This is a genomic window from Nostoc sp. DedQUE04 (genome assembly GCF_034530995.1).
GTDB lineage: Bacteria > Cyanobacteriota > Cyanobacteriia > Cyanobacteriales > Nostocaceae > Nostoc.
In genome coordinates this window covers 1-115,343 of record NZ_JAVRCA010000009.1, presented here as the reverse complement: position 1 = coordinate 115,343, position 115,343 = coordinate 1, and the positions used below count along the sequence as shown (strand labels likewise).

At 41.6% G+C, this 115,343-nt stretch carries 79 protein-coding genes (1 of these 79 running past the window's edge); 38 read left to right on the top strand and 41 right to left on the bottom strand.

Annotation, left to right across the window (positions count from 1 at the left end):
• The 12 genes from RM049_RS08740 to RM049_RS08685 form a co-directional block, all read right to left on the bottom strand.
• Nucleotides 1-1,020, bottom strand: the 5' portion of a protein-coding gene (locus tag RM049_RS08740; protein ID WP_322703907.1) for a condensation domain-containing protein. It extends 381 nt beyond the left edge of the window; only the first 1,020 of its 1,401 coding nucleotides appear in the window; it begins with the start codon at nt 1,018-1,020; its stop codon lies off the left edge, out of view.
• Complete coding sequence (locus RM049_RS08735) at nt 1,017-5,762, bottom strand: non-ribosomal peptide synthetase (protein WP_322703906.1); 4,746 nt, start codon at nt 5,760-5,762, stop codon at nt 1,017-1,019. Before RM049_RS08735 ends, RM049_RS08740 begins: the two co-directional genes overlap by 4 nt.
• A gap of 39 nt (nt 5,763-5,801) precedes the next feature.
• Nucleotides 5,802-6,872: an HAD-IIIC family phosphatase gene (locus RM049_RS08730; RefSeq protein ID WP_322703905.1), complete on the bottom strand. Its 1,071-nt coding sequence runs from the start codon at nt 6,870-6,872 to the stop codon at nt 5,802-5,804.
• Between the two features lie 52 nt (nt 6,873-6,924).
• On the bottom strand, nt 6,925-7,797 hold the full coding sequence (locus tag RM049_RS08725; RefSeq protein WP_322703904.1) for a cupin-like domain-containing protein: 873 nt from the start codon (nt 7,795-7,797) through the stop codon (nt 6,925-6,927).
• A 70-nt stretch (nt 7,798-7,867) separates the two neighbouring features.
• The gene (locus tag RM049_RS08720; protein ID WP_322703903.1) at nt 7,868-9,049 is read right to left on the bottom strand and encodes an acyl-CoA dehydrogenase family protein; all 1,182 of its coding nucleotides are present in this window, start codon (nt 9,047-9,049) and stop codon (nt 7,868-7,870) included.
• Between the two features lie 40 nt (nt 9,050-9,089).
• Nucleotides 9,090-9,338: an acyl carrier protein gene (locus tag RM049_RS08715; protein ID WP_322703902.1), complete on the bottom strand. Its 249-nt coding sequence runs from the start codon at nt 9,336-9,338 to the stop codon at nt 9,090-9,092.
• A gap of 19 nt (nt 9,339-9,357) precedes the next feature.
• Nucleotides 9,358-10,212, bottom strand: a complete 855-nt coding sequence (locus RM049_RS08710) for a 3-hydroxyacyl-CoA dehydrogenase family protein (RefSeq protein ID WP_322703901.1) — start codon at nt 10,210-10,212, stop codon at nt 9,358-9,360.
• A gap of 52 nt (nt 10,213-10,264) precedes the next feature.
• Complete coding sequence (locus RM049_RS08705) at nt 10,265-11,671, bottom strand: acyltransferase domain-containing protein (RefSeq protein WP_322703900.1); 1,407 nt, start codon at nt 11,669-11,671, stop codon at nt 10,265-10,267.
• Nucleotides 11,672-11,764: 93 nt separating this feature from the next.
• Entirely contained in the window at nt 11,765-17,671 is a 5,907-nt protein-coding gene (locus tag RM049_RS08700; protein WP_322703899.1) for a polyketide synthase, read from the bottom strand.
• Nucleotides 17,664-24,386 carry a polyketide synthase gene (locus RM049_RS08695; RefSeq protein ID WP_322703898.1) on the bottom strand — a complete coding sequence of 2,241 codons (6,723 nt, stop codon included), beginning with the start codon at nt 24,384-24,386 and terminating at the stop codon, nt 17,664-17,666. The genes RM049_RS08700 and RM049_RS08695 overlap by 8 nt, the downstream gene beginning before the upstream one ends.
• A gap of 14 nt (nt 24,387-24,400) precedes the next feature.
• The gene (locus RM049_RS08690; RefSeq protein WP_322703897.1) at nt 24,401-29,107 is read right to left on the bottom strand and encodes a type I polyketide synthase; all 4,707 of its coding nucleotides are present in this window, start codon (nt 29,105-29,107) and stop codon (nt 24,401-24,403) included.
• Entirely contained in the window at nt 29,100-34,550 is a 5,451-nt protein-coding gene (locus RM049_RS08685; RefSeq protein ID WP_322703896.1) for a non-ribosomal peptide synthetase, read from the bottom strand. The genes RM049_RS08690 and RM049_RS08685 overlap by 8 nt, the downstream gene beginning before the upstream one ends.
• Nucleotides 34,551-35,541: 991 nt before the next feature.
• Between RM049_RS08685 and RM049_RS08680 the strand changes: the two genes are divergently transcribed.
• Nucleotides 35,542-38,241 carry a TonB-dependent siderophore receptor gene (locus RM049_RS08680; RefSeq protein ID WP_322703895.1) on the top strand — a complete coding sequence of 900 codons (2,700 nt, stop codon included), beginning with the start codon at nt 35,542-35,544 and terminating at the stop codon, nt 38,239-38,241.
• Nucleotides 38,242-38,417: 176 nt separating this feature from the next.
• Entirely contained in the window at nt 38,418-39,281 is an 864-nt protein-coding gene (locus tag RM049_RS08675; protein ID WP_322703894.1) for an iron-siderophore ABC transporter substrate-binding protein, read from the top strand.
• Nucleotides 39,282-39,604: 323 nt separating this feature from the next.
• Here the strand turns inward: RM049_RS08675 and RM049_RS08670 are convergent, their stop codons facing one another.
• Nucleotides 39,605-39,733, bottom strand: coding sequence for a hypothetical protein (locus RM049_RS08670; protein WP_322703893.1), 129 nt, complete (start codon nt 39,731-39,733; stop codon nt 39,605-39,607).
• A gap of 238 nt (nt 39,734-39,971) precedes the next feature.
• Here RM049_RS08670 and RM049_RS08665 point away from each other — a divergent pair, with 238 nt between their 5' ends.
• From RM049_RS08665 to RM049_RS08650, 4 genes are all read left to right on the top strand, one after another.
• Entirely contained in the window at nt 39,972-41,003 is a 1,032-nt protein-coding gene (locus tag RM049_RS08665) for an iron ABC transporter permease (RefSeq protein ID WP_322703892.1), read from the top strand.
• The gene (locus RM049_RS08660; protein WP_322703891.1) at nt 41,000-42,040 is read left to right on the top strand and encodes an iron ABC transporter permease; all 1,041 of its coding nucleotides are present in this window, start codon (nt 41,000-41,002) and stop codon (nt 42,038-42,040) included. The genes RM049_RS08665 and RM049_RS08660 overlap by 4 nt, the downstream gene beginning before the upstream one ends.
• Before the next feature lie 18 nt (nt 42,041-42,058).
• Nucleotides 42,059-42,877: an ABC transporter ATP-binding protein gene (locus tag RM049_RS08655; RefSeq protein WP_322703890.1), complete on the top strand. Its 819-nt coding sequence runs from the start codon at nt 42,059-42,061 to the stop codon at nt 42,875-42,877.
• 63 nt (nt 42,878-42,940) lie between these two features.
• Nucleotides 42,941-44,752 carry an ABC transporter ATP-binding protein gene (locus RM049_RS08650; RefSeq protein WP_322703889.1) on the top strand — a complete coding sequence of 604 codons (1,812 nt, stop codon included), beginning with the start codon at nt 42,941-42,943 and terminating at the stop codon, nt 44,750-44,752.
• 47 nt (nt 44,753-44,799) lie between these two features.
• On the opposite strand, the gene RM049_RS08645 is transcribed toward RM049_RS08650, so the two are convergent.
• Complete coding sequence (locus RM049_RS08645; RefSeq protein WP_322703888.1) at nt 44,800-45,177, bottom strand: DUF1636 family protein; 378 nt, start codon at nt 45,175-45,177, stop codon at nt 44,800-44,802.
• A gap of 416 nt (nt 45,178-45,593) precedes the next feature.
• On the opposite strand from RM049_RS08645, the gene RM049_RS08640 reads away from it, so the two are divergent.
• A complete protein-coding gene (locus tag RM049_RS08640; RefSeq protein ID WP_322703887.1) occupies nt 45,594-45,734 on the top strand; it encodes a hypothetical protein in 141 nt (46 codons plus the stop codon).
• 187 nt (nt 45,735-45,921) lie between these two features.
• On the opposite strand, the gene RM049_RS08635 is transcribed toward RM049_RS08640, so the two are convergent.
• Nucleotides 45,922-51,690: a PAS domain S-box protein gene (locus tag RM049_RS08635; RefSeq protein WP_322703886.1), complete on the bottom strand. Its 5,769-nt coding sequence runs from the start codon at nt 51,688-51,690 to the stop codon at nt 45,922-45,924.
• An 828-nt stretch (nt 51,691-52,518) separates the two neighbouring features.
• On the opposite strand from RM049_RS08635, the gene RM049_RS08630 reads away from it, so the two are divergent.
• On the top strand, nt 52,519-53,022 hold the full coding sequence (locus RM049_RS08630) for an Hsp20/alpha crystallin family protein (RefSeq protein WP_322703885.1): 504 nt from the start codon (nt 52,519-52,521) through the stop codon (nt 53,020-53,022).
• Between the two features lie 179 nt (nt 53,023-53,201).
• Here RM049_RS08630 and RM049_RS08625 read toward each other — a convergent pair whose 3' ends face one another.
• Entirely contained in the window at nt 53,202-53,561 is a 360-nt protein-coding gene (locus tag RM049_RS08625; RefSeq protein WP_322674207.1) for a Rieske (2Fe-2S) protein, read from the bottom strand.
• Nucleotides 53,562-53,820: 259 nt separating this feature from the next.
• Between RM049_RS08625 and RM049_RS08620 the strand changes: the two genes are divergently transcribed.
• The 4 genes from RM049_RS08620 (at nt 53,821) to RM049_RS08605 (ending at nt 59,855) form a co-directional block, all read left to right on the top strand.
• Nucleotides 53,821-55,659 (top strand): vWA domain-containing protein, encoded by a 1,839-nt coding sequence (locus RM049_RS08620; protein WP_322703884.1) that lies wholly within the window; start codon nt 53,821-53,823, stop codon nt 55,657-55,659.
• 248 nt (nt 55,660-55,907) lie between these two features.
• Complete coding sequence (gene gap, locus RM049_RS08615; protein WP_322674205.1) at nt 55,908-56,951, top strand: type I glyceraldehyde-3-phosphate dehydrogenase; 1,044 nt, start codon at nt 55,908-55,910, stop codon at nt 56,949-56,951.
• Nucleotides 56,952-57,270: 319 nt separating this feature from the next.
• Nucleotides 57,271-58,701, top strand: a complete 1,431-nt coding sequence (gene pyk / locus RM049_RS08610) for a pyruvate kinase (protein WP_322703883.1) — start codon at nt 57,271-57,273, stop codon at nt 58,699-58,701.
• A gap of 149 nt (nt 58,702-58,850) precedes the next feature.
• Entirely contained in the window at nt 58,851-59,855 is a 1,005-nt protein-coding gene (locus RM049_RS08605; RefSeq protein WP_322703882.1) for a transaldolase, read from the top strand.
• 231 nt (nt 59,856-60,086) lie between these two features.
• Here RM049_RS08605 and psbN read toward each other — a convergent pair whose 3' ends face one another.
• Complete coding sequence (gene psbN / locus RM049_RS08600) at nt 60,087-60,218, bottom strand: photosystem II reaction center protein PsbN (protein WP_322688543.1); 132 nt, start codon at nt 60,216-60,218, stop codon at nt 60,087-60,089.
• An 85-nt stretch (nt 60,219-60,303) separates the two neighbouring features.
• Here psbN and psbH point away from each other — a divergent pair, with 85 nt between their 5' ends.
• The 3 genes from psbH to pth all read left to right on the top strand — a co-directional run bounded on the left by psbH (nt 60,304) and on the right by pth (nt 61,932).
• A complete protein-coding gene (psbH, locus tag RM049_RS08595; protein WP_322674201.1) occupies nt 60,304-60,507 on the top strand; it encodes a photosystem II reaction center phosphoprotein PsbH in 204 nt (67 codons plus the stop codon).
• 141 nt (nt 60,508-60,648) lie between these two features.
• Nucleotides 60,649-60,921: a TatA/E family twin arginine-targeting protein translocase gene (locus tag RM049_RS08590; protein ID WP_094348881.1), complete on the top strand. Its 273-nt coding sequence runs from the start codon at nt 60,649-60,651 to the stop codon at nt 60,919-60,921.
• 369 nt (nt 60,922-61,290) lie between these two features.
• On the top strand, nt 61,291-61,932 hold the full coding sequence (pth, locus tag RM049_RS08585) for an aminoacyl-tRNA hydrolase (RefSeq protein WP_322674211.1): 642 nt from the start codon (nt 61,291-61,293) through the stop codon (nt 61,930-61,932).
• A gap of 270 nt (nt 61,933-62,202) precedes the next feature.
• On the opposite strand, the gene rpsU is transcribed toward pth, so the two are convergent.
• On the bottom strand, nt 62,203-62,382 hold the full coding sequence (gene rpsU / locus RM049_RS08580) for a 30S ribosomal protein S21 (RefSeq protein ID WP_069073049.1): 180 nt from the start codon (nt 62,380-62,382) through the stop codon (nt 62,203-62,205).
• Nucleotides 62,383-62,687: 305 nt separating this feature from the next.
• Nucleotides 62,688-63,032, bottom strand: coding sequence for a hypothetical protein (locus tag RM049_RS08575; RefSeq protein WP_322674200.1), 345 nt, complete (start codon nt 63,030-63,032; stop codon nt 62,688-62,690).
• Nucleotides 63,033-63,204: 172 nt separating this feature from the next.
• On the opposite strand from RM049_RS08575, the gene RM049_RS08570 reads away from it, so the two are divergent.
• Together RM049_RS08570 and RM049_RS08565 are read left to right on the top strand one after the other, a co-directional pair.
• Nucleotides 63,205-63,339 carry a hypothetical protein gene (locus RM049_RS08570; RefSeq protein WP_322703881.1) on the top strand — a complete coding sequence of 45 codons (135 nt, stop codon included), beginning with the start codon at nt 63,205-63,207 and terminating at the stop codon, nt 63,337-63,339.
• 71 nt (nt 63,340-63,410) lie between these two features.
• Entirely contained in the window at nt 63,411-64,247 is an 837-nt protein-coding gene (locus RM049_RS08565) for an SPFH domain-containing protein (protein WP_322682904.1), read from the top strand.
• A gap of 16 nt (nt 64,248-64,263) precedes the next feature.
• On the opposite strand, the gene folP is transcribed toward RM049_RS08565, so the two are convergent.
• The 5 genes from folP to RM049_RS08540 form a co-directional block, all read right to left on the bottom strand.
• Nucleotides 64,264-65,112 carry a dihydropteroate synthase gene (gene folP, locus RM049_RS08560; RefSeq protein ID WP_322703880.1) on the bottom strand — a complete coding sequence of 283 codons (849 nt, stop codon included), beginning with the start codon at nt 65,110-65,112 and terminating at the stop codon, nt 64,264-64,266.
• Nucleotides 65,113-65,367: 255 nt separating this feature from the next.
• Entirely contained in the window at nt 65,368-66,183 is an 816-nt protein-coding gene (locus tag RM049_RS08555; protein WP_322703950.1) for an MBL fold metallo-hydrolase, read from the bottom strand.
• A gap of 367 nt (nt 66,184-66,550) precedes the next feature.
• On the bottom strand, nt 66,551-67,354 hold the full coding sequence (locus RM049_RS08550) for an SDR family NAD(P)-dependent oxidoreductase (protein ID WP_322703879.1): 804 nt from the start codon (nt 67,352-67,354) through the stop codon (nt 66,551-66,553).
• A gap of 232 nt (nt 67,355-67,586) precedes the next feature.
• Nucleotides 67,587-69,242, bottom strand: coding sequence for a B12-binding domain-containing radical SAM protein (locus RM049_RS08545; RefSeq protein ID WP_322703878.1), 1,656 nt, complete (start codon nt 69,240-69,242; stop codon nt 67,587-67,589).
• 292 nt (nt 69,243-69,534) lie between these two features.
• Entirely contained in the window at nt 69,535-70,413 is an 879-nt protein-coding gene (locus tag RM049_RS08540; RefSeq protein ID WP_322703877.1) for an NAD(P)H-binding protein, read from the bottom strand.
• A 406-nt stretch (nt 70,414-70,819) separates the two neighbouring features.
• Here RM049_RS08540 and RM049_RS08535 point away from each other — a divergent pair, with 406 nt between their 5' ends.
• The 4 genes from RM049_RS08535 (at nt 70,820) to RM049_RS08520 (ending at nt 75,112) form a co-directional block, all read left to right on the top strand.
• On the top strand, nt 70,820-72,439 hold the full coding sequence (locus RM049_RS08535; protein WP_322703876.1) for a cyclic peptide export ABC transporter: 1,620 nt from the start codon (nt 70,820-70,822) through the stop codon (nt 72,437-72,439).
• Between the two features lie 59 nt (nt 72,440-72,498).
• Nucleotides 72,499-72,729 (top strand): DUF6737 family protein, encoded by a 231-nt coding sequence (locus RM049_RS08530; protein WP_104906287.1) that lies wholly within the window; start codon nt 72,499-72,501, stop codon nt 72,727-72,729.
• Nucleotides 72,730-72,902: 173 nt separating this feature from the next.
• Nucleotides 72,903-73,046: a hypothetical protein gene (locus tag RM049_RS08525; protein ID WP_322703875.1), complete on the top strand. Its 144-nt coding sequence runs from the start codon at nt 72,903-72,905 to the stop codon at nt 73,044-73,046.
• Between the two features lie 1,046 nt (nt 73,047-74,092).
• Entirely contained in the window at nt 74,093-75,112 is a 1,020-nt protein-coding gene (locus tag RM049_RS08520) for a sensor domain-containing diguanylate cyclase (RefSeq protein ID WP_322703874.1), read from the top strand.
• A 111-nt stretch (nt 75,113-75,223) separates the two neighbouring features.
• Here RM049_RS08520 and RM049_RS08515 read toward each other — a convergent pair whose 3' ends face one another.
• Both RM049_RS08515 and RM049_RS08510 read right to left on the bottom strand, forming a co-directional pair.
• Entirely contained in the window at nt 75,224-75,814 is a 591-nt protein-coding gene (locus RM049_RS08515; protein ID WP_322674189.1) for a thioredoxin family protein, read from the bottom strand.
• 219 nt (nt 75,815-76,033) lie between these two features.
• Complete coding sequence (locus RM049_RS08510) at nt 76,034-77,944, bottom strand: acetate--CoA ligase family protein (RefSeq protein ID WP_322703873.1); 1,911 nt, start codon at nt 77,942-77,944, stop codon at nt 76,034-76,036.
• 328 nt (nt 77,945-78,272) lie between these two features.
• On the opposite strand from RM049_RS08510, the gene RM049_RS08505 reads away from it, so the two are divergent.
• The gene (locus RM049_RS08505) at nt 78,273-78,476 is read left to right on the top strand and encodes a hypothetical protein (protein WP_322674187.1); all 204 of its coding nucleotides are present in this window, start codon (nt 78,273-78,275) and stop codon (nt 78,474-78,476) included.
• Between the two features lie 403 nt (nt 78,477-78,879).
• Complete coding sequence (locus tag RM049_RS08500) at nt 78,880-79,734, top strand: cyanophycinase (protein ID WP_322703872.1); 855 nt, start codon at nt 78,880-78,882, stop codon at nt 79,732-79,734.
• Nucleotides 79,735-79,996: 262 nt separating this feature from the next.
• On the opposite strand, the gene RM049_RS08495 is transcribed toward RM049_RS08500, so the two are convergent.
• The 8 genes from RM049_RS08495 to RM049_RS08460 form a co-directional block, all read right to left on the bottom strand.
• The gene (locus RM049_RS08495; protein WP_322703871.1) at nt 79,997-80,914 is read right to left on the bottom strand and encodes a M23 family metallopeptidase; all 918 of its coding nucleotides are present in this window, start codon (nt 80,912-80,914) and stop codon (nt 79,997-79,999) included.
• Nucleotides 80,915-81,335: 421 nt separating this feature from the next.
• Nucleotides 81,336-82,343 carry a phycobilisome rod-core linker polypeptide gene (locus RM049_RS08490; RefSeq protein ID WP_322703870.1) on the bottom strand — a complete coding sequence of 336 codons (1,008 nt, stop codon included), beginning with the start codon at nt 82,341-82,343 and terminating at the stop codon, nt 81,336-81,338.
• Nucleotides 82,344-82,688: 345 nt separating this feature from the next.
• Nucleotides 82,689-83,027: a CpeR family transcriptional regulator gene (locus tag RM049_RS08485; protein WP_099102916.1), complete on the bottom strand. Its 339-nt coding sequence runs from the start codon at nt 83,025-83,027 to the stop codon at nt 82,689-82,691.
• Nucleotides 83,021-83,650, bottom strand: coding sequence for a chromophore lyase CpcT/CpeT (locus tag RM049_RS08480; protein WP_322674183.1), 630 nt, complete (start codon nt 83,648-83,650; stop codon nt 83,021-83,023). Before RM049_RS08480 ends, RM049_RS08485 begins: the two co-directional genes overlap by 7 nt.
• Before the next feature lie 131 nt (nt 83,651-83,781).
• Nucleotides 83,782-84,306 (bottom strand): phycobiliprotein lyase, encoded by a 525-nt coding sequence (locus tag RM049_RS08475; RefSeq protein WP_322703869.1) that lies wholly within the window; start codon nt 84,304-84,306, stop codon nt 83,782-83,784.
• Between the two features lie 252 nt (nt 84,307-84,558).
• The gene (locus RM049_RS08470; protein WP_322703868.1) at nt 84,559-85,317 is read right to left on the bottom strand and encodes a phycobilisome rod-core linker polypeptide; all 759 of its coding nucleotides are present in this window, start codon (nt 85,315-85,317) and stop codon (nt 84,559-84,561) included.
• A gap of 476 nt (nt 85,318-85,793) precedes the next feature.
• Nucleotides 85,794-86,657, bottom strand: coding sequence for a phycobilisome linker polypeptide (locus tag RM049_RS08465; RefSeq protein ID WP_322703867.1), 864 nt, complete (start codon nt 86,655-86,657; stop codon nt 85,794-85,796).
• 452 nt (nt 86,658-87,109) lie between these two features.
• Nucleotides 87,110-87,691, bottom strand: coding sequence for a phycobilisome protein (locus RM049_RS08460; RefSeq protein WP_322682886.1), 582 nt, complete (start codon nt 87,689-87,691; stop codon nt 87,110-87,112).
• 202 nt (nt 87,692-87,893) lie between these two features.
• On the opposite strand from RM049_RS08460, the gene RM049_RS08455 reads away from it, so the two are divergent.
• Both RM049_RS08455 and RM049_RS08450 read left to right on the top strand, forming a co-directional pair.
• Nucleotides 87,894-88,556, top strand: a complete 663-nt coding sequence (locus tag RM049_RS08455; RefSeq protein ID WP_322682885.1) for a HEAT repeat domain-containing protein — start codon at nt 87,894-87,896, stop codon at nt 88,554-88,556.
• Between the two features lie 151 nt (nt 88,557-88,707).
• Nucleotides 88,708-88,908, top strand: a complete 201-nt coding sequence (locus RM049_RS08450; RefSeq protein WP_322674177.1) for a hypothetical protein — start codon at nt 88,708-88,710, stop codon at nt 88,906-88,908.
• A 93-nt stretch (nt 88,909-89,001) separates the two neighbouring features.
• On the opposite strand, the gene RM049_RS08445 is transcribed toward RM049_RS08450, so the two are convergent.
• Complete coding sequence (locus RM049_RS08445; RefSeq protein WP_322703866.1) at nt 89,002-89,826, bottom strand: pentapeptide repeat-containing protein; 825 nt, start codon at nt 89,824-89,826, stop codon at nt 89,002-89,004.
• Nucleotides 89,827-89,941: 115 nt separating this feature from the next.
• Here RM049_RS08445 and RM049_RS08440 point away from each other — a divergent pair, with 115 nt between their 5' ends.
• The 4 genes from RM049_RS08440 to RM049_RS08425 all read left to right on the top strand — a co-directional run bounded on the left by RM049_RS08440 (nt 89,942) and on the right by RM049_RS08425 (nt 93,757).
• A complete protein-coding gene (locus tag RM049_RS08440) occupies nt 89,942-90,520 on the top strand; it encodes a phycobiliprotein lyase (RefSeq protein ID WP_322682882.1) in 579 nt (192 codons plus the stop codon).
• Between the two features lie 217 nt (nt 90,521-90,737).
• On the top strand, nt 90,738-91,472 hold the full coding sequence (locus tag RM049_RS08435; protein ID WP_416212625.1) for a 15,16-dihydrobiliverdin:ferredoxin oxidoreductase: 735 nt from the start codon (nt 90,738-90,740) through the stop codon (nt 91,470-91,472).
• Between the two features lie 50 nt (nt 91,473-91,522).
• Complete coding sequence (locus tag RM049_RS08430) at nt 91,523-92,269, top strand: phycoerythrobilin:ferredoxin oxidoreductase (RefSeq protein WP_322703865.1); 747 nt, start codon at nt 91,523-91,525, stop codon at nt 92,267-92,269.
• 246 nt (nt 92,270-92,515) lie between these two features.
• The gene (locus RM049_RS08425) at nt 92,516-93,757 is read left to right on the top strand and encodes a M20 family metallopeptidase (protein WP_322703864.1); all 1,242 of its coding nucleotides are present in this window, start codon (nt 92,516-92,518) and stop codon (nt 93,755-93,757) included.
• A 116-nt stretch (nt 93,758-93,873) separates the two neighbouring features.
• Here RM049_RS08425 and RM049_RS08420 read toward each other — a convergent pair whose 3' ends face one another.
• Together RM049_RS08420 and RM049_RS08415 are read right to left on the bottom strand one after the other, a co-directional pair.
• Nucleotides 93,874-95,424 carry a HAMP domain-containing sensor histidine kinase gene (locus tag RM049_RS08420; protein WP_322703863.1) on the bottom strand — a complete coding sequence of 517 codons (1,551 nt, stop codon included), beginning with the start codon at nt 95,422-95,424 and terminating at the stop codon, nt 93,874-93,876.
• 198 nt (nt 95,425-95,622) lie between these two features.
• Nucleotides 95,623-97,338: an ATP-binding protein gene (locus RM049_RS08415; RefSeq protein WP_322703862.1), complete on the bottom strand. Its 1,716-nt coding sequence runs from the start codon at nt 97,336-97,338 to the stop codon at nt 95,623-95,625.
• 778 nt (nt 97,339-98,116) lie between these two features.
• On the opposite strand from RM049_RS08415, the gene RM049_RS08410 reads away from it, so the two are divergent.
• The 3 genes from RM049_RS08410 to RM049_RS08400 all read left to right on the top strand — a co-directional run bounded on the left by RM049_RS08410 (nt 98,117) and on the right by RM049_RS08400 (nt 102,261).
• The gene (locus RM049_RS08410; RefSeq protein ID WP_322703861.1) at nt 98,117-98,935 is read left to right on the top strand and encodes an SDR family oxidoreductase; all 819 of its coding nucleotides are present in this window, start codon (nt 98,117-98,119) and stop codon (nt 98,933-98,935) included.
• Between the two features lie 480 nt (nt 98,936-99,415).
• On the top strand, nt 99,416-101,344 hold the full coding sequence (gene dnaK, locus RM049_RS08405) for a molecular chaperone DnaK (protein WP_292869714.1): 1,929 nt from the start codon (nt 99,416-99,418) through the stop codon (nt 101,342-101,344).
• Between the two features lie 215 nt (nt 101,345-101,559).
• Nucleotides 101,560-102,261 carry an acetoacetate decarboxylase family protein gene (locus RM049_RS08400; RefSeq protein ID WP_322703860.1) on the top strand — a complete coding sequence of 234 codons (702 nt, stop codon included), beginning with the start codon at nt 101,560-101,562 and terminating at the stop codon, nt 102,259-102,261.
• Between the two features lie 289 nt (nt 102,262-102,550).
• Here RM049_RS08400 and RM049_RS08395 read toward each other — a convergent pair whose 3' ends face one another.
• The gene (locus RM049_RS08395) at nt 102,551-104,431 is read right to left on the bottom strand and encodes an ABC transporter ATP-binding protein (protein WP_322674167.1); all 1,881 of its coding nucleotides are present in this window, start codon (nt 104,429-104,431) and stop codon (nt 102,551-102,553) included.
• An 837-nt stretch (nt 104,432-105,268) separates the two neighbouring features.
• Here RM049_RS08395 and RM049_RS08390 point away from each other — a divergent pair.
• Together RM049_RS08390 and RM049_RS08385 are read left to right on the top strand one after the other, a co-directional pair.
• A complete protein-coding gene (locus RM049_RS08390) occupies nt 105,269-106,291 on the top strand; it encodes a tetratricopeptide repeat protein (protein ID WP_322691947.1) in 1,023 nt (340 codons plus the stop codon).
• A 177-nt stretch (nt 106,292-106,468) separates the two neighbouring features.
• Nucleotides 106,469-107,482, top strand: coding sequence for an NAD(P)-dependent alcohol dehydrogenase (locus RM049_RS08385; protein ID WP_322703859.1), 1,014 nt, complete (start codon nt 106,469-106,471; stop codon nt 107,480-107,482).
• Nucleotides 107,483-107,642: 160 nt separating this feature from the next.
• On the opposite strand, the gene RM049_RS08380 is transcribed toward RM049_RS08385, so the two are convergent.
• From RM049_RS08380 to RM049_RS08370, 3 genes are all read right to left on the bottom strand, one after another.
• Nucleotides 107,643-108,314, bottom strand: a complete 672-nt coding sequence (locus tag RM049_RS08380; protein WP_322703858.1) for a glutathione S-transferase family protein — start codon at nt 108,312-108,314, stop codon at nt 107,643-107,645.
• A gap of 238 nt (nt 108,315-108,552) precedes the next feature.
• Nucleotides 108,553-109,680, bottom strand: coding sequence for an aryl-sulfate sulfotransferase (locus RM049_RS08375; protein WP_322703857.1), 1,128 nt, complete (start codon nt 109,678-109,680; stop codon nt 108,553-108,555).
• 208 nt (nt 109,681-109,888) lie between these two features.
• Nucleotides 109,889-110,926, bottom strand: coding sequence for an NADP(H)-dependent aldo-keto reductase (locus tag RM049_RS08370; protein ID WP_322684843.1), 1,038 nt, complete (start codon nt 110,924-110,926; stop codon nt 109,889-109,891).
• 837 nt (nt 110,927-111,763) lie between these two features.
• Between RM049_RS08370 and RM049_RS08365 the strand changes: the two genes are divergently transcribed.
• From RM049_RS08365 to RM049_RS08350, 4 genes are all read left to right on the top strand, one after another.
• Nucleotides 111,764-112,501 carry a Crp/Fnr family transcriptional regulator gene (locus RM049_RS08365; RefSeq protein WP_322703856.1) on the top strand — a complete coding sequence of 246 codons (738 nt, stop codon included), beginning with the start codon at nt 111,764-111,766 and terminating at the stop codon, nt 112,499-112,501.
• A 189-nt stretch (nt 112,502-112,690) separates the two neighbouring features.
• Complete coding sequence (locus RM049_RS08360) at nt 112,691-113,437, top strand: Crp/Fnr family transcriptional regulator (protein ID WP_322703855.1); 747 nt, start codon at nt 112,691-112,693, stop codon at nt 113,435-113,437.
• An 80-nt stretch (nt 113,438-113,517) separates the two neighbouring features.
• On the top strand, nt 113,518-114,270 hold the full coding sequence (locus RM049_RS08355) for a Crp/Fnr family transcriptional regulator (protein ID WP_322703854.1): 753 nt from the start codon (nt 113,518-113,520) through the stop codon (nt 114,268-114,270).
• Between the two features lie 140 nt (nt 114,271-114,410).
• A complete protein-coding gene (locus RM049_RS08350; protein ID WP_322703853.1) occupies nt 114,411-114,830 on the top strand; it encodes a response regulator in 420 nt (139 codons plus the stop codon).
• Nucleotides 114,831-115,343: the final 513 nt, after the last annotated feature.

Genomic DNA, 115,343 nt, shown 5'->3' with positions numbered 1-115,343 from the left:
GCACTTTTGAATATCTACCAATGGATAATATTCATATTCACGAATATCTATTAACTGATTTTGCAATTGCTGAAGCCAAGGTAATAAATACTCATGCATATTTACCTTGATGTTTACTGGTAAGGTATTAACCATTTCCCCTACCATTGACTCCGAACCCTCTAAATCTACTGGACGGCCAGAAGTAGTACAGCCATAGACTACATCATTTTTGCCACTGTAGTGATACAGAAGTATAGCCCAAGCTCCCTGAACGAGGGTACTCATAGTGAGGTGATGCTGTCTTGCTAATAAATATAGATTCTTCGTTGTTGCTTCCGATAGACTGATTTTTATATCCTCGTACCGTTGTTCCAAGTGAGACAAGTTGTTTGACTCTAAATTCCTTAAAGGAGTAGCCTCTTTGACTCCATGAAGATGCTGTCGCCAGAACTCCTCTGCTTTTGATGAATCCTGCTGTTTGAGCCATTTGATATAATCTTGAAAGCAACTACCATCTGCTAAGGATGCATCTTCACCCTGACAATAAGCTTCATAAATTTCAATCACATCATTTAATACCAATGGATATGACCAACCATCAAGAACGATCAGGCTGCTACTCCAAACAAGATAGTAAGCGTGTTCTTGAATCTGGATTATGGCCACACGCATTAGAGGTGCTTGGGAAAAATCAAAACGCCGCAGGCGATCGCTGTTGAGAAAAGACTGTAAACGCTCTTGCTGTTCTAATGGATTGATTTCCTGCCAGTCTTGATATTCTACAGGTACTTCTACTTGCCGATGCACAACTTGTAGTGGTTTATCCAATTCTTCCCAATAGAAGCTAGTACGCAACATTGTGTGTCGGGTTGCTACTTGCTGCCAAGCATATTCAAAAGCCGCAAGGTTCAAATTGCCACTAAAGGTGTAGACAGACTGTGCATGGTATAGCTCCATTTCCGGAGCGTGCAAACTGTGAAAAAGCATACCATGCTGTATCGGAGATAGTGGATATATATCTTGGATATCTTCTTTCATCTTGTTTTATTTTTACTCCCTCGGTTGATTTTCTCTAAAAACCGATCAAGGTCTTGTTGAATCAAGTCTGCTTCTGGAAAATCAGAAGGTGTATATCCTCTGTCTTCAGGGGATTGACAATGAGTCATGAGTACTTGCAATGCTTCTAAAAACTCTTGCGCTAATCGTTCGATAGTACTTTGTCGATGTATTTTTTCACTGTACGCCCAATTCACTCTCAACTGGTTATTAATTACCAAAGCATTGATATTTAGCGTATAGGTCTCCTGGTTCCTCGAACTGCGCGTTTGTCCTTGGGAGTTCTGAGAGATTCTAAATATTGATGAGTCCGAAAATGTTTGATCGAACTGACCTAAGTAATTGAAGACGACCTCAGCTTGGGGAAGCGATCGCAGTGCCTCTACTCTCGTAGTATCATGACTTAGGTAACGTAGTACACCATAGCCCATTCCCTTATTTGGAATGCCCCGCAGCTGCTCTTTTACCACTTTCAACGCCTCTACGGGATCAGAGGTTTTCCCTAAATCTAATAGTACAGGAAAAATAGAGGTTAACCAACCCAATGTGCGTGAAAAATCTACATCATCGAAAATTTCTTCCCGCCCATGACCTTCTAGAGCCAACAAAAGAGAACTATTGCCAGTCCATTGAGAAAAAGCCTGTACTAGTGCCGTGAGCAAAATATCGTTAATTTGCGTATTGTAAGCTTTTGGTACTTCTTTTAGCAAGGCTTGAGTCTGTTCCACAGTCAGAAAAATTGAGATGTTCCGAACTTGCTCCACAGTATTGTCGCCGTCAGAAAAATCGACTGGTAAAGGAGCAATCTCCTGCCAAGACGGACTCAGCCAATAGTCCCATTCTTGCTGGAGGGTAGCTGATTGTGCATATTCCTGTAAGCATTGTGACCAATATTTAAACGAAGTTGTCTTTGCTGGCAGTTGCGCTTTCTTCCCTTGACTTAACTGTTGGTATAGTGTTTCCAAATCCTCCAGTAAAATCCGCCAAGAAACGCCATCTACGGCTAAATGGTGAATGACTATCAGCAAATGGCTTGGTTGCTGCCCTAAGTCGAACAGAGCAACTCGGATCAATGGGCCTGTTGAGAGATTAAGACTGGCTTGGAATTTGGTAGCAGCTGTTTCGATGGCTAGTTCTTGTTCGCTTGCTGATAGAGCAGAGAAATCCAAGTGTATCCAGGGTACTTCTGCATCAGGGCTGGCTATAACCTGCTGCCAGCTAGACTCTGTTTGTTCAAAGCGTAAGCGGAGAGCATCATGGTGTAACAGCAGTTGCTGTACGGATTTTTCTAATACAGCTAGGTCAAGAACTTGTTTAACTTCTAGTAAGACTGCTTGGTTCCAGTGGTGGGGTTCGAGTAGATTCTGTTCAAAAAACCAGTATTGTATTGGTGTCAGAGAAGCTAAACCTGTAATCAGTCCTTGTTCAGCTTGTTTTACCTTTTTCGCAACTGCCACACTTGCCAAACCAGCAACTGTTTGATGTTGAAATAACTGTTTAACTGCCAGTTTTAGACCAGCCTGGTTGGCTCTGGTGATAACTACAATGGCAAGGATGGAATCACCACCTAACTCAAAAAAGTTATCGAAAATACCGACTTTATCCACACCAAGCACTTCTGTCCAAATTTCAGCCAGCTTGGCTTCTACGAAATTACGAGGTGCTACTAGCTCTTTGCCTAATTCAGGCCTTGCTGTATCAGGTACAGGTAGTGCCTTACGATCAACCTTACCATTAGGTGTTAATGGTAAGGCTTCTAAGCTGACAAAAGCAGATGGTACCATATAGGGTGGCAACTTTGACTCTAAGAAGCTACGTAGTTCAGGAATTGCCAGTGTTTGCTCTTTTTGAGGAACTACATAGGCGACTAAACGTTTAGAATTTACCGATTCTTCGCTAACTACAACTACAGTTTCTTTTACTGCTGGGTATTGGTTGATGGCTACTTCAATCTCGCCGAGTTCAATGCGAAAACCGCGTATTTTTACTTGGTGATCGATACGTCCAAGGTACTCGATATTACCATCTGCTAAATAACGAGCCAGATCCCCGCTCTTGTATAAGCGTGCGCCCGGCTTGTTGCTGAAAGGATCGGAAACAAACTTAGCTAAAGTCAGATCAATATTATTGATATAGCCTCGTCCGACTCCTTCACCACCAACATATAGTTCACCGACCATACCCATCGGCAAAGGCTTGAGCTTTTCATCTAATATGTATACTTTGGCATTATGGATTGGCTTCCCAATCGGTACTAATTTTTCTAGCCATTGTTCTGGTTGAGCAACCCGATAAGCAGCACAGATGTCTGTACACTCGGTGGGGCCGTAAGTGTTGACAATTTGTGTTTTGCAGGGAATATCGAGCCATACCTTGAGCCTAGAGATTGAAATCGGTTCACCACCCAAAAATACATACTTCAACGTCTTCTTCATAGACAAGCTTTTATCACCTTGATCTATCAATGGATAAAAGGCGCTCGGAGTGCAGTTGAGCCACGTCACTTGTTTGTTACAAACGGACTCAGCGATTTGTGCAGCGTCATAGCATCCAGATGATAAAAGGTGCAACTCACCTCCCACGAGTAAAGGAGCATAAATATTCTTCTGCGTCAAATCAAAACTCAAAGAAGATATGAGTAAAACACGGTCATTGCAGGTAAAATCGAATTCTGTCACAAACCAATTCATCAGGTTTATAAAGCTTCGCTGATAGACTCCTGCACCCTTGGGTTTACCTGTTGACCCAGAGGTGTAGATCGCATACATTAAATTGTCTGGTGTGACACCACTGACTTGATTTTCTGGGCAATGTTTGGCAATGGCTTCGCAATCAGCGTCGAAACAAATCACATCCCCTTTGTACTCCGATAACCGCTCTCCTAGCCGTTTATGAGTCAACAAAACGAATATGTCAGCATTCTCTAGCATGAAGGCCAAACGTTCCGGTGGGTACATCGGATCTAGCGGTACATACGCACCACCCGCTTTGAGGATTGCTAATAGTCCGATGACCATATCGAGCGATCGCTCTACGCAAATCCCGACTAATACTTCTGGTTTTACTCCTAAAGTTTGTAAATAGTGCGCTAGTTGATTTGCTCTGGTGTTTAATTCCCGATAGGTCAACTGTTGGTCTTCAAACACCACTGCTATAGAATCAGGTGTGCGTTCTACTTGAGCCTCGAATAACTGATGGATGCATTGATCTTGAGGATAATTAACCTGAGTGTCATTCCACTCCACTAGTAATTGATGCCGTTCAGATTCACTCAACAGTGGTAATTCCGACAAACGCTGCTGCGGATTAGCAACAATTCCTTCAAGCAACGTTTGCAAATGACCCGCCATTCGATGTATCGTACTTTCTTGAAATAAATCAGTATTGTATTCTAAACTTCCAACTAGCCCCTCCTCCGTTTCTATCATTTGTAGGGTTAAATCAAACTTGGCACTATCACTATTGCTTTCTAAAAGAGTTAAAGTTAAACCAGGCAACTCTAACGCAGACATCGGTGCATTCTGAAGCACAAACATCACTTGAAATAATGGTGTATAGCTTAAATCTCGTTGTGGTTGCAGTTGCTCAACTAACAATTCAAAAGGCAAATCCTGATGTGCATAAGCTCCTAACGCTACTTCTCGCACCCTTTTTAGTAGTTCTTCAAAGCTGGGATTTCCTGCCAGGTTAGTTCTCAATACCAAGGTATTGACAAAAAATCCAATTAACCTTTCTATCTCTGTTCGGTTGCGGTTAGCGATCGGTGAACCGATCGCAATATCTTCTTGATCCGTATAACGCCATAGCAGTGTTTGGAAACCTGCTAACAGGATCATAAATAAAGTACTTCCCTGCTGCTGACTTAATTTATTTAGGGATGCAGATAATTCTTTTGATAACTTAAATGAGTAGGTTGCACCCCGGAAAGTCTGAATTGCTGGTCTTGGGTGGTCTGTAGGTAACTCTAATACTTTTGGTGCGTTCTCTAAGTGCTTAAGCCAATAAGATATCTGAGTTTCGAGTACTTCTCCTTGCAGCCATTGTCTTTGCCAAACCGCGAAGTCTACATACTGTATTGGTAGTGCAGGTAACGGCGAGGGTTGTCCATTACAGAAGGCTTGATAAAGCGTTGCTAATTCGCGCACCATAACACCTATCGACCAACCGTCAGAGACAATGTGGTGCATTGTCAGTAATAATATATGTTCTTGTTTACTAAGTCTCAACAGCTTTGCTCTCAGTAACAAGTCGCTGTTGAGATCAAAAGGTTTTTGTGCTTCTTGAGAAGCCTGTTGTCTGACTTCAGCTTCTTGTTGATTTAAAGGTAGCTCACTAATATCAAATATTGGTAATATTAAGGGCACTGTTTCAGAAATGACAGATATTGCTTGCCCTTCTCTTGTTTGGAAATTGCTTCGCAACGCTTCATGGCGACTGATAATTTCGTTGAAACTTTGTTGCAATGCTCCTAGATCCAATTGTCCCTGTAAACGAACAGCAGCAGGGATGTTGTAGAAAGGACTGTTTGGCTCTAACTGGGCCAAAAACCATAGGCGTTGTTGAGCAAAGGATAAGGGAGCAGGACTTATTTGGGAACGTCTTGGAATAACTTCTAATTGAAAGTCAGAGTGAATTTCACCTTGTAACCGCTTTTTGAGAAACTCTTGCTGCACGAGTGAAAGCTTTGACCGTCGTTTTGAAATTTCATCTTTTTTTTTGTCCATAATCTCCCCCTGTCAAACTACGAGAAATAGCAATATTTTTTAATTTATAACTTTCACATTCACATATTCAGGGATAGCCTGTATTCGCTTTAAATCATTTTCTAAAATCAGCAAATCTCCATTTTTATCAACTTCCTGAAAGCCTGAAAACTTATAAGATATGTACATCATACGATTCCGATTATTTGAAATAAACTCAGCCCGCAAACGGACATTATTGCTTTTAGCCAATTTCATAATATGATTTAGCATAATTGTGCCGACACCTCTAGACATGACCCGACAAGACATCAGCAAAAGTTTTAGAGTCCACACAAATTCTTCACATTCCACAAGAGCTAACCCAATTTTTCCATAATTACCATATTTATCTTCTAAACTACTAATCAATATTTTATGCTTATCAGATTGCCGAAACTGATTTAGATCGTCATAGGAGTATGTATAACCAGTTGTATTTAATTGATTTGTTCTTATTGTTAATTCTTCGGCTCTTTGTAAATCATCTTCTTGAGCAGAAGAGATAACGAAAGTCATATTGAGTGTAGCTAAAAACTCTTCTTGAGTTCCAATAAATTCTTTCTCGAAACTATTTCGTTCTATATCATTAAGATACGTTAGTCTTCTTAATTTTGAATCTTCTGTAATAAAACGAGGATTCATGACTGGCATATCTACAATGTACCCTATTTTATCGGCATTAATACAGAGGATTTCTGGACAGGAAAATTTTACTTCTTCTAGTTCAAATAATTGATCGTCAATAAAAGCGATCGCATCTATGCCAATATTAAGTAAGCTAGCAATTTCTTTGAGAGAAGATGCTTTAGAGTTCCAGTTTATTTGTGGATATAAAAAATACTCTTTTAAACCAAATTCTTCTAGTTTAGCTATTGCTGTAGCAGATTCGTTCTTACTAGCTATAGATTGTAGTATACCACGACCATCTAAAGTCTGAATAATATTTACTATATTTTCTCGCAGAGCAACTTTCTCATCTTCCAGCAAAACTCCGTGCCATAAAGTATTATCTAAATCCCAAACGACACATTTAATAACTTTTTTATCTTTTTCTTTACTATTTACATCTTGTTCTTCAGTGCTAATCATAATATTGAACTTATTTGTATACTTGATATGGCTTATTTCAAACTATTTGTGATTACCAAATAGATTGAATGATGGATTTAAGTACGGATAGGGAAGAGTTTGAATTACGTATTGAATGACGTATCAAATGAGGCAATATATTCAAAGTAGTAGATAAAAATCTCTTTTGTTGAAAAAAGTCTTTTATTTTAACATCATACCAAAATGACAATGATATGTTTTCATCTACTCCTGTAACATGATGCCACCAAAGAGGTGGGATATAGAGCATTTCTCCAGCGTTAAGTATCACTTCTATTTTGTCTTGCCAAGGAAATTTCGGAAATAATTCCAAATTGGGGATGAGAGGATTTATCTTACTAAAATGTGGATAAGAACCACTTTCTCCAAGGGGTGGATAAAATGATAAATAATTTGAAGGAGGAAACAGAATTACTCTTTTTCTGCCTCGAATTTGAGCAAAAATATTATGTATTTCATCAAAGTGAAGAGTGGTAGTTTTACCAAAAGAACCAAACCATAATACAATAGATGGTTTTATACTAAAGTACTCTGGATAATTTATATCACCAGTTAATTCAGGAAAATACTTTTCCAAGTATACCTCATTCATATAATATTGTAAGTCATTTTCTTCACTAAGAATATCTATATATTCCTTTAATTTCATCTTTTTATTATTGTTATAAGTTTCATGTAAGACATAGTTATAATTATCCAAATATGTTTTAGTAAAAAATTCTACAGGAATAATATTATTTCCAGATTGTTTTAATAGATAATCATTAGACCACTTTTTAGAAGCATCCCAATATTCAGCAACACCTTCAATTAAAAAAGGCTGATATTGCTTCCAAAGTTCTACAAACTCTTTTTTACTAGGATTTTTAATCCTTAAAATTGAGTTACTATTTATAACTGCCATAAAAAATCTCCAAGAATCTACTTGTTTTATTTCGTGAAGTATAATTACTTTTCTTTGCTGATAAAAAATATTATTTTAAAATAATATTTTTTTCTAAGCCAGTAGGAACAGTTAAAAAAAGATAATCCTGATAACCTGATTCGGCGATAGTAATTTCTTGAATTTGAGTACTACCTTCAATAATTTCCATAATTTTAGAGTCCCGTAAATACCTTTCAACTGGGTACTCATTACTACAACCATTGCCACCATGAATTTGCACGGCATCATTTGCTATTTTGGTAGCCACTGTCGATGCAAAGTACTTTGCAATAGAAGTCTCCATAATCGAGTTGGGGTCGTTAATGTCTTTGAGATAACCAGCTTGATAACATAACAGTCTTGCTGCTTTCACTTTAGTTATCATCTGAGTAATCATTTGGCGGATTAATTGATGTTCTTTCAGATAAACACCAAACTGTTTTCGTTCATTTGTATACTTGATACAAGCTTCTAAACAAGCTTGAGCAATACCTACACAACCCGATGCTACGCTATATCTACCATAATCAAGTGCAGAAGATGCGATGTAGGAAAATCCAAATCCTAATTTACCTACTAAATTTTCTAAAGGAACTTGACAGTTATTAAACAGCAATTCTGCTGACATTGAAGCCCTAACACCGAGAATACCAGACATTGCTTTGACTGAAAGTCCTGGACTATTTTTTTCAACTAAAAAAGCAGTGGGTTTACCCTCACATTTACCAAAGACTAAAAATACATCTGCTATTTGTCCATAGGTAATCCATTTCTTTTGCCCATTTAATATATAAGCATCACCTGCGATTGTTGCTGTTGTTTCTACACTTTTGGCATCGCTACCTACATTAGGTTCGCTGAGTGCAAAAGCAGCTATGATTTCTCCAGATGCAAATTTGGGCAGCCAATACTCTTTTTGAGACTTATTACCCCATTTACACAAAGCATAAGCAACCATGTTGTGAACTGTGAGTAAACTCCGCACAGAAGAACATCCCCGTCCAAGTTCCTCGTTGAGAATACCATAAGTAATCATGTCCATTCCTTTACCACCATATTCCTGGGGTAATATGGCACCGAGAAAACCATTTTCGGCGATTTTCTTAATTAGTTCTGGTGGAGTAAATTCTTTTCTATCCCATTCCCCAGCACTAGGACATATTTCCTCATTAACAAAAGCTCTAAATTTAGCTTGAGCATTTTTCTGTTGGGTAGATAGTTCTAGTTTCATAATATCATTTATGCCATATAAAATGGCAACGTATATTTGATTAATGTACGAAAATAGTAGTTTTACGTTCAATTAAATTGACAATAGAGTTGATTGTGCGAAAATTTTCAAACTCTAAATCATCGTTTTCAATGGTAATCTGAAACTCCTGTTCTACAAACAAAACAAGTTGCATGGCAAACATAGAATTGACAAAACCGAGCGCAAAAATATCTTCATCTGGTTGCAAATCATGATTACCGAAAAATTTTGTCAGAAAGCTTTTGATTTTAGCTTGAATTTCGTTCATTTGTCTTGATTATTCCTATTTACTGATATGCGTAAAATCCTTTACCACTTTTTCTACCATGTAACCCAGCATTTACCATTTTTTTGAGTAAGGGGCATGGTCTATATTTGCTATCGTTAAAGCTTTCATATAAGACTTCGATAGAAAATAAAATGGTGTCTAGACCAATCAAATCTGCTGTTTCTAAAGGCCCCATTTTGTGACCGAAACAGCTTTTAAAGATTTTGTCTATATCTTCTGCTGTAGAAACTTGGTCTTGCAACAGAAAAATAGCCTCGTTTATAGTTAACATCAACACTCGGTTAGAAACAAAACCCGGTGAATCATTAACAATGATACATTCTTTACCCATCTGAGCTAGCATTTTTTTTGCTATCTCAATTGTTATATCAGAGGTATGATATCCACGAATCATCTCTACCATCGGCTTCATTGGTACAGGATTCATAAAGTGGATACCAACAACTTTCTCAGCACGCTTAGTAGCTGAAGCAATCTGGGTAATGGGAATTGCTGATGTGTTAGCAGCGAATACGCAATTCACTGGACAGATAGAATCTAGTAAAGGATATACCTCTTTTTTAATATCCCACTTTTCTGTGACATTTTCGACTAAAAAATCTGAATTATCTAACATTTTATAGTTTGTAGAAAACTCTATTTTGTCGAGGATACTATCTGGAGTCTCTGTTTTGTTATTTTTTTTGAAAAAACCCTGAAAGCGGATATTATTCTTGATTTCGTGTTTAGCTTTATCCAGGGTATTTTCCGAAATATCTACGAGTATTACTTGATGACCTGTTTGAGCAAGGTTTTGTGCGACCCCTATCCCCATTACTCCTGCACCAACAACACCTACTGTTTGAATATTCATAACTTCGACTCATCTCCCCTTGGATATTATTGTATTTAAGGTAGTTTTTGCATTAAAAAATAGAGGCGGGTAAAGGAATGGAATGACGATGCTCATGAACATAAAATTTCGCCCAATCTATTTGCACTCCTGTTAACCAAAGCCTACCTAATGTTTTAAGTAAGAATGCTAAGTCTGGTTTATTATCGTAAGAATATCTAAGAGAGGGTAAGATAATTTGACTAACTGCTGAATTATTTTCTATACATTGCAGAGCAAAGCTACCTAGAGTCTGTCCAGGACCTACTTCCAACAAAATAGGATATTGTTGTTTCCACAACTCCTGTATACCCTGAGCAAACAACACAGGTTGACAAAGATGCTTGACCCAATAATCGGGACTTGTAGCTTCTGCTGCTGTTATCCAATTTCCTGTAACGTTAGATATATAGGGAATTTTTGCTGCTTGCAGGTTAAATGTTTTTACCAACTCACGTAAGTCAGAGGTAGCACCCTCCATCATCTGAGAGTGAAAAGCATGTGATGTATCCAGACGACGACAAGCTAAACCTTTTTGTGTTAACTGTTGTTCTAAAACTTCTATAGCATTGGTTTCACCTGCAATTACACCCATAGATGGGCTATTGACCGCAGAGAGTGAGAGTTTGTAATTGAGTAAGGGAGATATCTCTGTTTGCGAAAGTGGAACTGCAAGCATTGCTCCACCTGGCAACTTTTGAATTATCTGCGCTCTTGCAGCAATTAGTGTTAAACCCTCTTCTAAAGATAAAACCCCTGCCAAAGTCGCTGCTACATATTCACCAATGCTATAGCCAATCATTGCCGCCGGACGAATTCCCCAGGATATCAATAGCTGTGCTAAGGCATATTCAATTACAAAAATCGCTGGTTGAGCGAGGTGAGTTTGATTGAGTAAAGATTTAGCAGCTACTATCTTTGCATCCGCTTGTGTCTGGCTACGACCTAACATTTTTCGCAAGTCCAGACCTGGAGAATTTTCTCTCAAAGACTGCTGGTCTTGTTGAGAAGCTCTGTGTGGATAGATTACATCTTCTAAATCTTGACCAAGAAGGGGTTTGAGAAATTCACAACAGTAGTCAACTGATGCGCGAAATATGGGTTCGACTTGGTAAAGTTCCCAAGCCATGTTGACGTAATGAGTACCAAGTCCAGGAAACATAAAGGCTACAGGACGTTCTTCTGTTTCTTGGATGTTGGTAAGCACTCGCCTTGAATCTTGAAGTGCAACTAGAGCATCTTCAATATCCCGACAAACAACCGTCCGCCGATGCTTAAAAACCTCTTGTTCGCGTTGCAATGTATGAGCAATATCCGCAAGGTTAAAGTCACGATGCTGTCTCAAATAATCTGCAAGGTTTACAGTAGCAGTTTTTAGTTCTGAGTCGGTCTTTGCAGAAATTACTAATAACTGCCAAGGACGAGAAGGGCTAGTAAGCATTGTTTACAAACTCCAAAATAGCTACTTAACATTAGTGAGAGTTATTTTTTGATGTTTTCATCGATTTATCCTATAATGACTAAGTTTTGTAATCTAGTTTGAAAATTGCACATCAAAAGTTTTGTTGATATCCTCACTTGTTTGATTTCCAGATAATTGTTCTAACTCATCTATGAGGATTTCCTCAATCACCAAAGCTAATTCATCGATGGTAGAGGCTTCGAAAAGAGAACGAACAGGTAGTTCGATTTGAAAAGTTTTGCGAAGCTGAGAAATAAGTACAGTTCCCGTTAGAGAGTCTCCCCCTAAAGCAAAAAAGCTGTCATGAATACCTACTGGCTCTATACCCAGTAACTCTTGAAAAACTTCAACTAGTTTTTGCTCTACATCATTAGTAGGAGGAATGTATGCATTTTTTAAGTTTGGTCTGGAGTGACGAGAAGATAAATTAACTTTTTGGGCAGTAATTTTTTGTTGTAAAGGCTTTAATCTAATCCATTGATCAATTCTAGATTGTAAATTATCTGTTGAGACAACTATTTGATGATATTGACTCCACAAAAGAATTCGTTCCAGGGTCTTGATACCTTCTAAAGGTTCGATGGCGAATTCAGCTAAACTTGTACCAGTAGGCATTTGTGAATTTTCTGCTGCAAATTGCCATGCATCCCAGTTAATACTCATCCAAGGAACAGGATTTTTCTGATTATGCTGGTAAGCAAAAGCATCCATTAAAAGACTTGCTGCTGAATAGGTTACAGAGCCTAATCCTCCTAAAATAGAGGTTAATGAAGACATTAATAGACAAAAGTCAAGCTTTTGAGACTGCAAAACTTTTTCTAATACTAAGAGTCCTTGTTTCTTGGCTTGAAGTTGCTGTTTGTACTGCGTTGTTTCTATCTCTGTAATAGCACTAAATGAATTCTCTAGAGCTATCTTAGTTGTATAAAACACCCCGTTGAGTTGCCCAAACTGCTCTTGTGTTTGAGCGATCGCACTTTGCATTTGTGCTAAATTTACTACATCAACGCTCTTGATTAAGACTTCTGCGCCCAGATTTTCCAGTTCCTGCACTTTCCGAATCTTATCGCTGATGTTATCTTGCTCATCGTGAGTTTTCAGCCACTCTAACCACTCCTGTCGGTTGGGAAAATCCTCAGCCTCTAAAAGCAGCAGTTTTGCCTGTACTGTCTTTGCTAAATGTTCGGCTACTACAAGTCCTATTTTTTCGAGTCCACCAGTAATTAAGTAGACTCCTTTTTCTCTGAACCTGGGTGTATCCGGGACGTTTGCATCTAATTGGACAGACTCAAAGGTTTGTACCCAACGTTCTAAACCACGATAAGCAATAACTGAGTCAGAGGAATTGGCTTTGAGTTCTGTCAGTAGTTGTTCTACAAATTTCTCTTCTTGCCAACTTTCTGATAAGGGAATAATAACATCAATGCTACGACATTTTATATTTGAATATTCTTGTGGGATGACCTTAACTAGTCCAAGGAGTGTTGCTTTTTCTGGGCAGAGATTTTCAACTCCAGTGACAGGTTGCATATTGTTGGAGATAACTGCAAGCTGGAATTCATCAGTGAAATTCTGTTTTTCTAGCGACTGTGCCAAAAATAGCAAACTCTGGAATCCTTGTGTTTCATCTGTATCAAAATCTGCAAATTCTGACTGGGTTACACTCCACAGATGAATAATTCTTTGTGGTATCAAATCTTGGGCGCGAAGTTCTTTAAGTAGGGTATTGTAATCATCCTGTTGTTGAGGCGCTATTGTATATGTACGCTTGCCCAGATGCTTTTCTGAAGATTCGCTTTTACTGCCAAATTGCTCTCCAATCTTGATAGTAATTACATCATAACCTTCAAGCTCGAGGCGCTTGACGATTTGAGCACCTAACCCATACTTATCAACAAAGACTAACCAGCGTTCTGCTTGTTTCAACTGACCGTTTGACTGTGGTGGTAGCGAACGTTTCCATGAAGGGATGTAGAACCAGTCAGCAATGTTGGACTTTTTGCCAAATGAAACTTCTTGTTCGTGAAGTAATGCTGTAAAGGCTGCTGGTGCATTGGGCGTTGCTGGGGCAGTAGCTTGAGCGACAATTATGTGGTCTGTAAAAGGTGCGAATTCTGAGAAAGCTTTTACTTGTACAAAACCATGAGATTTGAGTTCTGTTTGCCACTGCTCTTGAGATAAAAAGGGATTGCACATATTGCGATGACCTCCGGCCGGTCGGAGACCATCGCTTTCTGGATTCTCTATCGGATTCATCAGTAGTGCGTCAATGAACTCAAATTCCAACCTGGGTTGAGTTGTTTCCCAAAATAGAAGTAAACCTCCAGGAGCAAGTAAAGAGCGAATGCGATCGAGAGTTTCTCCAATATTTCGAGTAACGTGTAGCACCTGGAAAGCTACAATTACATCAAAACTGTGATTTGAGTATCCTTGTTCTTGTAGCGATCGCTCAAGGTCTAGCAATTGGTATTCAACAAATGGATAATCGCTAAATTTCTTCTTAGCTGCATTCAGGAAAAAACCTCCCACATCAGTGAAGGTATAATTAGTTTTCTCTGATGGCAATATAGGTAATAACTCTGCCGTGCCAGTTCCAGTTCCAGCGCCAAGTTCCAGAATTCTGAGATTAACTTGAGATGGTAGTGCTTTTAACACCTGTTCTAAGCATACCCGCATGATTGAGTTGTAGTATTTATTTTCAGGCAATTGCTGGACTGAAAATTCTCCTGACTTTAATAAGGTAGAAACATGGAACTCCAATGGTTCTTTTTGACCAGTTAGCAGAGATACCATATTTTCGCCATATAATTGCAGCAAATCTATTTGTTGCGGCGTGTCTACCCATTTGGCTTTGACTTCTACTAATATTTCATTAACAAAGTGTGCTGATATTGGCAGGAAATTAGTAAATAACTCTTGTTCTTGATGTAGCTGACCGTGTTCGACCAATATTTCTAGCCATCGACTGAACAATTCTTTATAGGTAGGAATAATCTGACATCGGTCAAATAACTCTTCCAAAGAATACTTTTTAGTGGGATTGCTAAAAGCTCCTAAATTTGTTATTGCAAGATTAATATAAGCAATACATAAACGATCTAAACACTCTCTTTTCTCTTGAAAAATTTGCTCGTCAAATCCCGCAGAAGCAATGCTAGCTTGAAGTTGACCAGCTTTTACAAGAGGTTTCCAAAGTTCTGATGCTGTTAACTGGGGCTGGAAATTTTTTTGTGCCGATAATAATTTTTGCGGTTCAATCCAATATCTTTGTCGCTCAAAAGGATATGTTGGCAACGGAAGGCGATATCGGCGCTCATGGGCATAAAATCCCGACCAATCTATCTTGATTCCCTCAAGCCATAGTTGTCCTAATGTGTTAAGGATAAAAGCAACGTCAGATTGTCGCTCATAAGCATAGCGCAGCGAGGATAATACTACTTTATTTTCATCAGAAACATTATCTAAACATTGCACCGCTAAACTGCTTAAGGTTTGTCCTGGGCCCACCTCTAAGAAAATTGGACTATGTTGTGTCCACAACTGATGTACTCCATCGGCAAATAGCACGGGTTGGCACAGATGCTGTGTCCAGTAGCTGGGATTTGTGGCTTGCTCTGGTGTAATCCAAGTTCCTGTAACGTTAGATATATAAGGAATTTGCGGTGGTTTGAGACTGATATTTTTAACCAGTTCGGTAAAAGAGTCAGCGATCGCCTCCATCATGTAAGAATGAAAGGCATGAGAAGTCTGCAATTGCCGACAGGCTAATCCCTTAGCACTCAACTTTCCTGCCAATTCCTCTACAGCCTGTGTAGTTCCCGCAACTACACATTGAAATGAGCCATTGACTGCTGATAATGAAAGGTTTTCATTCAAGAAAGGTTGCACTTCTTGCTCTGTCAAGGGAACCGCCAGCATTGCGCCCCCTGGCAACTCTTGAATCATTTGCGCTCTTTTGGCAACAAGAGTAATCGCATCTTCTAGAGACAATACTCCAGCTATTGTTGCTGCTACATATTCACCAATGCTGTAACCAATCATTGCTACTGGACGAATGCCCCAGGACATCCATAATTGAGCTAAAGCATACTCAATGGCAAACAGCGCTGGCTGAGTGAGGTATGTCTGATTGAGTTTTTGGGCGGCGACATCTGGGGATTGGCGATCGCGACCAAGCATTTGGCGTAAATCTATACCAGATTTTTCTTTTATAACTTCTTGCTTGGCACAGGAAGTAGGATAAATAACTTCTTTAAGATTTAGACCTAACAAAGGTTGAAACAACGAGCAACAGCGATCGAGGTGTTCGCGGAAAGTTGTTTCATCTTGGTATAATTCATAACTCATATTAACATAATGGGTTCCTAAACCAGTAAACATAAAGACTACTGGGCGCTGATTTGTTTCCTGTGTGCTAGTGAGAACTCGTTTGGGATTTTGGAAAGCTGCGATCGCATCTTGAGTATCTTGACAAACAACTGTGCGCCGATGGCTCAAACCATGCCGACCAACTTGCAATGTATAAGCTACATCTGCAAGGTTAAGTTCTGGGTGCTGTTGCAGGTGATTAACCAAATTTGCAGTTGCTGTCTCTAAAGCAGAGTCAGTTTTTGCAGAAACTACCAGCAATTGATACTTTCTCCCCTGCTTCCCTGCCCCTCTGCTCCCCTGCTCCCCTCCAGGAGCTTCTTCTAAAACAACATGAGCATTAGTTCCGCCGATGCCAAAAGAACTAACCCCAGCCCGGCGAGGAGTTCCGTCTGTTTTCCATTCATGAAGTTGAGTATTGATGTAAAAGGGGCTGTTAGCGAAGTCAATCTCAGGATTGGGTTGTTCAAAGTGCAGGGTAGGCGGAATCATCTTGTGTTTGAGCGCCAGGACTGTTTTGATCAAGCCCGTCACGCCAGATGCTGAACTCAAATGGCTGACATTAGTCTTGACTGAACCAATGGCACAGAAGTTTTTTTGGCTAGTTCCGGCACTAAACACCTTTTTAAGCGCCCTAAATTCAATTGGATCGCCTAGAGGTGTAGCAGTTCCGTGGGTTTCAATGTAGGTGATTGTTTCAGAATCAAAGTTAGCGATCGCCTGAGCCTCAGCAATCACTTCTGCTTGGCCTGTTACACTAGGTGCGGTGTAACTCACCTTCTCCGAACCATCGTTATTGATAGCTGAACCTTTGATAACCCCATAAATGCAGTCCCCATCAGCTACAGCATCTTCCAATCTTTTCAGCACGACAATACCCGCTCCTTTACCGAAAGGGCTGCCCTGTGCTTTAGCATCAAAAGCCCGACAGTGACCATCAGGAGAGGCCATCCCACCTTCTTGATAGAAATAACCTTGTTTTTGTGGAACTTGTATCGCAATGCCACCAGCCAGTGCCATATCACACTGATAACTGAGCAATCCTCGACACGCCAAGTGAACTGCAACTAATGACGTAGAGCAGGCTGTGCCGACGCTAATACTCGGTCCTTTTAGGTTTAATTTATAAGAAACTCGTGTGGATATAAAGTCCTTATCATTAGCAATTGTAATTTGTGACTCCAGCGCTTTAATGAGTTCAGGGTGTGAAGCCAGATTGTTAAGCAAATAGGTGCTTAAGTTACCCCCTGCATAAACACCAATTAGATTTTTGTCTGTTTTCGGGTCATAACCAGCATTTTCCAGCGCTTCCCAAGCACACTCCAAAAAAAGACGTTGTTGCGGGTCCATGATTTCAGCTTCTCTAGGCGAGAAGCCAAAGAATGAAGCGTCAAACATCTCAATGTCTTCTAACACAGCCCCCGCTTTGATGTACTGAGGGTCATTCAACCAAGCTGGATCTACGCCTGAAGCGACTAACTCGCGATCGCTAAAGAATGAAATTGATTCCACACCGTTACACAGATTCTGCCAAAATCGATCGGTATTTTTGGCTCCTGGAAAACGACCACTCATGCCGATTATGGCTACGCCTTTCAACTGGTTACTCACGTATTTTCCTCCTTTGCTTCATTAGTTGCATTTCTTCTTCCATAACTTCCTGTTGCCTCTTAGCACGGTTATATGCTTGCCCAAAGGCAGGTTCGTCAGCCTGTTTCCGACTTAAATATTCTGCTAAGGCACTTATAGTTGGATATTCAAACAAGTCAGCCATTGCGATATCATCATTAAACACTTGTTGCAGTTGGCTGCGAACTTGGACTATTAGGAGGGAATTGCCACCGATTTCAAAGAAGTTGTCTTGTATTCCCACCAAATCTTTCTCAAGAAGTTCTTTCCAGATCGCAGCAAGCTTTTGCTCAATCTCATTTCTGGGAGCTACATAAGCACCACTAAGTGCAGGTTGTGATTGTGTCGGTTTAGAGAGATTATACTTTTGTGAGGCTTCTTGGAAAGGTTGTGAGTTAAAACTATTATCCTGCTCAACCCGGTTTAAGAAATCACGGGACGATACCAGAACCTGGGTGAGTGTAGTTCCTAAAATGCGGTCAAATGCCTCTACACCTTCTTTTGGTAATAACCCTTCCTTGAGAATAGCAGGTTTGTCCTGCATACCAGAGCTAACTGCGGAAAGGATGGTAGACGGAGAACCCAACCGAGCAGAAGAAGCTACAGTCCCTTTTATTTCCTGATTAACTTCTCCTTCTGAAGCAATCAGCGCTTTCAAAGCCTCCTGATTCTGCCAAGATACCACAATCTTGCCGATATGTTTGGCTTTAGCCATGTATTCAAAGGCGGGAGCTACTTCTGTAATTGGAAATATCTGATAAGGAAGGGAATTCAAATTACCATCTTTAAAGTGTTGCACTACTTCGTGCCACGTAGAAATGAAGTCAGGGAGATCGTTTCCTACATCTGTAGCAAAGAACGATAAGCATTTCTCAAAAGGTCGTAGACCTAATTGGCTATTGTTGAGGATATCCCGCTTGCCGAGTTCTAGAAAGCGTCCATAGGGGGCTAGAAGCGAAAGGCTTTTAGTCATGAATTCTCCTGATAGGGAATTCAAAACCACGTCTACACCCTTGCCGTCAGTATATTTCATCACTTCATCGGCAAAAGCCAAAGACCTGGAATCCATGACATATTTAATACCCAACGAATGCAGAAATGCTCGTTTTTCCGGGTTGCCTGCTGTGGCGAAGATTTTGGCTCCTGCCCACTGGGCTATTTGCACGGCAGCCATCCCAACACCACCGGCAGCAGCATGGATGAGAACACGCTCACCCTGACGAAGCCTAGCTAATTTTATCAAGGCATAGTAAGCCGTAATAAAGGCAACGGGAATTGTTGCTGCCTCTTCTAAACTAAGATGTTCTGGTTTTAGTGCCACCAAAGAAGCAGAAGTCGTTGTGAATTGGTTAAAGCAGGAATCGCCAAAGGCCATAACTTCATCTCCTACCTCAAAACCCTTAACGCCTTTTCCCAGAGCGACTATTTTTCCAGAACACTCTCTACCGAAGTTGATAGGAACATTGGGTGGAACAGGAAGCAACCCCAACGCTATAAGCACTTCCTTGAAGTTGAGGCTAGCCGCGCAGACTTCAATTTCTACCTCACCCAGACCTGGCTTTTGGCGTGTACTAGGTAGAAAAGTCAGGGTATCTAAGATGCCAGGGGAAGCAATCTCTAAAGAGAAGTTTTCGCTTCCAGAAACGGAAGAAATTTTTTGAGGTTTACCGTCAGACTGTTCAGCAGTAATTGTGCCAACATCTACTTTCCTCATAATGAATTCTTCAATTTCAACCAGTTCGTTTCCCTGGTCGTCCATGATGGTGATGTTAAATTTTAAAGTTCTTTCTCTGAACTGATTATTTTCTGTATATCTGATGTGGCTATATACTTTGCCTGGCAAAGATTTTTTTATTTTCAGACTTTTATAGGAAAACGGTAAGTAAACCCCTTCGTTTTCAATACTTAGAAAAGCCGTAGCATTATCCAATAAAGCAGGATGTAATTTATATGAATTAATATCGGTGGCAAATACTTCGGGTAGTTCCAGAACAATCAACCCCCGATCTGTTCCTAATTTTGCCTGCTTCAAGTTATTCCATCTAGCACCAAACTCTACAAATCCTGTTTGAAGTTTCTGCTCTCCTTCTGGAATAATTATTTCCTTTTGATTACATCTTGCCTCAATTTCTCTGAGTTCTTGTTTTGCTGATGATTCTGCTATTATACAGGCTATTTCGCCCTTGGCATGTTCGATCCATTGCTTGGACTCTGAGTTTGATTGGCTTATTACCAAAAATTCAAAACCCTCTCCTTTCTTATTCAGGACTGTACGAACTTCTTTTTCCTCATCATCTTCTATTACCAAGGGGGTTAAGAAAAATACTTCCCGAATTTCAATTGTTCCTTTCTTAGCATGGGTTTCAAAAGCAGCTAAAGCCATTTCCAAATAAGCTGTTCCCGGAAGTGTCGCCTTACCCATAGCCCTATGTTCATCTAAAACCCAGTGTTTTATGACGCTAAATTTGCTGATGTATATCTCTTGCTGTTTCCCTTCAACTATACATCGATCGAATAAAGGGTGAGACACTTCTTTTAATTGAGATGGGGAAATATCCAGAGTTGGTGTTGATTGCTTCATCGCATCTGTTATCGTACCCAATTTTTGCCAATTCTCCCAATTAATAGATACGGTAAACGTGCCATCTCGGTCGCTTTTATGACGAGCAAAAGCATCAATAAAAGCATTAGCAGCAGCATTATCTACTTGCCCAAATTTACTTGCAATGGAAGTGATTGATGAACACAGAACAAAGAAATCTAGTGGAATATCCTTGAGAATTTTATTTAGAATTAATGTACCTTTTACTTTAGATATCAAAATACTTTCTGTCATTTCTGGCGTTTTTTGCAAAATCACGCCGCTAGCAGAAACCTCGGCTGTATGGATCGCACCATTGATCTGGCCAAATCGCTTTTGGGCTAACGCGATCGCTTGTTGCATCTGTTCAAGATTGGCGACATCGGCGCTGACTACCAAAACTTCTGCACCTAGCTCTTTAAGCTTCTGGATTTCCCAAATCTGGCGGCTTATATTATCATGCTCATCGTGAGTAGCTAGCCATTGTTCCCATTCTTCTGGTAAAGGAAAAGCTAAACCTCCTGTCAGCAGCAGCTTGGCTTGTACAGTTTGTGCTAAATGTTGGGCTATGACAAGACCAATACCTTCTAATCCACCTGTAATGAGATAAACGCCTCCTTCTTTTAACCTTGATATTCCTTGGGTAGCTTTCTCCAGTCGAATTGGCTCAAAAGTTTGCACCCAACGATGATTTCCACGGTAAGCAATAACCTTCTCAGAACTTAGGGCTTGTAGCTCGCAGAGCAACTGCTCCAAAAGTTTTGGCTCACTCTTAACTCCCAATTGGGGAATAACAACATCAATGCTACGACAGATAATGTTTGAGTATTCTTCCGCAATCACCCTAACGAGTCCGAGTAAGGTCGCCTTTTCTGGGCACAACAACTCTTCCCCCACAACTTCTTGCATATCGTTGGAGACAACCGCGATTTGATATTCATCTGTAGTATGGTGTTTACTAAGTGCTTGGGCTAAAAACAGCAGACTGTAAAATCCATTTTCTTGAATTTTATCAACTTCCTCAAGTCTTAATTCTGTGTAACTGTGCGGTGTAATACTCCATAAATGGATAATGGTTTTTGGGCGTTTATTTTGTGCTAGAAGTTCATTGAACAAGGTATGATAATCATCACGTTGTCGAGGATTAAGGATATATGCGCGATCGCTCGACTTTGTAAACGCTGACCCAATTCTCACAGTAATCACATCTTGACCCTCAAGTTCGAGTCGTTTTAACAACTCAGAACCCAAACCGCACTCATCGATAAATACAAGAGTGCAAGACAAAACCGACTTTTGACTTAGTTGAGGGGCAACCAGCAAGGAGCGTTTCCAAGATGGGACATAAAACCAGTCGGCAATGTCCGGCTTTTTACCTAGTAGAGAGGTTGCAGGCAATTTCTTTTCACCCGTATTGAGAGCGTTTACCTGTATTTTGGGTTCAATCCAGTAACGTTGACGCTCAAAAGGATAAGTAGGTAAAGGTATACGATGACGGCGCTCATGGATATAGAATCCTGACCAATCTACTTGTACTCCAGCCAGCCATAGCTGACCCAATGTATTTAACAAGAATGCTACATCCGACTGACTTTCTTGGGCATAGCCCAAGGAAGTTAATACAATTTGCTGGGCTTCTTTATCAGAATGACGACGGGCGGATGCACTCAAAGTCTGCCCAGGGCCAACCTCTAGCAAAATGCGCTCTGGTTCTTTCAACAATTCTTGCATACTCTGAGCAAGGCGAACTGTTTGCCGCAGATGCCTCACCCAATAGTTTGGATCTGTCACCTCCGCTTCTGTAATCCAAGCTCCCGTAACATTGGATACAAAAGGAATTTTGTGAGGATTCAGTTTGATTTTTTTAACTTCCTCTGTGAATGGCTCTAAGATAGCATCCATCATCAGAGAATGAAAGGCATGGGAGGTATGCAAACGCATACACTCGATGCCTTGAGAAGCTAGCTGCTTCTGTAATACCTCTACAGCATCTATGAAACCTGAAACTATGCAAACAGATGATTCCTTAATCTCAGCTAGAGATAGTGTTTTGCCTAGCAGGGGTTGAACTTCTTTTTCTGAAAGTGGAATGGCAAGCATTGCACCTTCAGGCACTTGCTGCATGAGTTGTCCCCGCGCAGCTACTAGAGTTAAAGCATCTTCTAATGAAAATACTCCTGCCAGACACGCAGCGACATATTCCCCAAGGCTTTCACCAATTAAAGCCTGGGGATGTATTCCCCACTCCATCCACAACTTTGCTAGGGCGTACTCGATAACAAAGAGCGCTGGTTGAGCAATTGCTGTCTGTTTCAATTGTTGCGCGGCTTCTTGAGTCTTTTCTGTGTTGGGGTAGAGTATATGTCGCAGGTCAAGCTTTAGATGTGGTTGGAGAAACTCTGAGCAGATATCTACCTGCTTCCGAAAAGTTGGCTCTGTCTGGTAGAGATCCAACGCCATATTTACAGACTGTACTCCTTGCCCTGGAAACATAAACACGACGGGAGGATCTAGGCGATCTTGGTAGACCTGAAAAACCCGTTTCGGATCTTGTGTTTCTAAAGTAGCGATCGCATCATTAATGTCATGGCAGATTACTATGCGGCGATGGTTGAAAGCCCTGCGACCAACCTGAAGTGTATAAGCAACATTAGCGAGGTTAACATTTGAATGCTGCTTTAAGTAGGCGATTAGATTTGCAGTAGCAATTTCAAGTGCAGAGATGGTTTTGGCGGAGAGTACCAACAATTGCCAGGGTCTCGATTCTTCCGAATGTTCGATCGGCGGAGCTTCTTCGAGAATGACAAAGGCATTGGTTCCACCATAACCCGAGGAATTGACCCCAGTCAGACGAGGTGTGCGATCTCCCTTCCATTCAGAAACCTTGGTATTGACGTAGAAGGGGCTGTTGTTGAAATCGATTTGGGGATTGGCTTGTTCAAAGTGTAAACTAGGTGGTAGCAGCTTGTGCTTGAGCGCTAACGTAGTCTTGATGAGACTTGTTACACCGGCTGCGGCATCTAGATGACCGATATTGGTTTTCACTGAACCGATCGCACAAAAACTTTTCTTCTGGGTAGTAGTGTGAAAAGCTTTTTTGAGTGCAGCGATTTCAATGAGATCGCCCATAGCCGTTCCGGTTCCATGAGTTTCTATATAGGTTATATCTTCGGCATCTACTCCAGCATTTCTCAGGGTTTCTACGATTACCTCCGCCTGACCTTCTACACTAGGGGCAGTAAAATTTACTTTCAAAGAGCCATCATTATTGACTGCTGAACCTTTGATGACTGCATGAATGCAATCTCCATCAGCAAGAGCATTCTCTAATCTTTTTAATACGACAATTCCAGCCCCACTGCCAAAAACAGTTCCCTGTGCTTTGGCGTCAAAGGCTCGACAGTGCCCATCGGGAGACAACATCCCTCCTTGTTGATATAAATAGCCAGCTTTTTGTGGAACTTTAATTGAAACACCACCAGCCAAAGCCATATCACATTCTTCATTCAACAAACTTTGGCAGGCCAAGTGAACTGCAACCAATGATGTAGAACAGAAGGTTTGGAGAGTAATACTAGGCCCTTTAAGATTTAATTTGTAAGAGACACTTGTAGTTAGGAAAGCTTGACCACTACCATGTAGAGGTTGTAAAACTCCATCTACAGCATTTATCGTATCGCGGTTTGGATAAAGGTTTTCTAATAGATAGGTATTCATATTCGCCCCGGCGTAAACCCCAATCAAACCCTTATAGGTTTCAGGATCGTAGCCAGCGTTTTCAATTGCTTCCCAAGCACACTCCAAAAAGAGACGATATTGAGGATCTATAACTTCAGCTTCTTTAGGTTCAAAACCAAAAAATGACGCGTCAAACTCCTCTACGTTTTCTAGTATAGATGCTGCTTTAACATAATTAGGATTATTTAACAAGGCAGGATCAATATTTGAAGATACTAAATCACTCTCAGAAAAAAATGAAATTGATTCTACACCGTCCTGCAAATTGTGCCAAAATTGATCGATATTTTTTGCACCTGGAAACTGACCTGCCATCCCCACTACAGCTATATCTAAACCTAAACCCGCTACATTAGAAAATGTTTCCTGGATTTTCATTAGTACCTCTTTTATTAATTTCTTATAGAGCGCTCGCTCTTCTGTTGCATTCTTTTTTCTCTTCGTCTTTGCCCCCGTCCGCTCCTTTCTTCCATAGGTTTGTCAGCCTGTTCCATATTTAAAGCTTTGCTCAAAGAACTGACTGTTGGACTTTCATAAAGACTGACTACAGGAATTTCTATATGTAATTCTTTATTTAATTGCGAAATAACTTGAACACCTACTAGAGAGTCGCCACCGAGTTCAAAAAAGTTGTCGTGGATACCTACTAAGTCAATACCAAGTAGTTTTTGCCAAATATCTGCAATTGTTTGCTCAGTCTTATTTCTAGGAGCAAAATAAGCATTACTCAGCTTAGGTCGTTGATGTACATATTTAGACTGGTTAGCCTTGCTTAAAGATTCCAAAAGAGCTTGGGCATTAAAATTGCGATCGCGCTCAATCACAGTTGTCAAATCTTCAGTTGATACTGCAACTCTAGGAACTCCACTATTGAGAATATGTCTAAAGACTTTTATCCCTTCTGAAGGTAATAAAGCATCTATTAATAGGGATTTAGCATCAGAAATATCTTGTTTTTTAGCTAATCGCTTCACCGCTTCTACTGACATCCCAACATCTTGCCAGTCAGTCCAGTTAATAGAAACTGTGAATGTACGATCTCGATTGGTTTTATGATAAGCAAAAGCGTCAAGAAACTCATTGGCAGCACAATAGCCAACTTCACTAAATTTCTTTCTATAAATAATTGAACTAAGAGATGAACAAAGAATTAAAAAATCTAACTTAACATCTTTCAAAAGGCTATCTAATACTAGTGTACCTTTGACTTTAGGGGCCATAATATTTTCTGTCATCTCTCGCGTTCTTCGAGAAATCACACCCGCATAATCAGCAATTCCTGCACAATGAAGAACACCATTGATTTGGCCAAACTGTTTCTGAACTGTTGCGATCGCTTCTTGCATCTGTTCCAGGTTAGCTACATCAGCGTTCAGTACTAAAACTTCTGCGCCTAGTTCTTCAAGTTCCTTTACTTTCAAAATTTTACGACTGATATTATCTTGGCGATCGTTAGTAGCTAGCCATTGTTCCCACTCTTGTCTAGGAGGAAAAGCTGAACGCCCGATCAAAACTAGTTTGGCTTGTACCGCTTTCGCTAGGTGTGACGCTAGAGCAAGTCCAATGCCTCCGAGTCCACCTGTGATTAAATACACTCCTCTTTCCCTTAATCGCGATCTTCCTGCCTCTGCTTCTTCCAATCGGACTGCTTCAAAGGTTTGCACCCAGCGATGAAAACCACGATAGGCAACAACTATATCGGAGGATTGTATTTGTAGCTCATTTACCAGCTGATTTACCAGTTTCTCCTGTTGCCAACTTACTTCTTTTGGAATCACAACATCAATGTTACGACAGTTGATATTTGGATATTCTTGGGGAATGATTTTAACAGTTCCTAATAGAGTCGCCTTTTCTGGACATAGTGGTTCTTCTCCAGTGACTGAGTGTATATTGTTGGAAATAACCGTTATTTGAAGCTCATCTGCGATCCGCTGTTTTCCAAGTGCTTGAGCTAAAAACAGCAGACTATAAAAACCTTTTTCTTGCACTTTATCAACTCCTGCGAGTCCAGATTCAATCTGACTAACAGAAGTCACACTCCATAAATGAACAATCGTTTTTGGGATCTTGTCTTGTGCTACTAGTTCATTGAGCAGGGCATCATAGTCTTCACGTTGTCTAGGATTAAGGCTATATGCACGCTCATTCAACTTAATAAACTTTGACCCCACCTTCACTATAATTACATCCTGACCATTAAGCTGAAGTCGTTTTATCAGTTCTTCTGCCAAACCGCACTCATCGAGAAACACAAGAGTGCAAGATTTCTGAGTTACCAATTCCTTCTGGTTCAACAGTACAGCAGGTACAGATTGTTTCCACAAAGGTAAGTAGAACCAATCGGCAATATCTGGCTTTTTGCCAAATGAAACAGGTTTAGCACTGTTATCCTGTCTCTGTTTATAGTCTTCAATCCAGTAACTCTGCCGCTCAAAGGGATATGTTGGTAGTGGAAGACGATGACGGTGTTCGTGGGCGTAAAATCCTGACCAATTTACCTGTACTCCATATAACCAGAGTTTGCCGAGTGTGTTCAGTAAAAATGCTATATCTGACTGTTTTTCTTGAGGATGTCGTAATGAACAGAGTGCTAGAGCATCTGAATGCTTTTTAACAAAAGTACATAAGCTGCTTCCTGGCCCCACTTCTAGCATGATGCAATTTGCCTCTTGCTGCAACGCAGAGATGCCTGCTGCAAACTGCACTGTTTGGCGTAAATGTTTTGCCCAGTAATCGGGATCTGTGGCTTCTTCTGCTGTTATCCAAGTTCCTGTGAGGTTAGAGATAAAAGGAATCTGCGGCGGGTTTAGTTTGACTTTTTTAACTTCTTTGATGAATGGCTCAACGATCGGTTCCATCATCGCAGAATGAAAGGCGTGGGAAGTATGCAAACGGCGACACTCTATACCTAATGCTGTAAATTGCTCATGAATCGTATCTACAGCATTATGGGTTCCTGAAACTACGCACAAGGAAGGAGCATTGCTGGCGGCTAAAGATAAATTTTCATTTAGTAAAGTTTTAATCTCTGCTTCTGTTTGTGAAACCGAAAGCATAGCACCTGCTGGAAGTTGCTGCATCAGTCGTCCACGGATAGCGACTATTGCCAAAGCATCTTCTAGGGAAAATACACCAGCAAGGCAAGCTGCTACATATTCTCCTATGCTATGACCAATCATCATTTGGGGAGAAATGCCCCAGGACATCCATAATTTAGCGATCGCATATTCTATGACAAATAATGCAGGCTGAGTGATATCAGTTTGTTGCAGTCTTTCTGCTGCGGCTTTTGACTCAGACTCCTTGGGATAAATCAACGATCGCAAATCCAACCCTAGATGGGGTTGCAGCAATTGACAGCACAAATCAACCTGTTGTTGAAAAATCGGTTCAGTTTGGTAAAGTTCTTTACCCATGTCCACATATTGAGCGCCTTGTCCAGGAAACATGAAGACAATAGGGCGAACGCCACTTTCAACTAAGCGGGTGAAAACTCTTTCTGGATCTTGTAAGGCGCTGACTGCATCCTCGATATCTTGGCACACCAGCACGCGACGATGATTGAACTCAGCACGCCCCACTTGCAGGGTATAGGCAACATCCGCTAAGTTCACATTGGGATGTGCTTTGAGATAATTAGCCAAATTTACTGTTGCTGTCTCCAAAGCAGAGCTAGTTTTAGCCGATAAACACAGTAAATATTTACTTTTGCCTTTTGACTTTTGAACGCCAGTTCCTACAACGAGGGGAACCCCCGCAACGCACTGGCTCTTTTTGACTTGTAGTGGTGCTTCTTCTAGAATGACATGAGCATTAGTCCCACCGATACCCAAGGAACTCACGCCAGCACGACGAGGAGTACTTGCTGTTTTCCATTCTGCTAACTTTGCATTGATATAAAAGGGGCTGTTGGCAAAATCTATCTGGGGATTTGGCTGCTCAAAATTCAAGCTTGCTGGTATCTGCTTGTGTTTTAGGGCTAAAACTGTTTTAATCAGTCCGGCAATCCCAGCTGCTGCATCTAGATGACCAATGTTTGTTTTCACTGAACCGACGGCACAGAAGCCTTTTTTGTTGGTACTGCGACAAAAAGCTTGAGAGAGGGCGGCAATTTCAATCGGATCGCCTAAAGCTGTACCAGTACCATGAGCTTCAATATAGTTAATTGTCTCAGGCTCAACTCCTGCCAGCATCATCGCTTCAGCAATCACTTCTGCTTGACCATTGACGCTAGGCGCTGTGTAGCCAACTTTACCAGAACCATCATTATTAATAGCTGAACCTTTAATTACAGCATGAATGCAGTCACCATCTGCTAAAGCATCGCTCAATCGTTTGAGAACAACAATTCCTACACCATTACCAATAGTTGTTCCCTGCGCTTTAGCATCAAAAGCACGACAGTGACCATCAGGAGACAGTGTGCCTCCCGGTTCATGCAAATAACCTGCTTTCTGGGGTACGTGGATAGAAACCCCGCCAGCTAAAGCCATATCACATTGATAATTCAACAAACTTTGGCAAGCAAGTGTTGTTGCAACTAATGAGGTAGAGCAAGCTGTTTGTACTGTAATACTTGGGCCAGTGAGATTTAATTTGTAAGAAACACGGGTAGTCAGAAAATCTTTATCATTACCAATTAATGTTTGATAGCATTGCGCCGATCCTATAGGATCGCGGTTTAAATCTAATGAATAATAGTTATTTAGGCTAGCACCAGCATAAACTCCGATCCGACTATCATACCTATTGGAATCATAGCCAGCATTTTCTAATGCTTCCCAAGCACACTCTAAAAAAATCCGGTTTTGGGGGTTAGTAACTTCTGCTTCTTTGGCATTAAAACTAAAAAATGCAGCGTCAAATAAATCGATATTTTCTAATATGGCACTAGACTTTACATAATTGCGATCGCTGAGTGTAACGGAATCTATACCGTCATATACTATCTCTTCATTTGTGAAGATAGAAATTGACTCTACACCAGATTGTAAATTCTGCCAAAATTCGTCAATATTTTTAGCACCAGGAAAACGCCCTGCCATTCCAATAATGGCAATGCTTTCTACAGCATCATTATGTATAGTGCTAATCATAAATCTTTTTACCTTTCTTAGTCAATTGTTGTTTTTGGCGATTTATAGCCTCAATTTGCTTATTCACGCGATCGCGCGTTCCTGTAAAAGAAAGCTGTCGTTGTTGACTTAAATATTGCGCTAGTGAGTAAATAGTTGGGTTCTGAAACATTTCTACAACTGATATATTTCGCTGCAAATTTACTTGCAGTTTATGATTAACCTGAATCATCAGTAGTGAATGCCCACCAAGGTCAAAGAAATTATCATGAATACCTACTCGTTCGAGATGTAGCACTTCTTGCCAAAGTTTTGCTATCTGCTGTTCCATTTCCGACTGGGGTACTTGATAAGTAGTCGTCAATGTTGGACGTAAGTCTTCTGGTACAGGTAAAGCACGACGGTTTACTTTTCCGTTAGGCAAAAGTGGTAAAGTGTCTAGGAAGATAAAAACACCAGGAACCATATATGCCGGTAACAGTTGTTTGAGATAGCTTCGCAGTTCACTAGTTGTAAGCATTTGCTCTGGTAAAAGAACAATATAAGCTACCAATTGTTGAACACGTGGTTTATCTTCACGCGCCAAAACTACAATTTTCTGCACTGCTGGATGTTTGAGTAAGGCATTCTCAATTTCACCCAACTCAATCCGAAATCCTCTAATTTTAACCTGATGATCAATTCGCCCCAAATACTCTAAATTTCCATCTGGTAAATAACGAGCTAAATCTCCAGTTTTATATAGCCATGATTCAAGTTTATTATTAAGCGGATTATATATAAACCGCTCCTTTGTTAACTCTGGTCGGTTTAAATAACCTCTAGCTAAACCCGCACCACCAATATAAATTTCTCCTGTAACACCGATTGGTACTGGTTGTAACTTAGTATCAAGTAAATAAATTTGTGTATTGGCAATAGGACGACCGATAGTTACGTTGCTATCTCCTTTATTTAGTTGAATAAATGTGGAATAGGTTGTATCTTCAGATGGGCCATAAAGATTAAAAACTTTCTGAATACGATGGTTTTGATAAATCTGCTGCACAAGTTGATTTTGTAGTGGTTCACCAGCAAGATTAACCGTCCTGACTGAAGGAAGTAAACCATCTACTTGCAGTAATTCTGCAATGATGCTTGGGACTGTATTAACCAAGCTTACCTCCGCAACCAACGAGGGTAAGTGTAAAGCATTCTCTACAAGAATTACTTTACCACCCCAACTGAGGGGAACAAACAGTTCAAATACTGACAAATCAAAGCAAATAGAGGTTGATGCTAAAACTCCAGCAAGGTCATCATCTGTAAAAACTTCTCTTGACCATGTTAAAAAAGCAACACAACTTTGATGAGCGATCGCAACACCTTTTGGTACACCAGTAGAACCAGAAGTATAGATGACATAAGCTAGGTTATTGGATTTTACTTCACTAAACAGATTTTCTCTACTCTGTTGGCTAAGTAATTGTGAATCTCTATCGATGCAGACAATATGCACATTCGATTTAGCAAACAATTCAACTAGATGGCTTTGAGTCAGCAGTATTTTGGACTGGCTATCTTCTAGCATGAAAGTTAAACGTTCTTGGGGATAGGCCGGATCTAGTGGTACATAAGCCCCGCCAGCTTTTAAAATAGCCAACAATGCAATCAGCATTTCTGGGCTGCGCTTCATGCACACACCTACAATTACTTCTGGCTTCACCCCTAGTTTTTGTAAGTAGTGTGCTAGTTGATTGGCTTGCTCGTTTAACTCTTGGTAGGTTAATTTTTGGTTCTCAAAAATAACAGCAATATTAGATGGCGTTTTCTCTACCTGTGCTTCAAATAGTTGATGAATACATTTATCTTGTGGGTAATTTGTCTCAGTATTATTCCACTCAACTAATAACTGCTGTACTTCAGATGATGTCAGGAGTTGCAAATCTGAAATCCGTTGTTCGGGATTGCTAACTATGCTTTCTAATAAAGTCTGGAAATGTACTAGCATCCGAGCAATAGTATCTGCATTAAATAAATCTGTGTTGTACTCACAAGTTGCAATCAACCCTTGCTCTTCATCCTCCATAAATAATGTCAAATCAAATTTTGATGTCCCGTTATAACCCTCCTGACAAGTAACAGAGACATCTGAGAGTCTAGGATTTGATATTGGCACATTCTGGAGAACGAACATTACTTGAAATAGTGGATTGTAACTCAAGTCTCTATTTGGCTGTATTTCTTCTACTAATTTTTCAAAAGGTAAGTCTTGATGAATATAAGCCTCTAAAGCTGTTGACTTCACCCGCGTTAGTAACTCCTGAAAACTCAAATCGCCAGAAAGGTCTGTACGCAACACCAAAACATTGACAAAGAATCCAATTAATGACTCAACTTCTGCTCTGTTACGATTGGCAATTGGCGAACCTACTAAAATATCAGTCTGATCGGTGTAACGATACAGCAAAATTTTGAAGGCTGTCAGTAAGGTCATAAACAGAGTTACTCCCGAATGACGGCTCAAATTCTTTAGCTCTTTTGTCAGAGTTTGAGAAAGAACTAATTTCCCTTGAGCGCCTTTGAATGTTTGACGATCAGAAACAAAGCTTCTGTGCGGACGGTCAGTTGGGAAATTTAGTATAGGTAACTCACCCTGCAACTTTTGTTTCCAATAAGTTAATAAAGATTGAATCCGATCATAATCAAGCCATTGTCGTTGCCAATTGACAAAATCTCTATACTGAATGGGTAATTCAGAAAGTGCTGGGAGTTCGCCTGTGGAGAATGCCTCATATAATACAGCTATTTCTTCGATCAGAATACCGATAGACCAACCATCTGCAATTATATGATGCAGAGCGATCATTAAATGATAATTTTTTTCACTTAACTGCAAAATTTTAGCACGCAAAAGCGATTGAGCAGATAAATCAAATGGCTGCTGTGCGAATTCTGTAGCCAAACGTTGTGCTTCTTGAAGGTGTTCCTCTTCTGGTAGTGAACGCAAATCCTCAACCGCCAAAGTTAAAGGTGGCGCTTGATTTATAATTTGGGCTGGTTGACCATCAACTACTGTAAAGCTTGTCCGTAATACTTCGTGTCGTCTAATAATTTCGTTAAGACTATCTTGTAAAATTGCTAAATTAATGCAGCCTTTTAAGCTAATAAGTATAGGAATGTTATATGTAGGACTATTGGGAGTTAGCTGATTGATAAACCATAATCCCTGCTGGCCAAAAGATAGAGGCTGAATAGATGGATTTTTATCTTGTTTGGTAAGGGATATTGACGGTAGGGCATCTGTTGTCAGTTGAGCGAGGATTTTTGTAGCTAGCGATCGCGTACTCATCCCTTCAAAGAAGTCTGCTATTGATACTTCTACTTCTAAATCAACCTCAACTCGGTTTTTCAACTCAAATACTTTTAAAGAATCAAGCCCCAGAGCGCTTAATGGTTCATCAGGACTGAGATCATCTGGTGCGATCGCCAGTACTCTCGCTTCTTGTTCAATCAGATAGATTTCTAAAAGCCGTTGACGTTCCCTTGGGGAAAGCACTAAAAGTTCGGAACGCTGTAATCGAGTTTCCTCTCTGACAATATTACTAATTTTGAGAATATTATTGACAACGATATTCAGTTCACCATTCTGAAACTGAGCGCGAGTTGCACGACGTTGAATCTTACCGCTAGAGGTTTTGGCAATACTACCTGGTTTGATCAAAACCACAGCATAAACTTGTACTTCGTGTTCTTCAGTCACAGCTTGGCGAATTGCAGATATAACCTCTGCTAAATTTGGCTTGGCGCGAAACTTCAATTCTTGGACGATTACCAACCGTTCTTCGTTGTCAACCTCGACTGTAAATGCTGCGCTAGCTCCGGAATTTAAAGATGGATGACTGCGTTCTGCGGTTAATTCTATATCCTGTGGGTAAAGATTTCTACCGCGAATAATAATTAAATCTTTGGCTCTACCTGTAATAAAAAGCTCGTTATTTTGTAAAAAACCTAGATCCCCCGTTCGCAGAAAAGGGCCTACACCTGTATCTGATAAATAAGCATGGAAAGTTTCTGCTGTCTCTCGATCGCGATTCCAATAACCTTGGCCAACACTCGGCCCCGATACCCAAATTTCCCCAATTTCATCAGGTTTACAACTACTGAGGGTTTCGGGATTAGCGATCGCCACTTCCAGTTGTGGTATGACTCGACCACAACTGACGAAATGATAGACATCTTCAGTACTGTGGGACTGGGTACTGGGTACTGGGTACTGGGAAGGAAATTCTTTTAAAGCCTCCACTTCACTCGGCTTTAATATTTGGTTCGAGTCTGAGTCTGAATCCTCATGCAATTCCCGCTGCCCATCCCCAGTCCCCAATTCAACTACCCGATTAGATTCTAATGCAGACTTTTGGACTGTCTTGATAATCGGTGATGTTGCCTTCTGGACACCAGAAACCATCAGAGTTGTTTCAGCCATTCCGTAACAAGGGTAGAATGCCTCTTTACGGAAGCCACAATCGGCAAAAGCTGCTGCAAACCGCTCTAGAGTATCATACCGAATCGGTTCCGCGCCGTTAAATGCCACACTCCAACTACTCAAGTCAAGAGTTTCTTTTTGTTCAGGAGTAATTTTTTGAGTACATAACTCATAGGCAAAATTAGGGCCTCCACTGGTTGTACCTTTGTAGTGAGATATAGCCTGCAACCAACGGTAAGGACGTTGAAGAAAGGAAGTTGGAGGCATGATGATGCAAGGAAAACCTCCATACAAAGGTTGCAATATTCCTCCAATCAAGCCCATATCGTGGTACATTGGCAACCACGTCACGAACTTACTTTCTGGAGAATGCTCCATAAATTGGTAAGTTGTGTGAGCATTGTGCAGTAGGTTCCCATGACTAATCATTACACCCTTGGGTGTCCCTGTAGAACCAGAAGTGTATTGCAGAAAAGCTAAGGTATCTCGATCGATAGAAGGTTGTTGCCAAGCACCTTCTATTCCCTCTGCAAGATTATCAGTAGTTAGCCACTGTAAGGATTCTAAGTCAGTCTTTTGTGACATTAAAGACCGCACTGTAGGCAGGATTTCTGTTGTAGTGAGAGCGATCGCTGCTTGTGCATCTATAGAAATAGCTTTTATTCTCGGTGTGTTGCGCTCATTTCTAGGGGGATATGCCGTTACAGCCACAACTCCCGCATATAAACAACCAAAAAAAGCAACCAAAAAATCTAGTCCGGCTGGATAAAGTAATAAGGCGCGTTCTCCAGTCAAACCCAATGCTTGTAACTGAGCAGCTATTTGACGCGATCGCCTATCCAATTCTTGATAGGTTAGCGTTGTTTGCTCTGTTTCCCCATCCAGCAAGAAGGTAAAAGCATCTCTATTTGGCTGGATAGAGCTTCTTAAGCGCAGTAAATCAACAAATGTAGAACTACTGCCAGAAACTTCAAGAAAACAATCAGAATATTGATTCATTTTAATTTTCAACTAGATACAACCCTGATACTCTTTTTCTCCCTCTGACTAGAGTAGGACTTACGCAAAAGCTCTCTGAAACTCTTATTCCTTTGTGTCCTGCCCTTCAAGAAGCCATTTCGTGTCTATGCGTCCAACTCTTACGAGACGCTGCGCGTAGCTTGCTTCTCCATAGGAGTATGCAGTTCGTTTTTTCATGATTTTGCGTAAATCCTGTAGAGAAAAATAAAGAGCAAATCGTTAATTAATTCAGCCAATTGCTTAAAATTGTCTAAATCCTAATTAGTGATTTACTGGGAGCAATCTCTAGCTTATTGCAATTAATTTTTATTTGTCTTCGATTACACTAACGAGAATGAGTTGCTTTAGCAATAGAGAAAGTATAGAAAGTTAGTATCAACAAATTCCTTTATATAAGTTTTACATATAATGCTTTGTTTATATCTATAGATAGATGATAAATCTACAAACTTCATTTAAAGACAGTCAATTATGGGAAAATCAATATTCCCTGACAAAGGGAAAATGACCAATGCCCCATTTTCAAGTTAAAACTCCACGAGCGATCGCCCGCAACCACCCGATGAAAATTAACTTGTCCTGATTCCTAATTCCTAGTCACCAATCCTTGTTTTCAAGACAGAAAAGTAGTTTTAACTAGGAATACAATCTCTGATTTTTTGTCAAGCAAATAAGCTGCTTTATAAGAATTTATTGTTGGGAACTTCCAGAAAATAAATTATCCCATTTCACGCCCATCAAAACGACTTTCTTTCCCCCTGCTCCCTGCCCTCAAAGCGATGGAACACTTTTTTAATTGGAAATCCCTTGAGTATCCATAGCTAAATGAAAAAAACTATTAATTATCTTGTGTCTTGCATCGCTTCATAATATGATTCAAATAATTTCAACTTAAATGACAATTTTTTTCAGAGATCGTCATTGTATCTTCAGGTACAACCAAGTAGTGTGATTGAGTGTAAGCGGATAAATGAAGTCAGATAAATTGTTTCAAAGCCTGCTGCTGACAGGTATGGTTTTTCTTTGTCTCAGCGCTTCTGCTAAAGGCGAGGAAGTACAAGAAGATGTTCAAGGCGAATCTTTTACTCAAGTGATAGGGAAATCTACTTCACCGCAAACAGCATCTGGTAAAGCAAGTAAAAACATTTCCCAACTTAGCGAAATCGAACTTCCCGCAACTAGCGCTCAAATGCTAGTGCAGACACCAACACCAACCAACCCTCCAAATCCAGAACAAAGAAGTGGGGATCAAGTTGTACCAATCATGGGAGTTAAAGCCAATCCCACAAACAAAGGTATGGAGTTGATTTTAGAGACGACTAGTGGGGAACAACTACAAGTTACAAATCGCAGTACGGGCAATAATTTTATTGCAGATATACCTGGCGCACAGTTGCGTTTAGCATCGGGAGAAGCTTTTACATTTCGTTCCGAAAAACCACTTGCAGAAATTACAGAGATAACAGTTACAAATATCGATGCGAATACTGTCCGAGTGACGGTGGTGGGTGAGAAAAAATTACCCACAGTTGAGTTATTTGATGATAATGCAGGGCTGGTATTTGGTATAAATTCTGCGGCCATAGCAACTTCTCCACCACAGCAACCCCAAACACCACAAGATCAACAAGAGCCAGCAAGCGAGACACCGCAGCAAGAACCAACAGCACAGCAGGATGAGCCGATTGAGTTGTTAGTGACGGGGGATCAAGATAGGTATAACGTACCGGAAACGTCAACTGCGACTAAAACCGACACACCATTACGCGATATTCCCCAATCGATTCAGGTGGTGCCGCGACAGGTGCTGGAAGATCGCAAGGTAAGAAGTTTAAAAGAGGCAGTGGAAACGGTTAGTGGCGTTGTTGATGCAGGAACCAACTTCGGTGCGCCTTCAGGAGGCAGAATCATCAGAGGATTTGTGCAGACCGGAAATTTCCGCAATGGCTATCGAGATACAAATGATAGCTTTTCGCTGACAGGCATTGGGACGATCGAACAAGTAGAAATTCTCAAAGGCCCCGCCTCAGTTCTATTTGGTGCTGTAGAACCGGGTGGAATCGTCAATGTGATTACCAAACAACCTTTGAGTGAACCCTACTACAGTCTCGAATTTGAGGCAGGAAATTTTGGCTATTATCAGCCCAGCATCGATTTCTCAGGGCCATTAAATGCCGAGAAAACTGTACTCTATCGCTTTATTGCAACCTATCAAAATTCCGAGAGCTTTCAAGATTTCGTCAAAACAGATATAACCACGATCGCACCCTCAATCACTTTGAAATTGGGCGATCGAACAGACCTGAATTTATACTATGAATACACTAACTATAATGGATATCCTAATCAGTCTGGCAGTTGGTTTTTTAGCGATGGTAGCTTCCTGCCTCGGAGTCTCTTTCTCGGCTATCCTGATTTAACCTTTATTGATGCCAAGACTCAAAAATTTGGCTACACCCTGAATCACAAGTTGAGCGACAACTGGCAGATTCGTAACAATTTTGCGGTGGCCACTACTAGAACTAGAGACGCATTTGCTGGAGGATTAGATATAGTAGACGATAGTTCGCTAGTAGGTATTAACGCTGAAAGACGTGGATACTCAATAGATAATTATTTTGGACAGATCGACTTGCTTGGAAAGTTTAAGACGGGATCGATTTCGCACCAACTTTTAGCGGGTTTTGATTTTAATCGCAATGTTCAGACTTTTGAGTCTTTGATTTCCGATTCTGCTCTTCCTAATCTAGATATCTTCAACCCAGATTACAATATTTCAAACCCCGTATATATTCCAAATTATAGTTTCGATTCATCTACTCAATCTTACGGCGCTTACCTTCAGGATCAAATTAGTATTTTAGATAACCTGAAGCTATTAGTTGGCGGGCGCTTAGATTGGGTTTCACAGAATGTGACAAATAGCGGAATTGATTCTCCCGAACAGAATGATAGTGCTTTCAGTCCCCGAGTTGGGTTGGTGTATCAGCCGAGCAAATCAGTTTCTCTCTACACCAGCTATAGTCAATCTTTTCTTCCTACCTCTGGATTCAATCCTGATGGTAGAGCGTTTAAGCCGACCAAAGGAACCCAATATGAAGCAGGCATTAAAACTGACTTTCTAGACGGAAAGCTTTCAACAACATTGGCAGCCTATCAAATCACCAAGACGAATGTTACAATACAGGATCAAAATGACCGTGATGCCCAGATTCAAGTGGGGGAGCAAAGGAGTCGAGGGATTGAGTTAGATATCACGGGTGAGATTTTACCAGGGTGGAAGGTGATCGGTTCTTATGCCTATACTGATGCAGAAGTTACCGAGGATATTGACATTTCTGTAGGTAATAAATTGCTGGGTGTGCCAGAAAATCAAGCTAGCCTCTGGACAACCTATGAAATCCAGAAGGGCGATCTCAAAGGTTTGGGATTTGGTTTAGGGCTTTTTTACGTGGGTGAGCGGGCGGCACTTTCAGACAACTCGGTTGAACTACCCAATTACTTGCGTACCGATGCGGCGATTTTCTACCGTAGAGATCGCTTTAACGCTGCGATAAATATTCGTAATCTATTTGATACGGACTATTTCAGTTCTACTTACGGTTACACTTTAGGTCTTGAAAGAGGCGCACCCTTTACAATCATCGGCTCTATTCGTTGGGAGCTTTAACTCGCTGTTGTGTTGATAATCGGCTGAACAACGTGTTGCAATTATCCTATTAATACGAATTCTCAATGTTTTTACGTCGCTTCATCTATCTACTATTATTAGGAGTTTTGATGTTTGTACTTGTTTCGGCTTGTAGCAGAAATTTGAATTACAGTGCTACAAGCTTGAAACAGCCAATGCAAAACTGCCGAATGGTGCAACATTTGATGGGAAAGACTTGTATCCCTTTCCGGCCTCAACGAGTCATAACGATATGGTCAAGTTTTTTGGCTGATACACTAGCATTGGGGATTAAACCAATTGCCACGGGATATGATTCTAGTGAGCCTTTTCCAGAATATCTTCGAGACAAAGTAGATGGAGTTGATTTAATTGGAAGCGTAAATGAACCAAACCTCGAAAAGATTTTGCTCCTGAAACCCGACCTAATATTGGCTGATCCTTATATTCTGAATGTTTATTATAAGCAGATATCAACGATTGCACCTACGGTCGTAATAGGGCATCCCGATTTACTCACTCGTCGTTGGGAGCAAGATTTAGTAGACGTTGGGAAGGTCTTAAATAAAGAAGAAGCTGTCAATCAATTAATTAAGCAATATTGGCAGCGGATTGACAAACTTAAACAAGCCTTGGGTAGCCGTCGTCACCAAATGCAGATTTCAGTTGCCTCGACAAAAGCATTATCTGGAATTTGGTCTTATGGCGAAAAAAGTCCTGTTGGCAGAGTCCTCAATGATATTGGGCTAGAACGCCCATCCTCACAAAGGGGGAATTTTTTCTATATAGAAAATATTTCTGAAGAGCGTCTGTCTGATATTGACGGTGATGTTCTCTTCTTTTTAGCTTGGGGAAGCAAGAGTGCTAAAGAGAATTTAGAAAAGCTCCAACAAAAACCTTTGTGGCAACAACTTAAAGCGGTTCAACGAAATCAAGTTTATTTCGTTGACGGGTTGCGCTGGCATGAAGGCGATATTTTTGCAATCAATACAATAATTGATGACTTATTTAGATACCTAATCGACCGTCCCAGGTTTTAACTAAACTCAGCAAATCGCATTGCTCCCCCTCTAGTCTTAGTTAAAAGCTTAAAGGATTAAAACTAAAGTACCCATAACTATTAAACTGCTTCCTAATATCATTATTAACGGTGTTATTTCGGCTCATGTTAAATTAAATTACTCGTTGCAAACTGCGATCGCTTGTCAAAAGAAAGTGCCGTCATACGATGTCTGGTGCTTATACGTAGCCTGTCGCAGACATCTTCAGAAACTTAGAAGTTTTTGGGCGACGCCGAATAGCCCGTCGCAGACATCGCCAGCGCTAGAAGCAGACTATTGACCTCAGAATATTTTGTGTTCTTCTAGATGAGCAAGAATATCTGAGCGATCGCGAAAAATTCCCAGCCTGCCATCTTTACCATGTTCGTAAACCCACCATCTATAGATGTAACGTTTGGGGATTGGGGAAACACTTGTTGCATATTACTCAAGTCACCTTATCCTTTTGTCTCTCCTGCTCCCTACTTCAAGTCAGATTTAAGTTGATCTAACAATACCACTTTGTTGAGAAACTATATCAAATTTACAAGGGCGTCCTTTATTCCTTTTAAAAATGGGGGAAAGGCGACAAGATCGTGTAATCTATATATTTATCAAGAAAGATTATCAACTCTAATGATTAAAAAGCTCTTAAATATTGAGAGCGTTAATTAAAGTGATAGCAAGATCATGATAAAAGCGACTACAGTCTCACCTAGAGGATTGAAAAAACCACAAATGTCAGCCTTATTTGGTCTGGTGTTGGGACTGTGTATGCTGTTAATTTGCTTGGTGTACAGTGTGACGCTAGGTGCAATAGAAATACCTTTAGACAAAATTTTGACATCTTTTATAGCCTTTGATGGTTCCTACGATCACCTAGTTATTCAAACCGTGAGATTACCGCGATCGCTAATTGCGATCCTTGTCGGTTCAGCCCTTGCTGTATCGGGAGCTTTGATGCAGGGTTTGACGCGAAACCCCCTAGCAGACCCAGGTATTTTAGGTATTGAGTCGGGAGCTGCCTTGTTTGTCGTTGTGTCAACTTTTGTTTTTGGCAGTTCATCCCCAAGTATTTACGCTCTTGTGGCCTTTTTGGGTGCGGGATTAACAGCAGTGTTAGTTTACATCCTTGGGTCTCTGGGACGCGGAGGAGCCACCCCACTGAATTTAACGGTAGCAGGAGCGGCGTTAACTGCTCTGATTTCTTCCTTCACTACTGGTATCCTGATTGTTAGTCAACAAACACTCGAAGAAGTGAGATTTTGGTTAGCTGGTTCATTATCTGGTCGAGATTTTAATTTATTTTTACTACTACTGCCTTTTGTCGGTATGGGATTAGTAATAGCTTTTACCCTCGGCAGACAAATTACCACTATGAGTTTAGGTGAAGATGTCGCTAAAGGCTTGGGCCAACAGACAGCTTGGATCAAAATATTTACCGCTATCAGCGTAGTTTTACTAGCAGGAAGTTCCGTTGCCCTTGCAGGGCCAATCGGCTTCATTGGTTTAGTCGTTCCCCATATAGTGAGATTTTACATTAAAGCCGATTATCGTTGGATATTACCTTATTGTGCAGTTTTGGGTGCTATTTTACTGTTGGTTGCAGATATTGCCGCCCGTATATTGCTCAAACCACAGGAGTTACCTGTAGGTGTAATGACAGCAATAGTTGGCGCTCCTTTTTTTGTCTACCTAGCTAAGTCAAAGGTGAAAAAATGAGTTTTGATTGGCTAGTCATTCGTTCCCAAGCGATATCTTTCCGCACCGACCGACGTGTACCAGTCATACTGTTATGTTTGGCAGTAGCAATTGTAGTGGCGATGGTAATGAATATAGGGCAGGGTGAATATCCAATCTCGCCTTTGGATATCGTGAAAACTATATTGGGTTTAGATACAGGAAACCCAGACCATCCATTCGTGATTCAAAATCTGCGTTTACCCCGCACCCTTGTAGCTTTTATGGTGGGAGTGGCGCTGGCAATTTCTGGCACTATCTTCCAAGGATTGACACGCAATCCATTGGCTGATCCAGGTATTATCGGCATCAATGCTGGGGCGAGTCTGGCGGCAGTTACAGTGATTGTATTCTTGCCATCGGCAGCGATTTATACCTTACCCTTATCAGCCTTTGCTGGTGCATTGCTGATGGCGATTTTAATTTACTCGCTGGCTTGGAATAACGGTAGTTCTCCGATTTTATTAATTTTAATGGGTGTTGGCTTGTCTGCGATCGCCAGTGCCATAACCAGCTTGATGATTACTTTTGGAGAAATTTCTGATGTTAGCAATGCTTTGGTTTGGTTAGCTGGGAGCGTCTACGGCCGGACTTGGGAGCAAGTCTTTTCTTTGTTACCTTGGTTAATTATTTTTGTGCCAATGGCTTTGACACTAGCAAGGCATTTGAACGCTTTAAATTTAGGAGATGATGTTGCCAAAAGTTTAGGTACTCAAGTGGAATGGCAACGTGGTTTACTCGTGCTGGTAGGTGTAGCCTTAGCAGGTGCAGGAGTTGCCACCGCCGGAAATATTGGTTTTATTGGTTTAATCGCACCCCATTTAGGACGACAGTTGGTAGGTGCAACCCATGAAGGCTTGATTCCTACTTCTGCACTCTTGGGGGGAGTGATTGTTGTGATGGCAGACTTGCTAGGAAGAACACTATTTGCACCTATCGAACTTCCTTGTGGGATTGTAACTGCTGCTATTGGCGCTCCTTATTTTCTTTATTTATTAATTCGTAATCGTAAAAAATAAACCTGGTAAATATCACCTATGAAAGGACTCTCAACTAAAAGTCTGTCTTTAGCTTATGATGGGGCGCTGATTATCCGTGACCTAAATTTGGCAATCCCCACCGGACAAATTAGTGCTTTAGTTGGTGCTAATGGTTGTGGGAAATCAACTTTGTTACGAGGTCTGGCAAGATTGCTTCAACCCCGTGGCGGTACAGTCTATCTTGATGGAACGTCTATTTTCAATCTTTCTACCAAAGAAGTAGCACAGCAGTTAGGTATTTTGCCCCAAGGACCAGTAGCACCGGAAGGGTTAACAGTGAAAGATTTGGTAGCACAAGGACGTTATCCTTATCAAAATTGGTTACAGCAATGGTCAGTAAAAGATGAAAAAATCGTGCAGCAGGCACTCTTAATTACAGATTTGTTGAAATTAGCAGATAGAGCATTAGATACTTTGTCTGGTGGACAACGACAAAGAGCTTGGATTGCAATGGCGTTGGCGCAAGATACAGAGATTTTACTTTTAGATGAACCAACTACTTTTTTAGATTTGGCGCACCAGATAGAAATTTTGGATTTGTTGTATGAGTTAAACCAAAATCAGAGACGGACAATTGTGATGGTACTGCATGATTTAAATCAAGCGTGTCGTTATGCTGATTACTTAGTTGCAATCAAAGATGGTCGAATTTTTGCTGCTGGGGAACCAAAGCGAGTGATGACTCAAGAAATGGTTCAAGAGGTTTTTGGGTTGGAGTGTCGGATTATTCCTGACCCAGTTGTGGAAACGCCGATGTGTGTACCAATAGGACGAAAGGGAAAAATAAATAATAAACAAATTTACTTAAACTCCTAATTCGATTTCTACTAGAGATATCGCTCTCATCAATCACATAAGTACAAAAAATAATAAACAGTCGTGACAATCACATCAAAATCTTCTAGAGTATCTAAAAATCGAAGAAATTCAGCTCAACCTTTACAACGTTTGCTCAACTATGGTAGCCAATATCGTCAACAAGTTTGGCAGGCAACATCATGTTCTATCATCAATACAATTTTAGATTTAGCACCACCGTGGTTAGTTGGTATTGCAGTAGATATTCTCGTGGAGAAGCAAAATTCTGTATTTGCCAAGTTGGGTGTAAAAGATGTATTCTGGCAATTTTTCTTGCTTTCATTTATCACTATTATTGTCTGGATACTAGAATCAATTTCTGAGTACGCGTATAATAAACTTTGGCGTAATTTAGCCCAAAATATTCAGCATAATTTACGCTTGGATGCTTACAATCATGTACAAGAATTAGATTCAGCTTACTTTGAAGAAAGTAGCACTGGTGGTTTAATGTCAATTCTGAATGATGACATCAACCAACTAGAAGATTTTTTAAATTTTGGAGCCAATCAAATTATTAGTATAATCGCCTCAATTATTATTTTGATTGGTGGTAGTTTGTTAATTTTACCTTTCTCTATAACTTTGGTAGCAATGTTGCCAATACCATTTATTATTTGGGGTTCCTTTACATATCAAAAGCTTCTGGAAGTTCGTTATGCTGAAGTGCGAGAAAGGGTAAGCTTTCTAAACTCACGGCTAGCAAATAATATCAGTGGTATTACCACAATTAAAAGTTTTACTGCTCAAAATTATGAAAGCGCTAGACTGGCAGGAGAAAGCGAAGCATATAGAAAAAGTAATGCCAAAGCAATTAAACTTTCTGCTGCATTTGTGCCCTTAATTAGAATGCTAGTTTTAGCAGGGTTTACAGCTTTATTATTTTGGGGAGGAATGGCAACGTATGCTGGTAAGATATCTATTGGTAATTACAGTGTTTTACTTGTTTTAGTACAAAGATTGTTGTGGCCCTTCGTAGAATTAGGAGAAATATTTGACAAATATCAAAGGTCAATGGCTTCTACCAAGCGGGTCATGGATTTATTAGATACTCCTATCAACATTACGGCGGGAGAGAAATCTTTACCTATTGAGCAAGTGCGTGGTGAAATAGACTTTCAAGAAGTTACTTTTGCTTATCACAATAGAGAGCCAGTAATTAAAAAACTATCTTTACATATACCCGCAGGTAAAACGATCGCTATTGTTGGTTCTACAGGTTCTGGTAAAAGCACTTTAGTTAAATTATTATTGCGACTGTATGATATTTCTTCTGGAGCGATCGCTATTGATGGTATTAATATCCAAAAATTAAATCTGGATGATTTGCGTCGCAGTATTGGTTTGGTCAGCCAAGACGTATTTTTATTTCATGGTACTATTGCTGAAAATATTGCCTATGGTACTTTCGATGCTACCGACGAACAAATAATTGCAGCTGCGAAAATTGCCGAAGCTGATAATTTTATTCTGCGGCTACCCCAAGGTTATGAGACAATAGTTGGAGAACGGGGTCAAAAATTATCTGGTGGACAACGCCAAAGAATTGCGATCGCTAGGGCTGTTTTGAAAAACCCGCCTATATTAGTTTTAGATGAAGCTACCTCAGCAGTGGATAATGAAACTGAAGCTGCCATTCAGCGTTCTTTGGAACGAATTACTGTTAATCGAACCACAATAGCCATAGCTCATCGTCTTTCCACTATCCGCAATGCTGATTGCATTTATGTGATGGAATATGGAGAATTAGTTGAATCGGGAACACACGAACAATTGTTAGAGAAAAATTGGATTTATGCTGGTTTATGGAACGTGCAATCGGGGGTGAAATAAAATGTAGGATGTTGCTAAATTGTCAAATAAAACATACTTTATCAAAGCTATGATTTGACAGGCGGAATTTGCGCTACGATCGCAGACTGCAAAAGATCGGGAAGTTGTTCCCAAGCTAAAACTCCTTTACGACTCTTGATATACAGTTGCATAAATTCTACTAAAGGTGCTGGGCTTTCTTCAGGGAGAAGATTAGCAAAAAGATAGGTGGGCTTATCGTGGCTCGATACAGATACAACGCAGCCTTGACTGCAAGCCCATAAACATCCAACGGGCTTAATTTTAAGTTCATTAGCATGAAATTGTTGGGCGCATAAAGTGTTTAGTTGGTCAAGTAAAATATCACCATCGAAAGGCGCTTTTTCTGGTCGTTCTTCAGATGAGCGATGGCAAGATTTGCAGACGAATAACGTGTGTTTAGTCATTTAATTTAAGGGGTGTTAACAAGGTATTTGTAGAGGTCATCGATTACTGCATTGGCTGCAAGCAAATTTGGCTCTCTCCATATTGATAAGTTTACTAAATAAACATTATTTTTTTGAACGGCTTTCAGCGCTTTCTCTAGTGGTTTTTGCTGGAGTTTTTTTAAAGTTTTTGTTCATCATTTCCATAAAACCCTATAAATATAATATCACCGTCTATCTTCGATAGTTATTCTTCAGGAATAAAAATATATCCTTTATAGATGAATAGGAAATGTTTAGTCATCATTTAGAATGTGTTGACGAGGTATTTATAAAGGTCATCAATCACTGCGTCAGTTCCAAGCATATTTGTCGCAGCCCATGACATAAAATCAACATAATAAACATGATTCTCTTGAACAGCCTTAAGGGGCTAGATGCAGCTCATAATTATAGAGAGCAGCAATCAGATTAAAGCGCAAACTAAATCGTTTTTCTTCCAAGCTGAGTTTACAAGGCCCGTCCTGTTTTTTGTTTTGCAAGGCTTGGCGATCGCACTACCTCTAACATCTGGTTAAAAGTCTCCGAGCGTACACCACACAAGCGTTTATTTAAAGTCTTCTGGCTTTAAGCTTTTCACTTGTTCGTAGGTCATTTCTGTTACCCAACTCTAACCTCATTTGTCCCATGCATTTGGGACTTTTGCAAGAGGTCTAATGAATGACTAAAGTCCTGATTGCGAACTTACTAGTAAATCAATTTGTATTAACTGGATAATATTCCTGCAATACTCGTCAATTCCATAATTTTCTCAAACTGAAAATCATGGGCTAAATTCTTGATAAAATTTTGCAGTACAGCATTTTCTGAAGGGATTTGCTCAATTAATTCTAAAATCAGGTCATCACTACATTGAGCTGCGGCAGTATATAACTGTTTCACCCATTCAGGGGACATTTCAGATAATAAATTCACTAAATCTGTAAGCGTCAATATTGATTTTGGCCTTTGTTGCTTTAGGTTTGTTAGCTGATAGCTTTCTTCTTGGTAAATATATTGAACTCCCAAATATTCGCTCAACTTTTCTAGTAATTCTTCCTCACGGAAAGGCTTGTTAATATAATCATCGCAACCCGCTTTGATTATTGCTTCTCGTTGTTCCTCGAAAGCATTAGCAGTTAAAGCAATAATAATTGTCTTCCAATTTGGAATTTGGGATTTGGTATTTTGGATTGAGGTTTCTTCTCTAGTTTTAATAACTTTTGTAGCTTCGTAGCCGTCCATAATTGGCATCCGCATATCCATTAAGATCAGATGTGGTTGCCATGTCTGCCAAAGTGCGATCGCTTCAATGCCATTTATTGCTTCTTGGACTGCAAAACCGATAGATGTGAGAATTTTCATTAGCACTAAACGGCTGTCTGTGGAATCATCAACCACTAAAATACGGTATTCACTTTGAGCAGGCGCTAAACTAATAACTTGGGGTCTAGTTTGTTCAATCTGGATTTCGCTGGCTATGGCTAGACCAATTTGAATATCAAAAGTAAATTTACTTCCCTCGCCAATAGTGCTGGTGACGCTAATATCTCCTCCCATTAGTTGCACATATTTGCGGCTAATTGCTAAACCTAGTCCTGTTCCCTGTTGCGATTTTCTTCCGGTTTCAGTTTGCCCAAAAGCTTCAAAGAGCAAGTCAATTTCTTGTGGGGCAATACCGCGGCCAGTATCTTGTACCTCAAAGGTTAGGAATTGGGCATAGGGCATAGGGCATTGGGCATTGGGCATTGGGCATTGGGCATTGGGCAGAGGTGCAAAGGGGCTGAGGCGCTGAGGGGAAAGACTTACTACTTCTCCTTCTCCCCTGCTCCCCTGCTCCCCTGCCTCTCCTACTCCCCAGTCCCCACTCCCCATCCCCACCCGCAGTGTTACCCTGCCAGTATCGGTAAATTTGATGGCATTTCCCAGGAGGTTAAGTAAGACTTGACGCAGTTTACTTTCGTCAACTTGGATGTATTGGGGAAGGTGAGATGTATATTCAAAGACTAATTCCAATCCTTTGGAGGTGGCGCGGAAGCGCAACATTTCTTCGAGGTTTTCTAAGAGGCGAATTAAGTCAAAACTGTTGAGATTTAAGGTTATTCTGCCAGCTTCGATTTTAGACATTTCCAAAATGTCGTTGATTAAATTCAGGAGATGTTCGCCAGCACGATTGATGATTGCTAGATTTTGCTGATGTTCAGTTGATAAATCACGATCGTGGCTCATGACTTGGGTAAAACCGAGGATGGCGTTAAGTGGAGTACGCAGTTCGTGACTCATGTTGGCCAGGAATTCGCTTTTGGCACGATTAGCAGCATCAGCAACGATCACAGCTTCTTGCAATGCTTGTGACTGCCTTTGAGTTTGCGCTAGCAATTGTGCCTGCTGTAAAGCAACACCCAACTGATTGCCAATTTGAACTACGATATTGATTTCTCCTGGTTTCCATTGGCGGGGATCGGAATTTTGATAACTCGCCAGCAATCCCCAAAGCTGACTACCGTGTAAAATCGGAACAATAATATAGGCTTTAGCCTGAAAGCGCTCTAAAAGGTTGATATAAGCAGAATGAAAATCAGCGTTGTAAATGTCTGGGACACAGATGAAACTTGCACCTGGGGTTACTTGCAGATCGGGATATTCCACCTGATTATCGGCGCTATCCAAAATTTTCGCTAGACAACGCCCATCTTGTAAAACACCTTCTGTGAGATGAGGGTCATTGTTATGTTCTTCTATGAGAGAAATCCAACCGTTACCCACCGATTCAGAAACAAATTCGCCATTCCAGTTAGGATTGAAACGATAGACAACAACCCGATCGCAGTTTAGTACTTGGCGTAATTCTTCGGTTGTCGCTGCAAATATCGTCTCTAAATCCAGTGTTTGGCGCATTCTTTGAATCACTTGCGCGATCGCTCTTTCTCGCTCTGCACTCTCACGCAAGGCTTCCTCTGCCAATTTTCTCTCGGTAATATCAGTAATTGTACCGATGTAACCTTTAATTTCTCCATCATCTCTAAATTCTGGCAAAGCATGACAAATTACCCAGACAACTGTACTATCATCATGCAAAAAACGATGTTCGTATTTATAGGTTGACTTAGCAGCTGTTGCTTGATTCCATGCCAACAATAGCTGCTCGCGGTCGTCTGGATGTACGGCATTTGCCCAATGTGTTCCCAGAGAACTTTCTAAACTATATCCAGTAATTTCACTCCAGCGTTGATTAAAATATAAAACATTGCCATCCACATCAGTATGAAAGATACAAGCTGGTGAAGCTTCTGCCAGAAGTTGATATCGTTGCTGACCTGACTGCAAAGCTAGTTGTGCCAATTTGCGATCGTTAATGTCTGCCCAATAACCAACCCATTCGATCGGGGAATTTGCTTCGTCACGAATTAACTTCATCTCTTCGTAGAACCAGTGATAAGTTCCGTCAGCGTGTAACCAACGGTATTCGTAAGAAATGTACTCCTGCTTAATAAGGTGGGAAAATTTTTCCGAGATCGGTTCAATATCTTGTGGATGGACGCGATCGAGCCAAAAACTACTGGAGTTACCGATAAATTTTTGCGCTTCATAGCCTACCATTTCTTTAATGTTTTCACTGATAAAAGTAATGCTAAAATCATCTGAGGTTTTGCTGCTATAAATGACTACAGGGCTAGAGGTAAGCAGATATTGTAGGCGTTCGTTGACTAAACGCAGTTCTTGTTCGACGTGTTTGCGTTCGCGTAGGGCTGCATGTAGTTCGCTAATTTCTACTAAAACTGTGCCAACACCAGAGGGGCGATCGCCTTCACCAACAATCGGAAAATAAGAAGCTAAGAAGTGGCGGATAATATCTGGTTGTTTGATTGATGTGCTGCTTAATTCTTGATTAATAATCGGTTGACCAGTTATCAGAACTTGTTGATAAATTGGTTCTACTAAAGGAGCGATGTCCGGTAAAACTTCATGGATGGTCTTGCCAATATGAGCTTGCTGGGGTAGTCCATTAATCTCCGCCAACAGTTGGTTAATTTGCACAAATCGCAGCTGTTTATCTACAATATTCATGCCAACGGGAGCGCTGCTAAAAAAGGCATTGAGACGAGCTTCTCTGAGCGCTAATTCTTGTTCTAAAGTTTTGCGCTCAATCAACCCACCCAATTGAGCCGCAACAGCACTGACTAGCAAGAGCAAACGCCGATCTACCAATACTGAGCTACGTTTAAAAAACACTAAAACAGCTAATACTTGGTTCCCAGCCAGTATGGGAACACCAAAACCAGCTTTTAATCCTACCTTGGCGGCTTGTGGCGATCGCAAGAAAACTGGTTGTGTAACTTTAGAAACATCTTCTATCCATTCTGGTTCTTGACTTTGCCAAACTCTTCCTGGTAATCCCACTCCCAGAGCAAATTTCAAAGTTTGGCTTTGCTGGCAGAATTCTTTTAAGCTGCTTTGTTCCCCGTACCAGCTTAAACTGTGTTTTAAAACAGTCCCATCTTCGTTAGGTATCCAGGCTTCACCAAAATCCCAGCCAATGGTGTGACAAATTAAGCGCAAGACCACTGCTAAGGCGCTGTTGACATCGCTAGCGCGAGTGATAGCTTGGGTTGTCAACAGCAACAAACGGCTTTCATTTTCTGCCTGCTTGCGTTCAGTAATATCTTTGGTGGTTCCTAGTACGTACCATTGCCCATCAATCTCGATCATTTCTGCACTCAACAGTGTTGTTTTAATTTCTCCTGTTGAAGTGCAGACATCAATTTCATAGTTGCGGATGGCTTTTGCTTGTTGCAGAATGTGGGTAAGAAAATTATATTCTTCTGGATTCACCCAAATATGCAATTCTTTATCGGTGCGATCGATCGCTTGAGAGCGAGAATAACCAAAAAACCGACAAAAGCTGTCGTTTACTTCGATGTAGCGTTTGCCCTGAACAGTAATTAAGGCAATTGGATCGGGAGATGACCGGAAAGCTGATGCTAACTTTTCTTCAGAAGCTCGTCGTGCTGCTTCTGCGCGTTGGCGTTCTTTTGCCTCCAATACCAAGGATACTAAATTGCTCAGAGAGCGAGCGAAATTTTGGTCTTCTAGCGTCCAATAATGCGTAACTTCCACTGCTTCCAGACATAAAACTCCTACGGTCTTTCCCTCCAGCCTAATAGGTGTATCGAGGATAGAGGTGATGTTTAATTTTGAGTAAGAGGCAGAAAATTCTTTAATTCTGGGATCGGTATGAGCATCATCTGCGGCGATTGATTGATTTTGCTGCAAAGCTGCAAAATAAATTGGATAGTCTGCCACTGATAAGAAAAGTCCTTCGCTATGTTGATTGCAACTGCCTTCAAATAGATCGAAACACTGGATTTTTATATCTGTTGCGTCATACAGCCAGACACTAGCTCTTTCTACGCCAATATTTTTGACAGCTGTTTCTGTGATTTTACCCAAGGCTGCTTTCAAATCACCCTGATAAAGTATTTGATTTTGTGCCAATTGTGTGAGCACGAGATTATGATTGCGGAGCTTAATCGCGCTTTCTTGGAGTAATTTTTCTACACCTCGACGCTGCGTAATATTACTAGCAGTGCCCGTCATACCTATAACTTGACCGTCTTCGTTGCGTAATGCGATCGCATTCAACATTAGATAAAGTAAAGTACCATCTTTAGCTACACAAGTAGTTTCATGCTGAAAGATAGACTTTCCCTGAAGAACACCCTCAAAGGCTACTTTATCTTGAGCAATTTGTGTCGGTGAGATGAAATCAATTAAGGCACGCCCGATCATTTCTTGCGGTTCGTAGCCATAAATCTGCTTGACTGCTGGATTGACAAAGGTAATTAGTCCATCAATGTCCACCGACCAGATCGCGTCCTGGGATGTCTCCACTAAAAGCCGATACTGACTTTCACTCTTCTTCAGGGCGGCTTCGACTACCAGGCGTTCGCTTTGATAAACTTCTCTACAAAAGGCTTTGCTAATGCTAACGGGAATTTCTTTAAAAATATCTTCTATTTGTCTGTTGCAAATATTTAACTCAACTGTAAGCCGTTGACGCTCTTGAATTTCCTGTTGCAGTTGGGTATTTTTTTCTTTTAACTGTTTTTTCAATCTTTGGACATTGAGTTGATTTTGGACGCGTAATAAAACTTCTTTAGTTTTGAATGGTTGAGTAATATAGTCAATATCGCTTAAATTGAAGACGCTTATCTTTTCCAAAAAATCATCGAAAATTCCGAAAAGAATTATCGGAATATCTTGAGTTTTATCGTTAACTTTCAAATATTGACATACTTGATAATCATCTTTGTCGATAATGAGAACATTTAGCAAAAGCAAATCCGGGGAAGAAACGAGTGCTGTCTTGATTGCCAATTGCCCAGAAATCACACTTTCTACCTGATAACCTTGGTGTTGAAGGATGTCTGATAAAAAATGTAAATTCTCTAAGTTGTCATCAACTAATAAAATTTTTATTTTTTGAGCATCCATATCAGTTACTAAGTTAATTTTCAATCAGAAAGAATTTCTGGAATAAAACTGAACATGAAATCAGAAAGCAAAACTCTGTCACCAGATTGTAAATAAAATCATCGTCGCTTACAAGCATACTTCAGCGCTGGGTGTATAGAAAAGTTGCAGATAAACCAGGATAACTGTTTATATCATGTCCGCTTCATTACTTAATTAAATCCGAATAATCCCAAACAGCCAATAGCTACGGTGTACATACAAGTCCTAAAAATCTGGATTGATCGGGCTTGACTCGTTCCCAGTCTCCGACTGGGAATGCATTCATTGAGTCAGAGACTCAATGTCTAACTGGAGACAGCAGCCCCCAATCAACCATTGCCATGCTCTGTATGAGAACGAGATAAATCTGAGAACAATGGGAAATCGAGCTTTTTTCTACTTGTGTCCACACCGTAGCCCTTCGCCTTGGGGAGACGCCAAAAGCGTTAGCAAGTCTTCATACGGCAAGCTACGTCCAGCGTCTTTGTCAATCTAACCCTGAGATCGGGCTAGAGCTTCTAGCTACAAGCGAATTTAATTAAATTTACATTACATAACATAGTTTAATTTCCGATCGCCTACTTCTTTGACATTCAATATTCTCAAGCTTTTCATCCGTTTTTTGTTTGATACGGTAAATCCAACCTATGGCTGTACGGTTTACCCAACTGTTTTTAATTTCTTCTTTTATTAAATTACTTACTAGAGAGAAGAAACAAAGCAAATAAAACTCCTCTCTAAAAAACACCTCTAAAACTTTGTTTGATTACCCAAGATTGAATTAGAAAGTTAAGGAGAGATTGAAATATGGCACTCATTCGTTGGGAACCATTCCGTGAAATGGAAATTCTGCGTCGTCAAATGGATCAACTATTCTCCGAGCTGACAGCAGCCGAGCGCGATAACTCCGAGATTTCTGCATCACCGAGAACAGCGTGGGTTCCTGCGGTTGAATTACATGATAATGGTTCAGAGTTGCTATTAAGAGTTGAGATTCCAGGCGTGGAAGCTAAAGACTTGGATATTCAAGTTACTCAAGATGCAGTTTCGATAGCTGGTGAGCATCGTTACGAAAAACATTCCCAATCTAACGCTAAAGTTCATTCGGAATTCCGGTATGGCAAGTTCGCTAGAGTAATTCCTCTGCCAACCAAAGTTCAGAATCAAAAAGTTAAAGCAGACCTGAAAGATGGGATTTTAATTTTGAATTTACCCAAACTGGAGCAAGAACAAAGCAAAGTCTTTAAAGTGAATTTAGGCCAATCTCAAAGTGCTACAGCTTCTATAGAAGCTAGCAATGGCAACAACTAACCCAACATAACATCACAGCAAAGTGTTCCAACTGCTTGAGAAGATGTTCTATTTTCTCATTCTAATGATTCCTATCTCTCTGGAATAGGTAAATTTTGATAGAAACCCCAGCAAATGAGTTTAGCTGGGGTTTTTCTTTTTTTATTTAGCACTGTTTCAGTAAATTCAGGGAGAGGGTGCTATTCCTCTTGCACATCAACCCAGATACTGCCTTCTTCAACACGAACTGGAAATACTGGCAATGCTTTTTGTTGTGAAACCAACGAGAGCACTTTACCTACACCAGGTGGCCAGGCACACCATCCTTGTACCTCACCAGTCCGCAAGTCAAAAGCACTGCGATGAAAGGTACAAACTATTGCTCCACTTTCAGTAATTTTCCCACTTTTCAACGGTAATTTTAAGTGGGGACAGTTGTTATCTACAGCATAAAGCTGATTTTCGTGATTCAAAAGCAGAATTTTCCGGTTGCCAACTTTCACCACTTCTCGCGCACCAGGGGAAAGTGCTTCGACTGCAAGAACTTTCGTCCAACTCATTAGGTTCTCCTCTCTTAATATATCTGCTTACAGTTTCCCGCAATAGTGACCAGTGCGATCGCCTTTCACTACTGGAGAGCCGAGAATGTCTACGACAGGCTTTGTCTACGCTAATGAAATACTAAAACTATAAAATTTTACATTAAATACCATTTTTATACTGAATAAATTTATTTCTGGGTAAACTAAATAAAGCGTTTACTATCTATGCATCACAAGGCTTATAGCTGATAAAAGACAATTTTGAGGAATATAAAAAATGATTAAGACAAGTTACGAATTTGACCAGTCTATCCTCGCCGCAGGATCTTCATTAAAGACAAATATTCTGCTACGTTTTCGTGCCGACATAGCTAAATCTCCTCGACGTAACCTTAACCTTTCGCTTGTAATTGACCGTTCCGGCTCTATGGCAGGCGCTCCCTTGCATCACGCACTCAAAGCCGCTGAGTCTGTGGTAGAGCAACTTGAGCCAGATGACATTCTCTCAGTAGTTGTTTACGACGATGAAGTGGATAGCGTTGTGTCACCCCAGCCTGTGACTAACAAAGCCGCACTGAAAAATTCCATCCGCAAAGTGAGAGCAGGCGGTATTACCAACTTATCGGGGGGATGGCTCAAAGGCTGCGAACACGTGAAGACGCGACTCGATCCCCAAAAAATCAACCGTGTTCTTCTGCTTACCGATGGTCACGCCAATATGGGCATTCAAGACCCCAAAATCCTGACGGCGACAGCAGGGCAAAAAGCTGAGGAAGGTATTATCACAACTACGTTAGGTTTTGCTCAAGGTTTCAACGAAGACTTGCTGATTGGAATGGCAAGGGCAGCCACAGGCAACTTCTACTTCATTCAAAGCATCGATGAAGCAACTGAAGTGTTTAGTATTGAGCTAGATAGTTTAAGAGCAGTAGTGGGACAGAACCTCAAGGTGACACTTGAATTGGCAGATGGTGTCAGCCTGGTTGATACCTTAAGTCTGGCTAAAGTTAGCCAGAATGACGCCAGTCAAGCTGTCATCACCTTGGGAGAGCTTTACGAGGATGAGGACAAACTTCTCGGTTTGAGTCTGGGGATATCAAGCGCTCAAGTTAGTGATTTACCTGTGATGAAACTGCATTACAGCGCCGATGTTGTGCAAGATGAGCGGATTCAAAGCGTTTCCGGTACTATAGATGTCGTCGCCAAAGTTGGCACTGTTGAGGAAGCAGCTTTTGCTGCTACAAGCCATATCATTCTGGAACTGAGCCGCCTTACCATTGCTAAGGCCAAAGAGACTGCGCTTAATCTCGCTGAACATGGCAAGCATCAGGAAGCTGAACAAACCCTGCGGGCGCTCGTGAAAGATTTGCGAGATAAAGGCTTGAATGAGAATTTTGAAATTGCTGAAGAAATCGATCAGCTGGAATATTTCGCCAGTCGAATCGCTCAAAAAGCTTTAGGCAATGCCGGACGGAAAGAGATGCGAGATCAGACTTACCAAACGATGACGCGCAATCGCAGCGATTTGGTGGGTCGCGGTGTCACTACTGGCGATGAAGTGTACGCCATGCCCATTGTGAATGAAGTCGGTTCAGGTGTTGAATTGCACTGCGTTCGTGAAGGGGGTAAACTGCGGGTCAAGGTCATGTCTGAAGGCTATGATTTAACCAAGAACATCCAGTTTCCTCGTGCCATTCGTGCCGAAGGGGCGCGCTATGTCGTTGAAGGATTGGAACTCTCAAGCGATGCTACTTTCTATCGGGTACGTGGTAAAATCACCCGTTTTGCTCAACCCGGTGAAACAGATATCTTCGTTGCCCCTAGACAATCCAATCGAGCTAACACAGGTAAAGCTTCCAAAGGCCCTGCCAGTGCTGCCGATCTGCCCACAACTGACAGCGTCGGGGACAGTATTTTAGTTCAGTGTGTCAAAGATGGCAGCAAACTACGTGCTAGAGTGGTTTCCGACGGATATGAACCGGATTGGAATATGCGTTTTCCGCGATCGGTGCGCGAGGAAGGAATGCTTTACGTCGTTGATGAAGTCAAAACCGCACCAGATGGCAAATCTTATATTGCCTGTGGTGAAATTAAGCGATTTGTCCAACCCACTTGAATTGAGGAGCGGGGAGCAGGGGAGCAGGGGAGCAGAGGGGCAGGGAGCAGGGGGAGAAGAATTAATAATCAGTGCCCAATGCCCAATGCCCAATGCCCAATGCCCAATGCCCAATCCTTAAAATATGCCAAGTAAATATGCCTTAGCCGACTGAGACTGTCAGGATCAAAGAGTAAAGAGTAAAAGGCAATCTATTTTGACTTTTAACTTTCTCCTTTTGTTCAACTTCCACAACGGGAGGTTTAATCTTGACTAAATTGAAAGTTGGTATCAACGGCTTCGGTCGAATCGGGCGACTTGTGCTTCGTGCTGGCATCGATAATCCCAACATTGAGTTTGTGGGCATTAACGATCTAGTACCACCAGATAACCTCGCTTATCTATTAAAGTACGACTCAACCCACGGTCAATTAAAGCACAAGGTTGAAGCCAAGGAAGACGGCATCCTGATTGACGAACATTTCATTCCTTGTGTGTCAGTTAGGAATCCAGCAGAGTTACCTTGGGGGAAATTAGGTGCAGATTATGTCGTGGAAGCTACCGGACTCTTCACTGACTATGAAGGAGCTGCAAACCACCTGAAGGCAGGTGCAAAGCGAGTGGTAATTTCCGCTCCCACCAAAGATCCAGATAGAGTTACTACCCTGTTAATGGGTGTCAATCATCACCTATTTGACCCTGGTAAGGATATCATTGTCTCCAATGCTAGCTGTACTACAAACTGTTTAGCTCCCATCGCTAAGGTCATTAATGACAACTTTGGGTTGACTGAAGGGTTGATGACCACAGTCCATGCCATGACTGCGACTCAGCCAACTGTAGACGGCCCCAGCAAGAAAGACTGGCGGGGTGGTCGAGGTGCATCCCAAAATATTATTCCCTCCTCCACAGGCGCAGCGAAAGCCGTAGCATTGGTTTTACCAGAATTGAAGGGCAGGTTAACTGGGATGGCATTACGAGTTCCGACTCCCGATGTCTCCGTAGTTGATTTAACTTTCAAAACAGCCAAAGACACCAGTTATCAAGAAATCCGTGCTGCTATGAAGGAGGCTGCCGCAGGGTCATTAAAGGGTATCTTGGGTTACACAGATGAAGAAGTAGTTTCCACAGATTTTCAAGGCGATACCCATTCCAGTATCTTTGACGCAGGTGCTGGGATTGAGTTGAATTCCAACTTCTTCAAGGTAATTGCCTGGTATGACAACGAGTGGGGTTACTCAAATCGCGTGATTGACCTGATGTTGTCTATGTCACAGAAGGAACAACTCGCACCGACAGTGGCTGTGGTTTGATTAATTTTTGGGTATGGGGCATTGGGGAGCCACTGCGGTCTTGGGGTCTCCCCAAGTGGAGCAAGTGGCGTCATGGGGTATGGGGCATTAGTAATTAAGTTTTTTCCCCAGTCCCTAATCCCCAGTACCCAGTACCCAATTTGGGATTTGGGTCAAATGGTAAATACTCCGAAAATAAAACGGAATCTAGGATTTTTATTTAGCAAACCAGTGATATGAAGCACGTGTGAATTTGGATGCTTTGAGCGTAGGCGTAGCCCGTCGTAGACATCGCAAAAAGCATCCAAATTTGCAGGTTACTCCTCAACCCCCAATCCCTATGCGTCGAACCAAAATCATTTGTACTGTTGGCCCAGCTACATCTGCACCTGAAAAGCTGCAATCCTTGGTAAAAGCTGGAATGAATGTGGCACGGCTGAATTTTTCCCACGGAGCTTATGAATTTCACGCCCAAACGGCTCACTATCTCAGGCAGATTAGTACTGAACTGCAAAAGCCGATCGCCATTATGCAAGACCTATGTGGCCCGAAAATTCGTTTGGGAACTTTACCACCAGAAGGGTTAAATTTAGAAGCTGGTACTGAAGTTACTTTTGTTTTGCAAGAAAAGGGTGAGAGTATCGACGAACTACCCTTACCATTACCGACTTTGTTTGCAATGGTGCGACCAGGCGAACCGATTTTGATTAATGATGGTCGCGTCAAATTGATTGTTACCGATCGCGATGCCGATCGCATTCGGGCACAAGTTAAAATTGGTGGGCTAATTTCTACGCACAAGGGAGTAAACCTACCTCAAACTCCTTTACCTGTAAGTTCGATCACCGAAAAAGACTTGCTGGATCTGCGTTTTGGGATTCAGTTGGGTGTAGACTGGGTGGCGGTATCCTTTGTGCGATCGCCACAAGATTTAGAACCCGCCAAGCGGATGATTGAAGCGGCTGGCGCTTCGATTCGCTTAATTGCCAAAATCGAAAGAGCAGAGGCAGTAGAAAATTTCGACTCTATTCTGAAGGTTGCCGACGCGATTATGATTGCTCGTGGCGATTTAGGGGTAGAAGTACCAATTCACGAAGTACCCCTAATTCAAAAAGATATTATTCGCCGTTGCAATCGTGCTGGCAAGCCGGTGATTACAGCCACCCAAATGCTAGAGTCAATGATTAGCGCCCCCGATCCCACCCGCGCCGAAGCAACCGATGTTGCTAACTCGATCTTGGATGGAACAGACGCGGTAATGCTTTCTGGTGAAACAGCTGTCGGACAATATCCCGTCGCCACCGTCCAGATGATGCACAATATCGCCGTGCGGACAGAACAGGCTTTAGATGAGGGTAGCAAAAATGCTTGGTGTCATGAAGCAGGCAGTCTGAGCGTTACCGAATCTGTGGCAGAATCCGTCTGTCGTATCGCCTATGAAACAGGCTCACGGGCAATTCTCTGTAACACTACATCAGGAAGTACGGCGAGAATGGTTTCTAAATATCGGCCGACTTCTCCGATTATTGCCCTGACCTCCGACATCACCGCTTACCGCCAATTAGCACTTTCTTGGGGTGTGGAAGCTTTGCTGATCCCACCAGTCCACAATGCCGAAGAGATGTTTACCAATGTGGTGAACACAGTTGTAGACATGGGTTTAGCGAATAAGGGCGATAAAGTAGTAATTACCTCTGGTGTTCCAATTGGTAAATCAGGAACAACTAGTTTAATCAAAGTGCATTCCATTGGACAGCCAATTTCGGCATAAGGCACTTAGAATAAGGCTGTGGCACAAGATAGTAAGCAAAATTGGGCAACGATCAAGAAAAATTGCCAGAATCAGAATTGAAGGAAGAGTAAAGAGTGTAAAGAACTGGGGAATAAGTAAATCCTGTAACAAACATCACGGAGTATTTTATGTCTAAGAATTTACTGGAACAATTGCGACAAGTGACTGTTGTAGTCGCAGATACAGGGGATATCCAGGCAATTGAAAAGTTCAAACCCCAAGACGCTACCACCAATCCTTCGCTGATTACTGCTGCGGCACAAATGCCAGAATATCAGGAAATTGTCGATCAAACTTTACTCCAAGCCCAGAAAGATGCTGGAGCCGGAGCCGCCCAAGCACAGATAGTTTCTCTAGCTTTTGACCGTTTGGCAGTTGCTTTTGGATTAAAGATTTTGCAAATCATTCCCGGTCGTGTATCTACAGAAGTGGATGCTCGCTTGTCCTACGATACCGAAGCTACCGTCACTAAGGCACGGGAATTAATTGCTCAGTATAAAGCTGCTGGAATTAGCCGCGATCGCGTTTTAATTAAAATTGCCAGCACATGGGAAGGCATTCGCGCTGCGGAAATTCTCGAAAAAGAAGGTATTCACTGTAACCTTACCTTGTTATTTGGTCTTCACCAAGCGATCGCCTGTGCAGAAGCTGGCATTACCTTAATTTCTCCCTTCGTCGGTCGGATTCTCGACTGGTACAAAAAAGATACCGGACGCGATAGCTACCCAGCAGCCGAAGATCCAGGTGTTTTGTCTGTCACCAAAATCTACAACTACTACAAGAAATTCGGCTATAAAACCGAAGTTATGGGAGCTAGTTTCCGTAACGTTGGTGAAATTACTGAACTTGCAGGTAGTGATTTGCTGACCATTTCACCGTCCCTATTGGCTGAATTGCAAGCAACCATTGGAGAACTGCCACGTAAACTTGACCCCGCCAAGGCAGCAAACTTGGAAATCGAAAAGATATCCGTTGACAAAGCTAGCTATGACAAGATGCACGCGGCTGACCGCATGGCAACTGACAAACTAGACGAAGGTATTAAAGGTTTTACCAAGGCACTAGAAGACCTTGAGAAACTTTTGGCAGACCGACTAGTTCGCCTGGAAGGACAGGTAGTGGCAAGCCATTAGGGATTTCCAATTAAAAAACATCCAAAGTAGTGTGCGTTACGGCTTAAGCCGTAACGCACTTCAAATACGATCTCTGGGTAATTTAGTTATGATTGCCATAGTCATTTCATTCCACACGCCAGTCGCTCATCGAGAAAACTCCGACAAGCAACAGCAATGCTTGTCTACGTAGGCGTAGTCCGTCGTAGACATAGCATCAAAAATTTACGCTGCGGACATGATATGACTCTTTTAATCCTCGTGGTCATCGAACGGATCGTTCAATTCCTTGCTAGGAGGGCCAAAGGAGGTATAAATCGAAAATCCAGTGATGGCAATCACCACGGCAGCCACAGAAATGCTAAGAACTATTGCGGGTTCCATAATTGAGAGATAGATGATGAGTGCTATTCTTATAGAATATTACAGAAGATTAAAAAAAGCTTTGGCAAGTAATCTTAGGTGAACTATGGCACAAAGGACTAGGTTGGGAGATATCCTGAAACCACTTAACTCTGAGTATGGGAAAGTGGCTCCAGGTTGGGGTACTACCCCTGTAATGGCTGTTTTTATAGGGCTATTTTTCGTGTTTCTGCTGATTATTCTGCAACTTTACAATAAAACACTGTTGGTTCAGGATGTATTTGTCGATTGGCGCAGTTTAGGACGCTAACACATACACAGCGAGCGAGTTTGGATAACAAGTTAAGTTACACCCGGTTTTTCCGGGTTTTTTTGTGAGTTGCGATTTCCGACTAGACTAACTATATATGTGAATTTCTGTAGTGGTTTTAGAGTTTACAGGAGACAAAAAATGAATATATTTGGTATTGGTCTGCCAGAAATGGCTGTAATTATGGTAGTAGCGCTGTTAATCTTTGGCCCAAAAAAGCTACCAGAGATCGGTCGAAGTGTGGGCAAAACAATTCGTAGTTTCCAAGAAGCTTCCAAGGAGTTTCAAAACGAGTTTCAAAAAGAAGCAGAACAGTTAGAAGAAGTTGTACAGACTACTGCTGAACTGGAACCTAAGCAAATCCACCCTGCTAAATCTGAGCAGGATACCGCTAGTTCTTCCCAACCTAGCTAGTAGTTTGTCAAGTTCGTACTAAGGACTTTAGTCCTTATTTTCTAAGGGACTTCCAAATAAAAAAACATACAATTTTTCTTGTGGGGTGGACATCTTGTCCGCCCATAACTAAGGGCGGGCGAGACGCCCACCCCACAAGATTGGATAATTTATTTCTTGGCAATCCCTAAGCACTAAAGTGCTTACTACAAACCCTTCATTACTAGTAGTCTGGCAACCCAAAAATGTTAGGTGGAGGTTGGGTAAAGGGTAAAGGGACTCATGGTAAGGGATAAAAAACCTTTACCCTTTACCCCTGCCCCTTTACCCCGCCAAGTTGCCAAGGCGTACTACTAGAAGAGTGATAAATATCAATTGACTGTAGGCAAAATGACAGAAGCTGTTACGCAACCAGCTTTGGTAATTCCACAACTAATCGTCGGGTTAGGGAATCCAGAAGCTAAGTACGACCAAACACGCCATAATATCGGTTTTGCTGCTTTAGAAACTCTCTCTCGTTCTTGGCGCATTTCCTTAACAGAAAACCGCAAGTTTCAAGGTGAGTATGGCGAGGGTATGGCCCCAGGTGGAGGTAAAATTCGCTTGTTGAAACCGTTAACTTATATGAATCGCTCAGGACAAGCCATACAAGCGGTGACAAGTTGGTATAAATTGCCGCCTGAGTCAGTGTTGGTGATTTATGACGATATGGATTTGCCCTTGGGAAAAACTCGTTTGCGCTTATCTGGTTCGGCTGGAGGACATAACGGTATGAAAAGTGCGATCGCACATCTTAGTACCCAAAACTTTCCCCGTTTGCGAATCGGTATTGGTAAACCCAAAGATGCAGCTAATAACGATGATTCTGGTGCTATCTCTCATGTGCTAGGGCGATTTTCCGCTGCCGAAAATCAGCAGATGTCTCTTGTACTTCAGTTCGTAGTTGAGTGTATTGAACTAAGTCTCAAGCAGGGAGTAGAAAAGGCGATGAATGTTTGTAATAGCCGCACAATTAATAATTCTGAGTCTTAGGGCTGGATGAATACTATCCTATCAGCTGATTAAAGAAAGCTAACCGATGTTTAAAGGCGCTTATTTTGGTTGATGGGTAGCGATTTTAGCTTGCTCCATCTAACCAAGATAAAGTCTCTAACGCGCTCTACGTATAGGAAAAGTAATTTATTTACACCCTAATTAACGGTGCGGCAGACTTTGCTTAATGTTTGTATGAATAATGGCGCAAGCGCTATTGCCTGTTTTCGGTCATAACCTCAAGCAACGCCGATATCACACCAAATAGGTTTATTTAAAACGTCTTGTGCGTCTAGCTGCCACTGCCTTACGTTTGCGTTTTTCTATTGGTGTTTCAAAGTGCCGATGATATTTTACATCAGCTAATATCCCAGCTTTGGAAACCTGGCGTTTAAACCGACGCAAAGCTGAGTCTATTCCTTCGTTCTCTCCTAGAACCACCTGGGTCATTCTTCCCTTTTCCTCATCATCAATAGTTTCCATTCTAATATTACCCTCAACCTTAGTAAAACCCCTCTGAGCTAAAGTCACAATTAAGAGGCTATTCGTCCGGCTGAGGCGGGTTATGTGTACTTCTATCTCGGAAAATCGTTACTTAACTAAAAGTTAATCTAAGTGCCATAATGCACTCTCAGAACCAATAGAGAAGATGAGAAAATTATAATACTAAATTTTTCTGGCTGTACTATGAACTAGCGAATAATGTAATCTTAGCTACTAAGGTAGATGAGTCAATCTGACTATATTTACAGATTTTAAAAGTTGATTCTGCCCTCATTTAGTAATTTATATCCAGCGGCTAATGCTGTAAAAGCAACTATGAAATTCCATAAGCTAGTTGGCTGTAAAATAACTCCACCGCTTAAGAAAACTAGTACTATACCAATGCCTAGAAAAATCCATCCTAAGTTACCAGTTTCTCTTTGAAAAAAGACTAATGCAAATATACCTGTCATCGTTGCTAAAACTGAAGCTGTAGCCGGCAAGCTACGGTAAAAATATGAATAGTAACCACTAACAAATATGATGTTTTGACCAAAAAAGTATAATCCTGTGAAAAGTAGAATTAAACCTATAAGTTTGATTAACAATCTACCCATAATATTTTGATGTTTTTAATAGCCCAAGCTAATTTTTATCCGATTATAGTGGGGTTTTTATATCTTGCCAAATTTTTACCTAAATATGATTTACTTACGTAAATATACTGAATTAAATTCCTGACCGTCTGAAAATGCCAGTACAAGTAATGTTGATTACATCAATTAGTCCTTGCCAGGGTTTTATCAAGGTGCTTTAATAGCGATCGCATTCCGCAAAACAGTCTTACTTAGAGAATATGTACAAAACATGCAGCGACTCGACATCGCTGCTGGTGTTGATAAAATTACAGACTCAAAACATTAAACTCAAAGATATGACAAGCTAGTAGCATATCTTTGACATTAAATTCTCCCCAAAGTTTAATAGGAGCATACATGGAGCCAATTATTGCTATAGTTTTAGCCCTTATAGGTTATGCATTAGGTTCTGCAAAACTGATTAATCAAGGAAATGAAGCCTTAGTCGAACGCTTAGGGCGGTATCATCGAAAACTTAAGCCGGGACTGAACTTTATTGTTCCCTTGGTCGATCAGATTGTCATGGAAGATACTACACGAGAGCAGTTTACAGACATTAAACCTCAGAATGTGATCACCCAAGATAATATTTACGTAGAAGTGGATGCTATTGTATACTGGCGGATTCGAGATATCGAGAGAAGCTTTTACGCGATTGAGGATCTGCAAGGATCGTTGACACAGATAACCACAACTACGCTCCGAGAAATAATTGCCCAAAATACCCTAGAGCAGACCAACGTCTCTAGAGCAGAGATGGACTCAGCTATCTTAGATCAGTTGAATCATGTAACGGCAGATTGGGGAGTTGAGATTCTCCGATTAGATATTCAGAGAATTACTCTACCTGAAAGTGTCCGAAAGTCTAGGGAAGAGGAACAAGCCGCCGTCATCAAAAAACGGGCACTGATTACCGAAGCAGAAGGGGAAAAAGAAGCTGCGATTAAAAAAGCAGAAGGAACTATGGCTTCAGTGCAAATCATTTCTCAAGCTCTCCGTTCCAATCCCGATAGTAGGGATATTTTGCGGTATCTTGTGGCTCAAGATTACGTAGATGCTAGCCAAAAACTTGGTGAGAGCAGTAATGCCAAAATTGTCTTTGTAGACCCGGCTAACTCAAGTGAAATGTTTCAGGAGTTGATAGCCGAGTCAGTAAATCAAGAAGGTAACGGCAAAAAACACGAAGAACAGTAATACCCTAGCAATTACCTTATGTGGCTTGTCTTGATAGGGCATCGGCGACTAATGAAACATCGCGCATTTCTTGAACATCGTGAACTCGGAGGATATCAGCACCATTAAAAATAGCAGCACAACAAGCTGCTGCCGTACCCCAAACTCGTCCTTTGGGATCTGGTTGATTTAAAATGCGACCAATGAAACTTTTACGAGATGCTCCTACCAAGATAGGACAGTTGAGTGGTGCGAGCGATCGCAAGCCGCGAAAAATTTCTAAATTTTGCTCATAGTTTTTAGCAAAACCAATGCCAGGATCGATAATAATTTTATCCAGGTCAATGCCCGCAGTAGTTGCTGCCTCAATTTGCCGAGCCAAAAAACTATAAATCTCACCAAGCAAATCTTGATAATCAGTCTGTTGTTGCATTGTCTGTGGTGTTCCCCGGATGTGCATTAAAATCATCGGCACACCTAAGTTTGCGACTGTTGCCAACATTTCTGAGTCAAAAGTGCCGCCAGAAATATCATTAATAATATCCGCCCCAGCTTCTACAGATGCCTTGGCTACAGCAGCACGGGTTGTATCTACAGAAATCGGGACTGAAATCTTTGGTCTTAACACCTGTAATACTGATAGTACTCGGTCAAGTTCCTCCACCAGAGTTATTTGCTTTGCCCCTGGTCGAGTTGATTGACCGCCCACATCAATGATGTCAGCACCAGCAGCCACCAGTGCTTGCGCCTGTACTAAAGCGGTAGAGGAAGTGTTAAACTCACCTCCATCACTAAAGCTATCGGGCGTTACATTTAAAATGCCCATCAAATAAGTCCGCTGTCCCCAATTGAAACAGCGTTCTCGAATTATCAAGTTCCTTGGCATAACCTTATATTGAACCATTAGTGGCAATCAGCAGCAACAAGCTGGTGACGACACCATAGGTAAAAATTAGTCCTAGATAACCCCAAGGACGAGAAACTCGTTTACCACGCACCCAACGAATCTGCCGTCTGAGCGAAAAATCTCTGCGTACCTCTGCGCTTTACTTTGCGTCCCTCTGCGTTTCAAAATATTATCTGTACCTCACTTAACTGGGAATCGCTATAACCAAGCTTTCATTGATTTGGAATGATTAGTTTATTTCCGCCGTGTTGTACTAGATTGGTCAGCGAATGCTTTGAACTCGACAGCATCATGACTACAGAACAAGCGTACATCTTTATTGCGATCGCTTGATAATGCGCGTAGCCGATCTTGATTGAGCAATCGAGCCTGGCGATCGACTTCCATCATCCATTGGTAGGCGCGTAAACCTGGCGTGCAGCTTTTTTTGGCTGAGTCCATCTCGTGCCGATAAAAATAGGCATCACCTGCGTGCAAAAGCCAACCCTCTGGTGTATTTACGGCGATACCAGCATGACCTCGTGTGTGACCAACAAGGGGAATGAGGAGAATCTCTGGCGGTAGTCCCTCGAGGTTACGTACTGCTTCAAAGCCAAACCAAGGTTCGCCTCCGGCTGAATAATACTTCCAGTGCTTAACCTCATCCCACTGTTCTGGACGATAGCGCCTTTTGGCAATGAAGCCGCCCCGATCCTGGGCGGTTTCCATCTCAGTTTGCATTACGTGTACCGTTGCTTCCGGGAAATCTTCTAGACCACCGGCATGATCGAAATCAAGGTGGGTAAGCACAATATGACGCACATCTCGCGCGGAAAATCCCAACTTTTCAATTTGATCGACTGCTGTGTATTTTTTATCAAACTGGACGCCATTGAAATGAATGAAGAACGGGCTGAGACGAGAGTAAGGCGACTTGATATCGCGCAGTCCAAAGCCGGTATCAATCAGAACAAGTCCCTGTTCTGTCTCGATCAGCAGACAGTGGCAGACGAGGTGAGCCTTCGGGCCGCGACTGAAGCCATCGAAGAGGGCCCCGCCAATCGGGCACATACAGCCGCAATTGAGATGATGAATTTGCATGAATCCTCCGTTACGACTTTGACTGTCAAAGTGAGTATGGATGCACATCTGTGCATTGGTGTCAACTTGACGTGAAAGTCAGCCTATAACCAGCTTTTAGATATTGTCTCGTTCCCCTGCTCCGACTGGGAATGCCGTCCTAGAGGCTCCGCCTCCCTTGCTGGCGGCAGCAGCCCAATTGAAGTGCATTTCCAGCCCAGAGGCTGGAAACGAGATTTGAAAAAGCTTTCAGCTTAAGTTGACAGCAATGCACAGCTGTGCGCCCCTACAGATGTGCAAATAATTTGGGATAATTTATTTTTTAGAACGCTTAAAATGAGTCTTGACTAGGTGCAAATTACTTGTTGCCTGACCCCGGCTCACTGAGCTTGCGATGCTGTTCAGCACTGACTGTATCAGGTAAAACCTTACTAACATTCGCCAGAAGCTTCGTTGTGAGGGAACCAGCAATAATGTGATCCTTTCCTGCCATCAAGGCTTCAAAACCCTGCTTGGCGACCTCAGCCGGATCGTCCTTTTGATCCGTGCCCACTTTTGTGTCGTCCATACCCGCGCGGTGGAAGAAGTTAGTATCGGTTGGCCCCGGCATCAGGGCGGTAACGGTAACGCCCGTGTCCTTCAATTCGTTGCGTAACCCCTCCGAAAAGGAATGCACAAAAGCCTTGGAGGCAGCATAAACTGTCTCAAACGGCCCGGGCATCAGGGCGGCAATCGACGATGTGAAAAGGATTCGACCCTTGCCAAGCTCAACCATATCCTTTACCACCCGTTTAGCAAGATGTACAGAGGATACGACATTTAGATCGATCAGATTGAGTTCGTCCTTTAGGTCGGTTTCACGGGCGAAATCACCCCCGACACCAACACCTGCATTGATCGCGATCGCATCTACTGGTCGCCCAGTCGCCTTAATCTGGTTGTAGAGTGTTTCAACACCGTCATAGCTAGCGAGATCGGCTTGCACCGTTTCAACTTTAGCACCCAGCCTCTCAAAAGCTTGAGCCGCTTCGTCAATGCTCGATCCGGTGGCTGTAACTAGGAGATCAAAGCCGTTTTGAGCAAACTGTTTTGCAAGTTCATAACCGATGCCGTTAGAGGCACCTGTCACGACAGCCAAGGGTCGGGTCACTGAACTGTTCATAACCATCTAAAATTCCTATGTAACTGCTCCACACTCGCTGGCGATGGTTTTATCGCTACCAAATAATTGCATGGACTGTGGGCTTTCAACCCTTACAATCTTAGGCAGGTGGCAGTGCGATCGCGTCTTTCTAAGGAAGTATCGCGAGTGTATCTTCAAGGTTACTTTTTTACAGTTCTGTATATACCTCTAACAGATTTTCAGGCTCTCAAAACTTATTTTAAGTGTTACCTTAGCTACGAACTTTCGTAACGATTTTTTGGGAATAAAATGAAGCCGATTCTTCATTTTTGGCGCAATCTTGGGCAAACTTAATCAAATGGTGTCCGACAAGTCCAACGTGAACCAAGTTTTCAATATTACCTGCTTTTAGTGCTGGCTTGGCCATTTTCCAAAAAGTCTGGCGATAGTTACTAAATAAGCCTATCCGCACCAAAATATTAGTTAAATAAGTTAAACCCTTGCGAATATTAGCCCCAGAAGTGCGAGATGGACTGTTAGGAACTTCGATGCGATTTGGATAGGTGTGTTCCATATTGTAGGCAAATCGCTGATATAAAAATTCTGGCTCATAAGCAGTTGTAATACAGCGCCGCCACATTTCAACAACTTGTTCGTAAGGCATCAAAAATTCAACATTTGATTCCCGGCTTTCATCATAGACAAGTCGTCCTTCTGCTTCTAATCTCCGCCATAATGGAGTTCTCGGTAATGCATGAAGCAGGTTAATTGTCAACATGGGAATTTGCGATGCCCGAATAAATTCGAGAATTCGGTCTGCTGTTTCTGGTGTATCTGTATCTAACCCAATAATGATTCCTGAAACTACTTCCATACCATAACTATTTAAAACCTGAATTGCTTTTAAGATTGGCATACTCAGGTTTTGGTCTTTGGAAATCGCATGAAGGGCATTTGGTTCTGGTGTTTCGATACCGCAAAAGATTGTGCAGAAATAAGCTTCGCGCATCATTTCCAACAGCTTTGGACTTTGAGCTAGGTTGAGCGTTGCTTCACAGGCAAACTGGATAGGATAGCCATTGCGTTTTTGCCAGTCAATCAGATGAGGAAGTAACTTCATGGCGGCGCGGCGATCGCCAACAAAGTTATCATCGACAAAATACACTGCCCCCAAATTGCCTGATTGTCGCATTGCGTCTAACTCAGCGACTACTTGCTCTGGCGTTTTCATTCGGGGACTGTTGCCATAGAGTTCGGGAATATCGCAAAACTCGCAGTGATAAGGGCAGCCACTAGAAAACTGCACATTTGCCAAGAAATAATCATTGATATTCAGCAAATGATAAGCTGGGGTGGGAAACTCTGTTAAGGGTAAACGTTCCTTGGTTTCAAAGCGAATTTGTTGTTGGGGACGTTTGAGGTTTTGGTCTAGATACTCGATCATGCGATCGCTAGCATCTCCCAATTCGCCCAAGTGTAAAATGTCAAAATCAGGATAATATTCTGGACACCCAGATACCGAAGGCCCGCCGACAACGGTAATTTTCCCCGCTCGATGGGCAAGTTCGTTAATTTGATTAATCTGTGGTTTTTGGATATGCATTCCACTCACAATCACCACATCTGCCCATTGATAATCAGCCCTACTTGCTGATTTGACATTTTCATCAATAAACCGCACTTCCCACTCTTTAGGTAAGTAAGCAGCCACAATTAAAATACCTTGGGGTGGCATAAAAGCCCGAACACTACCCATAAGTGGGTAAGCATGATGAAAAGTACCAAAAGAACGGCTGTACTTGGGAAAAATACACAGAATGCGTCGATGGTGCAAAGGAACGTAGCGGGTTCCTTGAGTGACAGAAGCGGTTTTAGAATTGTCCGCTACATTAATTTGGTTCTCTAAAGACTTTAAATTCACAGTCATCGCAAATTTCACCCTGGAAAACTGAGCAGGTAATTTGACAGTTTATTGACAGAATTAGCTGTAATTCCAACTAGCTTACCAAAGAAAGGTAGGAGGCAGAACGAATTAGAAATGTATTTTTGCTCAAAACAAAGTCTTAAAGATTATAAATCGCCCAATCTTACCTTCAGTAAATCGCAAAGTTTTTTTCAAACTAAACAATTAATAACTTCCTCAAGGGTTTCTGAATCGGTTAGGGCTAGTTATTTTGGTGAAGTCAAGAGTAATTATTAGGATGGGCGTAAATTCCTTGTTAAAAAGCAGCAGCAAATTCTTTTGCAAAATCTTCCAACTTTACTTTGCCCATAGCAATTGGCTTATGCAGTTCATAATCCTGCCGCGATGCGCCGCTGTGAATGCTGCTGCCCATTTCAACAAAGTTGGCCGCAATATGTGCCGACATTCCACTCTCTTCCAAACCGCTTTGTGTTTGCTCGTCGGTCAAGATTACCCATTTTAAATCCGGCTTGCCAATGGCGGCACCTAAGATGTGAGCGGTTTCGTTGGCCGTATGCTCGTCACTTGCCACATACCGCACTTGCTTGCCGATAGCAGCTGTTTCTATCTCTTCTGCGGCGGCGGCGGCAATATCTCTTGGGGCAGCCATTACAAGCTTGTCGTCGCCACCATAGTTTGCGCCAATAAAGCCCAGCCCTTTTATCATATCTACAAAGTTGTAGAGATTGTAGTAGAAGTAACCAGGGCGCAGATGCGTAATGGCTACGTCTGACAGCTGATTCAAAATGCCTTCTACATCGTGAGAACCAAGGATAAATCCGGTACCCTGATCTAAATTCGCGCCCATACTGCTAAGATGAACCACACACTTTACGCTCGACCGTTGAATGGCTTGTGCATAGTTGCTGCCAGTTCTTTGGTAATACTCTCTTGGATCGGGTACGGTGTAGTTTGGCGGCACCATAGCATACACGGCATCAGCACCAGTAAAAGTAGACACCAGGAAATCAACGTCTTCCAGTGAGCCGATGGCAGCGGTGGCGCCTAAAGCTTCAATGTCTTTTTGCTTCTCCGGGTTGCTGCTGATAACCGTAACCGTATGACCTTTTTGCACTAACTCCTTTGCCAGTGGCTTGCTGATGTTTCCTAACGAACCTGTTACTATAACTTTCATAAATATTTCGTTTTTGTTTACGAGGGTTCTTGAATTGGTTAGTGCTATTTGTTTTGGTAAAGTTAATGGTAATTATTAGGATGGGCGTAGATTCCTTATAATTTCATTTTTTGAAACTCTTTTCAAGAATATAAGTTTTATTAAAATTTAGGTATTATTTACAACTAATATGTACGGGGAATTGAATTGGCACAGGCGTAGCCCTTGAGAAAAACTTTGCGATTTACTGACCTTGTGCCTGATTCATGGTGATATTTGAAGGGATGTTTAACTGGTAAAATAGAAAATATACCCTAGCAATGCAAATTTAATTGGTTGGCAAACAACTATTATGGAAATCGCGCATGGGACATAAAAAGAGAGATTTTCATTTTTTGTTGTGTCCAACTGGGTATAGGCATTTGTCATGAATTTGATTTACTTTCTTTTGCGTTCTTCGTGGGGGATGGTGGCGATCGCGATCGCTACTGGATTTTTGAGTGGCGGTAGTAGTGCTGGCTTGATTGCCTTAATTAGTCATGCTGCAAGTAGCGGTAATGCTTCCCGCCTCACATCGATAATTTGGGGTTTTGCGGGGCTGGCTATAGTTGCACTAATTACCAGTATCGTTTCTCAAGTGATGCTGATTCGCCTTTCTCAGAATGCAGTCTTGCAATTACGGATGCGTTTAAGTCGCCAGATTCTCGCTTCCGAGTTGAGTCATTTAGAACGCTTAGGGAATCCTCGATTATTGGCTACTTTAACAGAAGATATTCAGGCGGTGGCTAATGCTGTTTATCAGATGCCTTTTATCTTTATTAATTTAGCGCTCGTCCTGGGTTGTATAACGTATATAACCTGGCTTTCTTGGTTAGTATTGCTGATGGTTTGTGGGATTTCAGTAGTTGCGATCGCTAGTTGTCAGTGGCTACTCAACAGAGGCGGGCAATTACTTACTTTAGCTCGTGAAGATGAAGATCATCTGTTTAAACATTTTCGCACAATTACCGAAGGAGTCAAGGAACTTAAACTAAATTACAAGCGGCGTGAAGACTTTTTAGAAGAGAAACTACAATCAACTGCTAACGAGTTTCGCAATCACAACGTTAACGGTCTAAGCCTTTTTGCTATAACTTCAAGTTGGGGTCAACTCATATTCTTTTTCGCTCTCGGTTTTGTACTGTTTGTCCTCCCTAATCTGCTTACTATCAATCCCGAAACTCTCTCTGGCTACATTTTGACCTTCACTTACTTGGTGTTACCAATGGATAACATTATCAGTAAACTTCCTCTATTAAGCAAAGCTAGCATTGCTTTACAAAAAATCGAATCACTGGGCTTATCTCTAGCTAGTCGAACTGAAATATCCACTGTTCCACCTGCTCTGAAATCTGACTGGCACAGGTTAAAATTTCAAAGTGTCACCCACACTTACTATACAGAGCAAGAAGACAATAGCTTTGTTTTTGGCCCCGTCGATCTAACACTTTATCCTCAAGAATTAGTCTTTATTGTCGGCGGTAATGGTAGCGGTAAATCTACATTAGCTAAACTAATTACTGAGCTTTATATCCCAGACAACGGCGAAATCTGGTTTGATGACGAGTTAATTAGCGAAGAGAATCGAGAATGGTATCGCCAGCATTTTTCCGTGGTGTTTTCCGACTTTTATTTATTTGAAGAACTTTTAGGATTAAAAAATTCTCACTTGGATGCTCAAGCCAGAAAATATTTACAAAAACTGCAACTAGACCATAAAGTGAAAGTTGAAAATGGACAAATTTCTACCACTGCTCTTTCTCAAGGACAACGAAAACGGCTAGCTTTACTCACAGCCTACTTGGAAGATCGACCAATTTATCTATTTGATGAGTGGGCAGCCGATCAAGATCCAGTATTCAAAGAAATATTCTACACTCAACTTCTCCCAGAACTGCGATCGCGGGGTAAAACAGTACTGGTGATTAGCCATGACGATCGCTATTTTCATTTAGCAGACCGAATTATCAAACTTGACTATGGCAAAATAGAGTACGATAAAACTTAATCTGGCAAAATCATTCATAATTATTAAAATAATATTTGGAGTTTGACTAAATAAAACTAATGTCTGAACAAAAGCCCATAAATCCTTGGAACTACAAACCTTGGTGGTGTCAACCTTGGTCTATAGTTCTCACGGGTGTAACACTGATTGGTGGTAGCTGGTTACTATTTAAAACTATCTGGCTAACAGTTCTCGTTTCCATCCCGATAGGAACGTGGATGGTATTTTTTGTGTTGTTTTGGCCACAACTAATGATTCGCAGTGGAATTTTAGAGTCGTATAAAGAGTAGTTTGAGCTTAATGTAATGCGGGAAATTAGTCTAGGTAGAGAAAATTATTCCACCACGTTCGAGATTTAGTATATCTGATTGTATGCAGCTAATTATATCAAGTTCGGGTGATTACTTGTAATAAAATCTATCGATGTAGCGACTGTCTGAAAAATCAAACAATCGACTTGTTTGTGAGGATTTATGAAAGCGATGCCTACAACGGGCTACGCCTACGCACCTATGTACTCGATCGCGGTGCGACTAAGTTTGAAGTACCTCAAAACGACTTTGGAGTACCTCAAAACGACTTTGGAGTACCTCAAAACGACTTTTAAGTACCTCAAAACGACTTTGAAGTACCTCAACACGACTTTTAAGTACCTCAAAACGACTTTGAAGTACCTCAACACGACTTTGGAGTACCTCAACACGACTTTGAAGTACCTCAACACGACTTTCAAGTACCTCAAAACGACTTTCAAGTACTTCAAAACGACTTTCAAGTACTTCAACATGACTTCGAGGTATCTGTTGCTTATATAGCAGTCCTAAATCATTCGTGAGTTGAGTCAGATTTTTTAGTCACCTGATTTTTTTGCTTGAAACGCTTGTAAATCAGCGCCTTTTAGGGAATGAATCAGCCCTGCCTTATCAAGGGGGACAACAGAAAATTTAGTTCCCTCCTCAAGACATACTACGGTGTGTGTACAAGTCAAATTACCCCCCTTAATCCCCCCTTATAAAGGGGGGAAATAAGAAAAATCCGGTTCCCTCCCCTTTATAAGGGGAGGGTTAGGGTGGGGTAAAACCGTGATTTCTCGGCTATTTCAGACTTGTGTATACACCGTAGCTGCCCTTGGTAAGGAGGGAGGTCTACCACTTCTTCTAAAATACGTATTATATCTGCGTAAGCGTGCAGAGATGAGCAAAACTGTGCTGCAAAGTTAAGCGATCGCTCAAGAAAATTATAAGAAGAAGTTCTCCTAATCGGTTTCTAACCCTCGGAACTTACGTAGATATAAACTAATTAGTAGTATCAAAAACATTAATCCATGATAAAGAACTCTAACAATAGAATAAGTTTTAATAATTTTTTAATAAAATTGATATTTATTAAGCTTCTTTAGGGCAAAAGACCTTGTAAGTATCTAAATAGTTAGGTAATTTGCACAGGGAAAGTTAGGGTGACATGAACAACAGAGTAAACCAAAGGCATGAAGCACATAATGTAATAAAATATTTCTGTATATTCAACCGAATGTTGATTTTCGTTGCAGAGATATTTATGTTACCCAGCCTTGTAGCTGGAGAGGTAATACCGCGGTTGTTTCAAAATTTACAATGCCCTAGACTTTCCTGGCTAAGGCGTAGACATTCATCTGTGAAAACCCAACCTGTTCCTCTACCTGACAATGAAGCACAAAGGCTCAAAGCGCTGGCAGACTACAATATTCTAGATACCCTACCCGAACAAGCATTTGATGACCTAACTGCGATCGCTGCCTACATTTGTAAGACTCCAATTGCTTTAATTAGCTTAGTTGATAGCGATCGCCAATGGTTTAAATCTAAGCTTGGACTAGAAAGCAGCGAAATAGCCAGAGATGGGTCTTTTTGTTCTTATGCCATTCTGCAACCAGAGGAAATATTAGTGGTTCCTAACGCCCTTAAAGACGATCGCTTTAATAACAATCCCTTAGTCAAAGGTAATCCCAAAATTCGTTTTTATGCTGGTGTTCCTTTAATTACGCCTGATGGTCTTCCAATTGGGACGTTGTGTGTTCTAGATACCATTCCTCATCACTTAAATTATCAGCAGTTAGATGCACTGCGCCGCCTAAGTCGTCAGGCGATCGCTCAAATAGAACTCATTCAGGAAGTTCGCAACCGCAAACAAGCAGAGATCGAAGGAAGACAGTTATCGCTGACTGATGAACTAACAGGTTTACATAACCGACGTGCTTTCTTGCTGATGGCTGCACAGCAGTTGAAAATTGCTCACCGCATGAAAGTGTTTTGCTGGGTTATGTTCATTGATTTAGATGGACTAAAACAGATTAACGACACCCTTGGTCATGACATGGGAGATGCTTTAATTATTGATGCTGGTCGATTACTTAAGCAAAGTTTTCGGAGTTCAGATATTGTTGCCCGCTTGGGTGGAGATGAGTTCATTGTTTTCATCTCTAGCTACTTTAAGGACGCTGATACTATCCAAGCGCGTCTACAAACAAATATCGCTAACTTTAATCAACAGCAAAACCGTAGCTATAAACTTTCGATGAGTATTGGCATAGAGCGTTACTCCCCAGAGAGCAATATGTCACTAGAACAACTAATTGCTAGGTCTGACAAATTAATGTATGCTCAAAAGCGTCTCAAGCGGCAATCAGTTACATAGAATATCCCATCACATAACAGTCTTTAACTACGAATTACGTTAGCGTAGCGGTAGCGAGTTCACGAGCGTCATTACGAATTACGAATTACGAATTACGAATTACGAATTATTTTAATTTACCACCTGGCTCCCATGACTGCGGGGATCATCTTGATTCGCCGTTGGTGCTACTGGGGCTGAAAACTTAGAAACTTTACCGCTAGCTTGAGCATAAGGGAGAGAGGAACCAGTAACCAAAGCTTCTAAGTTACTAGCCATAATCTTCCGAGGTTGATCGCCGATCGCTTGGGCTATGGTTTCTCCTTGCTGACTCAAAAATACAAAATGAGGAATTCCATCCACCCGAAATCTCAACATTTCCGGCAGCCACTTGGTATTATCTACATTCAACATGACAAAATTCATCTTGTCAGCATACTCTGTTTCTAGTTGAGTGATATCTGGTGCCATTTTTTGGCAGACAGTACACCAATCAGCATAAAACTCTACTAGAGATGGTTTGCCATTGCTGAGGGCTACTTCTAACGGTGTGGAAGTCTCGCTTAACTTAGCTAGAGTTGCCGAGGTTGTTTCAGTTCGCAATCCTAAGACGAGGGAAACGCTAAGTGCGATCGCTACCATTACAATTAAGAAGTTTCTCAGACGCTTCCCGAATGTAGATTCAGGTTTTTCGGGAGAATTAACAGATGAATCAGTACTCATAACAGCAGAATTATTAAAACTTCTTAAGCAATTTCTTCTTTAGTTTAGCTGACTCTACGCTCTTTAATTTCTCTAGCTTTGGAACACTTGAACTGGGGATTGGGCATTGGGCATTGGGCATTGGTTATAAATTATTCTCCCCTGCCCGCCTACTCCCCAGTCCCCAGTTCCCAGTCCCCAGTTCCCAGTCCCCAGTTCCCAGTCCCCTATTTACTTAACTTACAAAATTGCTCCAGTTTCCTTCAAATAAACCCGCGTAAATGGTTCATCTTCACCCAAAGTATAATCTTCAATCAACCCTTTGCGACGAATAGAAATATCGTTGCCTTTTTTAATCACCACAGTCGAACCATCGAAAACATCTCGCGCCAAAATCATCTCAATTTCGGTGGGATTATCCAAAACTACGATATTACTATTTTGGTAAAATATGCCCTGTTCTTCGAGGATTTCTTCAGGATACTCGGCAATTAGCAAATCAACTTTGGGATGACGCAGCAAAGTTTGGACATTACTGTTGTAATCTTTGCTTAATACTTTTTTCGAGCGATTCACAAAAACAGCATCACGGCAAACAGCACCTATTGTCCAGTTGGGATTTTGCAAAAGGATATGGTCAATCGTTGCTTGCAGTTCTTCAACTGAGATTTTGTTAAAGGTAATAATTGGTATCCTGGCATCTGTACCCGACTCAAAAAAGGTTTCTAAAATATGAGAAGGTACATCAACACTTTCACCAACAGAAGGTTTCAGATGCATTAAAACGCCTGGTGCAGCATTGATTTCTAAGATGGCAAAGTTACTGGATTTCCAAGATTCTGCAAGACTTTTGGTGATTACATCAATCCCCAGGCAAGTCAGTTGGAAATGTTGGGCAATATCTTGCGCCAAGATAATATTGTCATCATGAACTGTCGGGGTTGCATCGATGCTCATACCTCCAGCTGAAAGATTGGCAACTTTACGCAGGTAAACAGTGCGTCCTTTCTCAATCACGCTCTCTAATGATAAACGCTGTTCTTCTAGGTAGAGTTCCATCGCTTCATCGATCTGAATTTTACTCATCGGCGAGGTTGGCGTGTCTAAACGTGCAGGTTTGCGGTTTTCTTGGCGAATTAACTCTGCAAGCGTTAAATACCCATCACCCACAACTGATGCGGGACGGCGTTCTGTGGCGGCGACAAATCGACCATTAACACACAGCATACGAAAATCCGATCCTGTGATGCTTTTCTCAACAATTATTCGGGTTTGCTGATTTTCAGGAATCGCTGCCAGTGACCGATTAAAAGCAGATATCAGTTCTTTTGAGTCTTGTACATCAGCCGTGACACCAATTCCTTTGTGACCTACCACTGGCTTAACTGCTACTGGGTAGCCAATTTCTCGTGCTGCTGCCAAAGCTTCTTTTTCGGTAAAGACAATACTACCTTCAGGTACTGGGAAACCCAAGGTTTTCAAAAATGCCTTACAATCATCCTTGCGGGTAGTAAATTCCGAATCTAGATGGCTATCACAGTTAAATGTTGTTGCTACTCCCCGGACGTGTTTTTTTCCTAAACCGTATTGCATCAATCCTTCTTCCCACAAATAAAAGGCGGGAATACCTTTTTCATAAGCTGTTCGCAATAGGGCGTAAACCGTGGGGCCTCCGTAGACAGATGCGCGAAATTTATCTTGCAGCCTTACCAGCTGGTCATCAAAGGCAAACTCTTCATCTTGGGTAATGGCTTCAAACCAATCCCAAACAAAGTAAATTACCTCTCTAGTTGTGCGTTCATGTAGTGATTGAATGCTAATCCGGGTGAGATTTGGATATGGCTTCACACTCCAGCGATTAAGGTGTAAATCCATGTCCAATTTTGCGGCTTCGGATACAACTTGGGCAAAGAGATGGGCATAAGATTCGTAGGTTTGCTCGCGAAGATTTGGATAGCGATCGCCAATGCTGGCAATATAATCTTCAATGGGCAAAGGCTCTCTAGAGTCAATTAGAGCAAAATCAAATGCTAGCGCCCCTACATTTAAATAAGAGTTGGGGCCAAGGTAATGCTTGAAGTTGAAAATATCGAATACATCCGTTCTTCTAGCATTAATACGGACTAATTCACTGCTTTTTTGTAGAACCATTGATTACGAACCTTCGGCTAAACACCCTAAATTTTTAATGCTGAGTTGTAATTACTCAGACTTATAGATTGTAGATTGACTCAGGTTAATTTTGGAGAGTGATGGCTTTGCCACTGAGCTAATCAGAACCCACGTTAACTTTATTACTAAGCATTTTTAACTATCTTAAGGCATAATTAAATCTTCAATCTTCTGTTAGGAACCAAGAACAGTCAATTCATCCTCATGAATAATTAAAGATATAACCTTTGAAAGGTACAACACTCATCCTAAAATTGTATAAATATATGTAGGGCATTAAAAAGACAGTATAAAAAGACAGCAAAGTATGAATAGCACACAAGCTGCTCTAAGAGATGAAATTCGAGAACTGGCTGACGAAGCTTTTCACCAAAAGCTGATCTCTGGACATGGGGATGGCCCAGACATGAATGAATATCAAATTGTCTACCAAGGCAAACCCAGGCATCTCCCACTCGAACAAGCACGTTTTTTCTTAACTAACTTGCTTTACAAAAGTCGGATTCATTAGAACTTGCCATCAGATATCTATTTGCATCTAGCTAGGGTCAATACCAATTACTCGCATCGCCCGATAAATCTCCAATAGATCGTTAGCAGTATTGCCAAAAATGCCTCTAGAAAATACTTCTAGAGGCAGTTGATGTTGTAGATTTTATTTAGTGACTGGAAAATTAAATAATTTTTCAGAAAAGTATTTTGGTCTAATTGCGATGTCTAACGACAAGCCGCTTCTGTACGAACGCGAATAGGGTGTCGCAGACAGACGCTTTGCGTAGCAAGATCCCCGTAGGGGTATGCGTCTACGCAAATGTTAACCCTACTTTTATCAAGTAATCTATCAAAGGGATGATTTGATACATTGAATTGTCATGTTTTAGTGAAATTTATTAACTCAAATCCCAGGGGGCATCATGGTTGAAAGTAATATCAAAAAGCAGTTAGTAATTATTGGGGGAGCCGAAGATAAAGAGGGAGATTCCGTAATTTTGCGGGACTTTGTCAGACGTGCTGGAGGTACAAAGGCATATATTGTAATTCTGACAGCAGCCACAGAACTACCAAGAGAAGTGGGAGAAAATTACATCAGAGTGTTTGAGCGCCTGGGAGCCGAAACTGTTCGCATTATTGATACAGAAACCCGTGAAGATGCAGCTTCATCTACCGCGTTGGAAGCTATTAATAAAGCAACTGGGGTGTTTTTTACAGGGGGAGATCAAGCTCGTATTACCAACATCCTCAAGGACACCGAAATCGATGCGGCGATTCACCAACGCTTTTCTGAAGGCGCAGTTATCGCAGGCACAAGCGCCGGAGCTGCTGTGATGCCAGACGTAATGATTGTGGAAGGCGACTCAGAAACACATCCTCGGATTGAAACTGTCGATATGGGCCCAGGTATGGGATTTTTACCAGGGGTAGTAATTGACCAGCATTTTTCCCAACGGGGACGCTTAGGACGTTTAATATCAGCTTTGGTACTACAGCCTGCTGTCTTAGGATTTGGTATTGATGAAAATACCGCTATGGTAGTGGTAGATAACCAAGTTGAAGTAATTGGTGAAGGTGCGGTTACGATTGTTGATGAATCAGAAGCTACATATAACAATGTGGACGAAATTTTGAAGGATGAGTCTTTGGCAATTTGTGGAGCAAAGCTTCATATTTTGCCACATGGCTTCAAATTTGACCTGAAAACTCGTCAACCTCTCGTAAACAATGGCTCTGTATCAAATGCCTCTCAACCACTTGCTTCAATTAACACTTAACTTTTAGCAAGTGTATTTAAACAGAAAGTTTTATTGAACAGAATTCAGGAGTCAAAATTCTGAATTCTGCATTCTTCTTCAACTAATTGCTGTAATATCCCTTGTCTGAACCTTTAATAGGCAGGGGATATCAAAGCGCTTCAAAACCTGAGTTTAAGCGAAATACAGTTTGCATAGTAGTTAAGTTTTTAACAATCTGGTATAGCAAAGAGTGATATTTAAAATAACCATCTTCACCAAAGTAAGTAAGGTAGAAAGAATATCAAGGCGATTTCCTTAAACTATAAAAACTGTCAGAACGAATCTGACTGCCATTTCGCCAAACTTCAACTCTTTGTGGAGTGACTAAATAATAAAAACTACCATTATCTGCTCGATATCTGTCTTTACCAATATTCAAAGCTACTATCTTTATAGGCTTGCTTGGGGCTTGCTTCAATTGCCCAATATAAAATAATTGACCATTTTCTTTACAGACTTTTATACGAGAGCTTATAGTCTCACCTTCAATAAGACTAATTCCATTACATTTAGTATCAGCGCTTACAGGTGCAAAATCTATAGGAATTGGCTGCTGTGAGGGTGAAACTTGATTTGCTATTGGAGGTGGCGAAACTGGGCGGTTCTGGTTATCCACTTGCTGAATTTTAGAACCAAAGCCAACACTTGCAGTTACGGATGTCAACAAACGAAGAGGGTCAACTGCTATTCGACCATTTGGATGAACTTCAAAGTGCAAATGAGGTGCTGTACTATTGCCTGTAGATCCCATCTCGGCAATCATTTGACCTTGAATAACCTGTTGACCCTTGCTCACTAATAAACGGCGATTGTGACCATAAACAGTAGTGCTGCCGTCGAGATGTTTAATAGTTATGGCATTTCCTAATCCCCAATTATCCCAACCTGCTTTAACAACTGTACCGGATGCCGCAGCAATAACAGGAGTTCCAGATGCCCCTGCAATATCAATGCCTTCATGTTGATATTTGCGGAAGCCTTGAGAAATAAACCCTTTAGTTGGCCAGATTAAGTTAGCAGTAGGGATAGGAGTTTGCCCAATTGGGGAATCGCTTGCCAATTGTGTTAAGGCAGATTTAGGTGTAGTTAATACAGCGCTTAAGGATATTAACCCAACTAGTCCATAAGTACGGTATCGATAAATTATAGCTTTTTGCATAAGTTGTAAGTCTATTAGAACAATAATTCAGACACTTTCTGATTATTTGTTGTTTCAAGCTTACTCGGAAAATATCAGGAAATCTTTAAGCTGTTACGCAAAAAGAAAAGCACATCAACTGGTGTACCCCTCTGGGGAAGCAAGCTACGCGCAGCGTCTCCTTCAGGAGAGGTTGTCCTAAGTCAATTGTCCAAAGTCCAATTGGTAAACACAAATGACTAATGACTAATGACGGTCTACACAGAAAATAGTGCAATATGTAGGCGCGTTAGCTTAGTGAGTTTATAGCTTTTTAGCTTGTTAGATTTTGAATTCACCAACGAGGTCTTGATTTTATATCATGTCTACAGTAAAAAAATAGGTGAGTTAAACTTGCCTAACCCACCCGATAAAATTAAACATTAGAGAAATATTAGAGAAATTAACCATTAAAAACGCGACTGCGCCATTTATTCAACCGAGCTTCCCCAATTGTTGCAGATCGTCGAGCATCAGCAATTTGCTCTTGCAAAGCTGAAATCTGTTTTTCTTGGGCGTCAGCTTGCTGTTGCAAAGATGTATATTCACCTGTGCTGGTGGGCAAACTAGAAGACTGCCAAGTACTACTAAATTTTGTTGTGCCGATGCTGGCAAATGGCCGTAAGTCTGCTAATTGTTGTTGCAAAGTTGCAATCTGGCTTTCTTGCTCTTTAATTTTTTGCCGCAAGCTTTCTTCGGCTGCTGTGGAAGCTGCAATAAAGGTATTAACTGGAGCAGCAGTTTCTGGCTTGGGCTTGAATATTTCAGCCAGCAATGCACTAATATCTGTGAGTTTCTGTCTGCCGTAAGGAGCGTTGGTAATTAGCGATCGCACCAGTTGAGGTTCATTATTAGTTGCTAAGTTCTTATCACTGCTAGAGTTGCTCCGCAGCAGTTGTAACATATTGGTAAATTCCAATATCTTTTTGCCCGTTTGAGTTTTATAACCCCGATAATATGGCACTATGTTCTCGCCAAAGGCATCTAGATACTCGTCGCTATCAAGATAAGAATCAATATCCGCTTCAAAACCTTTCTCATCTAGAATGTTGCTGTGATGTATCGTCTCAGAGTAATCATCAGGAGCGCGACCCAACAGGTGCTTAAAGTTAAGTTCAATTGCTCGGTAGCGGTAAACGTTATCAAAAAATCTAGAGCGATATAACTCTGATTTGGCAACTTGACGCACAAACTCACGCACATCGATTATACCTTGCTTGAGTTGGGATTCTGGAACTACGAGCCGCTCACTTTCCATGATGTAAGCATTACCCAACACTTGCCGATAAACTGCTCGAATTACAATTTCAATGTCATCAACTGAAGCAGTAGTCCACAGTTCTATAGGTTCTATTTGGGGAAATGCTTGATATTGGCGTCGTCTGGTTTCTTCGTCTAAGAAGGTCTGCATAGTTGGCTTATTGTGGGTAAGGGGAACTAATTTGTCAAGTAAAATAAAATTTCTGTAGCAGGGTGGCAATACTAAAATGCAAAGCCATAACAGTCCCTACTTAAGATTTACTAATTCCTGGTTATTGATATTAACTTATCAACTTTTGGTGATTTTTTTAGTTACATTTTCTAACAAACTTAGACGGCTAACTATTAATAACTAACAGCTAATCACAATGAGAAATTAGCAATTAGACATTAATAATTAGCCGTCAACCCCCTTGGGGAGTATTTAAAATTCAAAACTTAATTTTGAATTAGAGTATAAACGCCTGTCAGAACAATTTCTACAGGATAGTAACTCTCAAGCACGCTCATCAAATCTAGTGTAGAAACCACCGTATTTGATCCAGTATTGTTTCAAAGTATGATGAGGTGTATGTAAACTGGCTTTTGCCTGATATAAAATTACTTGGCGATGATCGCCCATCCAAATTTTGTTAACTGGGTCAACGGATATTACTGTCCCTCCTAAAGAAGCAACGCATTCAGAGAATCTCTCAATCGTTGTATATTCTAATGTCTCGAATATAAAAAAATTACCCGAACAAATCAAATGGCGGCTGCGAATCCAGCAGCGCATTTTTTTTTCAGCCAGTGGAGGCAACATTTTGGTTTTAACAGATTCAAGCTGAATCAACATGATGCGCTCACCGCACGTAATTCATCAGCAAAACTCTCCCGTTTTTCAAATTGTAATGGCCCAGCAGTAGATCCCCATATTTGCTTATGGGTTTCAATATCCATGCCTTTATCTAGACTTATCCAAGTACGCTCAGTTATTTCTACTTCGCTGACAAGATATGTCTGGCATCCATTGCGTTTAATCAGACATTGATTGCCTGGTTCCACACTACCTCGAAACATTTCACCTTCTCGTTGGAAAACCATTGAACAGTGATAACGCCGTTCGATGCTTTCTGGGGTGATGGTTTTGAGGATATCTAATTCACGAGCTGCACCTGCATAAAGCATCTGATCTTTCAAGCTGTAATTTTCGATATAAATGCGATCGCCCAAATCGACTAGTCGATGTACTCCTTGACGATAGGGTGTCCATAAATCATGGTCATAAGCTTGTTCAGAATAGAAACCGATGCCAGAAAAAAATTCAATCGGTAAAGGACGAAAATAAATGTGAATGTGGGCGTAAAGTTGCGGATTTGCAAAAGATTGCTTGTAATTGCTAAAATCTCCTGCCATCCAACAGGCTAAGGTGAGCAAATCGCTAGCGTTAGTGCTAGATTCGCTGGGCGCTATCGTCACGTCGCTTCGCTCCAAATTCAAAATTCAAAACTTGTACTGAGCTTGTCGAAGTATTCACGTATTACAATCTTCATAAATAAATTTAGGAGCTTGTATCCTTTTATGTTTTAACCTGATATTTGCTAATTGGTTTAAGACAAAGAGCGAATCTCTGAAGAAAAGGAAGCTGTAGTCACGCCTTTACCATCACTGGTTTTAATCGTCGCTACCCGAAATCGGAGATTTGGGTTAGCAAACCAAATTCGCTCCTCAGCAGCAGCGAGTTCATACTGTGTTAACAGGGTAAAAATACCATCATTGCTCAGATGATATTTAGCCACTGCTGGGATTGTTTCAGCGTATCCCTTGTCCCGCAGGAGTTTTCCTCTAGAAGGATTTTCGACATCGGGAATTGGTACTAGTACAGTACTGCCAGAGATTGGTTTATCGTCCCAATCTGACTCACCTTCCCAAGTCATCCGAAAAGGGTGGGTGATACTACTGGGTTCAGTGTCATACAATTGACAGATTGCTACCACTGCTGGATCGTTGGTGGATAGAGACTCAATGTCAATGTTAGATAATACCTCTTCAAAGTGGGCGAATGCTAAATGATGAGCGCTACGCTGCGATCGCCATCGTCCAATTGAAAGTTCAAAAAATTCAGTAATTTCCATTAGAAAAGCGATTTTAAAAAAGTAGCTTAAAATCCAAGAGATATCTTGGTAAAAAAGAAAGTTATTCTCCTAGTCTATATGTTAGCCTCCTTGACTACAACTGAATTTGGGAGTGCTGAGTGTCGAGTGCTGAGTGCTGAGTTAGGAGTTAGGAGTACAGACGCGATTAATCGCGTCTGTACAAGAGTTAGAAGTTAGGAGTTTTCTTTTGTTTGCTTGTCTCCTTGTCCCTACTCCCTTACTTAGACAAATCTAAGCAACTTCAGTGATACTGATAATTTTGCCGCCTGTGCGATGAATGTTTTGCACTTGTCCAGACAGTTGGTTGTAGTTAACTACGTATTCCAGATTGCCCAGACGAGTACGGAGATTACCTGCACCTTTAACAGCTTTAATCAAGAAGCGTTTGTCGGTGCTGCTGACACTAGAACCAGCCGCGGGAGCTTTGATGGATGTGGGTAAATTGGAACCGATATCACCAATCAGTTTGGCTTTGCGATCGCTATCGCTGCTAGCGAATCCTCTGACTAAGCTAAAGGTGCGGTTAAAGGTAACATTCTTAATTCCGACTTGGGAGCTGGTGCTGCGAACATAGGGAACAATATTCTCGCCAAAATTCTGCTGATATTCGTTGCTATCGATATAGGATTCGATCTCAGCATCATAGCCCTGTTCGTTATAGATGCGGACGTGTTCGGAAATTTCTGCTTGATCGGCAGGAGGACGCCCTAGCAGGTGTTTGAAGTTCAGTTCAATGAACCGATACTGAGAAGAAGAGTTGAAAAACAGGGATTGATAAAGTTCTGATTTCGCAACCATGTTAACGAATTCGCGAACGCTGATTTTGCGATCGCGCAATTGCGATTCAGCAGTGGCTAGTCGCTCACTTGACAACAAGTGAGCATTACCCAAAACCTGTTTGTAAACTGCCCGAATCAGTGTTTGTAATTCACTTTCGCTGGTGTTCGGACGCAGTTCAACATTAGGTGAATCAATTGCCCAAAGTGACATTGAGGTATCTCCTGAAAAACGCTAATTTAATTTAATTTCCGAGCATCCTACCCCTTATGGAGGTAGAATTTCCCATCAGTTGTCAGTTATTTTTGCTACTGACTAGCTTTTGTAAAACTTTAGTTTGTGAAAGTGTGTTAAATGTCTTCGTATATCACAACTGACGGCGGAATTGGTCAAACTCCAGATTAGCGATCGCTTTGGCTAACTTTTGATAGGTCGGGATTTACGCAAAAAATAGCCGAAAATCATTCTTTTCAGGTAAGGGCAATTTTATGTAGATGCATACTTCTAGGTGGAAGCTAGCTACGCGGAGTGTCTCGCTCAGAAGCGGCTTTCCGCAAGGTATTGCCCTTGAACGCGTTTAGTTTTGCGTAAATCCCAGAACGAGTCACACTGGGGATTGAAAGATTAGAGACTGAGTACAGCAGAATTATTTCCCAATCCCTAATCTCTAAATTTCCAATTTCTATTCTTTAGTTGACAGGGGTAATACTGGCGATCGTGCCGCCCTGCTTGTGAATCCGCTGATACTCTTGTGAAAGCTTATTGTATGGCACGAAAAAGACTTGGTTACTGCGGCGAAACTTGGAAATGTTATTTACCACATTTGCCTTGTAGCCAGTAACTTCAATCCGGTATACCTTACCATCATCACCAGATCCCACACCCTGACGAGTGCGAGGGGTAGATGTTGGGTTGCGGAATGTAGCGCCCTTGCTGGCTGGTGAAACTACAGGAGTAGGCGTGCTTTGAATTAGCAAACTGTTTAATTTTGGTTGTTTGCCAGCTAAGTCACCTTTCAGGCTGCTGCTAGAAGAACCACGTACCAGTTGAAACAAGTGGGTAAACTGAACCAAATTCTGGATAGCTTCGGTTTTGTAGCCCCGAATATAAGGCACAATGTTTTCGCCAAAAGTTTCTTGGTATTCGTCGCTGTCTAGATAGGAATCAATCTCACCCTCAAAGCCCTTTGTATCCAGAATAGTGCTGTGTGTACGCGTTTCTTCTAAATTCAATGGCGCACGACCAAGGAAATGTCTGAAATTTAATTCAATCGCCCGATAACGAGGGGCGTTATCAAAAAACCGCGAACGGTAAAGTTCCGACTTCCCGACTTGACGCACAAACCCGCGAACGCTAATCTCACCCCGTTTGAGTTGAGATTCAGCAACAGAAAGCCGCTCACTCTCCATTACATAAGCGTTGCCTAGAACTTGTTTATAGACAGTTCTAATTACGGTTTCAACATCCTCATTAGAGCGATTTGGCCACAGATCGACGGGATCGGTGTCTTCAAACAGAGCGACCCCTAATCGTGATACTGGTCCAAAAGCCATTCAAACTATCTCCCAGTTAACAACTAAATTTTATGAGAAGGATATTCAGCAGATGTTAAAAAACTTTACATCATAGTGACAAAGTAGGGGACATAGAGACTTTAAATCCTTATTAGTCGTGATGATTTTAAGTTTTTGCATCGTTTGCCTTTACACATTGTGATACGATGCTGAAACCATATTTATTAAAATTTGTTAAGTTAAATTATACTTTAGAGAAAATTTAGCTTTTTTTTAGTATTGGATTTGCAATTGGGATGCAAGTGATGGTATTTTGCCATTCCCTTAAGCCAGAGTATTAATTGTGCTGAGTCACTTAAGTTTATCTCAATCAGTGGGCATGAATAAATTCAACTATCTTACGCAATATAAAATTAAGTAATATTGTTTGTTAGTCAGGGCTGAAGCTCTGACTACAAACCTTTGATTATTCATGCCCACTTACGCTTAACTTATCGAATTTGGAAAGTAGCCAATTGGCTAATTAAATGGTCAAAATAGGGAGCAAGAATTTGCTGCCGGTCGGCTTGGCAGCGTTTCAAACTAGCAGTTTTGATGCTTTTTAAGCCTAAAATCATTGCATCCAATGGAACTTGTAATTCCTGATAGAGCAAATTCATATAATGCAGTCCTGTGGGACTTGTATATTCAGTGTGGCCACCTGCTATGCCATAAGTAATGCAGCGAAGAAAATGCCAAAAATCTCGCCAGCAAGCTTGGGCGCGTTCAGGTGGATAAAGACCGCCTCCAGGCTGGATAATTTCGGGATAAGTTGCTAAAACTTGTTCTCTAGATTCATCAACGATTTCGGCGGCGCGATCGCGTAACAATTGAGCAACAGGAATCAACTCAGAATTATCGGGTGACAAGGTTTTAATCTGCGATAAATCTTCGTCGCTGAGGTAGCGAAAAGCATCATCCGCAGCTTGAAATATAGCGATCGCTGCTTTTGGATGGGACTGTTCCCACTCAGCAAAGCTGACAATTCTAGCTTTGGCTATTAATTCTTTAACGGTTTCGCTTAATTGAGTCATTGATTTAGGGGATGGGGGATGGGGAATGGGGCATTGGGCATTGTGCTGGAAGGGGGACAAATCAATTCAAAATTCACGCATTCAAAATTCAAACATTTTAGAACTTCTGCCTCCTGCCTCCTGCCTCCTGCCTTTGCCTCTTCTTTTCCAATGCCCTATGCCCAATGCCCTAAAATAAAGAATAGCTGTACCAAATGCACTTATGGAAATCCATAAAATCCAAGCTGAACTAAAGAACCCAGATTTTCACTATCGTTTGAAGGCGATCGCTGCCCTCAATGATTATGAATCAGAAGTTGCAGTTCCTCTGCTCACCAGTAAACTTCATGACTCAGAATTTTTGGTGCGTTCTTTTGTGGCTAGAGGTTTGGGTAATCAACAATCAGCGGAATCTTTTGCAGCTTTGATGCAAATTATGAAATTTGATGATACTCCCAACGTGCGGGCTGAGGCGGCAAATTCGTTATCGCTATTTGGCAGAGTCGCAGTTTCTCATCTAGTTTTGGCATATTATCAGGATGACCACTGGCTAGTTAGACGGAGCATTTTGGCTGCGATCGCTGAAATGGATTGCCCTGAAGAACTATTTGATATATGCGTTCAGGGTTTAAAAGATGAAGATTTCACAGTTCAGGAATCTTCTGTTGATGCACTTGGCTTACTAGCTAATTCTAGTCAACATACTGCCGCATTATCCCAAATACTAACGTTGGTGAATGATGAATCTTGGCGGATGCGCGTGCGAGTTAGCTATGCTCTCAAACGATTTGATGAACCGGAAGCAAAAGCAGCCTTGAACCAACTCAGACAGGATAAAGATCACCGGGTTGTCGGCGCCGCTTTAGAAGACCTATTGCCACAATAGCGCTGTGGGTTTGTCTGCAATGCAATATTGTGAGAAAACTTATCAGATAAATAGTAAACATTTTATTTTACCTTAAATTTGACCAAAATATCCGGTTAATCTGCCAAAATCTGGAATAAAAGATCAACTTTTTCGAGATGAGGAGGCATTTGTGACTGATATACAAACTGGTCAAATGACTTGGCGATTACCAGGTTCCTCAGAAATTGCCTTACATTTGCGGCATAATGCTTCGGAACCTTGGCGATCGTATAAAGAATTTCCCCAATATGTTCTACCCGATCCGCCTGGTTTTTCCGAAGGATACGCGACATTTTTAGCACTCCTGAAAAAGAACTGGCAGCCGTTGTAAACTCACTACAGAGCAACTGGTCAAACAATTTTGGATCGATTTATTTCGCTCACAAGGAGCGCGGCTTGCATCTAAAATCTAAAATTGGCACGGTCAAGCACTCAAACTTTCACGAGTTGTTTTGCGGGTATAGGCGTTCCAAACATCGAGTTCTGAATGTGGACGACTGGAAAGCATAGCTTTAGTTGCTTCTGTGAGTCCTTGAGCAAGAGTAAAATCTGCCCCAGCAATACTTTGAAGATGCTCCATCTCTGCATCACTGAGATCGGTTGCTCGCAGGTCTGTATCCCGCAAATCGGCTCCTGTCAATCGAGCATTCCGTAAGCAAGCCCCTGTCAAATAAGCTTTTGTCAGATCGGCACCACTTAAAGAAGCACCTTGCAAATTGGCTCCTGTCAAGTCAGCGCCACTCAGATAGGCTCCACGCAGATTAGCACCTTGTAAATCTGCATTTCGTAAAGAAGCTGTATTCAGAAAAGCACCATTGAGATTAGCACCCGGCCCTACCGCTCCCGAAGTTTTGTAGTTATATTCTTCGGGCCATTTCGTTTGTAAATCATAACGTGCTACTTGGAGTTTGGCTCCCTCCAAATTTGCGCCACTGAGATTTGCTTGTTGGAGATCAGCACGGTTTAAATAGGCTCCCTGCAAATTAGCCCCACTCAAATCGGCTCCTTGCAGATTAGCGCCTCGCAAATCTGCCCCACTCAAATCGAGATTACTTAATAGCACTTCACTGAGGTCGGCTCCTAATAGATTGGCTTTACTCAAGTTAGCTTGTCGGAAATCGACTTCCTTGAGATTAAATTGGTACAAATCTATCGAATCCACAGGGATTCCGGCTTTCAGGGCTGTTAAGATTTCTGGAGTTGGACTGGGGCGAACGCTTGTAATAAGTTGAATTTCACTATTTGTCATCAGCTGATTAAAATATCACTTTTGGAGTTATTCTACACTTTAGCTAAACCGGGACTTCATCTCATCACTCAGTATTAATAACGCCAAAATTTGATAAAACGAGGTTTCAAAACAGATGCATATAATACCGCCTTTGACAATGATCGATTTCTTCCGTAAAAGTGAGGGTACGTGGTTTACGGAACGCGCCGTTCATCATTTTGACTCGGCGGCGGATGAGTCGGGGGAGTCGAATTTGATTATAAAAGTCATGGAAAAGGACGATCCGAAAGTCCAAGAAGTTTGTAAAGCCCAAGGGATAGATCCTAATAAAGCAACAAGCGGTGCTAGCTTTGCATGGCAAGCTAACCTAGATACCAGGCTACCGAATACCGATAATGCAGCGATTTTGGTTGATGTTCCCGACGAAACGAGGCGTTCTGGAAAACTGATTCGCAACCAAGGCTATGTTGAGAGCATTCCGGTTGTGAGCCGATATCGATTTGCTGATGATGGAGTACTGACGATTGATACTGACTATGACAACAATCAAGGTCAGGAACGTTGTTGGTTTGTTACGGATGATTTTCGTGTCAGAGTCAGTACAGTACGAATGATGAACGGAATTAACTTGATGACTTATTGTTCGGAGCGTCGCTGTGTTTCCCAAGAAGTCTTGCAGCAAATGATCGGTCGCAATCATGCTAGGCGTTAGTGGGATTGGGCATTGGGGACTGGGGACTGGGAACTGGGGACTGGGAACTGGGGACTGGGAAATAATTTTCTTAATTCCCAATGCCCAATGCCCAATGCCCAATGCCCAATGCCCAATGCCCAATCCCCCATTAAGGAATGTTGCTTTGTTTCTCATAAATGAGACGTGCGCGATCGCCATAACTTATTTTCATGCAAGGGTTAACAAATCATGCTCCATGTATAAGCCTTTCCTGGAATTTTTAGAAAAAGAGCTATTTCAGCGATTTGATTTACAAAGTAGGGTCATTCCCCCTGGTTTGGAATTCAAAGTTAGCGATCGCGGTAGAAACCCAGCAACTATTCGCAGTTGGTGTTACCAATCTCAAGAGTTGCGGAAAATTCGCTATACCTACATTGATGCTGGGGAAAGCGCTCAAATTTTTAACAGCGTGATTTATCCCAGTCACGATTACGATTTACCTCTGTTAGGGATTGATTTTTTATCCTTTGGGAAAGTCAAAAACCTGATTGTGCTTGATTTCCAGCCTTTATTTCAGGATGAAGATTATCAAAAAAAATATATAGTTCCGCTGAAATCTCTGCATGATAAATACCCAGATTTGGCGCAAAACTTAGAAATGAAGTTTTACGATGCCAACCAGTATTTTTCTAAATACCTATTGTTTGCCAAAACCGACCCGGAAACAGTGGCAACACGAGTCTTTGAAGCTTTTCAGGATTATTTAAACTTGTATTGGCAAATGTTAGCAGATGCCAAACCGCTCCAAGACCCTAAAGATATCCAGCGGATTGTCAAAGCCCAAAAAGACTATGACCAATATAGTGCAGACCGCGATCCCGCATCTGGTTTGTTTAGCAGTTACTTTGGTCATGAATGGGCAGAACGCTTTCTCCATGAATTCTTATTTGAAGATGCTGTTCCCCTAGCAGTCGGTGTCGGCAAAAGATAATTGGCATTGGGCATTGGGGATTATTAATTTTGAATTCGGAGCGAAGCAACGTGACGCTTTATCAGCCATTTCTCGATTATGCGATCGCCTATATGCGATCGCGTTTGGATTTACAGCCCTATCCTATCCCCACTGGATTTGAGTCCAAGAGTGCTGTTGTGGGCAAGGGAAAGAATCAGGAAGAAGTTGTCACCACCAGTTATGCCTTTCAAACTTCAAAATTGCGGCAAATTCGGGCAGCTCACGTACAAGGTGGCAATTCGCTGCAAGTGCTGAATTTTGTGATTTTTCCCCGCCTCAACTACGATTTACCCTTTTTTGGGGCAGATTTGGTGACATTGCCAGGAGGACATCTAATTGCTTTGGATATGCAGCCGCTATTTCGGGATGATTCAGCATATCAGGCGAAATATACTGAACCAATTTTGCCTATTTTCCACACCCACCAGCAACATCTATCCTGGGGAGGAGATTTTCCCGAAGAAGCACAGCCTTTTTTCTCTCCCGCTTTTCTGTGGACTCGTCCCCAAGAAACGGCTGTAGTAGAAACTCAGGTGTTTGCCGCTTTCAAAGACTATTTGAAAGCTTATCTCGATTTCGTAGAGCAGGCAGAACCAATAACAGATTCCCAAAATTTAGTAGCCATTGAACAAGCCCAACTGCGATACCTCCGATATCGGGCTGAAAAAGACCCAGCGCGAGGAATGTTTAAACGCTTCTATGGTGCCGAATGGACTGAAGAGTATATTCACGGATTTTTATTTGACCTAGAGAGAAAATTAACAGCTATCAACTAAAAACTTTTTGACCTCACTCAGTGCTGAGTAGAGTGTCAATGAAGACTCGTTCAAGTCACGTTAAACTAGGAAAATAATCTAACTTATACCAATTCCAAAAATTTTGCAGCAGATACCCCACCTGCGCTGACGCACATCCTTACCAATGTATTGAGGACGATTGGGAATGGGTCTTATCTATATAATATATGTTGCATTCTTTTTTCAAATTGGTATTAGCTGTACTCAAACTAGTTTGTCTTCATAATGGTTTCCACCTTTCCCAATCCCGCTTCTGTCGATCTATCTCGCATCCGACTTTCTATTCGCTCATTGCAACCGCAATTAATAGAGTGGCGGCGGCGATTGCATCAACAACCAGAGTTGGGTTTTCAAGAAAAACTGACTGCTGAGTTTGTATCACAAAAGCTGCAAGAATGGGGAATTGAGCATCAAATTGGCATTGCCCACACTGGCATTGTTGCCACTATCAAGGGTAAAGAGGAAGTTTCAGAAACAATCCAAAATCCAAAAGTTTTAGCGATTCGTGCGGATATGGATGCTTTGCCAATCCAAGAACTCAACGAAGTGCCGTATAAATCGCAGCATGATGGAGTGATGCACGCTTGTGGACATGATGGACATACAGCGATCGCTTTAGGTACAGCTTATTATCTCCAGCAGCATCGCCAAGACTTCTCTGGTGTTGTAAAAATTATCTTTCAGCCAGCGGAAGAATCACCAGGAGGCGCAAAACCAATGATTGAAGCTGGAGTTTTGAAAAATCCTGATGTTGACGCGATTATTGGTTTGCACTTGTGGAATAATTTGCCTTTAGGAACAGTGGGTGTGCGGGCTGGCGCATTGATGGCAGCTGTGGAATGCTTTAACTGCACAATTTTGGGCAAAGGTGGACACGGCGCACTACCCCATCAAACTGTTGACTCCGTTGTTGTTGCTGCTCAAATTGTCAATGCTTTGCAAACTATTGTCGCTCGGAATGTTAATCCCATTGATTCAGCAGTAGTAACAGTGGGAGAACTTCACGCTGGAACCAAACGCAATGTCATTGCTGATACAGCGAGAATGAGTGCCACTGTCAGGTATTTTAATCCTAGTTTGAAAGGCTTTTTTAACCAGCGTGTCGAGCAGATTATTGCTGGAATTTGTCAGAGTCATGGTGCAAATTATGATTTAGAATATTGGTCACTTTATCCACCAGTAATTAATGATATTAAAATAGCAGAACTAGTGCGATCTGTAGCAGAACAAGTGGTAGAAACTCCTGTGGGTATCGTACCAGAATGCCAAACTATGGCTGCTGAAGATATGTCATTTTTTTTAGAAGAGGTTCCTGGTTGTTATTTCTTTCTGGGTTCTGCTAATCCCGCGAAAGACTTAGCATATCCCCATCATCATCCTCGGTTTGATTTTGACGAAACCGCCTTGGCAATGGGTGTGGAAATATTTGTTAGATGCGTGGAAAAGTACTTTGTTTCATGTCATTAGTCATTAGTCATTAGTCATTAGTCCGTTGTAGTCACAAATGACAAAGGACAAAGGACAAATGACCAAGGACGACCATAACAAAAATGTTCGCAATCTCATTTAGGATGGCTATATCTCTAATTCGTGACTATCGGTTTCTGTTTATTGCTAACTTCTAAAGGTAGGAAAATCGTCATCACTTCCCCATAGTGTGGACGCTGGCGCACAATTAGTTTGCCACCGATCGCCTGAAACAAATGCTTGGTTGCAGCGATATTCAAACTAATCGTACCTGTTTCTGGTTGGAACATCAGCAGTTGGCCTAGAGCCTTGCGGATTGGTGGTGTTGCAGGTATGGCGGCTTTATTTGAATCTTTGCACCGGAATTGCGGCGATAATTGTAACTTTAGTTGATCTCCAGCGGGGATAACTTGTACTTGAATATGGCTGCCAGCCGGTAAGCTGCGAGTAAAATTTTCCATCAAACCAGTGAGAACCCGATCCAGCATGGTGGGATTGCTCACTACTGTTGGTAGTTGCTGGGGTAAAACAACATTCAAAGTTAAGTTACGGCGATGCGCTGCTTGTTCCCAACGGGGAATGCTCTGCTGCAACACTTGATCTAAAGACATCGGTGTGAGTTGAGTTTTTGACGATTTTGCTGAGGCAGTAGTTTCTAGTTCTGCGGCCTTAAACAGCAATTCCATACGGTCAATTTGCTCTGTACACTCGTGATCGATAATTTTTAAGCGATTGATCGCGCTAGCATCTAAGTCTCGCCGCTTTAACAGCAGACGAGTCATGGTGCGAATAGTTGTTAAAGGTGTGCGGACTTCGTGAGCAAAAGCTTGGAGCAATTCTACATCAGGATTTGAGGATTGGACATTGGGCATCGCTTCGGCTTTGCTCAGGGCAAGTGGACATTGAGCATTGGGGAAAACTTTTCTCCCCTGCTCCCCTGCTCCTCTGCTCCCCCGGTTACTGAGCGCAGTCGAAGTATGCTCCCCTGCTTCTTCCACAGTCCCTAGTAAACAGTCTTTAGTCTCTTCTGGTTCTGTTAATTCCTGAAGTAATAACTGACTAAAGTGGATCATCATGCGGTAGTCTGGTGCTACCGGAGAATACTGTTCTACTAATGCGTCCAAGCGGGCGAAAAATTCTGGATTAGCCAGCATTACCCGTGCCCCTAGCGATCGCCAAGCCTGCTGCACTATCTCTGGCTCAAAAGAAAATGAAAAGGTTTTTTTGCCGTTTTTGTGGGTTGCTAAAATTAGTACTAATCTGAATTTATCTGTAAAAACCAAGCAAAACTGTTCTGCTCCGAGCGGATCGGCAGGTAGTAAAGGAAGTACCGATTCATTGGGAGCAATTTCTTCATTGACAGACGCAATTGCACCTGGCATCTGAAATGGCATTAGCGCCAAAGGGTTAAATGGTTTTGCTGTAAAAGTTACTGTTTGTAAACTTTGAGTTAATTTTGGTTGACTAAACAAGGGTGCTGGTGCAGCTAAAACTAATCCTTGGGTTGTGTCAACTGAAGGGTCTGCTAAAGTATTTAATAGCAAATGTTCTGTCGCTGCGAGGCTGATTCGCCACTGCTGCTCTGCTTTAGCAGGTGAACATTCTGCCACACTTGATTGATTTTGGGCCAAGATTTCGCTCAGGCTTGGCAATATCCATTGGTACACAGGCTTTCACCCCTTAATTCAAGAGCGACTAACAGCGTCTAGGTTAGACATTTCACTACTATCTAAGAGGTTATAGCTATTTGTATACTGATGACAGTGGTAGAACCGAACAATTCAGGGGCAATTACCCTCTAACTGCGATGTCTATGAAGGGCTATGCTTACGCACTTAGAGGCTGAAAAACATTGGCACTGACTTTTACCGATAGGCGTGGCGATCGCCAACTGATGAATGTGCTGGTTTCGCTACTCGAATTGGGATTGTAATTACAAACTCTGCACCTTGTCCCGGTGATGAAATACATTGCAAAGATCCACCATGCTTATCTGTAATTATCTGGTAGCTAATCGATAAGCCCATACCAGTCCCTTTGCCAACTGGTTTTGTGGTGAAAAAAGGGTCAAATAAACGCGACTGGATTTCTTCTGAAATTCCTACCCCATTATCAACAATCCGAATAATTATATTTTCATTTACCTGAAGAGAAGAAATGCGAATCAAGGGATTTGGACAAAGTTCTTTTTGGAAACAATCTTCTAAAGCATCGATCGCATTTGTCAAGATGTGCATAAATACCTGGTTCATTTGCCCTGCAAAACACTGGATTTGAGGTATTTCACCATATTCTTTAATCACTTTAATTTCAGGGCGATTATTTTGTAGTTTCAGACGGTGTTGCAAAATTAATAGAGTACTGTCGATTCCTTCATGGAGATCGGCCGTTTTGAACTCAGCTTCATCCAAACGAGAGAAAATTCGGAGACTGAGAACAATTTCCCGAATGCGTTTAGCCCCCATCTTCATTGAGGTTAACATCTTAGGCAAATCTTCTATTAGGTACTCAATATCTGCTTCTTCGTTAGCATTTTGAATTTCTGGCTCTGGGTTGGGATAATGATTTTGATAAAGCTTAATTAACAGCAGCAGTTGTTGAGTGTAATCATCAGTGTGTTGCAGATTGCCGTAGATAAAATTAACTGGATTGTTGATTTCATGGGCAACTCCTGCTACTAGTTGACCCAGACTCGACATTTTTTCAGATTGAATTAATTGGATTTGGGTTTTTTGCAGGTCTTTCAGAGCTTGCTGAAGTTCTGCTTCTGTCTGCTGACGCTCAACAATCTCGTCTCGTAATTGTTCGTTGGCATTGACCAATTCATCTCTGGAATGTTGCAGATCGTCCGCCATTTTGTTGAACGAGGTAGCTAACTCGCCAATCTCATCCTGGGAGCAAATATTAACTCTGGTATTCAGCTTACCTTCAGACAGATTTACCACAGCTTGCTGGAGTTGTTTAATCGGTTTTGAAATGCTTCTAGAGATCAAATAGCCTACTAATAGTGCGAGTATGCCACATGCCAAACTGATAACTGACGTGGCAACAATATTTTTATGGGCTGTTGCTAGGGCTGCTTCATAAAGCGGTGTATATTCCAGAATGACTGCACCAATTCTTTCACCCTTGCCAGTCTTAAAAGGAACAGCAATCAATCGAATCCCATTTGGGTACTCAGGACTGAACTCAATATATGTTCTTGGTATACCATCTTGAATAGTTTTACCAACTTCATTATTGCGATCGCGATCTAATCGCGTACCAATGTCTTCTGGAACTACATCTGCCAGAATGATTTTATTGCGATCTACAATCTCCAGATCGCGCTGACGTTTCTTGTGTAGCGAGATAACATGGTCTTGCAATTCCGCTAACATCTTATCTCGCGATTCCATTTCGTGGTATTCATCAAGTTCATGACTTACGAAATATGCTACTAGTCCAGCAACTTCTTCAGCCTCTTGTTGAGCAATATACTTAGCTATTTTCAATTGTTGATGGGCATTAATCGCACCAGTAATTACTGAGAGAGTCGCTATTCCTAGAATTCCCGAAATTAATTTCTGACTAATTTTCATTCCTTGCTCGAAACCTCAAGTACTGGCTACTGCGCTAATTCAGTTCTAGGGAATTTGCGCTTTTCCTAAAATTCCCAGATGTGTGCCTGAAAGCTACAGAGTCAAGAGCCATTAGCCAAATCTTTAATCTGGTTCCTTTTTGATGATGTGGATTACCGATAGCGTACCCCTGCGGCGAAACGACGCGTAGCGTCTTTGACAGGAGAAGCGGGAACGCACTAAAGGTAGCCTTATCCAGTACAATCTTGTCACCTTCAGAACTATTGAAGTCAGTAATAGTATCAACACCAATAACAGTAGACATATCCGCAAATTAGCAAATGTATGCTAGGAATAGGTTTTAACCATTATTTGGGGCTGGCGATCGCTGACAATAGTTTGACGATATAATCAGGGTTTCAAGGCGAAGAGTCACATTTTTCTCAAAATTTTTATCCCAAATACAATTAAATATATTTAATGTTAAATAGCTCTTTTTAACTATTAAAACATAATAAAAATACCTAGTTAATTCGTAGGTCTTTCTATAGGCTGTTCTGCGCTATCTACAATTAATTTGTATTCTAATAAACCTCTTGCATAAGTCGAATAAACCCCCTTTATCCCCCCGATATATTGGCGGTAAACTTAAAATCTTGCCCCCTCCCCTTGTGAAGGGGAGGGTTGGGGAGGGGTGATTCAAGGATTTTTGCAAGAGGTCTAATAATGATTGGCACAGCCTCTCGTAGACATCGTATTTTTTAGGTAGATTAACAATAGACTATCTCAAGGGCACTTTATGACTTCTTTTGATTCAGCTAAAGATTTAATACTAGTTGCTGGTGCTACAGGTGGAGTCGGGCAATTAGTGGTAGGCAAGTTACTCGAAAAGGGTTTAAAAGTTCGCGTTCTGACACGCAATGCTGCAAAAGCTGAAGAGATGTTTAACCAAAAAGTGGAAATTGCCGTTGGTGACATTCGCCAGCCAGCTACACTGCCAGCTGCAATGCCAGGTGTTACTCACATCATAAATTGTACTGGAACTACTGCCTTTCCCTCTGCGCGATGGGAGTTTGACGAAACCCCGAACTTGATTGAATGGGGAATTATTTTCTTTAATCCCAAATCTAGTGAAGCAAAAGCAAAGAATAGTCCGACAAAGATTGATGCTCAAGGTGTCAGCAATCTAGTAGCGGCAGCACCCCAGAATTTGAAGCGATTCGTTTTCGTCTCTTCCTGTGGAATTCTCCGTAAAAATCAGTTTCCTTTTAGTATTCTTAATAGTTTTGGCGTGTTGGATGCTAAACAAAAGGGTGAGGAGTCCATTATTAATTCAGGATTGCCCTACACCATTATCCGCCCAGGACGCCTTATTGACGGCCCCTATACCTCATACGACCTCAACACCCTCCTGAAGGCAAAAACTGGGGGTAAATACGGTGTGGTCATAGGCACTGGTGATACCCTTTCGGGTGATGCCAGCCGGATTGATGTTGCAAACGCTTGTGTAGAATGCCTTTTTCAGCCAAATAGCTCTAGGAAAATTTTTGAAATAGTCAACCAAGGACAAAGACCACCTGTGATTGCCTGGGAAACTCTTTTTTCTGGGCTTAAGTAACTACTGAGTCTTTAGTATTGAGTACTGAGTGTTGAGTGCTAAGTGCCAAGTGCCAAGTGCTGATGCTGAGTTATTATTCTCTTCCATGCCCCATGCCCCATCCCCAATCCCCAATGCTTCTGTACTTTATTGCCTCAAAAGACGGCAAACACCACTCAGACGTTACGGTTCACCCTAATTACTGAAAGTATTAATTCTTCTACATTAGACAGAGTGAAGACAAATTAATCCATGAACCAACTAAAAACAAAATTTAGTTAGTTTAACCGTCCCAAGTAAGGTTCGGGAAACCACCCTTCATGGACTGGCTACCACTAAGCTTCAGTATATATATCAGCATAGTCTGGAGTTTTAACCCCAGAAAAGCCAAATTAAAGGTATTCATGCTGAACTGGCTGATTTCTTGACCCTGTTGGTTCAAAATTTAGTGCTTTATATTCTCATTCATTCATTTGTAGTTATACGGAGCCAGCACCTAAAATGGCAAAAGTAGTTGGAATTGACTTAGGAACAACGAACTCCTGCGTGGCAGTGATGGAAGGTGGTAAACCCACAGTAATTGCTAATGCTGAAGGTTTTCGGACAACGCCATCAGTAGTCGCATTTGCTAAAAATGGCGACAACTTGGTTGGCCAAATCGCCAAACGCCAAGCGGTGATGAACCCCGAAAATACGTTTTACTCAGTCAAACGCTTTATCGGTCGCCGCTACGATGAAGTGGGTAACGAAGCTACAGAAGTTTCTTACAAAGTTCTTAGCAGCAACGGCAATGTCAAATTAGATTGTCCAATAGCTGGTAAACCGTTTGCTCCTGAAGAAATTTCTGCAAAAGTTCTTCGCAAATTAGTTGAAGATGCCAGCAAATACTTGGGTGAAACTGTAACCCAAGCTGTAATCACTGTTCCTGCATACTTCAACGACTCTCAGCGGCAAGCAACAAAAGACGCTGGTAAAATTGCCGGGATTGAAGTTCTGCGGATTATCAACGAGCCTACCGCTGCTTCTCTGGCTTATGGATTTGACAAGAAGAGTAACGAAACCATCCTAGTATTTGACCTTGGTGGTGGTACTTTCGACGTATCCGTGCTGGAAGTAGGAGACGGAGTTTTTGAAGTACTAGCCACATCTGGTGATACCCACCTTGGTGGTGACGACTTTGATAAAAAAATAGTTGATTTCTTAGCTGAGAAGTTCAAGAAAGCCGAAGGTATTGACCTGCGGAAAGATAAACAAGCCTTACAACGTCTGACGGAAGCTGGAGAAAAAGCCAAAATTGAGCTTTCTAGCGTTACCCAAGCAGAAATCAACCTACCATTTATCACTGCTACCCAGGATGGGCCCAAGCACCTGGATACAACCCTGACTCGCGCGCAGTTTGAAGAACTTTGTTCTGATTTAATCGACCGTTGCCGTATTCCTGTAGAAAACGCCCTTCGGGATGCCAAGTTAAACAAAGGCGATATTGATGAAGTGGTGTTAGTTGGTGGTTCTACGCGGATTCCCGCAGTCCAACAGATTGTGAAGCAGGTATTGGGTAAAGACCCCAACCAAAGCGTGAACCCTGATGAAGTTGTAGCAGTTGGTGCAGCCATTCAAGCCGGAGTACTGGCTGGTGATGTAACTGGCATCTTGCTGTTAGACGTGACACCCCTATCTTTGGGTGTGGAAACATTGGGTGGCGTGATGACGAAAATTATCCCCCGCAACACCACAATCCCCACCAAGAAATCGGAAGTCTTCTCCACTGCTGTGGATGGACAAACCAACGTAGAAATTCACGTCCTCCAAGGTGAACGCGAATTCTCTAACGATAACAAGAGTTTGGGAACCTTCCGCCTTGATGGTATTCCTCCTGCACCACGTGGCGTTCCTCAAATTGAAGTGGTGTTCGATATTGACGCTAACGGTATCCTTAACGTCACCGCAAAAGACAAAGGTACTGGTAAAGAACAGTCCATCAGCATAACTGGCGCTTCCACCCTGGATAAAAATGACGTTGACCGGATGGTAAGAGAAGCTGAACAAAATGCTTCATCTGACAAAGAACGGCGTGAGAAGATTGAACGCAAGAACCAAGCCGATTCTTTGGCATACCAAGCTGAAAAGCAGTTACAAGAATTGGGCGATAAAGTTCCCGATGCTGACAAGACTAAAGTCGAAGGTTTGGTGAAAGAACTGCGGGAAGCTGTTGCTAAAGAAGACGATGAGCAAATTAAAAAGCTCACCCCAGAATTGCAACAAGCGTTATTCGCTGTTGGTAGCAACATCTATCAACAAGCTGGTGCTAGTGCCAGTGCTGGCGCTGGTGCTGGTGCTACATCTGGTGGTGAACCTCAAGATAGTAGCAGTTCTTCTAGTTCTAGTAACGGCGACGATGTGATTGACGCTGATTTTACAGAGAGCAAATAATTCCTCTACTTTCTTTTGAGAAGATTGTTTTGTTCGACCTCATATTACCCACTCAGACAAATGCCTGAGTGGGGATTTTTTTTTAGGAGTTAGAGGTTAGAAGTTAGGAGTTAGGAGTTTGAAGTCTAGAGTTAGAGTAGAACTAATATTAGTAACTCTTGCTCTTAATTCTTAACTTTATTCCTAACTCCTCACTCTCTATTCCTAACTCCCTTATGCCATATCCACAAGCACCTTGGACACTCCAAGGCTATGCCATCCAAACTTTGCATTTGGTAAATATTGACCAAGTGCGCCCTTTGATTCCCTCAGAGTTAGAAATTATTTCTGTATGGCCTGGTAAAACTCTCGCTAGCATGTATTTATCTCATTATGGGTCAGGCTCAGTACTGGAGTATAGTGAGTTAATTGTTGTCCCAGCTTTGGTTAATTACCAAAGAAAAATCGGTGGTTGGGTTTCCCACATTTATGTAGATAATGCTGATTCGGTGGCTGGCGGTCGAGAAATTTGGGGGCTACCAAAGGAACTAGCTAAGTTTACCTGGGAACAAGGAAAGTATGTTACTGTGCATCAGGAAAACCGGAAGTTGTGTAGTCTTAAGTATAATCAACAAAGTTTGGCATGGAGACAGTGGTTAAGTGCCTCTAGTTTCAGCGTCAAGGGTAGTGATTTGCTGATGTTCCCTGCTGAAGTTGAATCTGTGTTGGGTTTGATTGGTTCTAAGTTAGAAATCCCAGACGAAAGTCCTTTTTCTGGAATCGGTTTAGGTCAGCCTTGGTTAACTGTGCGCTATGAGCAGATGAACTTACGGGTTGATGCGCCAAAAGTGGTAGGTCAGATGGGTATCAACACTTCTCGGTTAGGTATTTTTAATTCGGAATCAGGTTTTGGGAAAAGGGAAAAGGGTAAGGGTTAAAGGTTTTTTCTTTCCTCTTTCCCCTTTACCGAAATGAATTCTTGAGAAATTTATACCAATTCAATTAATGATTGCAACACATCTTTGGGTAAAGACGCGACGCCAGTCGCTACAACGGGGAGGCAGCGCGGTCTTGGGGGTTCCCCCCATGAGCGACTGCCGTGGGAACCCCCGCAACGCGCTGGCTCATGAATCGCGTCTCTACAAATGGTCTATTTGTCGCATTCTTTTTTCAAATTGGTATTATTTTATGCGATCGCTCTTTTCCACTTTGGGATGATAAAATATCTTAACTTCCCAACATCTGCAAGTTATGTAAAGTGGCATAAAGCCCTCCTTGTTGCAGTAGTTGCTCGTGACTTCCCTGTTCGATTAATTCGCCACGCTTGAGAACAAAAATCCGGTCTACGTTGCGAATCGTAGACAAGCGGTGAGCGATAATAATCGCAGTACGTCTATGCAAAAGCTGGTTTAATGCCTCTTGAACTGAAGCTTCTGTACCAACATCCAAACTAGCAGTAGCCTCATCTAGTACCAAAATTTGCGGATTGCGAATGGCAGCCCGCGCAAAGGCTAAAAGTTGCTTTTGACCGCTAGAAATATTTGTGCCCCGTTCTCGAAGTTGAGTATCATAACCTTGGGGTAATTCTTCTATAAACTGGGCAATGTTGGTTTCTTCGGCTGCTTGTTGAATCTGCTCAATGGTGTAGCCATCTCCTAAAGAGATGTTGCTTTTAACATCGCCAGCAAACAAAAACCCTTCTTGTAAAATTACTGCCATGTAACGCCGCAGTTCTGCTTGGGGTACTTCCCGAATATCTACCCCATCTATGAGAATGCGTCCTTGGGTGGGTTCGTAAAGGCGGCACAAAAGACGGATAATCGAAGTTTTACCCGCACCTGTAGGGCCGACTAATGCCACTTTTTCACCAGGATGAATGGTAAAATCTAAGTCTTTAATTACGTAATCATCATTTTTATAAGCAAACCAGACACGATCAAAGCGAATCTCTCCCAGTTCTGGCGGGGAAGTGAGGTCTGGGGATTCTAAATTAGCTACGATCTCATCTATGTAGCCAAATTTCGCATCAAATATTGAGAAGCGGACATTGGCGCGATCGCTAATTTCTATCGGTTCATCTAATATATCCCCTACGCGTTCAATGGCAGTAAAACCAGCTTGTATTACTGTAAATTTTTCCGCAAAAGCCCTTAAAGGGTCAAATAATCGCTGGGCATACAATACAAATGTCGATAAAGTCCCGAAAGTCAAGGTTTTTTCCAACAGCAACCAACCACCCACGCATAAAACACCTGCGATCGCAATCAGTCCAATCCATTCTAAGGTTGCTGAAACAAATGAATCATAAAAGATGGTTTTATCCATTTGCTGAGTGTAGTTCCTGTTCGTAGCACGAAACAATTCGGCATTAAATTTTTCTCTACGGAACAACTGCACGACGTTAATACCAAGCACATTTTCTTGTAGCTGTGAATTTAGGATCGAAAGTTCTTCTCGTCCTTTGTAATTGGCTTTGCGGTATTGTTTTTGAATGTAAACAATTACCCAGCTAGTTGGTAACAGCATCAATAACAGCAAGCAAGAAAGTTGCCACTGGATGGAAAACATTAAACCCAAAGTCACCAGCATTAAAAACAAATCGGATATGATGCCAATTGCCCCAGTCGAAAAGACATCGCCTAACACTTCCACATCGCTGGTGATTCTGGTAATTAATTTACCTACGGGTGTGCGGTCAAAAAAGCGCACTGCTAGAGATGTTACATGCTGAAATAAGTCTTGGCGAATTGCTGCGGTGATTTGTTGCCCTAGCTTTTGGACTATATAACCTTGAAAACCTGTCAACATCACTTGGATGGCGATCGCAATTACCAATAATCCCTCTAGGATATTTAGCCCTTGCGAGAAGGGACGATTCCTGAAAAGTTCGTAAGTGCTTGGTTCGTGACGAATCAGAGAGATTACTTGCCCAATCAAGAAAGGTTGTACGGCATTAGCTAGTGCGATCGGTATGAGTAGGCACATCGACAGCGCCAATAGCCGTCCGTTACGACGGGCATAAGGCACCAAACGCAAAAATAACCGCCAGTCATTTTCACGCCGACGATCTGGTGTATAAGATTTTTTCAGAGATTGGTAGATGCTCATAGTAAGAGCATTATATTAATGTTTGGAAAAAAACACGCTTGTTTAAAGTAGCGTTTATTTTTCTACTCTGATACCATGCCTGAGATAGAGACTGCAAGACTACTACTAAGATCCGGATATTCCTCAAGATTTGGATGATTTCCTTTACATTTTGCAATCTTAAAACTATCAGTCTTCTACCCAGAAATGTTGCCACTGTATAATTTAATTTGGCGATTCAAAACGATTCACAATCGCAGCTAGCAAAATCATTGGCGAACCAACTGCGAAACATCAGGGGCGTTACAGAGAAAGCGGGATGATTTTGCTAGTTTTGTGGGATGGGCCGAAAAGCCCGTCCCTTGTATTTCAGGGCGCTCGTGTCGCCCACCCTACAAGAATCATCCCTTGATTCAGCAACGCCACATCAGGACTTTCAAGGGGTGGAAGTCTTCAGGGTGCATTGCTATCATTGGTGTCAACTTAAGCCGAAAACTATATCGGACAAGCGTTTTACAAATCCCTTACGCCCTCATTCCCTAACCCCTTCTACCTTGGGAGAAGGGGAATTGAATGTCTAGCTCTCCTCTCACGGATGGGAGAGGGGCTGGGGGTGAAGGCAAAACGTTGTTACCAAGCGGGTTGAGCGTTAAGTAGACACCTATGAGAAGTACGCCCCTACAGTATTTGTATTAATTGCTTCATAAATATTCCTGTAAGTATGGGATAATAGCATACTTATCTGTTTACGTCTTATATCTAAAGATAGAAGATTGAGGTTAAAATTTGGGAAACCTAAGAGGGGTTCATTCCCAAGAGATGTTCTACCTACTTATCGCAGAATGCAACTGAGGTCAGATGACGCAACCTTTAAATCAAGTCAAAGAATGGGAACAACGTCGTGATGAAGCAAACCGCTACTACCAACGGGGCAAATTTCAAGAGTCTCTCGATCTTGCAACCAAAAATTTACACTTGGCCAGAGCAATTCCAGACCGAGCCAGAGAAGGTTATACATTAAACGACCTCGGTTTAGCTCACCTCAGTTGCTGGCAACCTCAAAGAGCATTAGAGCGTTTTCATCAGGCGCTTTCGGTTGCTATTGAAATTGGCAACACGCCAGCACAAGCAACTGCACTTAGCAATCTGGGTTCTACCTACAGCCGTCTTGGACGCTTTTCGCAAGCGTTGGAATATTTTGACAAAGCACTACCAATTTTTAGGCGATCGCAAGATACTCAAAGTGAAGTTTCTACTCTTAATGATGTCGCGCTAATTTATACCCGCTTAGGAGAACCAAAACGCGCACTGTTGCTACAACACCAAATTTTGAGGATGCGGCGATTGTTAGGTGACTTTTCTGGCGAAGCAACAACGCTCAATGGTATTGGATTTGCCTACAATGTCTTAGGCAAGTTTGAGCAAGCGCTAGAATTTTTTCAAGCAGCACTGCCAATTCAACGAGCCGTGAAAAATCTGCTTCAAGAAGCAACCACCTTGAACAATATTGCTTCTGTCTATCATGATTTAGGAAAACCGAAACAAGCGCTATTGCTCTACTATCAAGTTCTTTTGACACGTCAAGCAATTAGCGATCGCGCAGGCGTTGCAACAACCCTTCACAACATTGGTTTTACCTACAGCACCCTGGCAGAGCATCGCCAAGCCATGAAGTTCTATAAGCAAGCCATTGGGATTTATCAAGAACTGGGCGATAATCTTGGAGAAATTTCAACTTTGCTGAATATGGGAAGCGTTTACGCCACCACAAAACGCAAAAAAATGGCGCGATCGTGCTACCAAAATGCCCAAGAGTTAGCAGAGCAAATTGAATATCAGCCACTTTTGGAAAAAGTACAGCAGTTCATAGATTCTCTGTAGCTTCCAGTTCCCCTTCTCCCATTTTGGGAGAAGGGGTTAGGGGATGAGGGCAACTTTACTAGTGAAATTAAATATGCGTTATCCAGAACCCTTGTAGAGACATAGCACTTGCTATGTCTCTAAATTCTTTTTTACCCTAGCTACAATACCAAAGTTGTAGCTAGAACAAGGACATCTATGAAAGCTTACGAAATTCAAAGCAACGCCGGAATTGATGCCCTGGCATTAGTCGATCGCCCCCAACCAAAACCCGCAGCTGGACAAGTTCTGATTCAAGTCAAAGCAACATCCTTAAATTACCGCGATCTGCTTGTGATTGAAGGAGCTTACGGTTCTGGACAGAAATATCCGTTAATTCCCATGTCGGACGGTGCGGGAGAAGTTGTAGCGGTGGGGGAAGGTGTGACACGGGTGAAAATAGGCGATCGCGTCGCTGGTATTTTCTTCCAAGACTGGATTTATGGCTCTTTAACCAAAGAGAAAATGAAATCCGATCTCGGAGGCGGTATCGATGGAATGCTAGCCGAGTATGTTGTATTACACCAAGATGGTTTAGTAATATTACCCGATCACTTATCCTATATTGAAGGTGCAACTTTACCCTGTGCAGCAGTCACAGCTTGGCACGGGCTGGTAACAAAAGGCAATATTGGCGCAGGTGATAGTGTTTTATTACTCGGTACTGGAGGAGTTTCAATTTTTGCTCTCCAGTTTGCCAAGATACATGGTGCTAGAGTGATTATTACTTCTAGCAATGATGAGAAATTGGCACGAGCCAAACAGCTTGGTGCTGACGAGACAATCAACTACAAAACAACACCAGATTGGGAAAAGCAAGTTTATCAATTAACCAATCGCACAGGTGTAGATCATGTAGTTGAGGTAGGCGGTGCAGGTACTCTGCCAAAATCGTTACAAGCAGTCCGCATTGGGGGACGTATTAGCTTGATTGGCGTATTGTCAGGCAGAGGAAATGAGATTGACCCGATGCCAATACTTTTTAAGAGTTTAACAGTTCAGGGAATTTATGTTGGCAGTCGGGAAATGTTTGAAGCGATGAATCAGGCGCTGCAACAGCATCAAATCAAACCAGTTATCGATCGAGTTTTCCCCTTCAATGAAGCACGAGAGGCTTATCATTACCTCAAAAGTGCGGCTCACTTCGGTAAAGTCGTAATTCGTAATTCGTAATTCGTAATTTTCAAGAGTTTAATTCTATGTTTCAACTGGGGTTTGAATTCCCAGTTGAAACATAGTTATACCAATAGACCATTTGTAGAGACGCGATTCATCGCGTCTTTACCTAAGGATGTATTGCAATCATTAATTAAATTGGTATTATGAATTACCTTTAAACAGCAGCGAGAGTAGGCGTAGCAAATTTAGCATATCGCTCGATGTAGAATTCTTTAGAGTGAGCGATCGCTTTCACAGATTCACGCTCTTTCAAAGCATGTTTCCACTGACGTACACGGGTAAATTGCTCTGGTATTCCAAAACCGCGATATTGCTTCAATGCAGCCCAGCGCTCAAACCAGGGGAAATAGGTGAAATCTACCAAACTAATAGATTCGCCAAACCAATAAGGGCCTTCTTTAGATAGCTTTGCTAAACCTTCGTTTTCAATGAATTCCAGATGTTTAGATAGTTCCTGTTTCGCTTCTTCTTGTTTTTCGGGATCTGAACTCCGCAGCAGAGTAGAAAAAGCGGGAACGAATCTGATGTTAGCAAAATCGATCCAGATGCGAGCTTGTGCCCGATCGATGGGGTTGCTGGGTAACAATGGTGGATTGGGAAATACCTCATCAAGATATTCGTTAATTACCGCTGACTCCCAAACTCGGTTATCGTCATGAGTTAGTGCAGGCACTTTACCATAAGGGGAAACTTTGGTAAATCCTTCCGGTTTATTCTGCAAATCAATTTCAATCAAATCGAAGTCAATGCCTTTCTCTTGGAGTACCAAGCGGGTACGGTGAGCATAAGGACAAACAACTGCACTGTATACTTTAATTTCAGTCATGTTTAAGTTCCTTGGTAAATAGGACTTGTTAATCGCCATTGAGAATTGAATTTTCATCCAAAATCCCAAATCTTAAATGGGCATTGGGCATTGGGCATTGGGCATTGGGCATTGGGCATTGGGCAAAAACTTACTGCAACTTCTCCCCTGCTCTTCTGCTCCCTTGCTCCCCTGCTCCCCTGCCTCCCCTGTCTCCCCTGCTCCTCTGCTCCTCTGCCTCCTGCCCCCCTGCCTTCTCCTAAAGCCAGGGCACTTCTTCAGGTGCATAACGGAAGGCGCGGAAGACTGTATTTTGCTCTCCACGAGTTACCGGCGATTTTTCACCTGGAATATTCCGAGTTGCAAAGTAGGGATTAATGTATTCCCAAACAATCTCTCCTGCAACTGTCACCTCGAATATCCGGCCGTAAGCACCTTCTGTAATTAAGGTATTGCCATTGGCCAAACGTTGCGCTCCTGATATGTAGGAACTAAAGAAATTTTGGGGCGGATTGTCGGTGTATTCCCAAACTATCTCTTTGGTTTGACGGTTCACCTCAATCACACGAGAAAAATTGAGAGCAATGTTACGGCGATGTGCGCCATTGTCGAAAATCAAGATATTACCGTTAGCTAATTCGTTCGGAAAGTGCTGCTGTGCTAGTACGTCATCGCCTAGCGTCCAGATGATTTCTCCGGTTTTGCGATCGATAATGACAACTGTGGAGATATTGCGAAAGCTCACTATAATGCTGCCATCGGCGAGTTCACCCACAGTATTCCCATGAGTCCATTCATGTCGATGATCTTGGGGTGTAATCGTAAATATATCTGGATCGAGGTGTTCGTGAGCGTGCCAAGTCCAAACGATTTCACCTACTGGAGTCACCTCATAAAGCACATCCGCATAGATATCACCATTTGGTTCTGTACCTGGTACGCCACCTTTGATCCGGGGAACCAAAGACTGAGGTATCTTTTCAATGGCGAGTAGAATCGTGTTGCCATTGGCTAGCCTGCGTCCATCATGATGATGATCTGGATGCTTATATTCCCAGATAATATTTCCTTTGGGATCTGCTTCTAAAACAACGCCACTTTTGAATGCAGCCCACAAAGCAAAACGTAGGGGTTCTTCTGGCGGAGTCTTACCATTATAAAAAAGGTTGCCATTGGGCAAAAGATAACCGTATAACCCTGGTGGATAAGGCAGATTCCACTGGTGTACTACTTCTCCTTCCAAGTTCAGAAGGTAGACTTCACCTTTACCTGTCAGGGGTGTGAAAAGTGTGTATCCTTTAAATACTTTTTCGGGATTGTAAGCTCTTAAACCAGTACCCCGACGACGAATAGTATTTTGGTCAATTAATGTTGCTGTAAAAGTCATATTTTACCGACTAAATATTTAGTTTTGAATCTAAGAATTGAGAGAGTGCATCGCGCATCTCTACTTCTACTCTGAGAATGAGAGCCAGAGGCTCTAAGGAGGCATTACCAGGCTCCAGCCTGGTAACGAGGCGAACTATCTAAAATGTTTGAATTTTGTTAGCGCAGCGTTAGCGAGTCCGCGAGCGTCATTTTGAATTTTGAATTGTTTACGGTGCTGGGTTTGGCGACTGAGCATGAACTATATCCAACTCTTCCAAAATGTCTTTGTTGAGAACTACATTCACGCTTTCTAAATTCTCTTTGAGTTGCTCCAGTGTGGTGGCACCAATAATTGTGCTAGCCACAAACCAACGACTCCGCACAAATGCCAAAGCTAGATGCGCTGGACTTAGTTGATGGCGCTTGGCAATTTCTACGTAAGCTGATACGGCTTGACTTACTTTTGGTTTGAGATAGCGCTGACCGAAATTATCAAACAAAGTGACTCTGGCTTTTTCTGGTTTGCCGTTTAGATATTTCCCAGTCAAGAAGCCAAATGCCAAAGGACTATAAGCTAGTAATCCAATTTCTTCGTGATAAACTGCTTCTGCTAAGGCTCCGTCAAATACTCGATTCAACAAGTTATAAGCATTTTGAATCGAAGCAACTTTAGGCAATCCTAACTGTTTAGCAGCGTTACTAAACTGGGCAACTCCCCAAGGGGTTTCGTTACTCAAACCGATATAGCGAATTTTCCCCGCTTTAATTACATCGGCAAAAACTGCTAGCTGTTCAGCAATGGGAACCGTTTCTTTCACCTGAGTCGGATCGAATACCGTTTGTCCAAATCGTGGCACATAACGATCGGGCCAGTGAATTTGGTATAGATCGATATAGTCTGTTTGTAATCTTTTTAGACTATCATCTACAGCTTTTTTGATATTATCACGGTCAATTGCTTCGGCTCCACCACGTAACCATTTAAAGCCTCGACCAGGGCCCGCAATCTTAGTAGCTATAATAACTCGATCTCTTTGTTGGCGCTTTAACCATTCCCCAATATAAGTTTCAGTTAATCCATAAGTTTCTCTACTTGGTGGGACAGGATACATCTCAGCTGCATCAATAAAATTGACTCCTTGGGCAATAGAATAATTTAGCTGTTCGTGGGCTTCTTCAATAGTATTTTGTTGTCCATAAGTCATAGTGCCCAGACAAATTTCTGAAACTTTTAAGTCACTCTTGCCAAGTTGGTTATACTTCATATTTCTACGTTGTTATTCACTCGATTTAACAGTGATATTTTTGTTAGAGATTTTGCATTTTGTCAAGGGCATTATTATTTTTTAAGTAAATTAGCTTCAAACAACACTGGATTCGGCACTAAGCCAATATAAGTTTTTCAGAGAATATACAGTTTATACTACTGTAAATTGATTGTTAAAGTGTAGTTAATGCATATAGCTGTTTATTATTGCATAGATGAACCAGATAAGTAAGTTAGTTTTGGGTAATCAAAATTTTAAATATGTAGTAGAAAATACTTGCTTTTATTGGGTATTTGTGAAATAGACTGTTTTAGACTAAGTATATAGTACAATAAATCGGTAGATTTACCGTAGTAAGGCTAAAATCTTAAGATTCTTCTAGAATGAAGTCTTAATAAATATTCATATTAATTGGGTGATTTCTAAGTATCTTATTTTTAAGATAATAAAAATATACCAAGACTATTTGGGAGAGCTAAAAAGATTTGTCGCAATGAAAAAGATTTAGGTTTTAATAACTTGTATAATCAGGAATTTTTTGCTGCGATCGCTTCCAAGGATGCTCGTGTCTATAGCAATATGATTAACGAACATAATTTCATTTAATTATGCGATCGCAAATGTCGCAAATGTAATTAAGTTAATTTATCGGGATTTTTTGTTATTATAAACAACTCAATTTTGTTATATCATAGATATGAGTATAAAAATCTCAATTTTTTATTATAAGCTTTTTAGGAAGTACGCTTTTTGACATTAGGGTTAAACTCTTGATTTTTCTCCCTATGCCGTAAGTTGTCTTTTCTAAAGACGGCTACATTCAGGAGAATTCCAATGTCATTAGATAAAAATATCCTTGAAAAACCAGCAAATAAGTTGCTGGCAACTTTGCCAGCCAGTGATTATGAGCGTCTTGTTCCCCACCTAAAGCTAGTTTCGCTTTCTACTCGCCAAATACTTCACCATGCAGGCGAAGCGATCGCACAGGTATATTTTCCTAACAAAGCAGTAGTTTCTATAATCACCACTATGGAAGATGGCTCGACTGTGGAAGTTGGTTTAGTGAGCAATGAAGGCATGGTGGGTATGTCCGTAATTTTAGGAGACAACACCACAACCACAACAGCATTTGTGCAGATTCCAGGTAGTGCGATGCAGATGGATGCGGATATACTCAAAAGCGAGTTCAATCGGGGCGGAGCTATTCAAAGCGTGCTGCTGCGCTACGTGCAAGCTGTATACACTCAAATAGCACAAGGATCTGCCTGCAACCGTCTTCATAGACTAGAGAGGCGGTTGGCTCGGTGGCTGCTAACAGTTTCCGATCGTCTGGAATCAGACGAATTTCCGCTCACCCAAGAATTTATCTCGCAGATGTTAGGTGTACGTCGTGTTGGTGTCACCGAAGCAGCTAACATCCTGAGCGAAGCCGGAACGATCGCCTACCGCCGTGGTGAGATTCACATCCTGAATCGAGAGGCTTTAGAAAAAACCTCCTGCGAATGTTATCAGGTTATAGAAAATGAATTTATCCGTTTATTGGGCTTATTGCCCAATAAACGGCAAAAATAATTTTTTTGAAGCTTCTATGTACGGAACCGCACAGACTTGTTAAAGTCTGTTCATTTAAGCTTTTTTATATTGTCCCCGTGTTCTTTTAGAGAATACACCTTTCGACATTAGGATCAAATTCTGAAGTTCTTTCCTTGTGCCCTGAGTTGGCTTTTCTAAAGTCACCTATCTTAAGGAGAGTGACTTTTAATGTCATTAGAAAAAAGCCTTTTTCAGCAACCACTAAATAAGCTGCTGGCAGCTTTGCCAGCCAGTGATTATCAACGTCTTGTCCCTCATCTAAAGCTAGTTCCGCTCCCAGTTCATCAAATCCTTTACCAAGCAGCCGAACCCATCGCACAGGTCTATTTTCCTGATAAGGCAGTGGTTTCTATTGTCACCACTATGGAAGATGGCTCAACGGCAGAAGTTGGGATAGTAAGCAATGAAGGCATGGTGGGTATCCCAGTAATTTTAGGAGACAACACCACAACCACAACAGCCTTTGTGCAAATTTCTGGTGCTGGAATGCAGATAAATGCAGATGTCCTGAAAGCCGAGTTCAATCGGGGCGGAGCTATTCAAAGCGTGCTGCTACGCTACGTACAAGCTGTATACTCTGAACTGGCGCAAGGAGCAGCCTGCAACCGTCTCCATACACTAGAAGAACGGCTGGCTCGCTGGCTACTGACAGTTTCTGACCGTCTGGAATCAGAAGATTTTCCCCTCACGCAAAAATTTATCTCTCAGATGCTAGGTGTACGTCGTTCCGGCGTGACAGTAGCGGCTAGCACCCTGAGCCGAGCCGGAATGATTAGCTACCAACGCGGTCATATTAGCATCCTGAACCGAGAGCATTTGGAAGCAACTTCCTGCGAGTGTCGTCAAGTTATCCAAAACGAATTTGCTCGGTTACTGGGCTTCATGCCCAGTAACCGAGCCAAAAAATTTTTTTGAGCTATGTGTGCGAAACCGAACAGACTGGCAAAAGTAAGTTAATTTAAAGTATTATGAGCGAATTTCTATTTTAATGTTCAGTGAGCGAAAACACTCTTAAGCTGCAAGTAAATAAGTTACTCGCGGCTTTGCCAACCAGTGATTACGAGCGTCTTCTCCCGCACCTAAAGTTAGTTTCGCTTCCCACTCGGCAAGTTCTTTACGAACCGGGAGAACCCATCACACACGTCTATTTTCCCCAAAACGCAGTGGTTTCTATAGTCACTTGTATGAGAGATGGATCGACGGTGGAAGTTGGGATAGTGAGCAATGAAGGTATGGTAGGTATCCCAATAATTTTAGGAAGCAACACAACAACCACAAAAGCGTTTGTCCAAGTTGCGGGTGCTGGAATGCAGATAGACGCAGATATTCTGAGAACCGAATTCAATCGGGGTGGAGCTATTCAAAAGCTGCTGCTGCGCTATGTACGAGCTATATATACCGAACTTACACAATCATGTGCCTGCAACCGTCTTCATTCATTGGAGGAACGACTGGCTCGTTGGCTGCTCACAGTCTCTGACCGTTTGGCATCAGAAGAATTTCCGCTCACGCAAGAATTTATCGCCCAGATGTTGGGTGTAAGGCGCTCCGGTGTGACAGTAGCGGCTAGCACCCTCAGCCGAGCCGGAATGATTAGCTACCAACGTGGTCATATTAAAATTCTGAACCGAGAGGATTTGGAAGCAACTTCCTGTGAGTGTTATCGAGTCATCCAAAAGGAATTTACTCGGTTGCTGGGGAATAAGTCAAGGCGCGTAGGCGTAGCCCGTCGTAGACATCGCCAATGAAGAATATTAAGTTACTATGTCTGAAACCGGACAGACATTTGCTAATTGCTTCCTTTAAGATTTAGTAAAGTGTGCAATCAAATAGCGCGTTTTGATGCGATCGTTACTTCTAGTTTTTAAGCTACGGAGCCGTGAGAATAATGTCTAATCAATCGATGTCTTTTCAAGGTCTGCGATTGCTGATTGTTGATGATGACGCTGATACGAGAATATTACTTACTTTTCTGTTTGAATTAGAGGGAGCAGAGGTAATTGCAGCGGCTTCAGCAGACGAGGCTCTAAAAATAATGTCATCTTTTAAAGCAGACATCCTAATTAGTGACATTTGCTTACCCGACGAAGATGGCTACTCACTGCTCTTGAAAGTCAGAAATTTAGAAGCAAAGCGAGGTAGAAAGATTCCAGCGATCGCTCTAACAGCATCTACTTTCAAGGATGACCATAAACGTGCATTATTAGCAGGTTATGATATATACCAATGCAAGCCAATAGACTTAGACGAGTTAACTTCTATTGTTGCTAGTTTAGTTGGAATCGAACAATACGTTTGTCATATTTAGATGTAACTAGAGATAAATCATTAAATAAAAAAGCTTTAACTAAACTAAATTTTATTTATTTTCAAAATGCGATGTCTACACGAGCTAACCCGTTGTAGACATCGCATTTTTTCAGAGGATGTCTGAAAACTTTTTGGTGTTGTATTCGAGACTTGTAGATCCCCCTAAATCCCCCGATAAATTGGGGGACTTTGATTCCAGTTCCCCCCTTTTTAAGGGGCTAGGCAGGGTGGTTTCATACAACGAGAGAAAAACTAAAAATGGGTTTCAAAGCCTCTCTCCGCTTCGGGGAGAGGTTTGGAGAGGGGTCAAAATCTATCGTTATACATGAAAAATCAAGACTTATATATTTTTCTTTTTTCGTATGAAACCACCCTGCTTTTTAAGGGGGGCTAGGGGGGATCAAGCGAAATATTGAATACTTCTCAGACATCCTCTCAGGAATATTTTGACTAATTTAGCAATCTGATTTGATTTCTGAATTAATCGTAGGGACTAGGGACTGGGGACTGG

Coding starts and splice junctions, on each gene's coding strand:
- RM049_RS08735 (WP_322703906.1), bottom strand. CDS start 5,762: ATGGACAAAAAAAAAGATGAAATTTCAAAACGACGGTCAAAGCTTTCA.
- RM049_RS08730 (WP_322703905.1), bottom strand. CDS start 6,872: ATGATTAGCACTGAAGAACAAGATGTAAATAGTAAAGAAAAAGATAAA.
- RM049_RS08725 (WP_322703904.1), bottom strand. CDS start 7,797: ATGGCAGTTATAAATAGTAACTCAATTTTAAGGATTAAAAATCCTAGT.
- RM049_RS08720 (WP_322703903.1), bottom strand. CDS start 9,049: ATGAAACTAGAACTATCTACCCAACAGAAAAATGCTCAAGCTAAATTT.
- RM049_RS08715 (WP_322703902.1), bottom strand. CDS start 9,338: ATGAACGAAATTCAAGCTAAAATCAAAAGCTTTCTGACAAAATTTTTC.
- RM049_RS08710 (WP_322703901.1), bottom strand. CDS start 10,212: ATGAATATTCAAACAGTAGGTGTTGTTGGTGCAGGAGTAATGGGGATA.
- RM049_RS08705 (WP_322703900.1), bottom strand. CDS start 11,671: ATGCTTACTAGCCCTTCTCGTCCTTGGCAGTTATTAGTAATTTCTGCA.
- RM049_RS08695 (WP_322703898.1), bottom strand. CDS start 24,386: ATGAAAATCCAGGAAACATTTTCTAATGTAGCGGGTTTAGGTTTAGAT.
- RM049_RS08690 (WP_322703897.1), bottom strand. CDS start 29,107: ATGATTAGCACTATACATAATGATGCTGTAGAAAGCATTGCCATTATT.
- RM049_RS08685 (WP_322703896.1), bottom strand. CDS start 34,550: ATGAATCAATATTCTGATTGTTTTCTTGAAGTTTCTGGCAGTAGTTCT.
- RM049_RS08680 (WP_322703895.1), top strand. CDS start 35,542: ATGAAGTCAGATAAATTGTTTCAAAGCCTGCTGCTGACAGGTATGGTT.
- RM049_RS08675 (WP_322703894.1), top strand. CDS start 38,418: ATGCAAAACTGCCGAATGGTGCAACATTTGATGGGAAAGACTTGTATC.
- RM049_RS08665 (WP_322703892.1), top strand. CDS start 39,972: ATGATAAAAGCGACTACAGTCTCACCTAGAGGATTGAAAAAACCACAA.
- RM049_RS08660 (WP_322703891.1), top strand. CDS start 41,000: ATGAGTTTTGATTGGCTAGTCATTCGTTCCCAAGCGATATCTTTCCGC.
- RM049_RS08655 (WP_322703890.1), top strand. CDS start 42,059: ATGAAAGGACTCTCAACTAAAAGTCTGTCTTTAGCTTATGATGGGGCG.
- RM049_RS08645 (WP_322703888.1), bottom strand. CDS start 45,177: ATGACTAAACACACGTTATTCGTCTGCAAATCTTGCCATCGCTCATCT.
- RM049_RS08640 (WP_322703887.1), top strand. CDS start 45,594: ATGCAGCTCATAATTATAGAGAGCAGCAATCAGATTAAAGCGCAAACT.
- RM049_RS08635 (WP_322703886.1), bottom strand. CDS start 51,690: ATGGATGCTCAAAAAATAAAAATTTTATTAGTTGATGACAACTTAGAG.
- RM049_RS08630 (WP_322703885.1), top strand. CDS start 52,519: ATGGCACTCATTCGTTGGGAACCATTCCGTGAAATGGAAATTCTGCGT.
- RM049_RS08625 (WP_322674207.1), bottom strand. CDS start 53,561: ATGAGTTGGACGAAAGTTCTTGCAGTCGAAGCACTTTCCCCTGGTGCG.
- RM049_RS08620 (WP_322703884.1), top strand. CDS start 53,821: ATGATTAAGACAAGTTACGAATTTGACCAGTCTATCCTCGCCGCAGGA.
- pyk (WP_322703883.1), top strand. CDS start 57,271: ATGCGTCGAACCAAAATCATTTGTACTGTTGGCCCAGCTACATCTGCA.
- RM049_RS08605 (WP_322703882.1), top strand. CDS start 58,851: ATGTCTAAGAATTTACTGGAACAATTGCGACAAGTGACTGTTGTAGTC.
- psbN (WP_322688543.1), bottom strand. CDS start 60,218: ATGGAACCCGCAATAGTTCTTAGCATTTCTGTGGCTGCCGTGGTGATT.
- psbH (WP_322674201.1), top strand. CDS start 60,304: ATGGCACAAAGGACTAGGTTGGGAGATATCCTGAAACCACTTAACTCT.
- RM049_RS08590 (WP_094348881.1), top strand. CDS start 60,649: ATGAATATATTTGGTATTGGTCTGCCAGAAATGGCTGTAATTATGGTA.
- pth (WP_322674211.1), top strand. CDS start 61,291: ATGACAGAAGCTGTTACGCAACCAGCTTTGGTAATTCCACAACTAATC.
- rpsU (WP_069073049.1), bottom strand. CDS start 62,382: ATGACCCAGGTGGTTCTAGGAGAGAACGAAGGAATAGACTCAGCTTTG.
- RM049_RS08575 (WP_322674200.1), bottom strand. CDS start 63,032: ATGGGTAGATTGTTAATCAAACTTATAGGTTTAATTCTACTTTTCACA.
- RM049_RS08565 (WP_322682904.1), top strand. CDS start 63,411: ATGGAGCCAATTATTGCTATAGTTTTAGCCCTTATAGGTTATGCATTA.
- folP (WP_322703880.1), bottom strand. CDS start 65,112: ATGCCAAGGAACTTGATAATTCGAGAACGCTGTTTCAATTGGGGACAG.
- RM049_RS08555 (WP_322703950.1), bottom strand. CDS start 66,183: ATGTGCCCGATTGGCGGGGCCCTCTTCGATGGCTTCAGTCGCGGCCCG.
- RM049_RS08550 (WP_322703879.1), bottom strand. CDS start 67,354: ATGAACAGTTCAGTGACCCGACCCTTGGCTGTCGTGACAGGTGCCTCT.
- RM049_RS08545 (WP_322703878.1), bottom strand. CDS start 69,242: ATGACTGTGAATTTAAAGTCTTTAGAGAACCAAATTAATGTAGCGGAC.
- RM049_RS08540 (WP_322703877.1), bottom strand. CDS start 70,413: ATGAAAGTTATAGTAACAGGTTCGTTAGGAAACATCAGCAAGCCACTG.
- RM049_RS08535 (WP_322703876.1), top strand. CDS start 70,820: ATGAATTTGATTTACTTTCTTTTGCGTTCTTCGTGGGGGATGGTGGCG.
- RM049_RS08530 (WP_104906287.1), top strand. CDS start 72,499: ATGTCTGAACAAAAGCCCATAAATCCTTGGAACTACAAACCTTGGTGG.
- RM049_RS08515 (WP_322674189.1), bottom strand. CDS start 75,814: ATGAGTACTGATTCATCTGTTAATTCTCCCGAAAAACCTGAATCTACA.
- RM049_RS08510 (WP_322703873.1), bottom strand. CDS start 77,944: ATGGTTCTACAAAAAAGCAGTGAATTAGTCCGTATTAATGCTAGAAGA.
- RM049_RS08505 (WP_322674187.1), top strand. CDS start 78,273: ATGAATAGCACACAAGCTGCTCTAAGAGATGAAATTCGAGAACTGGCT.
- RM049_RS08500 (WP_322703872.1), top strand. CDS start 78,880: ATGGTTGAAAGTAATATCAAAAAGCAGTTAGTAATTATTGGGGGAGCC.
- RM049_RS08495 (WP_322703871.1), bottom strand. CDS start 80,914: ATGCAAAAAGCTATAATTTATCGATACCGTACTTATGGACTAGTTGGG.
- RM049_RS08490 (WP_322703870.1), bottom strand. CDS start 82,343: ATGCAGACCTTCTTAGACGAAGAAACCAGACGACGCCAATATCAAGCA.
- RM049_RS08485 (WP_099102916.1), bottom strand. CDS start 83,027: ATGTTGATTCAGCTTGAATCTGTTAAAACCAAAATGTTGCCTCCACTG.
- RM049_RS08475 (WP_322703869.1), bottom strand. CDS start 84,306: ATGGAAATTACTGAATTTTTTGAACTTTCAATTGGACGATGGCGATCG.
- RM049_RS08470 (WP_322703868.1), bottom strand. CDS start 85,317: ATGTCACTTTGGGCAATTGATTCACCTAATGTTGAACTGCGTCCGAAC.
- RM049_RS08465 (WP_322703867.1), bottom strand. CDS start 86,657: ATGGCTTTTGGACCAGTATCACGATTAGGGGTCGCTCTGTTTGAAGAC.
- RM049_RS08460 (WP_322682886.1), bottom strand. CDS start 87,691: ATGACTCAATTAAGCGAAACCGTTAAAGAATTAATAGCCAAAGCTAGA.
- RM049_RS08455 (WP_322682885.1), top strand. CDS start 87,894: ATGGAAATCCATAAAATCCAAGCTGAACTAAAGAACCCAGATTTTCAC.
- RM049_RS08445 (WP_322703866.1), bottom strand. CDS start 89,826: ATGACAAATAGTGAAATTCAACTTATTACAAGCGTTCGCCCCAGTCCA.
- RM049_RS08440 (WP_322682882.1), top strand. CDS start 89,942: ATGCATATAATACCGCCTTTGACAATGATCGATTTCTTCCGTAAAAGT.
- RM049_RS08435 (WP_416212625.1), top strand. CDS start 90,738: ATGTATAAGCCTTTCCTGGAATTTTTAGAAAAAGAGCTATTTCAGCGA.
- RM049_RS08425 (WP_322703864.1), top strand. CDS start 92,516: ATGGTTTCCACCTTTCCCAATCCCGCTTCTGTCGATCTATCTCGCATC.
- RM049_RS08415 (WP_322703862.1), bottom strand. CDS start 97,338: ATGAAAATTAGTCAGAAATTAATTTCGGGAATTCTAGGAATAGCGACT.
- RM049_RS08410 (WP_322703861.1), top strand. CDS start 98,117: ATGACTTCTTTTGATTCAGCTAAAGATTTAATACTAGTTGCTGGTGCT.
- dnaK (WP_292869714.1), top strand. CDS start 99,416: ATGGCAAAAGTAGTTGGAATTGACTTAGGAACAACGAACTCCTGCGTG.
- RM049_RS08400 (WP_322703860.1), top strand. CDS start 101,560: ATGCCATATCCACAAGCACCTTGGACACTCCAAGGCTATGCCATCCAA.
- RM049_RS08395 (WP_322674167.1), bottom strand. CDS start 104,431: ATGAGCATCTACCAATCTCTGAAAAAATCTTATACACCAGATCGTCGG.
- RM049_RS08390 (WP_322691947.1), top strand. CDS start 105,269: ATGACGCAACCTTTAAATCAAGTCAAAGAATGGGAACAACGTCGTGAT.
- RM049_RS08385 (WP_322703859.1), top strand. CDS start 106,469: ATGAAAGCTTACGAAATTCAAAGCAACGCCGGAATTGATGCCCTGGCA.
- RM049_RS08380 (WP_322703858.1), bottom strand. CDS start 108,314: ATGACTGAAATTAAAGTATACAGTGCAGTTGTTTGTCCTTATGCTCAC.
- RM049_RS08375 (WP_322703857.1), bottom strand. CDS start 109,680: ATGACTTTTACAGCAACATTAATTGACCAAAATACTATTCGTCGTCGG.
- RM049_RS08370 (WP_322684843.1), bottom strand. CDS start 110,926: ATGAAGTATAACCAACTTGGCAAGAGTGACTTAAAAGTTTCAGAAATT.
- RM049_RS08365 (WP_322703856.1), top strand. CDS start 111,764: ATGTCATTAGATAAAAATATCCTTGAAAAACCAGCAAATAAGTTGCTG.
- RM049_RS08360 (WP_322703855.1), top strand. CDS start 112,691: ATGTCATTAGAAAAAAGCCTTTTTCAGCAACCACTAAATAAGCTGCTG.
- RM049_RS08350 (WP_322703853.1), top strand. CDS start 114,411: ATGTCTAATCAATCGATGTCTTTTCAAGGTCTGCGATTGCTGATTGTT.